Annotated in this window: 97 protein-coding genes and 1 riboswitch (1 of these 98 cut by a window edge); of the genes, 52 read left to right on the forward strand and 45 right to left on the reverse strand. The window is 59.7% G+C overall.

Going from position 1 to position 104,335, the window contains the following annotated elements:
- From BS300_RS16745 to tldD, 20 genes are all read left to right on the forward strand, one after another.
- Nucleotides 1-79: the final stretch of a tetratricopeptide repeat protein gene (locus BS300_RS16745; protein WP_071914098.1), read on the forward strand. Its footprint begins 1,016 nt before the window's first position; only the last 79 of its 1,095 coding nucleotides appear in the window; its start codon lies off the left edge, out of view; it ends in the stop codon at nt 77-79.
- Between the two features lie 57 nt (nt 80-136).
- The gene (gene mshE, locus BS300_RS16750; protein WP_071914100.1) at nt 137-1,846 is read left to right on the forward strand and encodes an MSHA fimbrial ATPase MshE; all 1,710 of its coding nucleotides are present in this window, start codon (nt 137-139) and stop codon (nt 1,844-1,846) included.
- Between the two features lie 3 nt (nt 1,847-1,849).
- Nucleotides 1,850-3,070, forward strand: a complete 1,221-nt coding sequence (locus tag BS300_RS16755) for a type II secretion system F family protein (protein WP_071914102.1) — start codon at nt 1,850-1,852, stop codon at nt 3,068-3,070.
- A 34-nt stretch (nt 3,071-3,104) separates the two neighbouring features.
- A complete protein-coding gene (locus BS300_RS16760; protein WP_071914104.1) occupies nt 3,105-3,566 on the forward strand; it encodes a hypothetical protein in 462 nt (153 codons plus the stop codon).
- Nucleotides 3,567-3,645: 79 nt separating this feature from the next.
- Nucleotides 3,646-4,317: an MSHA fimbrial major subunit MshB gene (gene mshB / locus BS300_RS16765; protein ID WP_104016474.1), complete on the forward strand. Its 672-nt coding sequence runs from the start codon at nt 3,646-3,648 to the stop codon at nt 4,315-4,317.
- A gap of 14 nt (nt 4,318-4,331) precedes the next feature.
- Nucleotides 4,332-4,799 (forward strand): prepilin-type N-terminal cleavage/methylation domain-containing protein, encoded by a 468-nt coding sequence (locus tag BS300_RS16770; RefSeq protein WP_043851019.1) that lies wholly within the window; start codon nt 4,332-4,334, stop codon nt 4,797-4,799.
- Nucleotides 4,800-4,859: 60 nt separating this feature from the next.
- Nucleotides 4,860-5,369 (forward strand): prepilin-type N-terminal cleavage/methylation domain-containing protein, encoded by a 510-nt coding sequence (locus tag BS300_RS16775; RefSeq protein WP_071914106.1) that lies wholly within the window; start codon nt 4,860-4,862, stop codon nt 5,367-5,369.
- A complete protein-coding gene (locus BS300_RS16780; RefSeq protein WP_071914109.1) occupies nt 5,356-5,916 on the forward strand; it encodes a prepilin-type N-terminal cleavage/methylation domain-containing protein in 561 nt (186 codons plus the stop codon). Before BS300_RS16775 ends, BS300_RS16780 begins: the two co-directional genes overlap by 14 nt.
- Before the next feature lie 44 nt (nt 5,917-5,960).
- Nucleotides 5,961-6,785 carry a type II secretion system protein gene (locus BS300_RS16785; RefSeq protein ID WP_143241830.1) on the forward strand — a complete coding sequence of 275 codons (825 nt, stop codon included), beginning with the start codon at nt 5,961-5,963 and terminating at the stop codon, nt 6,783-6,785.
- Nucleotides 6,786-6,822: 37 nt separating this feature from the next.
- Nucleotides 6,823-7,248, forward strand: coding sequence for an MSHA biogenesis protein MshP (locus tag BS300_RS16790; protein WP_083593519.1), 426 nt, complete (start codon nt 6,823-6,825; stop codon nt 7,246-7,248).
- On the forward strand, nt 7,248-10,937 hold the full coding sequence (locus tag BS300_RS16795) for a DUF6701 domain-containing protein (protein ID WP_071914114.1): 3,690 nt from the start codon (nt 7,248-7,250) through the stop codon (nt 10,935-10,937). The genes BS300_RS16790 and BS300_RS16795 overlap by 1 nt, the downstream gene beginning before the upstream one ends.
- A gap of 204 nt (nt 10,938-11,141) precedes the next feature.
- Entirely contained in the window at nt 11,142-12,182 is a 1,041-nt protein-coding gene (locus BS300_RS16800; protein ID WP_005340051.1) for a rod shape-determining protein, read from the forward strand.
- A gap of 42 nt (nt 12,183-12,224) precedes the next feature.
- Nucleotides 12,225-13,121, forward strand: coding sequence for a rod shape-determining protein MreC (gene mreC, locus BS300_RS16805; RefSeq protein ID WP_033112549.1), 897 nt, complete (start codon nt 12,225-12,227; stop codon nt 13,119-13,121).
- A complete protein-coding gene (mreD, locus tag BS300_RS16810) occupies nt 13,121-13,606 on the forward strand; it encodes a rod shape-determining protein MreD (RefSeq protein ID WP_033112548.1) in 486 nt (161 codons plus the stop codon). Before mreC ends, mreD begins: the two co-directional genes overlap by 1 nt.
- 2 nt (nt 13,607-13,608) lie before the next feature.
- The gene (locus BS300_RS16815; protein ID WP_033112547.1) at nt 13,609-14,196 is read left to right on the forward strand and encodes a Maf family protein; all 588 of its coding nucleotides are present in this window, start codon (nt 13,609-13,611) and stop codon (nt 14,194-14,196) included.
- A gap of 93 nt (nt 14,197-14,289) precedes the next feature.
- Nucleotides 14,290-15,759, forward strand: a complete 1,470-nt coding sequence (gene rng, locus BS300_RS16820) for a ribonuclease G (protein WP_005340056.1) — start codon at nt 14,290-14,292, stop codon at nt 15,757-15,759.
- A complete protein-coding gene (locus BS300_RS16825) occupies nt 15,760-19,656 on the forward strand; it encodes a YhdP family protein (protein WP_071914116.1) in 3,897 nt (1,298 codons plus the stop codon).
- Nucleotides 19,657-19,681: 25 nt separating this feature from the next.
- The gene (locus tag BS300_RS16830; RefSeq protein WP_071914118.1) at nt 19,682-20,002 is read left to right on the forward strand and encodes a Dabb family protein; all 321 of its coding nucleotides are present in this window, start codon (nt 19,682-19,684) and stop codon (nt 20,000-20,002) included.
- Between the two features lie 28 nt (nt 20,003-20,030).
- Nucleotides 20,031-20,864, forward strand: a complete 834-nt coding sequence (locus tag BS300_RS16835) for a carbon-nitrogen hydrolase family protein (protein WP_071914121.1) — start codon at nt 20,031-20,033, stop codon at nt 20,862-20,864.
- 70 nt (nt 20,865-20,934) lie between these two features.
- A complete protein-coding gene (tldD, locus tag BS300_RS16840; protein ID WP_042032236.1) occupies nt 20,935-22,383 on the forward strand; it encodes a metalloprotease TldD in 1,449 nt (482 codons plus the stop codon).
- A gap of 123 nt (nt 22,384-22,506) precedes the next feature.
- On the opposite strand, the gene BS300_RS16845 is transcribed toward tldD, so the two are convergent.
- From BS300_RS16845 to BS300_RS16855, 3 genes are all read right to left on the reverse strand, one after another.
- Complete coding sequence (locus BS300_RS16845) at nt 22,507-22,710, reverse strand: hypothetical protein (RefSeq protein WP_033112613.1); 204 nt, start codon at nt 22,708-22,710, stop codon at nt 22,507-22,509.
- 163 nt (nt 22,711-22,873) lie between these two features.
- The gene (locus tag BS300_RS16850) at nt 22,874-23,590 is read right to left on the reverse strand and encodes a MarC family NAAT transporter (RefSeq protein ID WP_042032235.1); all 717 of its coding nucleotides are present in this window, start codon (nt 23,588-23,590) and stop codon (nt 22,874-22,876) included.
- Nucleotides 23,591-23,729: 139 nt separating this feature from the next.
- The gene (locus tag BS300_RS16855; protein ID WP_071914123.1) at nt 23,730-25,046 is read right to left on the reverse strand and encodes an MFS transporter; all 1,317 of its coding nucleotides are present in this window, start codon (nt 25,044-25,046) and stop codon (nt 23,730-23,732) included.
- A 178-nt stretch (nt 25,047-25,224) separates the two neighbouring features.
- On the opposite strand from BS300_RS16855, the gene BS300_RS16860 reads away from it, so the two are divergent.
- Together BS300_RS16860 and aphA are read left to right on the forward strand one after the other, a co-directional pair.
- A complete protein-coding gene (locus BS300_RS16860) occupies nt 25,225-25,899 on the forward strand; it encodes an ATP-binding protein (protein WP_071914125.1) in 675 nt (224 codons plus the stop codon).
- Nucleotides 25,900-26,005: 106 nt separating this feature from the next.
- The gene (gene aphA / locus BS300_RS16865) at nt 26,006-26,725 is read left to right on the forward strand and encodes an acid phosphatase AphA (protein ID WP_071914127.1); all 720 of its coding nucleotides are present in this window, start codon (nt 26,006-26,008) and stop codon (nt 26,723-26,725) included.
- Between the two features lie 77 nt (nt 26,726-26,802).
- Here the strand turns inward: aphA and BS300_RS16870 are convergent, their stop codons facing one another.
- Nucleotides 26,803-27,069, reverse strand: coding sequence for a hypothetical protein (locus BS300_RS16870; protein WP_033112538.1), 267 nt, complete (start codon nt 27,067-27,069; stop codon nt 26,803-26,805).
- A 168-nt stretch (nt 27,070-27,237) separates the two neighbouring features.
- Between BS300_RS16870 and BS300_RS16875 the strand changes: the two genes are divergently transcribed.
- Both BS300_RS16875 and BS300_RS16880 read left to right on the forward strand, forming a co-directional pair.
- Entirely contained in the window at nt 27,238-28,059 is an 822-nt protein-coding gene (locus BS300_RS16875) for an HDOD domain-containing protein (RefSeq protein ID WP_041209645.1), read from the forward strand.
- A 145-nt stretch (nt 28,060-28,204) separates the two neighbouring features.
- Nucleotides 28,205-28,708, forward strand: coding sequence for a GNAT family N-acetyltransferase (locus tag BS300_RS16880; RefSeq protein WP_043851032.1), 504 nt, complete (start codon nt 28,205-28,207; stop codon nt 28,706-28,708).
- A 122-nt stretch (nt 28,709-28,830) separates the two neighbouring features.
- On the opposite strand, the gene BS300_RS21190 is transcribed toward BS300_RS16880, so the two are convergent.
- Together BS300_RS21190 and BS300_RS16885 are read right to left on the reverse strand one after the other, a co-directional pair.
- The gene (locus BS300_RS21190) at nt 28,831-29,007 is read right to left on the reverse strand and encodes a hypothetical protein (protein ID WP_104016499.1); all 177 of its coding nucleotides are present in this window, start codon (nt 29,005-29,007) and stop codon (nt 28,831-28,833) included.
- Nucleotides 29,008-29,476: 469 nt separating this feature from the next.
- Nucleotides 29,477-30,754 (reverse strand): sodium:proton antiporter, encoded by a 1,278-nt coding sequence (locus BS300_RS16885; RefSeq protein WP_071914129.1) that lies wholly within the window; start codon nt 30,752-30,754, stop codon nt 29,477-29,479.
- Between the two features lie 204 nt (nt 30,755-30,958).
- Here BS300_RS16885 and metH point away from each other — a divergent pair, with 204 nt between their 5' ends.
- Nucleotides 30,959-34,654 (forward strand): methionine synthase, encoded by a 3,696-nt coding sequence (gene metH, locus BS300_RS16890; protein ID WP_071914131.1) that lies wholly within the window; start codon nt 30,959-30,961, stop codon nt 34,652-34,654.
- A gap of 230 nt (nt 34,655-34,884) precedes the next feature.
- Nucleotides 34,885-35,781, forward strand: a complete 897-nt coding sequence (rimK, locus tag BS300_RS16895) for a 30S ribosomal protein S6--L-glutamate ligase (RefSeq protein WP_071914133.1) — start codon at nt 34,885-34,887, stop codon at nt 35,779-35,781.
- A gap of 50 nt (nt 35,782-35,831) precedes the next feature.
- Here the strand turns inward: rimK and BS300_RS16900 are convergent, their stop codons facing one another.
- Together BS300_RS16900 and BS300_RS16905 are read right to left on the reverse strand one after the other, a co-directional pair.
- Nucleotides 35,832-37,100, reverse strand: a complete 1,269-nt coding sequence (locus BS300_RS16900) for a HAMP domain-containing sensor histidine kinase (RefSeq protein ID WP_071914135.1) — start codon at nt 37,098-37,100, stop codon at nt 35,832-35,834.
- Nucleotides 37,097-37,765 carry a response regulator transcription factor gene (locus BS300_RS16905; RefSeq protein WP_071914137.1) on the reverse strand — a complete coding sequence of 223 codons (669 nt, stop codon included), beginning with the start codon at nt 37,763-37,765 and terminating at the stop codon, nt 37,097-37,099. The genes BS300_RS16900 and BS300_RS16905 overlap by 4 nt, the downstream gene beginning before the upstream one ends.
- An 88-nt stretch (nt 37,766-37,853) precedes the next feature.
- On the opposite strand from BS300_RS16905, the gene BS300_RS16910 reads away from it, so the two are divergent.
- From BS300_RS16910 to thiH, 10 genes are all read left to right on the forward strand, one after another.
- Complete coding sequence (locus BS300_RS16910; protein WP_033112529.1) at nt 37,854-38,276, forward strand: hypothetical protein; 423 nt, start codon at nt 37,854-37,856, stop codon at nt 38,274-38,276.
- A gap of 84 nt (nt 38,277-38,360) precedes the next feature.
- Nucleotides 38,361-38,846, forward strand: a complete 486-nt coding sequence (locus BS300_RS16915; RefSeq protein ID WP_071914139.1) for a hypothetical protein — start codon at nt 38,361-38,363, stop codon at nt 38,844-38,846.
- A 259-nt stretch (nt 38,847-39,105) separates the two neighbouring features.
- The gene (locus BS300_RS16920; RefSeq protein WP_192849753.1) at nt 39,106-40,569 is read left to right on the forward strand and encodes an aerolysin family beta-barrel pore-forming toxin; all 1,464 of its coding nucleotides are present in this window, start codon (nt 39,106-39,108) and stop codon (nt 40,567-40,569) included.
- A gap of 189 nt (nt 40,570-40,758) precedes the next feature.
- Complete coding sequence (locus tag BS300_RS16925) at nt 40,759-41,274, forward strand: MerR family transcriptional regulator (RefSeq protein ID WP_005342946.1); 516 nt, start codon at nt 40,759-40,761, stop codon at nt 41,272-41,274.
- A gap of 76 nt (nt 41,275-41,350) precedes the next feature.
- A riboswitch (TPP riboswitch) is annotated at nt 41,351-41,463 on the forward strand.
- A gap of 280 nt (nt 41,464-41,743) precedes the next feature.
- Nucleotides 41,744-43,735 carry a phosphomethylpyrimidine synthase ThiC gene (gene thiC / locus BS300_RS16930; protein WP_071914143.1) on the forward strand — a complete coding sequence of 664 codons (1,992 nt, stop codon included), beginning with the start codon at nt 41,744-41,746 and terminating at the stop codon, nt 43,733-43,735.
- Nucleotides 43,732-45,339, forward strand: coding sequence for a thiamine phosphate synthase (thiE, locus tag BS300_RS16935; RefSeq protein WP_071914145.1), 1,608 nt, complete (start codon nt 43,732-43,734; stop codon nt 45,337-45,339). Before thiC ends, thiE begins: the two co-directional genes overlap by 4 nt.
- The gene (locus tag BS300_RS16940) at nt 45,329-46,105 is read left to right on the forward strand and encodes a HesA/MoeB/ThiF family protein (protein WP_071914147.1); all 777 of its coding nucleotides are present in this window, start codon (nt 45,329-45,331) and stop codon (nt 46,103-46,105) included. Before thiE ends, BS300_RS16940 begins: the two co-directional genes overlap by 11 nt.
- The gene (gene thiS, locus BS300_RS16945; protein ID WP_071914149.1) at nt 46,102-46,308 is read left to right on the forward strand and encodes a sulfur carrier protein ThiS; all 207 of its coding nucleotides are present in this window, start codon (nt 46,102-46,104) and stop codon (nt 46,306-46,308) included. The genes BS300_RS16940 and thiS overlap by 4 nt, the downstream gene beginning before the upstream one ends.
- A 1-nt stretch (nt 46,309) precedes the next feature.
- Nucleotides 46,310-47,077 carry a thiazole synthase gene (locus BS300_RS16950; protein WP_071914151.1) on the forward strand — a complete coding sequence of 256 codons (768 nt, stop codon included), beginning with the start codon at nt 46,310-46,312 and terminating at the stop codon, nt 47,075-47,077.
- Between the two features lie 20 nt (nt 47,078-47,097).
- The gene (thiH, locus tag BS300_RS16955; protein WP_071914153.1) at nt 47,098-48,318 is read left to right on the forward strand and encodes a 2-iminoacetate synthase ThiH; all 1,221 of its coding nucleotides are present in this window, start codon (nt 47,098-47,100) and stop codon (nt 48,316-48,318) included.
- Nucleotides 48,319-48,552: 234 nt separating this feature from the next.
- On the opposite strand, the gene BS300_RS16960 is transcribed toward thiH, so the two are convergent.
- The 6 genes from BS300_RS16960 to BS300_RS16980 form a co-directional block, all read right to left on the reverse strand.
- The gene (locus BS300_RS16960) at nt 48,553-49,641 is read right to left on the reverse strand and encodes an SEC-C domain-containing protein (protein WP_071914155.1); all 1,089 of its coding nucleotides are present in this window, start codon (nt 49,639-49,641) and stop codon (nt 48,553-48,555) included.
- Nucleotides 49,642-49,776: 135 nt separating this feature from the next.
- Nucleotides 49,777-50,013, reverse strand: coding sequence for a hypothetical protein (locus BS300_RS21510; protein ID WP_239693838.1), 237 nt, complete (start codon nt 50,011-50,013; stop codon nt 49,777-49,779).
- Nucleotides 49,986-50,279, reverse strand: a complete 294-nt coding sequence (locus BS300_RS21515; protein ID WP_239693839.1) for a hypothetical protein — start codon at nt 50,277-50,279, stop codon at nt 49,986-49,988. Before BS300_RS21515 ends, BS300_RS21510 begins: the two co-directional genes overlap by 28 nt.
- 4 nt (nt 50,280-50,283) lie before the next feature.
- A complete protein-coding gene (locus BS300_RS16970) occupies nt 50,284-50,697 on the reverse strand; it encodes a GNAT family N-acetyltransferase (protein ID WP_071914156.1) in 414 nt (137 codons plus the stop codon).
- A 28-nt stretch (nt 50,698-50,725) separates the two neighbouring features.
- Nucleotides 50,726-51,361: a Vat family streptogramin A O-acetyltransferase gene (locus tag BS300_RS16975; RefSeq protein ID WP_071914158.1), complete on the reverse strand. Its 636-nt coding sequence runs from the start codon at nt 51,359-51,361 to the stop codon at nt 50,726-50,728.
- 23 nt (nt 51,362-51,384) lie between these two features.
- Entirely contained in the window at nt 51,385-51,702 is a 318-nt protein-coding gene (locus BS300_RS16980) for a hypothetical protein (protein WP_071914160.1), read from the reverse strand.
- A 295-nt stretch (nt 51,703-51,997) separates the two neighbouring features.
- Here BS300_RS16980 and BS300_RS16985 point away from each other — a divergent pair, with 295 nt between their 5' ends.
- Entirely contained in the window at nt 51,998-52,897 is a 900-nt protein-coding gene (locus tag BS300_RS16985; RefSeq protein WP_071914162.1) for a sensor domain-containing diguanylate cyclase, read from the forward strand.
- Nucleotides 52,898-53,326: 429 nt separating this feature from the next.
- Nucleotides 53,327-54,601: a serine/threonine protein kinase gene (locus BS300_RS16990; RefSeq protein ID WP_041209665.1), complete on the forward strand. Its 1,275-nt coding sequence runs from the start codon at nt 53,327-53,329 to the stop codon at nt 54,599-54,601.
- A 63-nt stretch (nt 54,602-54,664) separates the two neighbouring features.
- Here the strand turns inward: BS300_RS16990 and BS300_RS16995 are convergent, their stop codons facing one another.
- Nucleotides 54,665-55,303: an exopolysaccharide biosynthesis protein gene (locus BS300_RS16995; RefSeq protein ID WP_071914163.1), complete on the reverse strand. Its 639-nt coding sequence runs from the start codon at nt 55,301-55,303 to the stop codon at nt 54,665-54,667.
- A gap of 204 nt (nt 55,304-55,507) precedes the next feature.
- On the opposite strand from BS300_RS16995, the gene BS300_RS17000 reads away from it, so the two are divergent.
- The gene (locus BS300_RS17000) at nt 55,508-56,134 is read left to right on the forward strand and encodes a porin family protein (protein ID WP_071914165.1); all 627 of its coding nucleotides are present in this window, start codon (nt 55,508-55,510) and stop codon (nt 56,132-56,134) included.
- 89 nt (nt 56,135-56,223) lie between these two features.
- On the opposite strand, the gene BS300_RS17005 is transcribed toward BS300_RS17000, so the two are convergent.
- Nucleotides 56,224-57,147, reverse strand: coding sequence for a GGDEF domain-containing protein (locus BS300_RS17005; RefSeq protein ID WP_071914166.1), 924 nt, complete (start codon nt 57,145-57,147; stop codon nt 56,224-56,226).
- A gap of 441 nt (nt 57,148-57,588) precedes the next feature.
- On the opposite strand from BS300_RS17005, the gene amt reads away from it, so the two are divergent.
- Nucleotides 57,589-59,016, forward strand: coding sequence for an ammonium transporter (amt, locus tag BS300_RS17010; RefSeq protein ID WP_033113730.1), 1,428 nt, complete (start codon nt 57,589-57,591; stop codon nt 59,014-59,016).
- Between the two features lie 84 nt (nt 59,017-59,100).
- On the opposite strand, the gene BS300_RS17015 is transcribed toward amt, so the two are convergent.
- The 10 genes from BS300_RS17015 to BS300_RS17060 all read right to left on the reverse strand — a co-directional run bounded on the left by BS300_RS17015 (nt 59,101) and on the right by BS300_RS17060 (nt 67,606).
- On the reverse strand, nt 59,101-59,568 hold the full coding sequence (locus BS300_RS17015) for a glycine zipper 2TM domain-containing protein (protein WP_071914168.1): 468 nt from the start codon (nt 59,566-59,568) through the stop codon (nt 59,101-59,103).
- Nucleotides 59,569-59,687: 119 nt separating this feature from the next.
- The gene (locus tag BS300_RS17020; protein ID WP_071914170.1) at nt 59,688-60,164 is read right to left on the reverse strand and encodes an N-acetyltransferase; all 477 of its coding nucleotides are present in this window, start codon (nt 60,162-60,164) and stop codon (nt 59,688-59,690) included.
- Nucleotides 60,165-60,178: 14 nt separating this feature from the next.
- Nucleotides 60,179-60,565, reverse strand: a complete 387-nt coding sequence (locus tag BS300_RS17025) for a DUF6559 family protein (RefSeq protein WP_042032206.1) — start codon at nt 60,563-60,565, stop codon at nt 60,179-60,181.
- Between the two features lie 87 nt (nt 60,566-60,652).
- Entirely contained in the window at nt 60,653-61,057 is a 405-nt protein-coding gene (locus BS300_RS17030) for a nitrous oxide-stimulated promoter family protein (RefSeq protein WP_071914172.1), read from the reverse strand.
- A gap of 88 nt (nt 61,058-61,145) precedes the next feature.
- Nucleotides 61,146-62,948 carry an aminopeptidase P family protein gene (locus BS300_RS17035; protein ID WP_071914174.1) on the reverse strand — a complete coding sequence of 601 codons (1,803 nt, stop codon included), beginning with the start codon at nt 62,946-62,948 and terminating at the stop codon, nt 61,146-61,148.
- A 33-nt stretch (nt 62,949-62,981) separates the two neighbouring features.
- Entirely contained in the window at nt 62,982-63,647 is a 666-nt protein-coding gene (locus BS300_RS17040) for a GntR family transcriptional regulator (protein ID WP_033113736.1), read from the reverse strand.
- A 192-nt stretch (nt 63,648-63,839) separates the two neighbouring features.
- Complete coding sequence (pckA, locus tag BS300_RS17045; protein ID WP_041209673.1) at nt 63,840-65,465, reverse strand: phosphoenolpyruvate carboxykinase (ATP); 1,626 nt, start codon at nt 65,463-65,465, stop codon at nt 63,840-63,842.
- A gap of 149 nt (nt 65,466-65,614) precedes the next feature.
- On the reverse strand, nt 65,615-66,499 hold the full coding sequence (hslO, locus tag BS300_RS17050) for an Hsp33 family molecular chaperone HslO (RefSeq protein WP_033113738.1): 885 nt from the start codon (nt 66,497-66,499) through the stop codon (nt 65,615-65,617).
- Nucleotides 66,500-66,577: 78 nt separating this feature from the next.
- The gene (gene hslR, locus BS300_RS17055) at nt 66,578-66,976 is read right to left on the reverse strand and encodes a ribosome-associated heat shock protein Hsp15 (protein ID WP_033113739.1); all 399 of its coding nucleotides are present in this window, start codon (nt 66,974-66,976) and stop codon (nt 66,578-66,580) included.
- 252 nt (nt 66,977-67,228) lie between these two features.
- Nucleotides 67,229-67,606 (reverse strand): hypothetical protein, encoded by a 378-nt coding sequence (locus BS300_RS17060; RefSeq protein WP_033113750.1) that lies wholly within the window; start codon nt 67,604-67,606, stop codon nt 67,229-67,231.
- Between the two features lie 185 nt (nt 67,607-67,791).
- Between BS300_RS17060 and BS300_RS17065 the strand changes: the two genes are divergently transcribed.
- Together BS300_RS17065 and ydiK are read left to right on the forward strand one after the other, a co-directional pair.
- Complete coding sequence (locus BS300_RS17065) at nt 67,792-69,171, forward strand: phosphatase PAP2 family protein (RefSeq protein ID WP_071914176.1); 1,380 nt, start codon at nt 67,792-67,794, stop codon at nt 69,169-69,171.
- A complete protein-coding gene (gene ydiK, locus BS300_RS17070) occupies nt 69,168-70,253 on the forward strand; it encodes an AI-2E family transporter YdiK (protein WP_071914178.1) in 1,086 nt (361 codons plus the stop codon). The genes BS300_RS17065 and ydiK overlap by 4 nt, the downstream gene beginning before the upstream one ends.
- Nucleotides 70,254-70,903: 650 nt before the next feature.
- Here the strand turns inward: ydiK and BS300_RS17075 are convergent.
- From BS300_RS17075 to BS300_RS17095, 5 genes are all read right to left on the reverse strand, one after another.
- On the reverse strand, nt 70,904-71,269 hold the full coding sequence (locus BS300_RS17075) for a hypothetical protein (RefSeq protein WP_071914217.1): 366 nt from the start codon (nt 71,267-71,269) through the stop codon (nt 70,904-70,906).
- Nucleotides 71,270-71,690: 421 nt separating this feature from the next.
- Nucleotides 71,691-72,830 (reverse strand): agmatine deiminase family protein, encoded by a 1,140-nt coding sequence (locus tag BS300_RS17080; protein ID WP_071914219.1) that lies wholly within the window; start codon nt 72,828-72,830, stop codon nt 71,691-71,693.
- Between the two features lie 17 nt (nt 72,831-72,847).
- On the reverse strand, nt 72,848-73,957 hold the full coding sequence (locus tag BS300_RS17085) for an extracellular solute-binding protein (protein WP_204378243.1): 1,110 nt from the start codon (nt 73,955-73,957) through the stop codon (nt 72,848-72,850).
- A complete protein-coding gene (gene aguB, locus BS300_RS17090) occupies nt 73,954-74,868 on the reverse strand; it encodes an N-carbamoylputrescine amidase (RefSeq protein WP_071914179.1) in 915 nt (304 codons plus the stop codon). Before aguB ends, BS300_RS17085 begins: the two co-directional genes overlap by 4 nt.
- A gap of 4 nt (nt 74,869-74,872) precedes the next feature.
- Nucleotides 74,873-75,925, reverse strand: a complete 1,053-nt coding sequence (locus BS300_RS17095; protein WP_071914181.1) for an agmatine deiminase family protein — start codon at nt 75,923-75,925, stop codon at nt 74,873-74,875.
- 115 nt (nt 75,926-76,040) lie between these two features.
- Between BS300_RS17095 and BS300_RS17100 the strand changes: the two genes are divergently transcribed.
- Nucleotides 76,041-76,940, forward strand: a complete 900-nt coding sequence (locus tag BS300_RS17100) for a LysR family transcriptional regulator (protein ID WP_071914184.1) — start codon at nt 76,041-76,043, stop codon at nt 76,938-76,940.
- A gap of 73 nt (nt 76,941-77,013) precedes the next feature.
- Complete coding sequence (gene dhaR / locus BS300_RS17105) at nt 77,014-78,915, forward strand: dihydroxyacetone kinase operon transcriptional regulator DhaR (protein ID WP_071914224.1); 1,902 nt, start codon at nt 77,014-77,016, stop codon at nt 78,913-78,915.
- 88 nt (nt 78,916-79,003) lie between these two features.
- Here dhaR and BS300_RS17110 read toward each other — a convergent pair whose 3' ends face one another.
- The 8 genes from BS300_RS17110 to BS300_RS17145 all read right to left on the reverse strand — a co-directional run bounded on the left by BS300_RS17110 (nt 79,004) and on the right by BS300_RS17145 (nt 86,569).
- Nucleotides 79,004-80,086, reverse strand: coding sequence for a glycerol dehydrogenase (locus BS300_RS17110; RefSeq protein ID WP_071914185.1), 1,083 nt, complete (start codon nt 80,084-80,086; stop codon nt 79,004-79,006).
- 136 nt (nt 80,087-80,222) lie between these two features.
- Nucleotides 80,223-80,939 carry a dihydroxyacetone kinase phosphoryl donor subunit DhaM gene (gene dhaM, locus BS300_RS17115; RefSeq protein ID WP_071914187.1) on the reverse strand — a complete coding sequence of 239 codons (717 nt, stop codon included), beginning with the start codon at nt 80,937-80,939 and terminating at the stop codon, nt 80,223-80,225.
- Between the two features lies 1 nt (nt 80,940).
- Nucleotides 80,941-81,570 carry a dihydroxyacetone kinase subunit DhaL gene (gene dhaL, locus BS300_RS17120; RefSeq protein ID WP_040067693.1) on the reverse strand — a complete coding sequence of 210 codons (630 nt, stop codon included), beginning with the start codon at nt 81,568-81,570 and terminating at the stop codon, nt 80,941-80,943.
- Nucleotides 81,571-81,585: 15 nt separating this feature from the next.
- Nucleotides 81,586-82,656: a dihydroxyacetone kinase subunit DhaK gene (dhaK, locus tag BS300_RS17125; protein ID WP_071914189.1), complete on the reverse strand. Its 1,071-nt coding sequence runs from the start codon at nt 82,654-82,656 to the stop codon at nt 81,586-81,588.
- A 238-nt stretch (nt 82,657-82,894) separates the two neighbouring features.
- On the reverse strand, nt 82,895-84,253 hold the full coding sequence (locus BS300_RS17130) for an NCS2 family permease (protein ID WP_042032197.1): 1,359 nt from the start codon (nt 84,251-84,253) through the stop codon (nt 82,895-82,897).
- Nucleotides 84,254-84,525: 272 nt separating this feature from the next.
- Entirely contained in the window at nt 84,526-84,735 is a 210-nt protein-coding gene (locus BS300_RS17135; RefSeq protein WP_156854046.1) for a cold-shock protein, read from the reverse strand.
- Nucleotides 84,736-85,238: 503 nt separating this feature from the next.
- Nucleotides 85,239-85,523 (reverse strand): DUF3811 domain-containing protein, encoded by a 285-nt coding sequence (gene yjbD, locus BS300_RS17140; RefSeq protein ID WP_042032196.1) that lies wholly within the window; start codon nt 85,521-85,523, stop codon nt 85,239-85,241.
- Nucleotides 85,524-85,666: 143 nt separating this feature from the next.
- Complete coding sequence (locus tag BS300_RS17145) at nt 85,667-86,569, reverse strand: cation diffusion facilitator family transporter (protein WP_071914191.1); 903 nt, start codon at nt 86,567-86,569, stop codon at nt 85,667-85,669.
- A gap of 469 nt (nt 86,570-87,038) precedes the next feature.
- On the opposite strand from BS300_RS17145, the gene BS300_RS21555 reads away from it, so the two are divergent.
- Nucleotides 87,039-87,161, forward strand: a complete 123-nt coding sequence (locus tag BS300_RS21555) for a hypothetical protein (protein ID WP_005306071.1) — start codon at nt 87,039-87,041, stop codon at nt 87,159-87,161.
- Nucleotides 87,162-87,389: 228 nt separating this feature from the next.
- Here BS300_RS21555 and BS300_RS17150 read toward each other — a convergent pair whose 3' ends face one another.
- Complete coding sequence (locus BS300_RS17150) at nt 87,390-87,968, reverse strand: single-stranded DNA-binding protein (protein WP_033116044.1); 579 nt, start codon at nt 87,966-87,968, stop codon at nt 87,390-87,392.
- A 371-nt stretch (nt 87,969-88,339) separates the two neighbouring features.
- Between BS300_RS17150 and uvrA the strand changes: the two genes are divergently transcribed.
- The 5 genes from uvrA to BS300_RS17175 all read left to right on the forward strand — a co-directional run bounded on the left by uvrA (nt 88,340) and on the right by BS300_RS17175 (nt 97,693).
- On the forward strand, nt 88,340-91,168 hold the full coding sequence (gene uvrA, locus BS300_RS17155) for an excinuclease ABC subunit UvrA (RefSeq protein WP_071914193.1): 2,829 nt from the start codon (nt 88,340-88,342) through the stop codon (nt 91,166-91,168).
- A gap of 111 nt (nt 91,169-91,279) precedes the next feature.
- Complete coding sequence (locus tag BS300_RS17160) at nt 91,280-92,953, forward strand: diguanylate cyclase (RefSeq protein WP_071914196.1); 1,674 nt, start codon at nt 91,280-91,282, stop codon at nt 92,951-92,953.
- A gap of 445 nt (nt 92,954-93,398) precedes the next feature.
- Complete coding sequence (ompW, locus tag BS300_RS17165; protein ID WP_071914198.1) at nt 93,399-94,013, forward strand: outer membrane protein OmpW; 615 nt, start codon at nt 93,399-93,401, stop codon at nt 94,011-94,013.
- A 225-nt stretch (nt 94,014-94,238) separates the two neighbouring features.
- Nucleotides 94,239-96,218, forward strand: coding sequence for a methyl-accepting chemotaxis protein (locus tag BS300_RS17170; protein ID WP_071914200.1), 1,980 nt, complete (start codon nt 94,239-94,241; stop codon nt 96,216-96,218).
- 8 nt (nt 96,219-96,226) lie between these two features.
- Nucleotides 96,227-97,693 carry an ABC transporter substrate-binding protein gene (locus BS300_RS17175; RefSeq protein WP_071914202.1) on the forward strand — a complete coding sequence of 489 codons (1,467 nt, stop codon included), beginning with the start codon at nt 96,227-96,229 and terminating at the stop codon, nt 97,691-97,693.
- A gap of 52 nt (nt 97,694-97,745) precedes the next feature.
- Here BS300_RS17175 and BS300_RS17180 read toward each other — a convergent pair whose 3' ends face one another.
- Complete coding sequence (locus BS300_RS17180; RefSeq protein WP_071914204.1) at nt 97,746-98,546, reverse strand: GNAT family N-acetyltransferase; 801 nt, start codon at nt 98,544-98,546, stop codon at nt 97,746-97,748.
- A gap of 334 nt (nt 98,547-98,880) precedes the next feature.
- Here BS300_RS17180 and metF point away from each other — a divergent pair, with 334 nt between their 5' ends.
- Nucleotides 98,881-99,777: a methylenetetrahydrofolate reductase gene (gene metF / locus BS300_RS17185; protein WP_071914207.1), complete on the forward strand. Its 897-nt coding sequence runs from the start codon at nt 98,881-98,883 to the stop codon at nt 99,775-99,777.
- Nucleotides 99,778-99,836: 59 nt separating this feature from the next.
- Here metF and BS300_RS17190 read toward each other — a convergent pair whose 3' ends face one another.
- Both BS300_RS17190 and BS300_RS17195 read right to left on the reverse strand, forming a co-directional pair.
- Nucleotides 99,837-100,907: a DUF3103 family protein gene (locus tag BS300_RS17190; protein WP_043851630.1), complete on the reverse strand. Its 1,071-nt coding sequence runs from the start codon at nt 100,905-100,907 to the stop codon at nt 99,837-99,839.
- Nucleotides 100,908-101,027: 120 nt separating this feature from the next.
- Nucleotides 101,028-102,203, reverse strand: coding sequence for a benzoate/H(+) symporter BenE family transporter (locus BS300_RS17195; RefSeq protein ID WP_071914208.1), 1,176 nt, complete (start codon nt 102,201-102,203; stop codon nt 101,028-101,030).
- 121 nt (nt 102,204-102,324) lie between these two features.
- On the opposite strand from BS300_RS17195, the gene BS300_RS17200 reads away from it, so the two are divergent.
- Nucleotides 102,325-102,894: an XRE family transcriptional regulator gene (locus BS300_RS17200; RefSeq protein WP_071914210.1), complete on the forward strand. Its 570-nt coding sequence runs from the start codon at nt 102,325-102,327 to the stop codon at nt 102,892-102,894.
- A 9-nt stretch (nt 102,895-102,903) separates the two neighbouring features.
- On the opposite strand, the gene BS300_RS17205 is transcribed toward BS300_RS17200, so the two are convergent.
- On the reverse strand, nt 102,904-104,100 hold the full coding sequence (locus BS300_RS17205) for an NnrS family protein (RefSeq protein ID WP_071914212.1): 1,197 nt from the start codon (nt 104,098-104,100) through the stop codon (nt 102,904-102,906).
- On the reverse strand, nt 104,081-104,335 hold a 255-nt coding region (locus BS300_RS21435; RefSeq protein ID WP_204378244.1), incomplete at its 5' end, for a hypothetical protein. The genes BS300_RS21435 and BS300_RS17205, both read right to left, overlap by 20 nt.

The raw sequence follows: 104,335 nt of genomic DNA on the forward strand, positions 1-104,335 counted from the left end.
CAATGCCCAGCTGCATGGCAACTTGGGTGAAGCATCCACCAGCTGGCTGGAACAACGGATTGCCCAGCTTGCTCCCTGACGATCACCGGATCAGATGGAGCAAGGGGGGAAGAGAACAACAGGAATCGGAGTAGCAATGGCACAACCCAGACTGAAAATGCGCCTCGGCGACCTGCTGGTACAGGAACAGATCATCTCCGATGATCAGCTGCAGCTCGCGCTGCAGCAGCAGCGTCAGACCGGCCGCAAGCTGGGCACCACCCTCATCGACCTCGGCTTTATCAGCGAGGTGCAGTTGCTGCAGTTCCTCGCCCGTCAGCTGGATGTACCCTTCTTCGATCTCAACAACCTCACCATAGATGCTGCCGCGGTGCCGCTGTTGCCCGAGGTGCAGGCGCGCCGTTACCGGGCGCTGGCGGTCAATCTCACCGACGATCGGGTGACGGTGGCCATGTCGGACCCGGCCGATCTGAGTGCACTGGATGCCATCGCTGCGTTGCTAAGCCCGCGCATCATGGTGCTGGCGGTTGCCCGAGAAGGGCAGCTGCTGGAGTATTTCGACCGTCTCTACCGCCGTACCCGCGAAATCGAGAGCTTCGCCGAACAGCTGCAGGAGGAGTATCAGGACTCCGGCTTCGAGCTGGGCTCCAGCAATCTGGGAGCTAATGATGAGGGGGAGGCGACGGTGGCCAAGCTGCTGCGCTCCCTGTTTGAAGACGCGGTGCAGGTTGGCGCCTCGGATATCCATATCGAGCCGGACGAGAAGGTGCTGCGCATTCGCCAGCGGATCGACGGCATCCTCCATGAAAATATCCTCAACGAGGTGCGTATCGCTCAGGCGTTGGTGCTGCGTCTCAAGCTGGTGGCGGGGCTCGATATCTCCGAGAAGCGCTTGCCGCAGGATGGCCGTTTCAACATGAAGGTGCGCGGCCGTGATGTGGACGTGCGGATGTCTACCATGCCGGTGCAGTATGGCGAGTCGGTGGTGATGCGTCTGCTGGATCAATCCTCGGGGATCCTCTCGCTGACCGAAACCGGAATGCCGTCCGATATCCTGACCCGTTTCCGCCGTCAGCTCAAACGGCCACACGGCATGATCCTGGTGACAGGCCCGACCGGTAGCGGCAAGACTACGACCCTCTATGGTGCCCTCTCCGAGCTCAATCAGGCGAGCCAGAAGATCATCACGGTTGAAGACCCGGTGGAGTACCGTTTGCCTCGCATCAGCCAGGTGCAGGTCAACCCCAAGATTGGCCTCACCTTCTCCCACGTGCTGCGTTCTACCTTGCGTCAGGACCCGGACATCCTGCTGGTGGGCGAGATGCGCGACAACGAGACGGTGGAGATCGGCCTGCGCGGCGCCATCACCGGTCATCTGGTGTTGACTACCCTGCACACCAACGATGCGGTGACCAGTGCCCTGCGCCTGATCGATATGGGGGCTCCGGGCTATCTGGTGGCCAGTGCCCTGCGGGCGGTTGTTGCCCAGCGACTGGTGAGACGGATCTGCGAACACTGTGTCGAGGAGAAGGTGCCGGACGAAGGACAGACGACCTGGCTTACCGTGCTCTCGGGAGAGGCCCCCGGGCAGCATACCTATCACAAGGGGCGTGGTTGCCAGAGCTGCAACTTCACCGGTTATTCGGGCCGGATCGGGGTGTACGAGTTGCTGGAGCTGGATCAACCGATGATGGATGCACTGCGCCGCAATGACGCTGAGGGTTTTGCCAAGGCGGCCCGTCAGCATGAGCACTATCGGCCGCTGGCCCTCACTGCCCTCGATTATGCCCGTGAGGGGATCACCTCGGTGGATGAGGTGCTCCGGCTGGCCGAGGATTTGGGGTAAGCGATGGCTAACTTTGCCTACAAGGGGCGCGACAACCAGGGCAACGCTACCAGCGGTGTGGTGGAGGCGGCCAACGAAATGGCTGCGGCCGAGCAATTGATGCGCCGTGGTGTGATGCCTACCGAGCTCAAGCCGGGCAAGGCCAAGGGGGCTGAGCTTAACTGGTCGCTGTTGCTGGAAGGTGGTGTCAAACTCGACGAGCTGGTGATCTTCTGCCGCCAGATGTATGCCCTGACCCGGGCCGGGATCCCGATCTTACGCGCCATCGCCGGGCTGGAGGAGAGCACCCATAGCAAGCCGCTCAAACGTGCGCTCCATGCGCTGGGAGAGGATCTTGGCAACGGCCGACCCTTGTCGAGCTCGATGCAGGCTCACCCCAGAGTATTCAGCAGTCTCTTTATCGCCATTATCCACGTCGGGGAGAACACCGGCCAGCTGGAAGAGGCCTTCCTGCAGCTTGCCACCTATTTCGAGCTGGAGCTGGAGACCCGCAAGCGGATCAAGACGGCGATGCGTTATCCCAGCTTCGTGCTGATCGCCATCGGCATTGCCATGGTGATCCTCAATATCATGGTGATACCGGTCTTTGCCGGCATGTTTGCCAAATTCGGGGTGGAGCTGCCGCTGGCGACCCGGATCCTGCTCGCGACCTCTCACTTCTTTGTGCACTACTGGTGGCTGATGCTCGCCACCCTGATTGCTATTGTTGTCAGCTGGCGGCGCTGGGTAGCGACCCCCAAGGGCAAGCTGACCTGGCATCGCTGGCAACTCAGGTTGCCTATCGTCGGAACCATCATAGAGCGCTCTCTGCTGGCCCGTTTTGCCCGCAGTTTTTCCATGATGCTTAAAGCCGGGGTACCACTCAATACGGCCCTGACGCTGGTTGCTGATGCGGTGGATAACGCTTGGATGGCTGGCCGGATCCGTGATATGCGGGCCGGGATCGAGCGGGGCGAGAGCCTGCTGCGCACCGCCAGCAGCAGCGGACTGTTCACCCCGCTGGTAATGCAGATGATTGCGGTGGGTGAAGAGACCGGTCAAGTCGATGACCTGCTCCATGAAGCAGCTGAATATTACGAGCGAGAGGTCGACTATGACCTCAAGAGCCTCACCGCGCGGATCGAGCCGATCCTGATTGGGATTGTCGCTGTGATGGTGCTGATCCTGGCGCTGGGTATCTTCACACCGATGTGGGACATGATGAGAGCCGTAAGAGGCAAGTAATTTGCTGGCGTAGCCGCGGGGAGTCGAGGGCTGGATGAGCAGACAGGCAGTGCAGGATGACCGCTGGCTCGGCGGCTATCGGCGGATTGCGGTGGTGATCCTGCTGATGATTATCGTGGCTACGCTGGCGCGCACTTATCAGCACAACCGGGAGGAGGCACAGCAACTCACTCTCACCCTGCTGGGTGTGCAATTTGCCGAACGGGCACAACGTTTGCACGGCCTCTGGCTCGATGAGCGGCGGCCCCGGACGCTCTATGTGGGTGAGCAGGGCTGGCATTTCGATGAGCGAGGCTGGCCACTTGGTCTGTCGCCACTGCAATCCCCTTCCGCTGATTGCCGGCAGCTGTGGCTGGCGCTGATGGGAGAACAGCAGGAGGATCTACCTCCTCTGCAGTTTCTGGCCCGCGCCGATGGCAGTGGTTGCGACATCGGGTGGGATGGTTATTGGCTCTTTTATCAATTTTCTGACGGGCGCGTGATTAAATCACCTTGAACAAGGGCGATGATAGAGCCTAACGGCATGATTTTTTTGAGTCTGCATGAAATAATACAGGCTCTATTGGGGAGGGTGCATGACAATGAAATCAACGGCACTGAGAGTGCCAATGAGAGGGATGATGAAACGGACGGCAGGTTTCTCTCTGATTGAGCTGGTGATCGTCATCGTGATCCTGGGGATCCTGGCGGTAACGGCGTTGCCCCGTTTTCTCGATGTGACTGACGAGGCGAAGAAGGCCAGTGTCGAGGGGGTCTCCGGCGGTTTTGCTACCGGGGTATCTCTGGTGCGGGCCCAGTGGGAAGCCGAGGGTCGGGCCAAACAGGATAGCCTCAACACCGTACTCTATGACGGTTCCCGTTTCTATCTCACAACACCGACCGATACCCAGATCAGCAACGGCGAGTTATCGCCGGGTTATCCGATGGATACCGCAGCTGGCGGCACTCCCGATGTGGATCCTGCCAATCTGACGGCTGCGCGGTGTCTGAAAATTTGGGAGGGGTTGCTGCAAAACCCGCCCAAGGCTACGGCCAGCTTCAGTGAAGTGCGCGGTAGTGGTAATGACCTGAAATACTATGCCACCGTGAGCAGTAATGGACTGGATTCGGTCTGCCGTTACTATCTGGTCAATAGTTTAAGTAAGGGCAGCGATGGCAAGTATCAGGATCCGCAAGGCAGTACTGATGCATTTATGAGTTTCAGTTACCGTCCGGCCTCCGGTCAGGTGACCACCAACATTAATTGACAGAGGAAAGTGCAATGAAAAAACAGGCGGGTTTTACCCTGATCGAACTGGTTATCGTGATCATCATTCTGGGTATTCTGGCAGTGACTGCCGCGCCCAAGTTCCTGAATCTGCAGGATGATGCAAGAACGTCCACTTTGAAAGGGGTTGAAGGATCCTTGAGCTCGGCTGGCGCCATGGTTTACAGCAAGGCTGTGCTTAAAGGCAAAGATAAAGAAAGTACTGCTTATACCTTGGATCTGGGCAATGGCAAGACAGTTTCGACTCTGTTTGGCTACCCTGTTGCGACTTCAGCTGCTTTGTCCGCCGTTGTTGAGCTGAACGCAAATGATTGGGTGTTTGCAGCCCCGACAGGTTCTAACCCTGCATCCATCAAGATTTTCCCGAACGGAGTATCTACCAGTTCGGCAACTTGCTATGTAACTTATACCGAAGCTACTTCAACTGCGGTTCCATCTGCAGTCACGAACGCTTGTAATTAACAAGATGATACTGAAGGCTGAGAGTTTGCTCTCAGCCTTCTTCAAATGGGTAATTGTGGCATGCGACAAGGATTAATTGGCAGACATGGTTTTACCCTTATTGAATTAGTTATTGTCATCCTATTACTCGGGATTCTGGCCGCCTTTGCCGTGCCCAAATGGCTGGGCAAAGGCGGCTTTGAAACTCAAAGTTTGCGTGATGAGTTGCTGACCCGGCTGCGCTTGGTGCAGACAGTCAATATGCATGAGCCTGCCAACCGCTGCACCCAGCTGGTGGTCGATGCATCCAGTTTTGCTCATATTACCCAGGCTGTTGCCGGCGCAGTTTGTCCCGCACCTGGCGCCATTGCCAGCTGGAGTGGCAATCAACGCACCCGTGGTCGTCCGGTCACCCCTTCTGCCGGTATGACTATCTCCCTCAATAACAACAGCAGCTTTGTGCTCCGTTTCGATCAGATGGGACGACCAATCGGGGTTTGCAGTGCGGGATGTACCCTGCAGGTAAGCGATGGTCGCGAGACGGGGGCAATCAGGATCGAGTCAGAGGGCTATATCCATGAGAACCCCTGAACGCGGTTTTACCCTGATCGAGCTGATCGTCGGCATAGTGCTGCTGGCGGTGGCGCTGACCGGCATTCTCGGTTTACTCATCAATCAGGCGCCGCAGGCGGTTGATCCGGTGCAGCAGGTGCGTGCCGCCCAGTTGGCCCAGCGCCTGACTGGCGAGATCCTGCAAAAGTCGTTTGATGAGCAGTCGGATCATAATGGCGGGCGTTATCGCTGTGGCGAACAGGTTGCCGGTGTGACGATTGCACCCTGTTCAGGCAGTTATGGTTCTGATGGTGAGCCAGCCCCCTACGCCTACAACGATGTGGATGACTTCGATACGGCAGGCAACTGGCGGGATGCCAGCTGGTTTACCCAGACTTCGTCAGGTATCGGCAGCGCTGAGTATCGCAACTATCAGGTCAAAATCGCTGTCAGTGCCGTTGATTTCAGCGATGGTACCTTCAAGAACTGTACGGCACCCTGCTCGGTAGGCAAGCGCATCGATTTGCAGGTTCGCCTGCCCAATCAGAGCGTGCTCGATTTCTCCTTCTATCGGGGGAATTACTGATGGGCAGAGTTATCCAACGGAGCCATAGCACTGTCCCTACCGCTTTGCGCTCAGCCAGCGGTTTTACTCTGGTCGAGCTGGTGATGGTAATTTTGCTGCTCGGGATAATGGCGACCTTTACCAGCCAGTTTATCGGTATTGGTACCCAGATCTACGGCGATGCCAGCAGTCGTGAGCAGCTGATGAGCGATGCCCGTTTCGCTATGGAGCGGCTAAACCGCGAGTTGCGCAATGCGGTACCCGGTTCTGAGCGGATCGAGACTGCGGGCGGCCTCTGGGTTGATTCCGGTGTCTGCCTGCGTTTCTGGCCCATCAGCACCTCCAGCCGCTACCTTGCCCTGAACAAAACGGTATCTGGTAGCAGCTCCACGCTGGAGCTGGTGATGGCAACGCCTGCCGCTGCGACGGATCCCCTGAGCACTGATGCGACTGCAGTCAAAGTCGGTGATCTGATGGTGGTCTTTCCGTTACCCAATTCCAGTGCGAGTTCCCTGAGCAGTGGTTGTGATTACGGGCGCTGCGTGGCCAACGTCACAGCAGTGCAGACTCCGGTATCCGGTGCACAATCCATCCGCTATACCAGTGCCGAGAGTCTGGCTGGCCTTTCGCCGGGGAGCCGGGTTTATTTTGCCAATCAGCAGGTTCGCTATTGCGTGGAGGGCAGCACGATCACCCGGGCAAGTGCTGCCATCAGTGCATCCTTGCCTGCCACCGGCGTGTTGATGGCCGATTCTCTTGCTTCCGGCAATTTCTATCGGGAAACCTCAGCCTTCAACGCGGAAGGGGAGTTTGGCATGCGCTTCGTATTCGAGCGCAAGGGGGAGTCGGTCACGTTCAACCACAAGATCGAGGTGCTCAATGTCCCTTGATTCGCGCCCGCCCAGAGCTATACAGGGGAGCGCCCTGATGATCGCGCTCTTCGTCATTGTGGTCATGGCACTGCTGGCTGCGGCCATGGGCCGTTTTCTGGTCGACAGCGGCGAGAAAAATACCGTGGAGGTGCGCAGTGTGCGGGCCCTGCTGGCGGCACAGAGTGGGCTGGAAGTGGCGCTCTATCGGTTGTTTCCCAATCGTACTCTCGCCCAGCCGGCTCCTCCCGCGTTGTGCCCGGCAACCACTTCAGTCAACTTTACCGCCAACCCCGGGCTTGCGGGGTGTCAGGCTGTGGTGCGTTGCGGCAGTGTGCCGGTAACTTACAACGGAACCGTGACCAACGGCTATAGACTGGAGAGTGTTGGTACATGCGGAACAAGTGACCTCACCTCGGATAGCCCTGATTTTATGGTGAGCAGAACCGTGATGGTGGAAGCTTTTGATGGAGGTACACCCTGATGCGCAAGGTTTGGTTGATGCTGGTCTTCTGGATATTCAGTAGCGCGGCCGGGGCGTTTCAGACTATCAACAACTCAACCTATTTTCCTGCGGTTGTGCAAGGACATGGTGGGGCTGGTAATGGTTGGTGTGGCTGGTGGGGAAATAATTATTCCACTTTAACCATGAATAACAGCGCCAAGATAACCGGAACTGGAGGTAGCTCTCTCAACTTCTGCTATTCCAATCAAGGTTCCGGCATGCCCACTGATAGCTGTGATAATGCCAATGGCAGCAGAAGATTATGCACTATTGCAACTAATACTATTCAAGGCCTTTCTACAAATGGCGCGAATTCCTTTCTAACCGGTAATGGCAGCAGTGGCGGCATCTCTTTTTGCACTGCCGGGCAAAGTATCAACCTGGGTAGTGCGAGCCAGTACCAGTTTTCCAATCTATCTCTCTATAACAGTTGTACCGTCACCTTCTCCTCTGCCCGTAGCGATTACCGGATCCAGAAACTGGAAGCGGGTAGCGGCGCCAAGCTGGTGCTGCCAAGCGGGGATTACTGGATCGATCAGCTGATCCTCAATCAGGGGGCCGAGATCGAGATACAGGGTGATGTGCGGATCTTCGTCAATCAGTCTGCACAGCTCAATGGCGCCGTTTTGAATCGCTCCAGCATGGGGTCCTTGCTGCTTTTCGGTTATCAGGACATCACGCTCAACAGCGATACTTTGCTCAATGGCTATGTCTATTCAGATGCTTCTCTGGTGATGAACAACACCTCGGTCATCAATGGACGTGCCACCAGCCGCTCCCTGACCATGGCCAGTAGCAGCGCCATTAATGATCAGGCGTTTACCCCGTCACTGACCTGCTTTAGCGATAACTTCTCGTCCGGTACCCTGAGCAGCGACTGGGTGGTGAAAACCAGCAGCGGCTCCTTCACTCCCTCAATTGTCAGTGGTCGCTTGCGTATCACTCAGGCTGTAGGCAATCAGGCTACCTCGACGACCTATCAGCGCCTATTTCCTGCTGCGAGCAATCTGGTGACTATCTCCTTTAACCACTATGCATACGGCGGCAACGGGGCTGATGGGATGGCGGTAGTGCTATCCGATGCGACAGTGACACCGCAGCCTGGAGCATTTGGTGGTCCGCTTGGCTATGGTTTCAAGCCAGGTATCTCCGGCTTTGCCGGAGGTTGGTTGGGGATTGGCTTCGACGAGTTCGGTAACTATTCGGGCGAGGGCGGCACGACCAACGTCGGGCAGCGGCGACAGTCGGTCGCCATTAGGGGCTCTGGTTCCGGAACCAGTGGTTACAACTATCTCAGAGGCGCCTGCAACAATGGGACAACCAACACCTTCAGTAACTGTCTGAGCCCGACGGTTGATGGCAATGGCGGTTCCAATCACAAGTACCAGCTCACAATCGATTCCCGCATTACCGGGCAGTCGTTGGTCAAAGTGGAACGGGATACCGGTAGCGGTTACGTCACACTGATCGACTGGTTCAATGCCCAGAGCCTGAGCGGTCAATCTCAGGTGCCCAATGATTTCCTGCTTTCCCTTACAGGCTCCACAGGTGGATCGACGAATATACACGAGCTCGATAACGTTCAGATTTGTGCTTTGCGCTCCAATCCCGTCGGTGTGCAGATTGACCACTTCGAGCTCTATCACTCAGGTCAGGCACTGACCTGCAATCCTGAAACTGTGACGATCAAGGCGTGCGCCAATCCAGCTTGTACCACGCTAATCACAGACCCGGTGACCGCGACTCTGAGTCTTACTCCCACTTCTGCCAGCAATGGTTGGATAGGTGGCAATACGGTTACTTTTACCGGCGGCACGACAACGGTGCAACTGCGCAACAATACGGCCAGTTCGGTGACCATAGGGGTATCCGGCTCTTCGCCAACGACCAAGCCTTTCAGTACCACACTCTGTAAAGCGGGTAGCGGTACACTCAGCTCGGCGGCCTGCACTCTGAGTTTTGCCGACAGCGGCTTCTTCTTCGATGTGCCTGATACCTATTCCAATCAGCCACAGACGGTCACCATCAAGGCGGTCAAAAAAAGCGATGTGACCAAGCAGTGCGTGCCGGGCTTTGCCAGTCAGACCAAGAGCGTCAAGTTCTGGAGCAGCTATATCACCCCTGCCAATAACCCCTATAACAGCCAGATGAGCGTCAACGGCAGTACGATTGGTGCCAGTCAGGGCGCTGCAACCCCCCTCTCTCTCGCTTTTGATGCTCAGGGGCAATCTTCCATAACGGTCGCGTATCCCGATGCCGGTCAGGTGCAGCTGGATGCCCGCTATGACGGTAGTGGCAATGAAGCCGGCCTGATCATGACAGGATCGGATCAGTTTGTGGCTCGGCCGGTGGGGCTCTGTATCACCAGCTCCAGTGGTAGCTGTTCCGGCAATTACGCAAGCTGCCCGGTTTTCCGAAAGACGGGGGCGACTTTCCCGATCCAGATCCAGGCTATGGCCTGGGAGTCAGGTAGTGACAACGATCTCTGTACGGGGAATCAGGCCACTCCCAACTTTGTCCTGAATGGTATTGCCCTTGGCACTACCCTGGTTGCGCCAACACCTGGTACCAATGCCACGGTAGGAACCGCAACCTATAACCATGCGGCGGCAACCAACAGTATCAACACCGTCAACCAGACGGTGAACGAGGTTGGGGTATTCAGCATGACGGCAACCCCGCCAGCCAATGGTTACTTCGGTTATACCATCCCTTCAGCCCAGAGCGCGCCACTGGGGCGTTTTGTGCCGACCGACTTCAATCTGGTCAGTGGCGACATAATGCCGGCCTGCAACGTCTTCTCCTACATGGGGCAACCTTTTGGGGTGACGCTGGATGTGCGGGCTCGCAACCAGTCCGGGGGACAGACCCAGAACTATACTGGCGCCTTCGCCAAGGGCAGTGCCTATATTTCCGTCGCCAACAACAAGGACGGCAAATCTCTGGCGAGCCGGCTGACCAGCCTTGCTTCGCTGCCATGGGCCAACGGTAAGGCGGTGTTGAATAACGGCACCACGTCGTTGGCTCGTCTTTCTGATACCCAGCCGGATGGTCCCTATAAGTCGCTGCTGTTCGGCCTCTATATGAACGACAACGACGGCGGCAATACCTTGATCGCTACGCCTGACTTCAACGATGCAGTAGTTGGCAATTGTAGCGGGGCTGCTTGCAATGCAAGATTGATCGATAGCGTGCCAATGCAGGCCTATTTTGGGCGCTTGTTTGCCGGTACTCAGGCCGGTTTGGCGTCGGCAGATTTGGCGGTGCCGTTGCAGATGCAATATTACGAAGCGGGCAACTGGGTGTTAAACAAGCTGGATCAGTGCACTCAGCTATCCCTTGCTGGTCAGGGGATTGCGTTCCTCAATCCAAGTCACTCGTTTGATGCGGCAAGCAGTAGTCTGAATCTGGGTGTGGGGTTACCCATCAAGCTGGGGCTGGGCAGCACACCTCCCGGTGCTATGTCGGGTATGGCAAAAGATGGCGAGATCCTGTTCCAGTTTGCCAGACCCGGGATCGCAGTACGTATTCCCTACAAGGTGGACCTGGCGAAGCAACCCTCATCACCGCTCTGGCTCTCTGATCCGCTGACCCTGCAAGGGGAGGCTATCTTCGGTTCGACCCGCGGTAATGACAGAATTATCTATCGCCGTGAAATATTGCGTTGAAGTGCCACAACAGGGGGTGAGAAGCATCTTCTCCCCCCCACACCCTGTTTATGAGGGCTGGCAAGCCTGAGCAAGTGAGTAATGACTCGCACTTTTGTCGCGCTTGATTGATTGGCGACAGTTTGAGCGCTTGCCCATTGGGGTGGGCATTGGTAAAGTTAGCCGGTTTTCTGCACCTCCAAATTCTTAGGATTTCCCGTAGCCATGTTCAAAAAGCTCAGAGGCGTCTTTTCCAACGATCTGTCGATCGATTTGGGAACTGCCAACACCCTGATCTATGTAAAAGATCAAGGGATCGTCCTTAACGAACCCTCAGTTGTCGCCATTCGCCAAGAGCGCGGGAACGCCAAATCGGTCGCTGCTGTCGGTCATGCCGCCAAGCAGATGCTGGGCCGTACCCCGGGCAACATCTCCGCGATCCGCCCGATGAAAGACGGCGTGATTGCCGATTTTTACGTGACCGAGAAGATGCTGCAGCACTTCATCAAGCAGGTTCACGACAACAACTATTTCCGCCCCAGCCCACGTGTGCTGGTGTGTGTACCGTGTGGCTCCACTCAGGTTGAGCGTCGCGCCATCAAGGAATCCGCTCTGGGTGCCGGTGCCCGCGAGGTTTACCTGATCGACGAGCCTATGGCCGCTGCCATCGGTGCCGGCTTGCCGGTCTCCGAAGCGACCGGTTCCATGGTGGTTGATATCGGTGGTGGTACTACCGAAGTGGCCATCATCTCCCTGAACGGTGTGGTTTACTCCCAGTCTGTCCGTATCGGTGGCGACAAGTTTGACGAAGCGATCATCAGCTACGTCCGTCGCAACTACGGCAGCCTGATCGGTGAAGCTACTGCCGAGCGCATCAAGCACGAGATCGGTTCCGCCTACCCGGGCGAAGAGGTGCGCGAGATCGAAGTCCGTGGTCGCAACCTGGCTGAAGGTGTACCGCGCAGCTTTACCCTCAACTCCAACGAGATCCTGGAAGCGCTGCAAGAGCCGCTGTCCGGTATCGTGGCTGCCGTGATGGTGGCGCTGGAGCAGTCTCCGCCGGAACTGGCCTCCGACATCTCCGAGCGTGGCATGGTGCTGACCGGTGGTGGTGCGCTGCTGAAAGATATCGACCGTCTGCTGATGGAAGAGACCGGTATCCCTGTCGTCGTTGCCGAAGATCCCCTCACCTGTGTGGCCCGTGGCGGCGGCAAGGCGCTGGAGCTGATCGATATGCACGGTGGCGATCTGTTCCACTACGAATAAGACCCAAAGCCGGCCAGCGTGCCGGCTCTTTTTTGACGACCCATGAAACCCATTTTTGGTAGAGGCCCTTCGCTTCAGTTACGGTTGTTTCTCGCCGTCATCATCTCCATTGCTGCCATCGTCGCGGATTCCCGCTTCGGTGTGTTCAGCCACGTCCGCGTCTACCTCAGTTCGTTAGTCAGTCCGTTGCAGTACATGGCCAATGCGCCCGGCACCCTGCTCGACACCATGTCGACCCAGGTGCAGACCCGCGCCGATCTCATCGAGCAGACCAAGCAGCAAGAGCAACAACTGTTCACCCTGCGCGCCCGCCTGCTCAAAATGGATCAGCTGGAGCACGAGAACCAGCGGCTGCGCGAGTTGCTCGGTTCGCCGGTACACAAAGAGTCCCGCAAGATGGTGGCCGAGCTGCTGTCGGTGGACTCCGACCCCTTCAGCCATCAGGTGCTGATCAACAAGGGGGCACTGGATGGCGTCTACAACGGTCAGGCAGTGATCAACGATCAGGGCGTGATTGGTCAGGTGCTCCATGTTGGCTCCACCACCAGTCGCGTGCTGCTGATCACCGATTCCAGCCACGGCATTCCGGTGCGGGTGCTGCGCAACGATTTGCGCGCCATCGCTTCCGGCAGTGGCGAACTCGACAAGCTGGAGCTGCGCAACCTGCCGCGCAACACCGATATTCAGGTGGGTGATCTGCTGGTCACCTCTGGTCTTGGTGGACGCTTCCCGGAAGGTTATCCGGTGGCGACCGTGACCCGCTCCGAATATGTGGAGGGTAAGCCCTTCGCCCAGATCGAGGCCAAACCGTTGGTCGAGCTGGATCGGTTGCGCTATCTGCTGCTGCTGTGGACCGACAAGAAGCCCGAGGTAAATGACAAGGATGGCGAACGCCCGGCCCCCGCTGCCGCTGCGTCCGCCGCAGGAGCCACTCGCTGATGCTGCAACCCGCCAGTGGCAGGATCTGGATCTGGATCTCGATCCTGCTGGCTTTAAGCCTGTCGATCCTGCCGCTTCCCTTTGAATTTGATCCATTCCGTCCGGACTGGCTGGCCATGGTGCTCATCTACTGGGCACTGGCGTTGCCGCACCGGACCAACGTCGGTACCGCCTGGGTGGCCGGTCTGCTGCTGGATGTGCTGCTTGGCAGCACCCTCGGCGTGCGCGCCATGGCGATGGCCATCACCACCTATCTGGCGGCCTTCCAGTTCCAGAAGATCCGCAACTTCTCCCTCTGGCAGCAGGCGCTGATCATCGGCTGCCTCTCGCTGGTGGGCAAACTGACGGTCTTCTGGGCCGAGCACCTGTTTAGCCGGGCCAGCCTCAACTTCGCCTACTTTTGGTCGACGTTGACGACGATGCTAATATGGCCCTGGGTGTTTCTGGTGTTGCGCAAAGTGCGGCGCCGCTTCAATATCAGGTAAATATGAGCAAAAACAACGAACTGCAACTCTATCTTGCGTCGGGTTCTCCCCGTCGTCGCGAACTGCTGACCCAGCTTGGTTACCGTTTCGAGGTGTTGAAACTCGATGTGCCCGAGCAGCGGGAAGAGGGCGAAAAGGCGCAGGATTATGTCTGCCGTCTCGCCCGCGACAAGGCGATGGCCGGTGTGGCCATCGCGCCTGACGCATTGCCGGTGCTGGGCGCCGACACCATAGTGGTGCTGGGCGACAGAGTGCTGGAGAAACCCTCCGATCTGCTCGATGCCAAAGACATGCTGGAGGCGCTCTCCGGCAAGGTGCATCAGGTGATGACGGCGGTGGCGCTGGCCAGCAAGGATCGTTGTGACGTGCGACTGGTCACCACCAACGTGGCATTTCGCAAGCTGGACGAGGCCGAAATCGAGGCCTACTGGCAGACCGGTGAGCCCTGTGACAAGGCCGGGGCCTACGGCATTCAGGGTATTGCTGGCAAGTTCGTCAGCCGTATCGAGGGGAGCTACAGCGCCGTGGTCGGCCTGCCCCTGCTGGAAACGGATCTGCTGATCAAGCATCATCTGGAACAGCTCAGGTAATTTCCCGTCAGCTGTGCTGCTGCGTTCGTCCTTGCGCGCGTTGTACCGGATTGGCTGTATAAGAATTCAAAACTGGAACAGGCAAGGTTACTTATGTCGGTAGAACTGCTGGTTAACGTTACCCCCTCCGAAACCCGGGTCGCTCTGGTCGAAAACGGTCTGCTGCAGGAAGTGCACGTAGAGCGTCAGGCCAAGCGCGGCATTGTCGGCAACATCTACAAAGGCAAGATCAGCCGGGTACTCCCGGGCATGCAGGCGGCCTTCGTCGATATCGGCATGGACAAGGCGGCCTTTTTGCATGCCTCCGATATCGTCCCCCACACCGAGTGTGTGGCGGTGAAGGAGAAGGAGCAGTTCCAGGTCGGCAACATCGCCGAGCTGGTGCGTCAGGGGCAGGACATCATGGTGCAGGTGGTGAAAGATCCGCTGGGCACCAAGGGGGCCCGTCTCACCACCGACATCACCCTGCCATCCCGCTATCTGGTCTTTATGCCGGGCAGTGCCCACGTCGGCGTCTCCCAGCGTATCGAGTCCGAAGCCGAGCGCGAGCGTCTCAAGCGTACCGTGGCCGGTTATGTGGATGAGCTGGGTGGCTACATCATCCGCACCGCCGCCGAAGGGGTGGGGGAGCAGGAGCTGGAGCAAGATGCAGCATTCCTGAAACGGCTGTGGCGCAAGATCCTCGAGCGCAAGCAGAAGTATCCTCCCTGCAAGATCCTCTATGAGGATCCCAGTCTGGCGTTCCGGGTGGTACGCGACTTTGTCGGTGCCGAGCTCGACAAGATCCGCGTTGACTCCCGCCAGAGCTTCGATCAGCTCAAGCGCTTCACCGAGGAGTACGTGCCGGAGCTGGCCAGCAAGCTGGAGTACTACCCCGGCGAGTCGCCCATCTTCGATCTCTACGATGTGGAGAACGAGATCCAGCGGGCGCTGGAGCGCAAGGTGGAGCTGAAATCCGGCGGCTACCTCATCATCGACCAGACCGAAGCCATGACCACGGTGGATATCAACACCGGCGCCTTTGTCGGCCATCGCAATCTGGAAGAGACCATCTTCAACACCAACGTCGAGGCGACGGCGGCCATCGCCCGTCACCTGCGCCTGCGCAACCTCGGTGGCATCATCATCATCGACTTCATCGACATGCAGTCCGAGGATCACCGCCGCCGGGTACTGCACAGTCTGGAGCAGGCGCTGTCGAAGGACCGCGCCAAAACCAACGTCAACGGCTTCTCCCAGCTCGGTCTGGTGGAGATGACCCGCAAGCGCACCCGCGAGAGTCTGGAGCATGTGCTCTGCTCCGAGTGTCCCGAGTGCAAGGGGCGGGGCCGGGTCAAGACGGTGGAGTCGGTCTGCTTCGAGATCCTGCGGGAGATCATCCGGGTCAATCGCGCCTACGATGCGGATCAGTTCACCGTCTACGCCGCGCCTGCGGTGGCCGATTACCTCCATGGCGAGGAGTCCCACAGTCTGGCGGAGCTGGAAGTATTCATCGGCAAGCAGGTGCGGGTGGTGAGCGAACCCCTCTGTGGTCAGGAGCAGTTCGACGTGGTGATGATGTAATTGGTCTATCGCTGGCTGAGTCGGGGCTGGTTGGCCCTGGGGGTTCTGTTCGTACTGCTGGCCATGCTGGTCACGTTGGTACGGGTCGGAGGCCCTTTGCTGAATCAGTACCGGGAGAGCCTTATCAACTCTCTGCTCGGCGATTCGCAAATCAAGGTCAGCGTTGATCAGATTGGGCTGAGCTGGACACAGTCCGGCCCGGCCCTCGAGCTGCAACAGCTCGCCGTCGCCCCCGACTCCAGGCGCTATACCATCAAGCTCGGCAAGGCCTGGGTTCATCTCGACTTCTGGCGCACCCTCAACCAGCTCAAGCCGGTCTTTGGCGAGCTGATCCTGAGCGATGGCGATATCACCCTCGATTTCAGTCAGCCGGCTGACGACAGCCCATCCGGTGATCCCCAGCAGGGTGCCCTGCTGCGCTTTCTGCTGACCCAGCTCTCCACCTTCGATGTGCACGATACCCGCCTCAGCATCACCACGGCGCTCGGCGACATGCGGGCGCTCGATATCGCCCATCTGCGCTGGCAGAACCGTGGCAAGCGCCATCAGGGGGTCGGCAAGGCCTATCTCATCAACGGGGTGGGCGAGAGCACCCTCGACCTAATCCTCGATGTTGAAGCACCGGAAGCGCGTCTCGATCGCCTCAAGGGGCAGCTCTATCTTGGCGCCAACCGCCTCGATATCAGCCCCATGCTGGCGCGGATCCACGCTGGCGAGCCGACCATCACCGGCCTGCTCGACTTTCAGCTCTGGAGCGATTTCGCCAACGGTCAGCTGGGCAATACCCTGCTGGCATTCGGATCCAACTACCTGATATGGAAGGATCCCAAGAACGGGGATATGCACCGTTTCGGCCTCGATGGCGGCAAGATCCAGCTACGCCGGGACGGCACCGACTGGCAACTGGCGAGCCACAACGTCACCTTCAAGCTGGACGGCAAACCCTGGTTGCAGAGCCGCTTGCAGCTGGAGCGGATCGGGGATCGGGTGCAGGGCTATCTGCCCAGCATAGAGTTCGACAAGATCACCCAGATGAGTCAGCTGGTCTCGGCGCTCTACCCGACGCTCTGCGAGACCCTCCGCCAGACCAATCCGCAGGGCTCGGTGCAGGATCTCACCCTGCTGGCCAACGCCAATTGGCAGGATCTCTCCCTCAGCGGTCGCTTCAGCAAGGTGCGCCTCAAGGCGTGGCAGGATGTACCCGGGATGCAGGATCTCAACGGCGAGTTCTGGCTGACCCCAACGGGAGGCAGTGCCAGACTGGCGCTGGCCAAAGACACGCTGGATCCGGCCCGCCACTTCAAGGAGCCGATCCCGGTTGATAATTTCTCGGCCCGTCTCGACTGGTGGCGCGAGACACAAGGCTGGGTGATCTACGGGCAGGATATCGCGCTGGATAACCCGGATCTGACCCTGGCCAGCCGCTTTCGCCTCGAGCTGTTCGAGCACCCTTTCCTCGCGCTGACCGGCCGTATCGATGTCAAGAATGCGGGTCATGCCTATCGCTACTTCCCGCTGCAGGTGATGGACAAGGAGCTGGTTGATTACCTGAGTGGTGCCATCAAGGGCGGCAGGGCCAGGGGGGCCGACCTGCTCTGGTATGGCGAGTTCAGGGATTTCCCCTACGAGAAGGGTGAGGGCATCTTCCAGGTCGCGGTGCCGCTGGAGCAGGCCACCTACGAATTCTTCCCCGGTTGGCAACCACTTACCGACCTGCAGATCGATCTCTTGTTCCAGAATGCCAGCCTCGATATGCGCAGCCGCTCTACCAAACTGGGCAAGGCGAGCTCCGATTCGGTGCATGCCTGGATCCCCGATCTCGCACCGGGTGGCCATCTTTACGTGGATGCGCAGGTACAGGGGGAGGGCAAGGCCATCAGCGACTATCTGCAGGACTCCCCGTTGGGCAGTTCGGTGGGGCAGGCGCTGGAGGAGATCGAGGTGCGTGGCCCGCTCAAGGGGGCGCTCAAGCTCGATATCCCCCTCGACGGCGAGAGCGAGGTGAAGGCGAGCGGCGATGCCACCTTCAACAACAACAAGGTGCGGGTCGCCAGTCTGGATCTGCCGCTGGAGAAGGTGCAGGGGCGGCTCGAATATGACAACGAGCAGACCCGCTTCAGCAACCTCAAGGCGACCCTGTGGAATCAGCCGCTCACTCTCAACTATCAGGGGCGCCAGCATCCTGACCGCTATCAGGTCGACCTCGATTTCAAAGGCCAGTGGGATAGCCGGCGCCAGCCCGCTGCCATCTCCTCATACGGCATCCTCAACGGCCGCAGCAACTGGGGCGGCAAGCTGGGGCTGACCTTGCCCGATGACAAGCCGTTCAGCTTCCAGCTGGGCCTCGACTCCACCTTGCAGGGGATGGCGCTCGATCTCCCTTCGCCACTGGCCAAGAGCAGTGGCAGCCGCCTGCCGCTCACCGTGATCGCTCGTGGCCGAGATGGCAGTGCCGATATTCGTGCCGTGCTGGGGGCGGATGTCGATATGCAGACCAGATTGGTTTACGGCGAAGGTGTGCCCTATCTGAGCCGGGTGCGGATCGATGTGGGTCAGCCGGGCGCGCGGGTACTGCGCGATGTCCCCATGCTGCTCGCCATCAACCAGCAGGAGGCTGATGTCGGCGGCTGGCTGGCCCGACTCAAGCAGTGGCTGCCCTCCGGCAATGTGCCGACCGGCACTGCTGTGGTTGGCCCCTCTTTCCTGCCGCAGGAGTGGTGGGTGGATGGCCGGCTGGCGCGAGCGAATATCGGCAGCGCCACCATCAAGGCGACTCACTTCACGGTGGGGCCGGTCAATCAGGCGACCGAGGTGATGCTCGACAGTCCCGATGTGATGGGGGTGATCCGCATTCCTGTGGTGGCCAACCGCCCGGTCGACGCCAAGTTTGCCCGTATCTACTGGTCCGGCAAAAGCGAAGAGTTGAGCCCGGATCCCGACGCCAAACAGGATAACGCCATCATGGCCTCCATCCCCTGGTTGAAGGTGAGCTGCGTCGATTGCCGTTTTGGCGAGTTGCCGCTTGGCGAAGTGAAAGGCGAGCTGCTGCCGGGGGCCAACAAGGTGACCCTCAAAGATCTGGATATCCGGCTGGCGGGCAGCCAACTCACCGGCAGCGTCGACTGGCTGGCCGATGGCAACCGGATGGAGACCCGCGCCCGTGGCAAGCTGACCAGCAAGAACAGCGAGCTGCTGCTCAAGCGGCTCGGCTACACCTCGCCCATCGGTGATGCGCCCGGCTCCCTCGCCTTTGATCTCAACTGGCAGGATGTGCCCTACCGCCCGAACCTGCCAACCCTGGGGGGCAGTGCCAACTATCAGCTGGAAGGCGGCACCCTGCGCGAGGTTAACGACAAAGGCGCGCGGCTGCTCTCCCTGCTCAGCCTCGATTCCTTGCTGCGCAAGTTGCGCCTCGATTTTCGCGATGTGTTCGACAAGGGCTTCTATTTCGAATCCATGTCTGCCTCTGCCAAGATCAAGCAGGGGGTGGTGGATAATCAGGACTTCTTCATGAAAGGGGCCGCCGGCAATTTGCGCGGCGAGGGGATTGCCGATCTGGTGCGCTGGCGGCTCGATTACGAGCTGAGCTTCTCCCCCAATCTGGGGGGCACGCTGCCGGTGGTAGCCGCCTTCTCCATCACGCCGGTGACCGGTCTTTATGTGCTGGCCCTCTCCAAGCTGCTGGAGCCGGTGGTGGATGTGGTGACCCGCATCGATTTTCGCATCTCGGGCCCGCTCGACGATCCCAAGCTGATCGAAGCTGGCCGGGATCGCGCTCGCATCAAGCTCAACCAGCAGCAGAAAGAGGCGGTCGATGCCGTGGCGCCCAAGCTGCCTGCGGCCAAGAGCACTCCCTTTCTGCTGAATCCGCAACCGGGTAGCCCGAACCAGCCCTGACCTGCACCATCACAAGGAGTGAGCCATGATCCGACATATCCTGCTGATCGCCTTCAAACAAGGCACCTTGCCTGACCAGATCGAGGCTGTGCGAGCCGCCTTTCTGGCCATTCCCCATCAGGTCAGCGGCGTCACCGCCGTCGAGTGGGGCCGTGATGACAGCCCGGAGGGGCGGGCCGAGGGGTTTACCCACAGCGTGCTGATGACCTTCGCCGATGAAGCGGCCCGCCAGCGCTATCTGCCCCACCCGGATCATGATGCTCTCAAGGCCATCTTCCGCCCGGTGCTGGAACGTATCATTGTGCTGGATTACACCCTGCAACCCGGGGATGCGGTCTGCATCTGAATGTTGCAACAGTGACAAGGAGAGAGTCATGTGGTTAGCCGCAATACAGCTGGTATCTGGCCGTCACTGGCAGGATAACCGGGAGCAGATCGCCGCCGAGCTGGCTGCCTTGCCCAAAGAGCGGCCGCTACTGGTGCTGTTGCCTGAGAACTTTGCCCTGTTTGGCGAACGACAGGGCTATCTGGATGGTGCCGAGGCAATCGGCTCCAATCCCAGCTCCGATCTGGGCGGAGCCGCGCCCATCCAGCAACAACTGGTGGAATGGGCGCGAGAGTACGGCATCTGGCTGGTGGCTGGGGCTATGCCGACCACCATCGCCGGTTCCGACCGTATTCACACCAGTTCGCTGGTGTTTGATCCAAGCGGTGAGCTCAGGGGCCACTACCACAAGATCCACCTGTTCGACGTGGATGTGGCGGACAATCACGGTCACTACCGGGAGTCGGAGACCTTCAGCTCCGGCGAGTCGCCTGTGGTGGTGGACTCCCCCTTTGGTCCCCTTGGCCTCTCGATCTGTTATGATCTGCGCTTTCCCGAGCTGTATCGCCAATTGGCCCGAGCCGGAGCTCGCGTGCTGCTGGTGCCTGCCGCCTTTACCGCTGTGACCGGCGAGGCGCACTGGGAGCCGCTGCTGCGGGCTCGCGCCATCGAAAACCAGTGCTACGTAGTTGCTGCCAATCAGGGCGGCACTCACGAGACGGGGCGCCAGACCTGGGGCCACAGCATGGTTATAGATCCATGGGGCCGGGTGCTGGCCAGCAAAGAGTCCGGGCGTGGCACCGTATTGGCGCAGATGGAGCCCGGATTTATCGACGAATTGCATCGCACCATGCCAGTGCTGACCCATGCCCGTTTGTTGTGATGGCGTGGCTTGTTGCCAACCCGTCGACAAGACGATTTAAAACATCTCGTTACGAGAGTGGAGAAGAAGATTGAGCCTATTGAGCCAGGTTAGTGCCTCCCTGTTGGCCCCCAACGACCTCGACGAAGGGCGCTTGCAGCAGCTGCTCGGCAGCCTGATGAGCCATCAGGTGGAGTTCGGTGACCTCTATTTCCAGCGCAGCTGGCACGAGTCCTGGATGCTGGAAGATGGCATCGTCAAGGATGGCAGCTACAACATCGATCAGGGGGTCGGGGTACGCGCCGTCAGCGGCGAGAAGACCGGCTTCGCCTACTCGGACGAGCTGAGCCTGCTGGCGCTGCAACAGTCGGTGACTGCTGCTCGCGGCATCGCCGCTGCCGGTGCTCACGGCAAGGTGAAGGCATGGGCGCGCACCGAAGCGAACCTGCTCTATCCTGCTATGGATCCGCTGCAGACCCTCGACAAGCAGCAGAAAATTGCCCTGCTGGAGCAGATGGACAAGTTTGCCAGAAGTCTGGATCCCGCCATCAATCAGGTGATGGCCTCCATCAGCGGCGTTTACGAAGAGGTGCTGGTGGCCGCGACTGACGGTACCCTGGCTGCCGATATTCGCCCGCTGGTGCGGCTGTCGGTGACCGTCATTGCCGAGAAGGGCGATCGTCGCGAGCGCGGCAGTGCCGGTGGTGGTGGCCGCTTTGGTTACGACTGGTTCCTCGAACTGGACGGGCTGGAGAGCCGCGCCTTTGGCTATGTGCGCGAAGCGGTGCGCCAGGCGCTGGTCAACCTCGACGCCATCGATGCGCCGGCCGGTACCATGCCGGTGGTGCTCGGCGCCGGCTGGCCCGGCGTGCTGCTGCACGAGGCAGTGGGTCACGGTCTGGAGGGGGACTTCAACCGCAAGGGCTCTTCCGCGTTTGCTGGCCGCATCGGCGAGCAGGTGGCTTCCAAACACTGCACCATCGTCGATGACGGCACCCTGCCGGGTCGGCGTGGCTCCGTCAGCATAGATGACGAGGGGACGCCGGGTGGCTACAACGTGCTGATCGAGAATGGCATTCTCAAGGGTTACCTGCAGGACAAGCAGAATGCCCGTCTGATGGGGGTGCCGCTCACTGGCAACGGTCGCCGCGAATCCTACGCCGCTATGCCGATGCCCCGCATGACCAACACCTACATGCTGGCGGGTCAGTACGATCCGGCCGAGATCATCGCCTCGGTGAAGAAGGGCATCTATGCCCCCAACTTCGGCGGCGGTCAGGTGGATATCACCTCCGGCAAGTTTGTCTTCTCCGCCTCCGAGGCCTACCTCATCGAGGATGGCAAGATCACCGCCCCCATCAAGGGCGCGACTCTGATCGGCAACGGCCCCGAGGCGATGAGCCAGGTCTCCATGGTGGGTAGCGATCTTGCACTGGATCGCGGCGTCGGTATCTGCGGCAAAGAGGGGCAGAGCGTGCCGGTTGGTGTCGGCCAGCCCACCCTCAAACTGGATCAGCTCACCGTAGGTGGCACCCAGTAAGTGAAATGAGTCGTAACCCGGCGATATGCAGACCCCGGCCATGTGCCGGGGTTTTTGTTATTCGGAGTCATTGAAAACAAAAAGCCCCGGTTAGTGGGCCGGGGCTGGTAAGGATACAGAGTATCAGTTGACTGATATTGCGCGGGCGTCGATGAAGTAGCGGGCGTTGCCCTGCTTGTCGATCTGGATCTTGGCTACCAGTTGTTCCTGCTCCTTGTATTCCCAACGTTGCTCGATCTTGGCGAGGGATGGGCTTGTGACCCCAACCACGTTCAGGTACTCATGAAACAGGCTATGGCTCCCTATTTCGGTCAGCATCTTATCCATCTGCATACTCTCCTGAAGTTGAGTGGGTATTCATCAACAAACCTATCAGCGTCCATCTGAATACAGTCTGTATGAAAAACAAACTAACTCATTCATGTGTCAATAACATGATCAGGAACAAGATCAGTGCAGATCGTCAGGGACTTTTTGATACCGTTTTCAATCACTGCTGGTGCGGCTTCGGCAGCTGATCAAAATGGCCGTCCATTTGCGGCAAGTGGGGAGTTGTTTGAACCGCTGGCGCACCATGGAATACCGGGTCCTGCGCAACTTCCTTGATGCCGTTGATGCAGAACTGCATACCCATGCAGACCAGCAGGAAGCCCATGATGCGAGTCATGGCATCGATGCCGGTGGCGCCGAGGATCTTGCAGACCGGGTCGGCCAGTTTGAGCACGCCCCAGCTGATCAGGCTCATCAGGGCAAATGCCGTTACCACGCCACCATAGATGGACAGACGCTCGTACTCGGCCGGCAGCTCGGCAATCTGGGCTGCACCGCTGATCACCAGAGCCATGGTACCCGGGCCACACATGCTGGGCATGGTGAGCGGAACGAAGGCGATGCTCTGGTTGATCTCCACCCCGCTGGACTGGCTGGGGGCGGGGAACAGCATGCGAAAACCGATAAAGCCGATGATGAGGCCGCCCGCCAGGCGCAGACCAGGAATGGAGATCCCGAACAGATCTAGGATCGAGGAGCCGATGAAGAAGGTGATGCAGAGGGTGCAGAAGAGATAGATGGCAGCCAGATTGACCTGGCGGCGCACATGCTCGCGCGACATCCCCTTGCTCAGCCCCAGCAGCAGAGTGGCCGTGGTGGGCGGGTTGACCATGGGCAGCAGTGCCAGCAAGGTGAGTAATACGACCTGAAAGAACATCTTGAGCCTCGGATAAAGAGTTGAAAGTCATGGGGGCGAGCGGGTGGCATGCCCCAGAGGGAGGCTATCTTATGTTGGTCAAACTGAACATAAGCAGTACAACAAAGCCCCGGCATCTGCCGGGGCTTTGTTGTTCGGGTCAGGCCGCTTGCGGCGCTTGTTGTGGCCGGTTGCGCTGCTGCAGCCAGAGCCAGCAGCCGATGACAAAACCGAGTGCCGACAGGCTCACCACGTAGTGGGAGGGGGCCAGTACATCGCTTGCCATCCAGAGGGTAACCAGCATGGGAGTCAGTCCGCCAAAGATGGCGTAGGCCACGTTGTAGGAGAAAGAGAGACCGGAGAAACGCACCACCGGCGGGAAGGCATTGACCATCACGTAGGGAACCGCGCCGACAATCCCGACCGCGAAGCCTGCCAGCATATAGAGCGGTACCAGCTGGCTCATGCCGGAGGCGATCCCGTGATAGAAGGCGTAGCTGGAGCCAGCCAGCAGCAGGGAGCCCAGCATGAAGGTGGGGCCGCTGCCCAGCAGGTCGATCACCCGGCCATAGAGAATGCAGCCAAGGGTGAGGGCAACGATGGCCAGTGAGTTGGCAGTCAGCGCCTCTGCCGGGGTGATGCCATAGATCTTCTGCAGGTAGGTGGGGGTCATCAGGATCACCACCACGATCCCGGCGGAGAGCAGCCAGGTGAGCAGCATGGAGACCACTACGCTGCTCTTGTGGCTGCGCAGTACCGTCTTGAGGGGGAGCTCGTCGGCCAGTGCTTTATTGGCCTGCATCTCGGCAAAGACCGGGGTTTCGTGCAGCCAGCGGCGCAGGTACATGGCGACGATGCCGAACACGCCGCCGAGGACGAAAGCGAGTCGCCAGCCCCAGTCGGTCACATCGCTCGGGCTCATGCCGCGGTTGATGGCGGTGGCTACCAGAGAGCCGAGCAGGATGCCGGCCGTCAGCCCGGCAGTGAGCGTGCCGCAGGCGACACCGACCCGGCGGGCAGGCACGTGCTCCGCCACGAAGACCCAGGCTCCCGGCACTTCGCCACCGATGGCGGCGCCCTGCAGGATCCGCAACAGCAGCAACAGCAGCGGTGCGGCGATACCGAGCACCGCATAGGTTGGCAGCAGACCGATCAGCAGGGTAGGCAGCGCCATCATGATGATGCTGAGGGTGAACATCCGCTTGCGACCGATGAGGTCGCCAAAGTGGGCCATGATGATGCCGCCGAGCGGACGAGCCAGATAGCCGGCTGCGAAGATGCCGAAGGTCTGGAACTGGCGAAGCCACTCCGGAATGTCGGCCGGGAAGAAGAGTTCACCGATGACTACTGCGAAGAAGACGAAGATGATGAAGTCGTAAAACTCCAGCGCACCGCCGAGGGCGGCCAGTCCCAGCGTTTTGTAGTCCTGCCGGTTGAGGGGGCGGGCGTGATCGTACTGTTGTGTCACTTTCGTCATATCCTTATGTTTCCCATCGTTTTTTTAGTTATTGTTGAGCCCGGGCAAGGGGCATGTACAGGTGATCGAGAGTATGCTGCTCGCCGCTTGCATGTAAATCGCGCAATTCGCAACACTGTCTTGCATCTTTTTGGGGCAGCCTTTTGGGAAACCTGGAGCGCCCCGCGACGGAGGATTGATGGAAAAGAAACGGGTACTGCTTTCATGGAGCAGCGGCAAGGATTGTGCGTGGGCACTGCATCAGCTGCGGCAAGATCCAGCCATCGAGGTAGTTGGGCTGTTCACCACCCTTAATCAGGAGTTCGAACGGGTGGCGATGCACGGGGTGCGCAAGCAGCTGTTGACCGAGCAGGCCGCCTGTGTCGGTCTGCCCCTCATCACCATCGATCTGCCCTGGCCCTGCAGCAACGAGGATTACGCCCGCATCATGACCGGCTTTATCGCCGATGTGGTTGCGCAGGGGATCCGCCATATGGCGTTTGGCGATCTCTTCCTTGAGGATGTGCGAGCCTACCGGGAGAAACAGTTGGCCGGTACCGGCATCGAGCCGCTCTTCCCACTCTGGGGCAGCAACACCCGGGAGCTGGCGCAGCAGATGATGACGGCGGGGTTGAAGGCGAGGATCAGCACCCTAGATCCGAAAAAGCTGGATGGTGCGCTGGGGGGCCATGAGTTTGACGAGGCACTGCTGGCTGCTCTGCCCGAGGGGGTTGACCCTTGTGGCGAGAACGGCGAGTTTCACACCTTGGCCTACGACGGCCCCATGTTTGCGCGCCCACTCGGGATCCGGGTCGGCGAGACAGTGGTGCGCGATGGCTTTGTCTTTACCGATCTGCTGCCAATCGAAGATTAATTATCGGGCGCCAAATGCTCCCTTTTGCCGGGAGATTCACAGTTTGCCAAGCAGCAAGGGGGCACTATTGGCCCCCTCTTTTGTTTGAAGATAAAGGCGCTTTTTTATGAAACTGAACGCCCGTCCGGCGCTGCTTGCCACCCTGTTGGCTGCCACACTCACCATGCCAGCAGTTGCCCGTGAGGCAGCGACGCTCCAGCCGGTTCCTGCCGGTGTTACCACTGTGACTCTGGCCCAGCAGGCCCCCATCCACTGGGTCTCGGTGGAGCAGATTGCCAAGAGTCTTGATGGATTGCCGCCAATGGCCGTCGGCTTTGATATCGACGACACCCTGCTCTTCTCCAGCCCGGGGTTCTATCGTGGCAAGCAGGAGTTCTCTCCCAACGATGAGAGCTACCTGAAGAACCCGGCCTTCTGGGAGAAGATGAACAACGGTTGGGATGAATTCAGCGTTCCGAAAGAGGTGGGCAAGGAGCTCATCGCCATGCACCTCAAGCGCGGTGATCACATCTATTTCGTCACCGGTCGTTCGGCCACCAAGACCGAGACGGTGAGCAAGACTCTGCAGCAGACCATGAATATTCCGGCCGACCAGCTCAACCCGGTGATCTTTGCCGGCGACCAGCCGGGGCAGAATACCAAGGTGCAGTGGCTCAAGGATAAGCAGATGAAGATCTTCTACGGCGATGCCGATGGCGACATCAAGGCGGCGCAGGAGATCGGCATTCGCGGCATTCGTCTGCTACGTTCGGCCAACTCCACCTATCGGCCACTGCCGCTGGCAGGGGCGCTGGGGGAAGAGGTGATCATCAACTCCCAGTTCTGATCGCCTGGTATTCAGCAGATGTAAAAAGGGCGGGGCCATCGGCACCCGCCCTTTTTGCATCCGTCATCAAGCTCGGGTCAGTCGTCCGCCCAAGGCATCTCGGGCAGGCTGTCGAGGAACTCGCCATAGCGGGTCAGATTGAAGGGGCCCTGATCGGCCTCCATCGCCATCAGCTCAGCACCGAGGGCGCAGGCGATATATTGCAGTGCCTCTTCCCGCGGGGTGCCCTTCATCACCAGTCTCATCAAGGTAGCTTTCACATGGGGCGGGTGACCGTCGTTGAGCTGGTTCTCCACCATCTCCAGCAACGCGTCTTCGTCAAAAAATTCCTGAGAGTCGTTCATCGGTTTTTCGCATCAGTGAGTGAGGAGCGCAGTATAACCCGAAGCGGAGCGGCTCCCGTTTACCATCCACATAAACAATCCGATCACGCAGCCATTTGTTACTCATAATTAACGGGAGTTTGCCGCGGCAAACAGGTTGGAACACAGATAACATGGATGGACACGCCTATGCCCACGATAGATTCCCTGCTGGCTGAGCCCAAGCTACTGCCCCAGATCCCGGAAGTGATGCGCGATTTGATCCAGACCTTCAATGAAAAGGATCCGGATCTGCTGAAGATCAGCAAGCTGATCAACAAGGACCCAGTCATCTCCGCCAAGCTGCTGCGTTTGGCCAACTCGGCCAAGTTCGGCAGCAGTCGCCAGATCGGTACCGTCAATGAAGCTGCGGTGCGGCTTGGACTGGCGATGGTGCGCAACATGGTGCTGGCCTGCGGGCTGACCGAATCGGTCACTGCGGTGCCCGGCATTGACCTCAAACATTTCTGGGGCTGCGTCTTCAACGTAGCGGAGCTGGCGCGTCGTCTGGCGGTGAAGAAGGGAATGAAGGGGGATGAGGTCTTTACCTGCGCCCTGCTCTATGACCTTGGCCGACTGGTGATGCATGTGGGGCTGCCGGAAAACACCGTCCACCACATTCACGATCTGGAATTGCACAAGGGGCGGGCCAAGGCGGAAGAGCTGGTGGTCGGCTTCAACTATGCCCAGGTCGGTGCTGCCATGGCGCGATACTGGAAATTCCCCGAGACCATCAGCAACGCGGTGGAGTATCACTATAACCCCATGCTGGCCAAAGAGTTCTCCGCCGAGGCCGGGTTGATCCATCTGGCGATCGTGCTGGCAGCGCAATCCGATGTGGGTGAAGAAGCGCCACCCGAGTGGCCTGCCAAAGTAGCGGAGAAGCTGGGGCTCTCCTGGGCCGATTGCGCAGCCCAGTTCACTGCGCTGCGCGAGCAGGGTAATGGCTATGCCGGGTTGCTGGCCGCCTGACTGACTGCTCTGCTACCGCTGTGTGACATCGTAAAAAGGGGCCGAGGTTGGCCCCCTTTTCATGGCCGCGAGCCCGCTATTGCTTGTCAGCCGGTTGCCGAGGGGGCACTCTGCTGACTTCGCCTGTTTTGAGAGAGCCCTTGCCATGATTACCTCCCCCCGTCTCGTACTGCGTGAACTGACCATCGCCGATGCCCCCTTCATTCTCGAACTGCTCAATGATGCCGATTTCCATCGTTACATCGGCGATCGGGGAGTTCGCACACTCGAACAGGCGCAGGAGTATATCCAGCAGGGACCGGCGGTGAGCTATGCCCGTCATGGTCATGGCCTCTATCTGGTCGAGCGCAGGGAAGATGGCGCCAGCCTCGGTATCTGCGGTCTTATCAAGCGCGACAGCTTGCCCCGTGAAGATATCGGCTACGCCTTCCTGCCGCAGTATCGTGGTCATGGCTACGCCATTGAGGCCGCGCAGGCCGCCATCGCCGATGGCAAAAGCCGGCTGGGGATCGGGCAGGTAATTGCCATCGTCACGCCGGGTAATGAACGTTCCATCGGCCTGTTGGCCAAGCTGGGGCTGGTTCGCAGCCGTCTGGTCAAATTGAGTGAAGATGCCGATGAGTGTCTGCTGCTTGAAGCTGAAGGGTGAGCTTATAGGGGAGAAATATCGCCGGTTGGCTGAGTGTATAGTCAGGGAAGATGAGGGTGAATCAAAGCGGCCGCCGTGAGTTGCGGCCCTTGTGCATCGGTGCTGCCCGGTCGGGCAGGGGATCAGTTGAGCTCTTCGATGGAGAACTCGCCGGCGATACCATCACAGGAGATGGCGAAGCCGCCGCTGAAGCGGGTGCTGAACTGGATCAGAAACGCATCGTAGTCGTGCTCTTGCACGGGCAGGTTGATGGGTTTGCTGCGACGCAGGGGTTTACGAGTTTGTACGGTTTTCATCATGGTATTTCTCTATATAAATTAAGTAATTGCTCCTTGTGTTGGCAAATGTCAGGTCAATGAGTGCGTGCAACGGTGTTGTTGGCGTGCGCGCAGGTATACCCAGCCCGTTCGCGGGCCTCTGCTCTTGCAAGGTGCAAGGAATATGCGGCTGCATAGTTCAAATTGAGTGGGCAGAGCGGGTCTGCACCGTGAGAGCCGGGCAACGCAGGCGGACAGCCTGAACGGTTCTCAGGGCGAGTAAATCAGAAGAAGGTTATGCGGGTACTGACAGGATTCATCGTGAGGTGAAGCATTGCAGGGCAAACATAAACAGGGCTGATTAACTAGCCGGCGCGCATTCTCTCCTCGAAATGAATAAAAAGCAAACAATTATTTTCGGCTGTTTGGCTGGGCCTTGTCCGGTACAGCTTTGCCAGCAACAACAAGGGCTCCCGCAGGAGCCCTGTTGCATCTGTCAGCCAGCGGATGATCAGTAGTCGCCGTTGGCGCGTTTGGCGGCGGCGATCATCGGAGTGATGGTCATGCCCTGCACCACGATGGAGAACATCACCACCGCGTAGGTCATCACCAGGATCACCTGACGCAGGTCGACACCGTGGCTCGGGATCATCATGACGCCGGAGGGGAGCGCCAGTGCCATCGCCATGGCCAGACCGCCGCGCAAGCCACCCCAGGTGAGGATCCGTACCGAGAAGGTGTTGTAGGTGCGGAACTTGCGGAAGGCCATATAGGGCACCGAGACGCTGATGAAGCGGGCGGCGAGGCAGAGCGGCACCGCGATGACCAGCAGTACCCAGTCATGCCAGGCCAGATCCAGCAGTACCAGCGCCAGACCGATCAGCAGGAACAGCAGGGCGTTGAGGAACTGATCCATCAACTCCCAGAAGTGATCCAGGTGGTGGCTGCTCTGCTCGGAGAAGCCGGAGTGACGAGTCCAGTTGCCGATCATGATGCCGGTCACCACCATGGCCAGAGCGCCGGAGACGCCGATCATGTTGGCGAAGGCGAAGCCGGCGGTCGGGATGCAGAGGGTGAGCAGCAGCTCCAGCGAGCCGTCGTCGGTGGCGCTGATCATCACGTGAGCGATGACGCCCAGCACGACGCCGAACAGGATGCCGCCGAGGGCCTCATGCAGGAACAGACCGGCCACGCTGCCGAAGGTGGGCTCGACACCGCCGAAGGCGACGGCAAACACGGTAGCGAAAATAACGAGGCCGACACCGTCGTTGAACAGCGACTCCCCTTCGATCTGGATGGCGATCTGGGGTGGCGCCTTCATCTTCTTGACGATGGCCAGTACGGCGATGGGGTCGGTGGGGGAGATGAGCGCCCCGAACAGCATGCAGTAGACCAGCGGCAGCTCCCAGCCCAGCAGCTTGGCGATGAACCAGAAGCCGTAGCCGATGATGAAGGTGGAGAGCAGGGTGGCAATAATGGCCAGAATGGTGATCTCCCACTTCTGGCTACGCAGCGCCTTGAGGTTGATGCCGAGGCCACCTGCAAACAGCAGGAAGCCCAGGATCCCCTTAAGCAGGAAATTCTGGAAGTCGATGCTCTCCATGGTTTTGATGGCAAGAGGCTCCAGATTGAACCATCCCAGTTTACCGAACAGCACCAGCAGCGCAGAGATCAGCATGGAACCGGCGGTGATGGCGATGGTGGTCTGGATCTTCACAACATACTGGTTGGCAAAGGCAATAAAGATCGCCAACGCTGCCAGAAAACAGAGTGTGTAGTAGACGCTCATAGTTATTTTTTACTCGTAGATAGATAGCAAGCACGTATCCCCATGCGGGACGGGCATAGGGTACTCTCGGGGTCTATGTTACTCATTACCCATAAATGAGTATATGACTGCGATTTTGGACTGATAGACGGCTAGATTTCCAATTCGCTGGTTTGCTGTTAGGATGCTGTTTACGCAGTTGCACGGATGTAAGAGGAACACGCGGTGGCGAATGAAAAGTCGAACAGAAAGTCGGATGTGACAAACAAGCTGGAAGCCTGTCTCAAGGAGCGGATCCTGATCATCGACGGGGCCATGGGCACCATGATCCAGGGCTACAAACTCGGGGAGGCGGACTACCGCGGTGAACGGTTTGCCGACTGGCATACCGACATCAAGGGCAACAACGATCTGCTGGTGCTGACCCGCCCCGCCGTCATTCGCGAGATCCACGAGCAGTATTGCGCCGCCGGTGCCGACATCCTTGAAACCAACACCTTCAACGCCACCCGCATCGCCATGGCCGATTACGAGATGGAAGATCTCTCGGCCGAGATCAACCGTGAGGCGGCCCGTCTTGCCCGCGCCGTAGCGGACGAGTGGACGACGAAAGAGCCCCACAAGCCGCGCTTCGTGGCAGGGGTTTTGGGGCCGACCAACCGCACCGCCTCCATCTCGCCGGATGTGAACGATCCGGGTAAGCGCAACGTCACTTACGACCAGCTGGTGGCCGCCTATACCGAATCGACTCATGCCCTGATCGAGGGTGGCGCCGACATCATTCTGATCGAGACCATCTTTGATACCCTCAACGCCAAGGCGGCCGCCTTCGCGGTGGATCTGGTATTCGAGGAGCTGGGCTACAGCCTGCCGGTGATGATCTCCGGCACCATCACCGACGCCTCCGGCCGTACCCTCTCCGGCCAGACGACCGAAGCTTTCTACCACTCGCTGCGCCACGTCAAACCTATCTCGTTCGGTCTCAACTGTGCGCTCGGGCCGGACGAACTGCGGCAGTATGTGGAGGAGCTGTCGCGCATCAGCGAGACCCATGTCAGTGCTCACCCCAATGCCGGTCTGCCCAACGCCTTTGGCGAGTACGATCTCGATGCCGCCGAGATGGCGGAGCATATCCGCGAGTGGGCCCAAAGCGGCTTTCTCAATATGGTTGGCGGTTGCTGCGGCACAACCCCGGCTCATATTCGTGCCATGGCTGGCGCGGTTGCCGGCATCAAGCCGCGCGCTTTGCCCGAGCTGCCGGTGGCCTGCCGCCTGTCGGGTTTGGAGCCGCTGATCATCACCCCCGAATCCATGTTCGTGAACGTGGGGGAGCGCACCAACGTCACCGGTTCGGCAAAGTTCAAGCGGCTGATCAAGGAGGGGCTCTACGACGAGGCGCTCGACGTTGCCAAGCAGCAGGTGGATAACGGCGCCCAGATCATCGACATCAACATGGACGAGGGGATGCTGGACGCCGAAGCCGCCATGGTGCGCTTCCTCAATCTCATCGCCGGTGAGCCAGACATCGCCCGGGTGCCGGTGATGATCGACTCCTCCAAGTGGGAGGTGCTGGAGGCGGGCCTCAAGTGCGTGCAGGGCAAGCCGGTGGTCAACTCCATCTCCATGAAGGAGGGGGAGGAGAAGTTCATCCAGCAGGCCAGATTGCTGCGCCGCTACGGTGCCGCCGTCATCGTGATGGCGTTCGACGAGGCGGGGCAGGCCGACACCCGTGCCCGCAAGTTCGAGATCTGCCAGCGGGCCTACCGCATTCTGGTGGATCAGGTCGGTTTCCCGCCGGAAGACATCATCTTCGACCCCAACATCTTCGCGGTGGCGACCGGTATCGACGAGCACAACAACTACGCGGTGGACTTCATCGATGCGGTGAAGGACATCAAGGAGAACCTGCCCCACGCCATGATCTCCGGCGGTGTCTCCAACGTCTCGTTTTCATTCCGTGGCAACGAGCCGGTGCGGGAAGCGATTCACGCCGTCTTCCTCTATCACGCCATCAAAAACGGCATGGACATGGGTATCGTCAACGCCGGTCAGCTCGCCATCTATGAAGACATTCCGGCCGAGCTTAAAGAGAAGGTCGAGGCGGTGGTGCTCAACCTCAATGACAACGCCACCGAGGAGCTGCTGGCCATCGCCGAGAAGTATCGCGGTGCCGGTGCTCAGGCCGAGGATCCGCGGGATCAGGCGTGGCGCAGCTGGCCGGTGGGCAAGCGGCTGGAACATGCGCTGGTCAAGGGGATCACCGACTTCATCGAAGAGGATACCGAGGAGGCGCGTGCTCAGGCCGAGCGGCCGCTGCATGTCATCGAAGGGCCGTTGATGGATGGCATGAACGTGGTCGGCGATCTGTTCGGCGCTGGCAAGATGTTTCTGCCGCAGGTGGTGAAATCGGCGCGGGTGATGAAGCGGGCGGTCGCCTATCTGCAACCCTATATCGAGGCGGAGAAGTCGGGGGGCTCCAGCAACGGCAAAATCGTGCTGGCGACCGTGAAAGGGGATGTGCACGATATCGGCAAGAACATTGTCGGGGTGGTGCTGCAGTGCAACAACTTCGAGATCATCGACCTCGGGGTCATGGTTCCCTGCGAGACGATTCTCAAAACGGCGCGGGAAGTGGGGGCCGACATGATCGGTCTCTCCGGTCTCATCACCCCGTCGCTGGACGAGATGGTGCACGTGGCCAAGGAGATGGAGCGCCAGGGCTTCAAGCTGCCGCTCTTGATCGGCGGCGCCACCACCTCCAAGGCGCACACCGCAGTGAAGATCGAGCAGAACTACTCGGAGCCGGTGGTCTATGTCTCCAACGCGTCTCGCGCGGTGGGGGTAGCGCAGAGCCTGCTCAGCCCGGATCTCAAACCCGACTTCGTCACCCGTATCGACAAGGAGTACGAGATCGCCCGCGAGCAGCACGCCCGCAAGCAGCCGCGCTCGCGCCCCATCACGCTGGCGGAGGCGCGTGCCAACCGCCATCAGCTGGACTGGGCTGGTTATGAGCCACCCAAGCCCCGCGAGCCGGGTGTGCAGAAGTTCGAGAACGTGCCCATCTCGGTGCTGCGCCCCTACATCGACTGGACGCCGTTCTTCCTCAGCTGGGAGCTGGCGGGCAAATTCCCGCGCATCCTCGAAGACGAGATTATCGGTGAGGAGGCGACCAGGCTGTTTGCCGATGCCAACGCCATGCTGGATCAGCTGGAACAGGATCAGAGCGTGCGCTGCGCCGGCATCATCGGCCTGTTCCCTGCCAATGCGGTGGGGGACAGCATCGAGGTCTACAGCGACGAATCGCGCAGCGAAGTGAAAAAAGTGCTGCACCACCTGCGTCAGCAGAGCGAGAAGCAGGGTTTCCCCAACTACTGTCTGGCGGACTATGTTGCGCCGAAAGAGAGCGGCAAAGCTGACTGGATCGGCGCCTTCGCGGTGACCGGCGGCATCGGTGAGGAGGCTATCGCCAGGGCCTACAAGGCTGATCACGACGACTACAACGCCATCCTCATTCAGGCGGTGTGCGACCGGTTGGCGGAAGCCTTTGCCGAGTACCTGCACGAGCAGGTGCGCAAGGTGCACTGGGGCTATGCCCCCGAGGAAGCCCTCAGCAACGAGGAGCTGATTCGCGAGAACTATCGGGGTATCCGTCCGGCGCCCGGTTATCCGGCCTGCCCGGAGCACACCGAGAAGGGCACCCTGTGGGAGCTGCTGGATGTCGAGCAGGCCATCGGCATGCAGCTGACCGAATCCTACGCCATGTGGCCGGGGGCTGCGGTGTCGGGCTGGTACTTCTCCCACCCCGAGAGCAAATACTTCGCGGTGGCGCAGATCCAGCAAGATCAGGTTGAGGATTACGCCGCCCGCAAGGGGATGGCGCTGGCTGAAGCCGAGCGCTGGCTCGCCCCCAATCTGGGGTAACGAGAGCGCCAATCTGCTCGGCCTTTGAGCGAAAACGGCGGACTTTGCGAGCAGCCTATGGAGGGCGCGCAGAGCCGCCGTTTATTGTTTCACCGCGCCGTGCTGATTGGGCAGGCTTCTGCGTTATTTGGCTTGTTGTCAGGATAAACAATTGGCGTTGTCTTGGCGCTGTGGCACCTTATACTCTCCCGCCCCATCCTGCCCAGGCATAGCCTTCTAGCGGAATTGTCATGAAGATCGCCATTTTATCCCGTGAGCCGAAAAACTACTCCACCCGCCGTCTGGTCGAGGTGGCGCAGGCTCGCGGTCATCAGGTCGAGGTGCTCGACACCCTGCGCTGTTATATGAACATCGCCTCCCACAACCCCTCCATTCACTACGAAGGACGGGAGCTGGAGAGCTATGACGCGGTGATCCCCCGCATCGGGGCCAGCATCACCGCCTACGGCACCGCCGTGTTGCGCCAGTTCGAGATGATGAACACCATGGCGCTCAACAGCTCGGTGTCCATCAGCCGCTCCCGCGACAAGCTGCGGGCGATGCAGCTGCTCTCCCGCCACGGTATCGGTCTGCCCATCACCGGGTATGCCCACAGTACCCACGACGTGCCCGACCTCATCACCATGGTGGGTGGTGCGCCGCTGGTGGTGAAGCTGCTGGAGGGAACCCAGGGGATAGGCGTGGTGTTGTGCGAAACCCAGAAGGCCGCCGAGAGCGTGATCGAGGCTTTCATCCAGACCAACAACAACATTCTGGTGCAGGAGTATATCCGCGAGGCCAACGGCGCCGATATCCGCTGTCTGGTGGTCAACGGCAAGGTGGTGGCGGCGATGCGCCGTCAGGCCCAGCCCGGCGAGTTTCGCTCCAACCTGCATCGTGGCGGCACCGCCGAGGCGATCCGGATCACTCCGGAAGAGCGCGCTACCGCGGTGCGCGCCGCCAAGATCATGGGGCTGGACGTGGCAGGCGTGGATATCCTGCGCAGTGCTCGCGGCCCGTTGGTATTGGAGGTCAACTCCTCTCCCGGTCTGCAGGGGGTCGAGGCGGCTTCCGGCAAGGATGTGGCGGGCAAGATCATCGAGTTCCTCGAACTCAAGGGCGGGCGCAAGCACAAACCGGTGGAGTGATCGCGGATTTGCATCAGCCAAAAAACAGGGCGCCTTCGGGCGCCCTGTTGCTATCTGGCTGGTGCCGCAGCGCCCTCACCCTCTCCAGAAGGGAGAGGGAACTGTTCGGCAGCGATCATCGCCAGCCTTGCGCTGAATACGCCATCCTCCAGCCGGGTCTCAATTTGCCAGCCCAGCTTCTCGCAGATGCGCTGGATGATGGTGAGGCCGCAGCCGTAACCGAGGATCTGATCCGGCGCGGCCGCAGTCGGGTTGCTGATGGTGAGCACAGGGCCGCACAGCTCGATATCGATATGGCCCTCGGCGTAGCTCAGGGCATTTTTCAGCAGGTTGCCAAGGGCGATGGCGAGCAGGGAGAGGGGGGAATCGACCTCGCTCGCCTCGTCCAGCACCAGACGGATATCGAGCGCTTCTCGCTGCAGCAGCGGGGCGAGCCGGGCCAGCTCCTGGCGGATCAGCGGCGCCACCTGCTGCTTCGGCCGCTCGACCTCCTCCTTGCGGCCCAGCAGCAAAAAGGTCTCGGTGAGCAGCGCCATCTCGTCGGCGGCGGCCCGGATGCGGGTGACGGCGCGCTCGGCGGGGGCGGGCAGATCGCTTACCTTGCCGAGCAGGGCGGCCGAGCCCTGGATCACCATGTTGGGAGTACGCAGCTCGTGGCTGGCAAAGCGGCTGAACTCCTGCTCGCGGGCAAAGACGGCGCTCACCTCCTGCTTGCCGGCCAGCAGTGCCAACTCGATATCCCTGAGCTCCTGCCAGGGGGCATCGGGGATGAAGTCCGCCTGATCCGGGGTGAGGTGGGCGACCCTGTGTTGCAGCCGCTGCAGCGGCCCGGTGATATGGCGTACCAGCCAGATGCCGAAGCCGAGGCAGCCCAGCAGCAGCGCCAGCCCGATCAGCCGGGTGGCCAGATGCAACTTGTCCTCGTAGGGGTCGAGGTAGTCATCGGCATCGTCGTTGAAGACCAGATAGAGCATCCCCTTGCCGGAGGGGTGGCGCGCCACCAGAAAGTGTTTGTCCTCCTTGCCCAGCTGGTGCTCGAAAAAGCCCGGGGTCTGGTAGGGTTGTAGCCACCTGGGCAGGCGTCCCGACTCGGTCCAGTAGCTGGAGAACTGGCGCGGGCTGGGCGCCGCCGCCGCGGCACCGAGGCGCAGCCAGTCGTCGCTGTAACGGGTTACTTCCGCCTCCAGCCAGTGGCGCAGGCTCAGCTCCTCCATCTTGTCCTCGGCCACCATCATCAGGCCGGATAGCAGCACCAGCAGCACCACGCCCGCCCCGCCGAGCGCCATGATGAGCCGGTGGCGCAGGCTCGGCAGGCTCATGCGCTCACCAGTCGGTAGCCCTGACCGTGCAGGGTTTCCAGCATGGGGGTGGGGAAGGGTTTGTCGAGGGTGTTGCGCAGGGCGTAGATGTGGCTGCGCAGGGCATCGGAGTCGGGCTCCTCCTCTCCCCAGACGGTATCCAGCACCTCCTGTCGAGTGACGATGGCCGGTGCGCGGCGAACCAGCAGTGCGAGGATCTGGAACGGGATCTTGCCGAGCTTGAGGGGAACGCCGGCACGGGTCGCCTGACCGCTGGCGGCATCGATGGTCAGCTCGCCAAAGGTGATGGCGCCGATGTCGCCGCGCGGGCCACGCAGGCTGAGGGCTTGCAGTCGCACCTCCAGCTCCTCCATGGCGAAGGGCTTGACCAGATAGTCGTCGCCACCGGCCTTGAAGCCTGCCAGCTTGTCTTCCAGACTGTCGCGTGCAGTGAGAAACAGCACCGGGGTCGAGATCCCCTCTTCACGCAGGCGGGCGACCGTGCTGAGCCCGTCGAGACGGGGCATCATCACATCCATGATGATGACGTCGAAGCGCTGTTCGGCCAGCAGTTGCAGCGCCGCCTGACCGTGATAGGCACAGTCCAGCCGGTGGCCGGCCAGCTCCAGATAATCCATGATGGTTTCTGCCACCTGAGGATTGTCTTCCACTACCAAAATCTTCATGCTTTGTACTCCTGGTTGGCGAGCAGCTTCACGCTCTTTTCACACCGGATACATCATCCTGTCGCCAGTGTAACTCCGAGGATCCACGATGAAGAAGTCTCTCTGTGCTCTCCTGCTGCTGATCTTGCTGCCGCTCGGATCTGCGCAGGCTGCCGAATTCAAACTGACAGGCCGCACCACCTGGCAGCTTGGCCAGCTGATGGTGAACGGTCTGCCGTTCGTGATCGATGACCAGACCCGCTTCAAGGATTGGCTCAACGAGGATGATCTGGGCGGCACCTGGGTCGAGATGAAGGGGGTGGTGGAGAACGGCGTGCGCTATGTGCGCAAGGTCGAGGCCCTTGATGAAGATGACAAGGACGAGATGGATCTGGAAGGGCCGGTCGAGGGCGGGCGGATCTGGGGCTACACCACCTCGGACAACAGCCTGGCCCCTTTCGAAGGGCGCTGGCTCGAGTTGGAGTGCAAGTTTGACGGCATGCGCCTGAGCCGCTGCCACGAGGACAAGTGACCCGATCGCTGCCGCAGATTCGCAATGTTCCTGAATGAAGCCCATGCTTATCCGGCATGGGCTTTTTGTTCAGGGACGAACGACATGGAACAGAGAACAAAGTGGTGTGCGTGGCTGTGCGGTTTGCCGCTCTGTGCCGCGCAGGCGATTGCCGACGAACTGTGGCTGGTGGAGCTGGAACACGATGACGGCATCCATCTGCAATTTCAGGGGGCCGAGGTGGAGCGGGGCTGCGCTCCGGTCTGGCGACAGGGTGAACCCTGGGCAGAGCCCCTGCGGCCGGGTGATCGCCTCTCCCTGCTGGTGGCCGACGGGGTGGCCACCCGGATCGAGCTACTGACGGCCAGATCGCCGGCGGGATCGGGGCAGTGGCAGCGGGCAGAGGATCGCCTGCAATCCTTCGACGGCCAGCGTCTGGTGCTGGCAAATCTCGGCACGTTTCCTCTCGACCGCAACATACGCTGGGTCAACGGCTCGGCTGCCGATCTCCATGAAGGGAGTGCACTGGTATTGGTCCGTTCTGCCGATGGAATATTGCGGAGAATTGAAGTGATCAATCCGGAAGAGTAATTCAGTATCTTCTTATTTAATAATGGCTCACCATATTGTGGCAGGCATTAAATAATGCCTGCCACAATTTTATGATGTATTTCTCAATAAAGTCATCGCTCTAATTATTTTTCCTTGTCACATATATTTCGTTTCTCATCGATGAATTTTGGTGGTTTATTTTATTTCAGACAGGGTTCATTGGAGTTCGTGCCTGTCAAATGAAAAGGGATATTTCAGAACAATAACAATTATCGTATGTCTGAAAGAGGAATAAATGATGAATAAATTAATAACAGCCAATCTTGCGCTGTTTGCATCTTCATTGATGCTTATTCAGGCTCAGGCGGCTGAACCCGTCTACCCTGACCAGGTTAAGTGGTATGGTCTGGGAGAGGGGGTCTGCGCCAGTGGCTATCGGCCTCTTACCCGCGATGAAGCCATGAGTATCAAGGGCAATCTGGTTGGTCGCATGGGCCAATGGCAGATTACCGGACTGGCCAATCGCTGGGTAATCATGGGCTCTGGATATAACGGGGAAATAAAACAGGGAACGGCAGGGGAAACATGGTGTTATCCCACATCGCCGATATCTGGCGAAATTCCATCTCTCTCTGCCTGGAATATTCCTGCTGGTGATGAAGTTGATGTGCAATGGCGAATGGTGCATGACAATGATTACTTTATTAAGCCGGTAAGTTATCTGGCCCATTATTTGGGATATGCCTGGGTAGGCGGCAATCACAGCCCCTATGTAGGCGAAGATATGGATGTCACCAGACTGAGCGATGGCTGGTTGATTAAGGGTAACAATGACGGTGGCTGCTCCGGATATCGTTGCGGAGAGAAGAGCTCCATCAAGGTAAGCAACTTCTCTTATACCCTGGAGCCGGACTCCTTTACCCACGGCCAGGTCACCGAGAGTGGCAAGCAGCTGGTCAAGATGATCACTGCCAATGCGACCAACTACACGGATCTGCCCCAGCAGGTGGTGGTGACCCTGAAGTATGACAAGGCCACCAACTGGTCGAAAACCGACACCTACAGTCTCAGCGAGAAGGTCGGCATCAAAAAGACGTTCCAGATCCCGCAGGTTTCCAGCACTGAATATTCGGTCGAGATTTCTTCTACCCAGAGCTGGGCCGAGCAGAAGGGTGGCTCGACGACCGAGACAGTGTCTGTTGAGGCGCGCCCCACGGTGCCGCCGCACTCCAGCGTGCCGGTGCGGGTTGCCCTCTACAAGTCCAATATCTCATATCCCTATGAGTTCAAGGCCGAGGTCAACTATGACCTGACCATGAAGGGGTTCCTGCGCTGGGGCGGCAATGCCTGGTATACCCATCCGACCAATCGCCCCACCTGGGAACACACCTTTGCCGTCGGCCCGTTCCGCGACAAGGCCAGCAGCATCCGTTACCAGTGGGACAAGCGCTATATTCCGGGTGAAGTGAAGTGGTGGGACTGGAACTGGACCATCAGCGAGTATGGCTTGTCGACCATGCAGAGCAACCTTGGTCGCGTGCTGCGTCCGATCCGTTCGGCAGTGACCGGTGACTTCTATGCCGAGAGCCAGTTTGCCGGCGACATAGAGATTGGTCAGCCCCAGAGCGGTTCCACGAAGGCTGCCCAGCTGCGCAGCGCCTCTGCCGAAGGGGTTGCCCTCACCGCGCTGGAGCTGGATCAGGCGACGCTCGCCAGTGAAGGGTTTGGCAATGTGACCCTCACCGTGACTCCGGTGCAATAACCCTCAATAACAGGCCTCCTGATGGAGGCCTGTTCTCCCTTTCAGCACCTTCTCCGGATTGTTACCCGACGATGCTGCTTGCTCGCTCATGATGGCGTTAAGCGAAATTGTGGTGGTCAATCCACAGGAGGTGTTGACCCGTCTACGATAGGCGGGTTTATCCTCTGCCCGCTGGATGAAGGAACCCCTATGTTGACGATTACCCGGCTGGCCAGAGAACTGGGCCTGAGCCGTACCACCCTGCTCTATTACGAACGTCTCGGTCTGCTGCTGCCCGCCCTGCGCGGGGAGAACGGCTATCGCCGCTATGGCGAGGCCGAGTTGGAACGGGGTCGGCAGATCGCCAGCTTTCGCGCCATGGGGCTGCCGCTCGAAGAGATCGGCACCCTGCTGGCGGCAAGGCAGGAGAGCCACTCCTGCCTCGATGGTCACCTGCTGCGACTGGAGCAGGAGATCGCCGAGCTGAGGCGTCAGCAGCGGGCCATCATCCTCTATCGCCAACAGACACACGAGGAGATCCCCATGGTAGACAAGGCTCGCTGGGTTGCCATCATGCAGGCCGCCGGTATGACCGAAGAGATGATGCGCAACTGGCACATCCAGTTCGAGAAGATGGAGCCGCAGGCCCATCAGGAATTCCTCGAATCCCTGCAGATCCCCGCCGCGGAGATCGCCGCCATCCGCACCTGGTCGCGCGGGGAGTAACCCGTCTGACCACAGCACCAGCCGTTGCCCCAGATTGTTAACGGCTTGTGCTTTAGATTTTCCCCCTTATACTGGCGCCATCTTGTCGGAGTGCTGACCGTCGAACGACGCGAAGCTGAGACCGTTAATTCGGGATCCGTGGAACCTGATCAGGTTAAAACCTGCGAAGGGAACAAGGGTAACTTGCGGGTTACCGCGCCGGGGGAGGAACAAGCCTCTTCCGCTCATCGAAGGGATCACCCTTGATGGGTCAGGGCGCACAGGAGGGAGTCTGTCCCGTCCGGTTGTCCAGCACGTGGGGTGCCTTGCCCACAGCATGCTGAGAGCGGGAAGTGGCAGAACAGCTGCGCGGAGATCCATCCCGCGCGCACTCCCTCCCGAGATAAACACCCCGCCGCAAGTTCATCTTCTCCTCGAACTCCAGACAAGCAAATACCCATAACTTCAACCAGTTAATGTGAGTTTTGCTATGTCTACTTCTGTATCTGATACCACCAAATCCAGCCGCCGCGAGCAGCGCTCCAGCGCTCAGGCCTTTATCGACAGCCTCAAGGGGATGGCTCACCCCAACTCCCGTCGTATCTTTATCGAAGGCTCCCGCGCCGATATCCGGGTGCCCTTGCGGGAAATCCAGCTGGCCGACACCTTCGTCGGTGGCACCAAAGAAGATCCCAAATTCGAACCTAACGAGCCGGTGCCGGTCTACGACACCTCGGGCCGTTACGGGGAGGAGGGGGTCGCCATCGACGTGCGCCGCGGCCTGCCGCGCCTGCGGGAGAACTGGGTGCTGGAGCGCGGTGACACCGACGAACTGCCGGGGCTCAGCTCCACCTTCACTCAGGAGCGGCTGGCCGATGAGGGGCTGGATCACCTGCGCTTCGAGCATCTGCCCAAGCCGCGCCGCGCCAAGCCGGGCCGCCGGGTCACCCAGCTGCACTACGCCCGTGCCGGCATCGTCACCCCCGAGATGGAATTTATCGCCATTCGCGAAAACATGGGCCGTGAGCGGGTGCGCTCCGAGCTCCTGCGCACCCAGCATCCGGGCCGCGATTTTGGTGCCCGCCTGCCCCAGAACATCACCCCCGAGTTTGTGCGCGATGAGGTGGCCGCCGGTCGCGCCATCATCCCCAGCAACATCAACCACCCGGAAGCGGAGCCGATGATCATCGGCCGCAATTTTCTGGTGAAGATCAACGCCAACATCGGCAACTCGGCGGTCACTTCCAGCATCGAAGAGGAGGTGGAGAAGCTGGTCTGGTCGACCCGCTGGGGCGCCGACACCGTGATGGATCTCTCCACCGGCCGCTACATCCACGAGACCCGCGAGTGGATCCTGCGCAACAGCCCGGTGCCCATCGGTACCGTGCCCATCTATCAGGCGCTGGAAAAGACCAACGGCATCGCCGAAGACCTCACCTGGGAGCTGTTCCGCGACACCCTGCTGGAGCAGGCCGAGCAGGGGGTGGACTACTTCACCATCCACGCCGGCGTCCTGCTGCGCTTCGTGCCGATGACCGCCAAGCGCCTCACCGGCATCGTGTCGCGCGGTGGCAGCATCATGGCCAAGTGGTGCCTGTCGCACCACAAGGAGAACTTCCTCTACCAGCACTTCCGCGAAATCTGCGAGATCTGCGCCGCCTATGACGTGGCGCTGTCGCTGGGTGACGGTCTGCGCCCCGGCTCCGTCTATGACGCCAACGACGAGGCCCAGTTCGCCGAGCTGCGCACCCTGGGTGAGCTGACCAAGATCGCGTGGGAGTACGACGTGCAGGTGATGATCGAGGGCCCCGGCCACGTGCCGATGCACATGATCGAGCGCAACATGACCGAGCAGCTGGAGCACTGCCACGAGGCGCCCTTCTATACGCTGGGCCCGCTCACCACCGACATCGCGCCGGGGTACGATCACTTCACCTCCGGCATCGGCGCCGCGCTCATCGGCTGGTACGGCTGCGCCATGCTCTGCTACGTCACTCCCAAGGAGCATCTGGGGCTGCCCAACAAGGAAGACGTGAAGCAGGGGCTGATTACCTACAAGATCGCCGCTCACGCCGCTGACCTTGCCAAGGGGCACCCGGGCGCCCAGATCCGCGACAACGCCATGTCCAAGGCGCGCTTTGAATTTCGCTGGGAGGATCAGTTCAATCTGGCCCTCGACCCCGACACTGCCCGTGCCTACCACGATGAGACCCTGCCGCAGGAGTCCGGCAAGGTGGCTCACTTCTGCTCCATGTGCGGGCCCAAGTTCTGCTCCATGAAGATCACTCAGGACGTGCGTGATTACGCGGCGAAATTGGAAGCCGTTGAGATCAAGCTGGTCGGTATGGATGGCCAGCAGGAGCAGGTGGTGGCTCAGGTGGAGAGCGGCATGGCCCGCATGGCGGAAACCTTCAAGGAGACCGGTGGCGAGATCTATCATCAGGCGGCGGCGCTGAAACAGGCCGCAGGGGAGGAGGCGTGAGCAGCGCAAGCGGGGCTGTCAGCCCCGCCGATCTGCCGCCTGTGACGGACTCCCGCCCAGTTGTCTGGACCATCGCCGGTTCCGACTCCGGCGGTGGCGCCGGCATTCAGGCCGACTTGCACACATTGCACGACCTCGGCGTGCACGGCTGTTCGGTCATCTCTGCCATCACCGCCCAGAACTCGGTGGCGGTGAAGATGGTTGACCCCGTGCTGATGCAGACCTTCACCGCCCAGATCGACGCCCTTGGCGTCGATCTGCCGCCTGCCGCCATCAAGATCGGCCTGCTGCCGACCCGGCTCCATGTCGAGGTGCTGGCCCGCCGACTGTCGGCCATCGAGGCTCCCTTCGTGGTCTACGACCCGGTGGCCATTGCCAGCACCGGCACCCCGATGGCGGAGCCCAATATGCTGGAGGCGGTGCGCGAACAGCTGCTGCCACGTCTGTCGCTCATCACCCCCAACGGCCCCGAGCTGGAAGCCCTGACCGGACTGCCGGTCAGCAGCCCCGAACTGGTGCGCCTCGCCGCCCGCCGTCTGCGCGAACTCGGCGCTCGCGCCGTGCTGGTCAAGGGCGGCCATCTGGAGTGGAGCGGCGATCTCTGCCTCGACTACTACCAGGATGAGACCCGCGAATTCTGGCTGGCCGCGCCGCGCCTGAATACCCGCCACGGCCACGGCACCGGCTGCTGCTACGCCAGCGCCATCGCCGCCGTGGTGGCGCAGGATTATCCGGTAGAGGACGCCATCACCCTGGCGCGTGCCTACCTGCAACAGGGGTTGGCGGCGGCGCAGGGAGTGGGCGCAGGCCCTGGGCCCATCGCCCATCTCGGTTGGCCCGCCGATCTGGCTCACTTCCCCCGCGCCGTATTGGCGGGGTCAACCCTCGATCGCCGCTTCGGACTTTATGAGACAAGCTGCGCCCGCCTGCCGCAGGGCCCCTTCGCGCCGACCGAACACAACCTCGGTCTCTATCCGGTGGTCGATTCGGTCAAGTGGCTGCGCCGCCTGCTGGGGCAGGGGGTCAAGACCATCCAGCTGCGGATCAAGAATCTGCCCGCCGCTCAGGTAGCACCGGCCATTCGCGATGCGGTTGAGCTTGGTCGCCGCCATGGGGCGCGGCTCTTTATCAACGACTACTGGCAGCAGGCCATCGAGGCGGGCGCCTGGGGCGTGCATCTGGGGCAGGAGGATATGGAGACCGCCGATCTCGCCGCCATTCAGGCGGCCGGGCTGCGCCTTGGCATCTCCACCCATGGCTACTTCGAGCTGATGCGGGCGCGCGAGCTGGCCCCCTCCTATATGGCGCTGGGTCATATCTTCCCGACCAACACCAAGGCGATGCCTTCGCGCCCGCAGGGGCTGGTGCGGTTGCACCGCTACCGCGCCCTGATGGCGGACTGGCCGACGGTGGCCATCGGCGGCATCAGCGAGGAGCGGGTGGCGGCGGTCAAGGCAAGCGGGGTAGGCAGCATTGCGCTGGTTTCGGCCATTACCGCCAGCGACGACTGGCAGGGGGCGACCGAGCGGCTGCTCGCGGCCGTGGGGGCGGGGGATGAGCCGCGCTCGGCCTCTGCCATAAGGGAGGTGGAACATGCTCTCTGATGTTGAGTATTTGCGATACGGCCGCCAGCTGATGCTGGCGGAAGTGGGCGAAGAAGGGCAGGCACGGCTCAAGGATAAATCCGTGCTGATCGTGGGCTTGGGCGGGCTTGGCTCGCCGCTCGCCCTCTATCTGGCTGGGGCCGGGGTGGGCACCTTGTGGCTGGCCGATGGCGATACGGTGGACTCCAGCAACTTGCCGCGCCAGATCCTGTTCGATAGTGAGGCGGTCAACCACTCCAAGGCGGAGCTGGCCCGCGAGCGCTTGGCCGCCCACAACCCGCTGGTGGAGCTGATTGCCATCAATCAGCGGCTCGATGCCGCCAGCCTGCCGGAGTTTGTGGCCGAGGTTGATCTGGTGATCGACTGCTGCGACAACCTCGCCACCCGCCAGGCCATCAACGCCGCCTGCGTGGCTCAGGGCAAGCCCTGGCTCTCCGCCGCTGCAGTGGGTTGGCAGGGGCAGCTGATGGCGCGCACCAGCAGTGAGCACGCCTGCTACGCCTGCCTCTATCCGCTGGATACCAAGCTCGCCCAGAGCTGCGAGACCAGCGGCGTCACCGGCCCGCTGGTCGGAGTGATGGGCTCTTTGCAGGCGCTGGAGGCACTGAAACTGCTGCTCGGGATGCCGAGTCCGGTCGCTGGCACATTGCGCCGCTTCGATGCTTTGACCCATCAGTGGCAGACCCTCACTCTGGCCCCCGATCCCGATTGCCCGGTTTGCGGACAGCGCCGATGCCCGACACACGATAAGGAGATCACCCCATGACCCTCACCATCCGACTCAACGATAAAGCCCAGTCGTTGGCGGCAGGGCAGAGCGTGGCCGACCTGCTGGCCGCGGAGGGGGTCAATCCCCAAGGGGTAGCGGTGGCCCTTAACGGCGCCGTGCTGCCTCGTGGCCGCTGGGCCGAGACCCGTCTCAATGACGGGGACGAACTCCACCTCTTTACCGCCATTGCGGGAGGCTGACATGCTGACCATTGCCGATCACACCTTCTCATCGCGCCTCTTTACCGGCACCGGCAAGTTTGCCCGCCCGGAACTGATGGCCGCCGCCATCGAGGCGAGCGGCTCCCAACTGGTCACCATGGCCATCAAGCGGCTCGAACCGGGCAAGGCCCACGACGATATCCTGAGCCCCTTGCTGCAACTCGGGGTCAAGCTCTTGCCCAACACCTCCGGCGCCAAGACTGCCGCCGAGGCGGTATTTGCCGCCCACCTCGCCCGCGAGGCGCTGGGGACAAACTGGCTGAAGCTGGAGATCCACCCCGACCCGCGCTACCTCTTGCCCGATCCCATCGAGACGCTGAAAGCCGCCGAGCAGCTGGTGAAAGAGGGTTTTGTGGTGCTGCCCTACTGCGGCGCCGACCCCGTGCTCTGCAAGCGGCTGGAAGAGGTGGGCTGCGCCGCCGTGATGCCGCTCGGCGCCCCCATCGGTTCCAATCAGGGGCTGGTGACCCGGGAGTTTCTCGCCATCATCGTCGAGCAGGCCAATGTGCCTGTGGTGGTGGATGCGGGCATAGGTGCGCCAAGCCACGCCGCCGCCGCCTTTGAACTGGGGGCCGATGCCGTGCTGGTCAACACCGCCATCGCGGTGAGCGGCGATCCGGTCGCCATGGGCCGCGCTTTCGCGCTCGCCTGCAGCGCCGGTCGCAGCGCCTATGAGGCAGGTCTCGGCGCCCGCGCCCTGCAGGCCCAAGCCTCCAGCCCGCTCACCGATTTTCTGGGGGCGTTATGAGTCATGAAACAGGGGCGACCATGAACATCTCCCCCGTGCCCCAAGGGCAGCCAGAGGTTTGCCCCCCTCTCCCTCTGGGAGAGGGGCTGGGGGTGAGGGGGCCGGGGGTGAGGGCTAAGGAGCCTTCCTTTCTCGACCGCTGGTACGAACTTGAGTGGGACGATATCGGCATGCAGATCCGCGCCAAGACCGCCGCCGATGTGACACGCGCCCTGAGTGCCCCGCGCCGCACTCTGGCCGATTTTATGGCGCTGATCTCGCCAGCTGCCGAGGCGTACTTGCCGCAGATGGCGGCCGAGGCCGAGCGGCTGACCCGCCAGCGTTTCGGCAACACCATCGGCTTCTATGTACCGCTCTATCTGTCGAACCTCTGCGCCAACGACTGCACCTACTGCGGCTTCTCCATGAGCAACCGCCTCAAGCGCAAGACCCTGAATACAGAGGAGATTGAGCGCGAGTGTCTGGCCATCAAGGCGCGCGGTTTTGACAGCGTGCTGCTGGTGACCGGCGAGCATGAACACAAGGTGGGGCTCGCCTATTTTCGCGAGGTGATGCCCATCATCCGCCGCCACTTCAGCACGGTAGGGATGGAGGTACAGCCCCTCTCGCAGGCCGAATATGCCGAGCTGAAAAGCCTCGGCCTCGATGCCGTCATGGTTTATCAGGAGACCTACCACGCCCCCACCTACGCCCGCCACCATCTGCGCGGCAACAAGCGGGATATCGCGTGGCGCCTTGCCACGCCGGATCGGCTCGGCCGTGCCGGTATCGACAAAATCGGCTTGGGGGCGCTGATCGGTCTCTCCTCGGATTGGCGCGCCGACAGCTACTTTGTCGCCGAGCACCTGAGCTGGCTTGAGCGTCACCACTGGCAGAGTCGCTACTCGCTCTCCTTCCCGCGCCTGCGCCCCTGCACCGGCGGGCTGGAGCCTGCCGTGGTCATGTCGGATCGCCAGCTGGCCCAGCTTATCTGTGCCTGGCGCCTCTTCTCGCCCACGCTGGATTTGTCCCTCTCCACCCGTGAGTCGGCCACCTTTCGCAACGGCGCGGTGCGTCTTGGCATCACCCAGATGTCGGCCGAGTCGCGCACCCAGCCGGGTGGCTATGCCGAGGGGGATGCGGAGGAGCTGGAGCAGTTCGCCATCCACGACGACCGCCCGGTGGGGGAAGTGGCCGCCGCCGTGCGACAGGCGGGGTTGCAGCCGGTGTTCAAGGACTGGGAACCGTTTTTGGGTCGTTAACGACGTTTACACCTGTGGTAACAGACAGCGGCAAGCAGATCGGAGGGGCAGATCCCCGCCACTGCTTGCCGCTTTGCTTTGTTTGCTCCAGCAGGATTGTTTCGTTGGTGCGACGATGATTCTTGATATCGTTTCGCCAGTGCAAAAATCGTGGGCGTGAGGCAAGTGACCGTGCTGGCCATCACATTTATATATCACGCCGGCTTTTAGCTATTTAGATCCAATTTAAGTAAATTATAAGTTGTATATGATCTCTTCTATTTCCCAATTAGTGTAGGTATTTCCTGTAAAACACACGGCTTTCCCATATTGAATTGGGTTTCTAGCCATTTTTTCGATATCAACTCTAACAGACTTTGGTAATCCATCTACCCATGTTTTAGAAAAATAAACATTCTCTATATAACTGAAAATCAATTCAATTAGTCTGCTGGGAAGTAAGTCCGTATCTATAGCTGAAAGTGACTCCACAAAGCGAGTACATTTTTTGAAAACCTTCGGCCATGAAAAAACAATGGCATATCCGTTTTTTGTTGTAAGAGTATTTATTGAAAGATTTTCAACGAATCGCACATTGGGTGTTAACATTTGTAGCCTCTCTCCAGCCAGTGAAAAGTCAGGAGAGAATGTTCCGCTAACGGCCAGGCTTAAATCGCCAGTAAAGTAAAATGATGCACTATTAAATTCATCCCATTTACATAGTTTGTAGTGGTTTGTATATATATCAAGAGTTTCTTTAAAATCATCCAATCCTTTTGAAAAGCCTTGAAACATGCTATTCAATGTTATTTGGACCTCAAGTTGTTGTTCGACAGACATGCCTCTATCTACATTTTCTCTCATGAAGGGTAGCCCCTTAACTGCACTTATTTTTTTAAAATACTCAAGTGCGTAAGCACGATATCCAGCCAAGAAACATTGAAATGATGAGCCTTTATATATTTCATCCTCGATAGGACTAAACATAGACTTGTCGTGTAAGCTACAGAAACCTTTAAAGGTTGATGCTTTTTGCAACCCAATTTTCGATATACATTCTTTTCCTGTTGTGTCTATCCCGAATGTATAAACATGATTGGTTTCGTCAGCGACATGTTTTAGTGGACCATTTTTCTGAATTGAGTGAGCATCAATTATTTTGCTTGTGCAGGTTTCTTGGCTTGCATCAGGATGTAAGCATTGTTTATGGCTTTTTTTTGTTTTTAATTCAGCTAGTAAACGACCTATGGAATGAGGTTCTTCATTTGAACGGAGGTAGTGGCACTTTTTATATTTTTTACCTGAACCACACCAACATGGCTCATTTCTATTTATTTTATCCATGCTTCTTATTTCCAAATATAAAGATTTTATTCATGATGGTAGTGTATCGCCAATGTCAATTTGTCAGAAGTATTTAATGTAAAGATTGAGATATACTGCAAATCAACAATGGTTGGATATATTTATCCCCATATATTACTTAATATTCTTGAGGTACTTGGTTAGCGAGAAAGGCAGAGCAAATTCCTTCATGCCAGCCAACCTGTCCAGCTCTGCCTGACCAATCTGCTGCAATTGGGTTTGCTGGGCTTGAGTGAGCGTGGTGGTTCTCGCCTTGATTAAGGTGTCGAGAAAACTGCGGTCTCCCTCAACCGCCTGATGGAACGCCTTGAGCGCCAGCGCATCTACTTCTGCTGCGGTGCAGCGCTCCATGCTTTCTCATGCAGATAGATCAGCACTGTCGTCTGTTGTTCCTTCTCCAGTGACCAGAAGGGGTCGCTTTTCGCGGGCAGTGTGGCGCTGTGTTGTGACTTGATTGCTTCGCACCGCTCAAATGCAGGATCCAGGTCGTGTAGTGACAGGGCAAAGGCGCTGGAGCTGGTTGCAAGCAGCGCAAAGAGCAAGGCAAGGCGCCTATAGAAGGAGAGATTCCTGCTACCCGGCGCCTTTTCTCTTGCAGGGCTGTTGCGGCTGCTCATCGGCTTATGACTGCTTTTTCAGGAAGTAACTGATATGCCCCGGTGGCATATCGGGCAGCTGGCCAAAGACCTCGTAACCCTGCTTCTGATAGAAGGGGAGGGCCTGAAAACTGGTGGTTTCCAGATGGTAGTTGCTGATGCCCTTGCTTTGGGCGTACTGCTCCATGGCGCCGAGCAGGCGGCCGCCCCAGCCATCGCGGCGGATGCTTTCATCGATCCAGAGCCAGTCGACGTGCAGCCAGCCCCACTTGATGTCGGCGATGATGCCGCCGTGTACCTTGCCCTCTTTATCCTTGATAAAGCTGGCGATCCGCTCGCGCAGATGGGTGCCGGCGTGATCCTTGTTGAAGCCGGAAAGACCAAGGCGCAGCGCTTCGATCTCATTGTCCTGAGGCGGTTGGGGTGGGGTGAGTTGCATAGTGCTTCCTGCTTGATAGTGGTTGTCTCTAACGGGTTGCCGCTTCCAGCGCGGCTATCTCGCCGCCGCTGATAAGCGGCAGGTTGCGGCTGATCTGCTCTACCGGCCAGTCCCACCAGGCGATGGCGTTGAGACGGGAGATGGTGTCGTCGTCGAAGCGGTAGCGGATCACCTTGGCGGGGTTGCCGCCGACCACGGCGTAGGCGGGCACGTCGCCGGTGACCACGGAGCGGGCGGCGATAATGGCGCCGTTGCCGACTTGTACTCCCGGCATGATCAGGGCGTCATAGCCAATCCAGACATCGTTGCCGATGACGGTATCGCCCTTGTAGGGGAGGCTGCCCGGGGCGGGGGCTGCACTCTCCCAGCCGTTGCCGAAGATAAAGAAGGGGTAGGTGGAGAAGCCGGAGGTCTGGTGGTTGGCGCCATTCATGATGAACTTCACCCCGCGAGCGATGGCGCAGAACTTGCCGATGATGAGCTTGTCGCCGATGAAGGGGAAGTGGTAGAGGACGTTGCGCTCGAAGCCCGCCGAATCCTCCGGGTCGTCGTAATAGGTGTAGTCACCCACCTCGATATTGGGCCCCTTGATGGTGTTCTTGATAAAGCACACCTGGGGGAAGCCGTTCATGGGGTGGGGATTGGCGGGATCGGGTCCGTGCATCTGGTCTCCTTGGATGGGCCGGGCTAGAGCGCCGGGAAGTAGCAGGCGCTCATGTCGATGGGGTGATCGGGGCAATCGGGCAGATAGAACTGCCAGCCCGCATCGGAGAAGGCGCGCAGCTCGGTCTCGACAAACTTGATGGCGAGGCTCAGGGCCTGCAGGCTGTCGATGCCGTAGATAAAGGTCTTGTCGCTCAGCCCCGCCAGCTTCACCTTGCAGCGCCAGTCACCGCCAGCCGAGCGTGGATCCGGCTCGGGGGCCTTGATGGCGATCTTGAGGGTGAGCTGTTCTCCCTCGAGGCTGACCGCCTCGAAACGGGCTTTGACGATGGCATTCTTCATCCTGCAACTCCTTGTGCGATTCCCCTCCTGCTGCATCGGGCTGCGTCTCCATGGAGGGATCAAAATGGGGGCGAGCCACAGGAGCCTAAACGAAGCCTCTTTTTGAAACAATGGGATATGGGTGGCGAACTGCGGGATTGCGGGTTGCGTCGGGTTGTTTCACCAAACGGGATAAACTTGCTGTAAAGGAATCTTGGCACTGCTGGAAATCTGTCCCATATGGTGATGGTTGGCGGGCTGTCGAGTTGGGGCACAATAGCCAGCCCCTGTTGGCCACAGAAGTACAGGAGCATCCATGACTCTTTCGGTATCGCAGCTTTACGAGGTGATGGCCCAGTTGCCAGATCCGGTCTTCATCCTGAGTGAAGATGGCTATTACGTGGAATACATAGGAGGCATGGAGCATCAATCCTATCAGGACGGCAATCCGCTGGCTGGCAAGCGGCTGCTGGATGTGCTGCCGGAGGCGATGTCCCTCTGGGTGATGGATCAGGTCGCACTGGCGCTCAACAGCGGTCTGGTGCGGGTGGTGGAGTATGAGTTGGCGGCCAACGAGGTGGGTGGCATCAATGCCGGTGTCGGGCCGCAAGGCGTGCAGCGCTTTGAGGGCAAGATTGCCCCTCTGCCATCCCTCTATGACGGCAAGCGGGCGGTGGCCTGGGTGACCCGCAATATCACCCGCCAGTTCGAGTTGCAGCAGCGCCTGCAGCGCCAGAGCGAGACCGACCAGCTGACCGGCCTCCATAACCGCCGCTACTTCTTCGAGCATTGCCAGCAGGTGAGGGGCAGCGAGGCCCCCTGTGGCCTGCTTATGCTCGATATCGATCACTTCAAGCAGATCAACGACCGCTTCGGCCATCAGCAGGGGGATCTGGCACTGCAACGCTTTGCCGCCTGCGTCGATGGTCGGCTGCGGGCAGAGGATCTGTTTGTGCGCAGTGGTGGCGAGGAGTTCGTGATCCTGCTGCCACGGATTGATGAGGCAGGCTTGTTGCAGATGGCCGAGGGGATCCGCGCCGCGGTCGAGGCGCTGCCCGCCGAACCGATCGGCATGACGGTCAGTCTGGGGGCCACGCTGGTGCAGCCCGGAGAGGATATCAATGTGGCGCTGGCCCGTGCCGACGAGTGGCTCTACGAGTCCAAGCGGACGGGGCGCAATCGGGTGGCGCACTGTCCGGCCGTCCCCGAAAATTAATGAACAAACCCTTGTTGATGCAAAAGTTAATTGGATGAAAAGTTCGCCATATTATTTCACTGATATCTCGCGAGCTATGGTGGTAATATTGGCTGCCCGATCGCTGTTCTTATTTGTGTTGTTGGGCAACAGAACAAGGGTTTATCGGTATGTTATCAAACGGGGATAAATGGGTGTGCTGGTGACGAATGCGATACATCTCGCCCCGTTTTGAAACAATCCGATTCAAACGGTCATGAATTATTAACCTTGACCCGGATGGCGATTTCAACGATGGTAGCGTGGCATCTCCATTTCACTCCGGTGGCCCTGTTGGCCGCTGGCGGATTTGCTTTTTCTGCACCTGCGGCCAAATGCCGCCTGATATTGCCAGCCTGTTATTCGGGCCAATAAAAATAATGATGACAGATTAATAAGGTATATATTGCAATGAGTGTTTCTATTGCTGAAAAGAGTAACCCGGTTTCAAAATTGAAATGGGAGAAAAGTGATTCGGTATGGACCATGGGCTTATATGCCACGGCGGTCGGTGCCGGTACGCTATTTCTCCCAATTACCGTCGGCAGTAATTCGCCGGTTATTTTATTGTTTATTTTGCTGCTCGCATTTCCGCTCTCTTATTATTCCCATCGGGCTTTGAGCCGCTTTGTGCTATCCAGCTCCCACAAGGAGGGGGATATCACCCATGTGGTGGAGGAGCACTTCGGGGCGCGGGCGGGCAAGCTGCTGATGCTGGTCTATCTGACTGCCTTCTACCCCATCATTCTGGTCTACAGCATCTCCATCACCAATGCGATCCAGAGCTTTGTGGTGCACCAGCTGGGGGATGCCGAGATCCCGCGCGGTCTGCTGGTATTGGGAGTGATGCTGGGTCTGCATCTGGTGCTATTGGCGGGCAAGCAGATCGTGGTGTCGGCCATCAGCGTGCTGGCGTTGCCCATGGTTGCCTTCCTCATCGGCCTCTCCATCTATCTGCTGCCCCAGTGGAGCCTCTCCTACTTCAGCGAGAGTCAGGCGGTGGACTGGCGTGATCCGGCGTTCTGGAAATCCCTCTGGCTGATCGTGCCGGTGATGGTGTTCTCCTTCAGCCATGCACCCATCATCTCCTCCTTCAGTGCGGCGCAGAAGAAGCGCTGTCAGGAGAGCGCCGACCTGCGCGCCAAGCGGATCATCAAGTGCAGCAGCCTGCTGATTTGCGGCAGCGTGCTCTTCTTCGTGGTGAGCTGCGTGATGAGCCTGAGTCAGGCCGAGATGGCGCAGGCCCGCATCGACAATATCTCCGTGCTGTCTGCGCTGGCGAACAAGTTCTCCAATCCGCTGATCGCCTATGTGGGGCCGCTTATCGCCATTCTGGCCATGTCCAAATCCTTCCTCGGCACCTCCATGGGGGTGAGCGAGGGGACGGTGAGCATGGTGAGCGGTGCCTGTCAGGGGCTGGGACTTTCCCTGCGTGAAACGACCATCGCGCGGGTCTCGTCGGTGATCCTGTTCGTGGTGACCGGGGTGATTACCTACCTGAACCCGAACGTGCTGGAGATCATCGAGAAGGTGAGCGGGCCGCTCATCGCGGTGATCCTGTTCCTGCTGCCGGCCTGCTCCATCTATCGTCTGCCCGCCCTCAAGCGTTATCGCGGGGCGAGTACCCTCTTCGTGCTGGTGATCGGGCTGCTGGCCATCTCGGCCCTTATCTACGATCTGCTGTAACGGCGGATCCCGCACAAGTCAAAAAGGGCGACCATCCGGTCGCCCTTTTTCTTTGCCTCTCATTTAGCCGAGCAAACTGGTGGCGCTCTGGCCCGCCATCAGCAGGCCGGCCGCCAGTGCTCCGAACCAGACCAGGGTCGCGCTCACCAGCAGATAGCCGCCGGCGACAAACAGACCATCCCGCTGCAGCATGCCGGTAGCCAGCAGCAGAATGGCCCAGGCGGGCAGGGCGTTGGTGAAGGGGATGGCGCCCAGGGGCAGCATCAGCAGCAGGGCGGCCAGCATGATCAGCAGCCCGTTGCAGCGGTTGATGGTGCTGCTGGCGGTCAGGGCAAGCAGGCGCGGGCGGATAACGCGATCGACCCGGGCCAGCAGATCCGCTCCCTTGTGCAGGGTCGGCTTGAGCTGGTCGGCAGCGAAGCGGCGCTCCATCAGGATGGCGGGCAGCCAGGGCACCCGGTTGAGGGTTATGCCGATACCGATAAAGAGGATCAAGAGGCCAAACGGGGTACTGACGCCGGGGATCGAGACCGGCAGCAGGAAGGGGACAGTGAGCAACACGCAAAACAGCAGCATCCCCTGCTCGCCGACCAGCGCGAGCATCTGGCGCAGGCTGATATGGCTCTCCTCGATGGCGTGGGCGGTAGCCCGCAGGGTATTGGCGAGGGTGTGTTGCGGGTCGTTGAGGGGGGCTGTTGCCATCTCCGGCATCCTTCTGCTGTCGGCTTGTGCCGGGCCACCATGACCCGGATTGGGCGCCAGCATACGTGGCCGCGGTTAATGGCCGATGAATGACGTTGGTGCTTTTAACGCTGCGGAAAATGAGCCGGTACAGGTGCCATTTAGGATGGCGATGAGGCGGCTCTGGTATGCTTTTTGAGCAAAATGGATTGGCCGGAGGTGAGGATGAGACGAGTCGGAATGGTGATGATGGGGGCACTGTTGCCCCTTGGGCAGGCGTGGAGCGGCGAGGGGGAGGCCGGGGCCGAATTGAGCTGGCAGGTGACGCCATTTTACGGCTACAGCTCCGCCATCGATTTCAAGCGCAGCGAGGATCCGCAGCCCGCGCCGGTGTCGACCAGCCTCGACGAGCTGAAGGGGCAGGCCTCCGGCAGCTGGGGGCTCTTCATCAGCAGGGAGGTGGATGACCCCGGCATGATCGAGCTGCTCTACAGCCACCAGTCCACCACCCTCTCCCCCGATCAGCCGGATCGCCTGACGGTGGATACCCTGCACTTTGCCGGTGCACTGATCCTCGCTGACAACCTGATGGCGCCCTATATCGGTGCCGGTATCGGGGTCACGCGTTTTGCCGCTTATGACAGCGAGGTGATGCCCTCCATGTCGCTGGCGCTCGGCGTTCAGCCCCGCCTGTCCGAGCATCTGGCCCTGCGGGCCGAGGTGCGGGGCTACGGGTCACTTGCCAACGACAGCAGCGAGTTTCTCTGCAACCCGGATCAGTGCCTGTTCAAGGTGAAGGGGGATCTGGTGACCCAGTGGCAGGCCAATATCGGGCTCACCTTCCGCTTTTAGGCGGGGGAATTTTACGGATGGAAAAGGGGCCATAAGGCCCCTTTTCCATCAGCGATGTTATGTCTGGCCGGTCGTGCTCCAGAGTGGGTTCACTCTTCGTTATTGGCAGGGATAGCCGACACATAGCGGTCTCTGCCTGCCTCCTTGGCACTGTAGAGCGCCTGATCCACCCGCTTGAACAGCGAGACCGCCGGCTCCTGCTGCCCGCGGATGCCGAACCCGATGCTGACTGTCAGAGGATGAGCCGGATCGGGGGCTATGGTGCGGGTTGCTGCCAGCAGGGTCGCTGCGAGCTGCTCCAGTTCCATCTGGTTAGCGTCGGGCAGCAGGATTGCGAACTCCTCACCGCCGACGCGGGCTGCCAGCCCTCCGGCCGGGCTGTGCTGTTGCAGCAGGGCACCAAACTGCTGCAACACCTTGTCCCCCATGTCGTGGCCGAAGTTGTCGTTGATCCATTTGAAGTGATCGAGATCGAGCAGGAGCAGCACCTGATACTCCCCCTCTCCCAAAAACAGCTGCTGATGAAAGTAGCGCCGGTTGGGCAGTCGGGTCAGATCGTCAAACAGCGCCTGTTGTCTGAGCTGGCTATTGATATGAAAGAGGTGATGCATGGTGCTCAGGATACCGATGCTGCTCAGCAGGATACCGCTGGATCGCAGCAGATCCTCGGCATAGATGGCGATCCAGAGCGGCTGGGCGACCAGCTCGTCCATGATGTCGGCGGTCGCCCCCAGGATCCACAGCGTCAGGCCGCAGGAGAGCAGGCGATAGGTTTTGGCTGGCAGATGGGCGCACTGCACCACCCAGAACAGAAAGATCATGGTGAGCCAGTTGACCAGCTCGAACCCCAGGCTGCTGACATGGATCCGCTCGGCGGGGTAGTGGGGCAGCAGGGTGAGATGGGTGGAGATGATGGCCAGCACCAGTATCCCCAGCAGGGTGCTATGGGCGCGGTGTTCTGCGTCAAAGTGACGATAGCGGGTGACGCTGAGGTCGAGACGATCGGACTGCATGGTGTTCCTCGGATTGGGCCTGCCATCAGAGTGTCGAAAATGGCCCTCATCATGAATCTGTAGTGCCGCTTGTGGCGGCATGGCGTTCAGCCAGTGTAAACGGCGAGCCGGCCGGGCGCGATGATCATCACTCCGGCATGTGGGGTTGCGCCTGATTTTGTGCATTTCTGGTGCGAGGGCGACCGCTTGCCCTGTCACAGGGCGACCGGTAGTGGCTTAGCGCAACGCTCGCGCCATTTTGGTGCAAAAAGGAGTTTGTTTATATCTAATATTATGATTTAAATGAGTTTTAACTTTTGGCCCACTTTATGCTTTTTACCATCAGGCGGTCATTTCTGGCCATCTGCACCCGGCGAATCGAGGCTCGCGAGCAGTGGCCACAAGTTCAATCAAGGAAACGGAGCCGGTTTATACCGGTACGACAGGGAAGGAGAGTGCTCTATGGTCAAAAAATGGATGATGGCGGGTCTGCCGATACTGACGGCGTTGCTGGTGACCCCAAGTTGGGCCGATGAGGTCTCTCAGGTTCAGGCTGCGGTGGCACCGGTTGCCAGCGTGACGATCAACAAGGGCGACAACACCTGGATGCTGCTCTCGGCCGCACTGGTGATCCTGATGTCGATCCCCGGTCTGGCACTCTTCTACGGCGGGCTGGTGCGCGCCAAAAACATGCTGAGCGTGCTGATGCAGGTCTTTACCCTGTTCTGCCTCATCTGCGTGCTCTGGGTCATCTACGGCTACTCGCTCGCCTTTACCGAGGGTAACAGCGTGTTCGGCTCCTTCAGCAAGGTGCTGCTCAAGGGGGTCACTCCTGACTCCATCGCGGCCACCTTCAGCAAGGGGGTTGGTATCAGCGAGTTCATCTATGTGGTGTTTCAGGGGGCCTTTGCCGCCATCACCTGCGGCCTTATCGTCGGTGCCTTTGCTGAGCGCATCAAGTTTGCTGCCGTGCTGCTCTTCTCGGTCATCTGGTTCACCTTCGCCTATATACCGCTGGCTCATATGGTGTGGTACTGGGCGGGGCCGGATGCTTACACCAGCGCTGATGCGGCTGCCGCTGCAACCGCCACCGCCGGTTATCTGTTCCAGCATGGTGCGCTGGACTTCGCGGGCGGCACCGTAGTGCATATCAACGCCGCCGTGGCGGGTCTGGTGGGGGCCTATCTGGTGGGCAAACGTCTGGGCTACGGTCGTGATCCCATGACTCCCCACAGTCTGACCATGACCATGATCGGCGCCTCACTGCTCTGGTTCGGCTGGTTCGGCTTCAATGCCGGCTCGGCGCTGGAAGCCAACGGTGTTGCTGCGCTGGCCTTTATCAATACCTGGGTCGCTCCGGCTGCGGCAGCCCTGTCATGGACGCTGGCCGAGTGGGTGATGAAGGGACGCCCCTCCCTGCTGGGTGCGGCCTCCGGCGCCGTATCCGGTCTGGTGGTGATCACTCCGGCAGCCGGTCTGGTCGGCGTTGGCGGTGGTCTGGTGATGGGTCTTATCAGTGGCGTGGCGGGTCTGTGGGGTGTCCACGGTCTCAAGCGTCTGCTGGGTGCCGACGACAGCCTGGACGTGTTTGGTGTGCACGGGGTGTGCGGCATTCTCGGTGCCCTGCTGACCGGCGTCTTTGCCAGCCCGGATCTGGGCGGCACCGGGGTGTGGGACTATGTCACCAATCAGGTGGCCGAGGGTTACTCCATCCTTGGGCAAGTGAAGATCCAGGCCATCGGGGTTGGTGTGACCATCCTCTGGTCCGGTGCCGTGGCGGCGATCTCCTTCAAGCTGGTTGACCTGGTGGTGGGTCTGCGAGTGAACGGCGATGCCGAGCGGGAAGGGCTGGATGTGACCACACATGGCGAGAAGGCCTACAGCATGTAATCCCGAACGTCAGACAACAAAAAAACCGCCGGTTCCGGCGGTTTTTTTATGGTGCAAGCGCGGTGGCGCTTTTAGTTCGCACTCTTAATTCACGACAGCCACGTTGATGCTGCCGTTACCCTGGGTCATGCGGACACGGGCACCCGGTCTGAAAGTGGGGCTGGCTTTCTGTACCACTACGATGGCTTCGCCGTTCTCTTTCTTGATCTCCAGCTCGACGCCGTCGACCTGATTCATCTTGTTGCCGATGGCGTTACCGGCTGCGGCACCGGCGATGGCGCCGCCTGCGGCTGCGAGATCGCGACCGGTACCACCACCAACGGTGCTGCCCAGCAGACCGCCGACCACGGCGCCGCCGATGGTACCCATCAGGGAGTTCTCATCGGCCTGGATCTTGACCGGGCGGGTAGAGATGATGGTGCCGTAGCTGACGGTTTGAACCTGCTTGGCACGGTCTTTGGTGTAGACATCGCCAGAGTAGACATCGCTATTGGCGCAACCAGTGATGGTGGTGGCGGCCAGCAGGGCAATAATGGTCATTCGTTTCAACATGATAGGCCTCCAAGGCTGAATAGAATTCAAACAATCAGTTCGATGAATTGAACTTTACTCCAAGCAAGCGGGACATGAAATCGGCAAAATGTAACCAATTATGCGTTCTGTAACCGCTTTTATCCTTGAATCGCAGCTGTATCAGTGAGCTTTTTGACCAGCACCAGCCGATCCTCGCCGGGGCCGAAGTAGTCGGCCACCTCTTCGACCAGCTGATAACCGAGCCGGTAGTAGAGGCGCTGGGCCGGATTGGCGGGATCGACCGTGAGCTGCAATTCGCTGATCTGCAGCCCCTCCATGTTGGTCTCCATCTGACGCATCATCCGCTCGGCCAGCCCGAAACCACGCGCCTCGGGCAGCACCGCCAGCGAGAGTACCCAGCCTTGCGACCGCTCCTGACCGAAACCACCCAGCACATAACCGACCAGATTTCCCTCGTACTCGGCCACCAGCAGCAGCTCGGGCCAGAGATCCATCGCCTGACGGAAGAAGAAGGCGGGATAGACATCTTCGCCAAAGACCTTGGCATCGATCTGCCAGATGGCGTGCATGTCGGTATGGGTCGCGGGGCGCAGCAGGGGCGGGTTGTGGTGCATCAAGGCGTCTCTGGTCAATATTGGCGAAAGGTGATGCCCTGGGTCTGTACCTTGCGATCGCTGCCACCGCGCCATTGGGCGGGGCGAGCCAGCTCGCGGACATCCAGAGCGGTATAGGCAATGTCGTGGTGAAACAGGCTCTCGGCGAGCGACTGGCGCAGGGCGAGCAGCCGCGCATCATCGAGCTGCCAGCCGCTGACCAGTTCGGGCGCGCTTTCGTGGCGATAGAGCGCGAAGTAGTAACCAAGCCAGCGGGTCGGCAGTTTATGGATCCTGGCCTGGGTCAGCAACTGTCCTGCGCTGTATTGCTCGCAGGCGCCATACTCTTTGGCCAGGATCGCCGACATCGCCAGATAGCGGCGCAGGGCCCGACGCTCACGAAAACGGGTAAACCAGCTCATCTTGTTTCTCCACTGTTCAGGGCAGACAAGGGGTCTGTGCCAGACAAGCAGATCTTAGCGATTGATTTCTGAATCCTGCATGAGCGATCAGGGGGGAAGCGGGCGGCTGTGGGGCAGTTTGGGGGCCTTGCGCCAGCCATCGAGCAGATGGCGGATGGCCAGCCAGGGGTGGCGCAGCAACATGCGGGGGCCACTCCAGCGCATCACCTGCTGGATCTGTTTGCGCATCGCTGGCGCATAGCAGTGGATGTTGCAGTTGGCGCAGGTGGGCTTGTGACCGTGGCCGTAACGGCAGCGGGCGAGCCGCTGGTGGGCGAAATCCCGCAGCTTGCGACAGTGACGGCAGTGGGGATCCTGATGATGGTGCTGGCAGTAGAGGCGGATCATGGCACTGACTGTCCGCTGCTCGCGCACCAGTCTGGGGTGAAGAGTTGCCGCTTTGCCGGTGCTGGCGTGCGCGCCCCTTGCTGGGTTGGCTTGATGAATTTTCATGGTCGCCATTTTCCTGACCAGCCCGGGCAGGGTGTTGATACAGGTCAAAAGGGGGGGCAAAAAAACAGGGCCCGCAGGCCCTGTGTCATCAGATGAGGCTGGTTGCCTGTTCCAGCCAGGCGAGATCCTCGCCCTCGAGCAGCGGGCTCAGGCGGCGGAACACCTCGGCGTGGTATTCGTTGATCCAGCGGAATTCGGCCGGGCTCAGCAGGCTGCGGTCGATCAGGCGGGTATCGAACGGTACATAGGTCAGACGCTCGAAGCCCAGCATTGGCAGCTCGCCGATCTGCTCCAGCTCGCTCACCACCACCAGGTTTTCGCAGCGGATGCCAAAACCATCTTCACGGTAGTAGCCCGGCTCGTTGGAGAGCACCATGCCCGGTTGCAGCGCCACCATGTTCCCTTTCGGGGCGATGCGCTGGGGCCCTTCGTGGACGCTCAGGAAGTGGCCGACGCCGTGACCGGTGCCGTGGTCGTAGTTGTAACCGGCTTGCCACAGCGGCATGCGGGCCAGCACGTCGAGCTGGATCCCGGCGGTGCCGCGCGGGAAGCGGGCCTGATCCAGCGCGATATGACCCTGCAGAACCCGGGTAAACATCGCTTTCTGCTCGTCGCTCACCTCACCCACCTTGATGGTGCGGGTGATGTCGGTGGTGCCATCCATGTATTGGCCACCGGAATCGAGCAGATAGAGGCTGTCCTGACCAAACGCACGCGGGGTGCCGTTGGTGTGGTGGTAGTGGCACATGGCGGCGTTGGGGCCGAGTGCGGAGATGGTGTCGAAGCTCGGCTCGACGTAGTGCTCCTGCTCACGGCGGAACGCTTCCACCTGATCGGCCAGGGTGCCTTCATCCACACCCTCGAACTCGCCGGAGGCGATCAGCCGATCCAGCCAGGCGAGGAAGCGGGTCATGGCCACGCCGTCGCGCAGGTGAGCAGCGCGCATGCCGGTCAGCTCGATCTCGTTCTTGCATGCCTTCGGCAGCATGGTCGGGTCTTGGCCTGCCACCAGAATGGCGCCCGCCTCTTCCATGATGAGCTGGGTCCAGGCGTTGGCGCTGTCCGGATCGGCCAGCACCTTCTGTTGATCTTCACCGATGCGCTGCAGCACGTCGCCCAGCTTGTCGATGGGGTAGACGGAGACATCCTGCCCCACGTGCTGGCTGAAGGCGAAGCAGTCAATCTTGTCGGTATCGACGAAGAAATCCATGGTGGTATTGGCGTAGAGCACGGCAAAACCGAGCACCACCGGCAGCCGCTCGATATCGCGACCACGCAGGTTGAGCAGCCAGTTGATGGGCTCGGCCTGGGTCAGCAGCACGGCATCGAGGCCGCGCTTGCGCAGATCGGCGGCCAGCTGTTCGCGCTTGGCCTGACTCGACTGGCCTGCCAGCTCTTCGCTGTAGAGGATGACCGGCGTCTTGGTCGGCTCGGGACGATCGCTCCAGTTAAGATCGATGGGGTTCTGCTCGACCCGCACCAGCTCGATACCACGCTCGGCCAGCACCGCTTTTGCGTTCTTGTACCAGGTCAGGCTGTGCAGACGGGCGTCGAAACCGACCCGGGTGCCGGAGGGCAGCTGCTCGGCCAGCCACTGCACATGGGGATCTTCAATGAGGTGGAGAAATTCGAACAGCTCGGACGGCGCCTGCATGCGAGCCTGCACCGTGTAGCGACCATCGACGAAGAGGGCGGCACGCTGGGCCATGATGATGGCGACGCCGGCGGAGCCATTGAACCCGGTGATCCAGTCCAGCCGCTCGGCGTAGGCGGGGATGTACTCGCCGAGGTGCTCATCATCATGGGGGACGATAAAGGCGTCCAACTCCTGCATGGCCAGCTCGGCCCTGACTTGGGCGACGCGGGTTTCAATTATCTCGAAATTATTCATGTCGTTAGTGCCAGATGGTTGCTTTATGAGTGTTCATTTCTTGTGGCCGCCAGCCAGGATCCGCTTGATCGACTGGCCTGCTGCCTCGATATGCTGCCTGAGCAGCACCACTGCCTCGTGCTTGCGCCGGGCGCGGCACAGCTCCAGCAGTTGGGCGTGTTCACGCTCCGCCTTGTCCACGCCATCGGTGGCAAAGAGCAGCTCGAAGCGGACATAGCGGTCACAGCTCAGATTGATCTGGGCGATCAGTTCAAGTGCCTGGGGGCGACCGGCTGCCTGATAGAGGGTGGCGTGAAAGCTGTGGTTCAACTCGGCCCAGTGTTCGATCTGGGTGCCTGACTCCAGGGCGTGATCAAACTGGGCGAGGATGGCCTCCGCCTCGGCGAAGGTGGCTTCCGTCATCTTGTCAACGGCGTGGAACAGGGTATCGGCTTCCAGCAGCGCTCGCAAATAAAAGAGCTCGTCGATGGCTGCGGCATCCAGCATGGTGACGACGGCGCCGCGGTGGGCCTCGAATTTCACCAGCCCCTGCGCTTCCAGCTGCATCAGTGCTTCCCGCACCGGAATGCGGCTCACGGCCAGCTCCTTGGCGATGGCATCCTGACGCAGAGGGGCGCCGGCGGGGAACTCCCCACGGAGGATCCGGCCGCGGAGGTTTTCCATCACCATCTGGGTTCGGGTCTTGTAGGGTGGGGTCATGGTCGGGTCACGATTGGGCGTTACAAAATTGTATATTGTATAAAGTTTGGCTGAATCTACCCCGTCACACCCCGCATGGCAAGGTTTAGGGGCTCGCCGCGGCATGGCTGGCGGCGTTCGGAACTCCATAAAAACAAAAATGCCGGTCAGCGTGGCTGACCGGCATCATCATCGTTGATGCGAAGGGGTCTGTTACAGCTGCGGACCTGCCGCTACCAGACGTTTGCCCTCGTCGTTATCGGTGAAGCGCTCGAAGTTCTTGATGAAGCGCTGGGCCAGATCCTGCGCCTTGGCATCCCACTCGGCCTTGTTGGCGTAAGTGTCGCGCGGGTCGAGGATCGCCGGGTTCACGTCGTGCAGTGCAGTCGGCACTTCCAGATTGAAGATCGGCAGCACCTTGGTCTCGGCCTTCTCGATGGAGCCATCCAGGATGGCGTCGATGATGGCGCGGGTATCCTTGATGGAGATGCGCTTGCCGGTACCGTTCCAGCCGGTGTTGACCAGATAGGCCTCTGCACCTGCCGCTTCCATCCGTTTCACCAGCTCCTGACCGTACTTGGTCGGGTGCAGGGAGAGGAAGGCTGCGCCGAAGCAGGAGGAGAAGGTCGGAGTCGGCTCGGTGATGCCGCGCTCGGTACCAGCCAGTTTGGCGGTGAAGCCAGAGAGGAAGTGGTACTTGGTCTGCTCCTTGGTCAGCTTGGAGACCGGGGGCAGCACGCCGAAGGCGTCGGCAGTCAGGAAGATCACCTTGGTGGCGTGACCTGCCTTGGAGACCGGCTTGACGATGTTCTCGATGTGATAGATCGGGTAGGAGACGCGGGTGTTCTCGGTACGGGAGCCATCATCGAAGTCGATGGTGCCATCGGCAGCAACGGTCACGTTCTCCAGCAGCGCATCGCGGCGGATGGCGTGGTAGATATCCGGCTCGGCCTCTTCGGAGAGCTTGATGGTCTTGGCGTAGCAGCCACCTTCGAAGTTGAACACGCCGTGGTCATCCCAGCCGTGCTCGTCATCGCCGATCAGCTGACGCTTGGGATCGGTGGAGAGGGTGGTCTTGCCGGTGCCGGAGAGGCCGAAGAAGATGGCCACGTCGCCGTCCTGACCCACGTTGGCGGAGCAGTGCATGGAGGCAATGCCGCGCAGGGGCAGGAAGTAGTTCATCATGGAGAACATGCCCTTCTTCATCTCGCCACCGTACCAAGTGCCACCGATGAGCTGCATCTTCTCGGTCATGTTGAAGGCAACAAAGTTCTCGGAGTTGAGACCCTGCTCTTTCCAGTTCGGGTTGGTGCACTTGGCACCGTTCATCACCACGAAGTCAGGCTTGAAGGTTTTCAGCTCTTCATCGCTTGGGCGGATGAACATGTTTTTCACGAAGTGTGCCTGCCAGGCCACCTCGGTGATGATGCGCACGGCCAGGCGGGTGTCCGGGTTGGCGCCGCAGAAGCCGTCGACCACAAACAGGCGCTTGCCGGAGAGCTGTTTGGTGACCAGCCCTTTCAGATGTGACCACACTTCGGGGGTAATCGCTTTGTTATCGTTTTTACCCTGGTCAGACCACCACACAGTATCCTGGGTAGTGGCATCTTTGACGATATATTTATCTTTCGGAGAGCGGCCGGTGAAGATACCGGTGTTGACGTTAACGGCGCCCAGTTCGGTGACGACGCCGCGCTCGAACCCTTCCAGGTCAGGGCGAGTCTCTTCCGCGAAAAGCTGCTCGTACGAGGGGTTGCGAACGATTTCCTGGCTGTTTTTGATGCCGTACTGGTCCAGTCCTAATTGTTGGGCCAGGGTGGGTTCTGCCACGATTGTCATTGTATTCTCCTGGGTTCAGAGGTTTGTAGGGTTCTATCTGACGTTCATCCTATCACTTAGGTGGTAGAGTTTAGCGATCGCCATCAAACTTTATAAAATAGGGTGTTTTTTTGTTATTAAAGTTAAAGGCGGGTTTTGCCCGCCTTTAATTAGTGTAACTTGTTTGCATCATTGCCGGGAGCCCTGCTGAACAGGGTTTCGACATCGATCCCATTAAATTGGTACTGGGCGCCGCAATAATCACAGTGCATGTCGATCTTGCCGAGCTCCTGCACCATATCCATCACCTCTTCCTTTTCTATCTGCAGCAGGGCCCCTTCGCAGCGCTCGCGAGAGCAGGTGCAGCGGAACTCGACCGCCTGCGGATCGAACACCCGCACCTTGTCCTGATGGTAGAGACGGTAGAGGATCTCTTCCGCTTCCAGACCGAACAGCTCTTCATCCTTGATGGTGCTGGTGAGCTGGGTCAGGTGCTCGAAGTCGTTGCTGTGATCTTCGCTCTGGGCGGGCAGCTCCTGCAGCATGATGCCGGCGGCGCGCGGTTCGCCCTCGTGGTAACCGGTGCGGATCCACAGCTTGGTCGCCAGCTGCTCGGACTGGGCAAAGTAGTGCTCCAGACAGCCAGCCAGGGTGTCGGCGTCCAGCGCGATGATGCCCTGATAGCGTTCGCCCTGATCCGGCGTGATGGTGATGACCAGCTGGCCGTTGCCGATCAGGCTCTGCAGCTTGTTGTCGCTCGGCAGTTCGCCTTCAAAGCGGGCCACGCCGCGCAGCTGCTGGTTGTGGTCGCCGTTGATGACGGCCAGACGCACCGGGCCATCGCCCTGCAGTTGAACGGTGATGGAACCTTCAAACTTGAGGGTGGCGGTCAGCAGGCTGGTGGCGACCAGCAGCTCGCCCAGCAGTTTTTGTACCTGCACCGGGTAGTTCTGGGCTTCCACCACGTGGCGGTAGGTGTGATCCAGCTGGACCAGCTCGCCACGTACTTCGTACTCTTCAAACAGATAGCGATACAGCAGATCTTGGTTGCTCATCATATGTTCCTGGGTTCTTCGGTGAGGTAAATCGGGCGGGCTGGGGTTGAGGCCAGCCCGGTATCAAATCGGGGGCGGTCAGTACTGTTTGACCTTGAGCAGCTGGCGCCGCTCCTGCTTGTCGGGGCGACGCTCCGGGCTCGGCGCAAACTGGCTGTTGAAGCGGCGCGCCTCGCTGTTTTCGGCCCGTTTTTTCAGGCTTTCGGCGGTCTCTTCATAGAGCTGCTGGGCGAGCGGTGCCGATTTGCGCTGATCGCTGATGGCCAGCACCCGCACTTCCCGCTCATCCTGCCCCTGCCAGAAGCGGATCAGCGCCCCCACTTCCACCTGTTTGCCCGGCTTGCTGCGCTGACCATTGTAGTGCACCTTGCCGCCGTCAATCTGATCCCGCGCCAGCGAGCGGGTCTTGTAGAAACGGGCAGCCCACAACCACTTGTCGAGACGAACCTCAAGGGCGCTTTCCGGATGATTGGCCATGAACCGGCTCCATAACGGGGAAAAGGGGTGGTCGATTATACCAGAGGCGGGCCGCTGGATAGAAACCGGCCGGCAACGAAGGCGTGCCCCGCTGCTGTCCTGACCACGCAACATATGGGCAGTTTGCTGATTAACAAGGGAAAAGCGGGGGATCTGGCCGTAAGGGGTCGATTGCCTGCCATATGTTGCATAAAAGATGTCGCCCCTCGCGGGGCGTCATCGTTCAGTGCAATTGGCCGGTCAGGTCGGTGATCAGAAGCGATCCTGCGGTTCGACTTTCTTCTCCTCCTTGCCTTCGCTGTGGGCGATGGCGGTGCGGATGAGGTCAACCCCGGCACGGATAATCAGCACCCCCATGTTGACCAGCTTGACGCAGACCCACATGAAGGTGATGAGCAGGATCAGCTTGAGCACGGTCTGGAACGCTTCCAGGAAGTTCTGCTCCAGCTGGGCGGTGAGGCCGTTGGCGCTGGTCATCAGCCAGGTGTAGACCTCGCGCACGAACGGGATGCGGCTTGGCATCTCCAGTACGTCCAGTGCCGCAGGCAGGGCCTGAAAGATAACGATGCTGCCGAACAGGATCAGGATGACACCGATGGCGATGCCGAGGAAAAAGCCGAACTGTCTCATGGAGGGCTCCAGCGGTTGCTGCATGACATTGAAGATAGCCGCCAATAGTAGGGAGTGCCCTCGCTCATCGCAATCTTCCCGGTGTGGCCATCATGGCCGGATCAGCGCAGAACAGGCCGCCAGCATTGCCCAACTATCTGATTTCTGGGAGGCTTGTCGCCATTGTGCATAGGGAAAGCAAATTGATGTCGAGAACCCTCTTTTTACTGTTGCTGGCGCTGTTTGCCGCTCTGCCAGCCCTGAGCGCCGAACCGACGGCGGCAGTCTGCGCCATCCGCCATCAGGATCAACTGCTGCTGGTGCAGGATCGCATCTCCTCTCGCTACAGCCTCAGTGGCGGCTACATAGATGGCGACGAGCGCCCCGAGCAGGCGGCGCTGCGCGAGCTGTATGAAGAGACCGGCCTGCGCGGCGAAGTCGTCGCGGATCTTGGCCGCTGGCAGAAAGCGCAGGTTTTTGCCTGCCGCACTCTTGAGCCTGTCGTCGCCCAGCAAGATTCCGATTTTGTCTCGCTGCTGCAGGCTCCCAATCTGGGCGGGGAGATCCTCAACGCCCGCTTGATTGCGGTGGACAAGCTGCCCCGCGAGCAGCGCCGCTTCCCCGATCAGCTCGACTGGCTGCAAGCCCGGCTTGGCGAGCTGCCCGAGAGCGAGGTGCGCTGGCAGGCCGATTTCGTGGCGCAGGGCAATGCGCTGCATCAGGCCGAGATCCCGCTGATGATGCGCCTGCAACAGTGGCTGGGGCCCGATGTCTGGTGGCTGTCGGTCAGCAATCTGTTTGGTTCAGGCGGCTTTCAGCTTGCCCTGATACCTTTGCTGCTCCCGCTGCTGGGGTGGCCGCGGCTGCGCCAGCTGCTCTTTGCCATGCTCTGGCTCGGGCTGCTGGTGCAGGCAAGCAAGGAGGGGATCGGCTGGCCGCGCCCCTTCCATCTGCAACCTGAACTGGCGACTCACAGTGCCCAGGGCTTTGGCATGCCGAGCGGTCACACCGCCTCGGCGCTGCTGTTCTGGGGCGCGCTGCTTGGCTGGCTCTGGCCTGCCCGGCGCGGGCTGGCCTATTCGCTGGCGCTGCTGCTGGCCCTCACCACCGGTCTGGCGCGGGTCTGGCTCGGGGTGCACTTTATCTCCGATGTGGCGGTTGGCCTGCTGATTGGCGCCTTGCTGCTGGCGGTTCGCCCATACTGGCGGCTGGATCAGCGCGCTTCCGCCTGGGGCTTGCTGATCGCCGCGGCACTGGTTTGCGCTGGCCTGAGCCAGTCGGCCCATCTGGCCGGGATCGGGCTGGCGGCGCTGGGCCTCTGGCTCGGGGGGCGGGCCACGCTGGTGCGTGACGGTTATTGCCCGTGGCTGACCGGCGCCGTGGTGCTGGCGGGCATGCTGCTGATGGTGGCGGGCGCGTGGGCATTGCCACTGTTGACCAGTAGTTCGCTCACTATCCTGCTTGGTCAGTTTGTGCTCTTTTTCGGGCAGGGGCTCTGGTTGAGCGCTGGCCTCTGGTGGATACTATCTCTCTTGAAACAAGACTCTCGACCCAGGGGCGGATGCCCTGACAGGGAAACCCTATGAACATGAAAAAAGTGGATTTGGCCAAGATAACCCTGGGGGTGCTGTTTCTCAGCATCCTGATTATCTCCTGCTTCCTGGTGCTGCAGCCCTTCCTGCCTGCACTGGTGTGGGCCACCATGATCACCATCGCCACCTGGCCGCTGATGCTGATGGTGCAGCGGGTGCTGTGGGGCAAGCGGTCGCTGGCGGCCCTCTTCATGACGCTGGTGCTGCTGCTGATGTTCGTCATTCCGCTCTTTATGACGCTGGCCAATGTGGCGGAGAAGGCACCCATGCTGATCGAGCTGGGCACCAATATCAGCCAGTCGCCGCCGCCCGAGCTGCTCTGGCTGCAACAGATCCCGCTGGTGGGTGACAAGCTCTACGGCTTCTGGCAACAAATTCTGGCGAGCGGTGGTCAGGTGCTGTTTGCCAAGCTGGCTCCCTACTTTGGCCAGACCGCCCGCTGGCTCGCCGCTCAGGCGGGCAATCTTGGGCTGCTGTTCGTTCACTTCCTGCTGACCGTCGGCATCTGCGGCCTGCTCTACCACTCCGGTGAAGTGGTGGCGACCGGCATTCGCCGCTTTGCCCACCGTCTGGCCGGGCAGCGGGGCGACAACGCTACCGTGCTGGCCTCCCAGGCGATCCGTGCTGTGGCCATGGGGGTAGTGGTGACCGCGCTGGTGCAATCCTCGGTGGCCGGTGTCGGCCTGCTGATTGCCGGTATCCCCTATGCCATGGTGCTGGTGGTGGTGATGTTCCTGCTGATCGTCGCCCAGATCGGCCCCTTCCCGGTGCTGCTGGCCTGTATCGGCTACCTCTACTGGAGCGGCGACACCACCTGGGGCACCTTCCTGCTGGTCTGGTCACTGTTTGCGGGCACCATGGACAACTTCCTGCGCCCCTTCCTGATCAAACGTGGCGCCAATCTGCCGCTGATCCTCATTCTGGTGGGGGTTATCGGCGGCTTGCTGGCGATGGGGATCATCGGTCTGTTTATCGGCCCCGTGGTGCTGGCGGTGGGCTACACCCTGCTGGATGCCTGGATCAAGGAAGATGACCAACCGGCGACCGCCGCGGTTGAAGCGGCCAAGGCCGAGTGACGATTCAGTAAAAAGACGATTCAGTAATCAACTGCTGATGCCAGGAGCCGCCCAAAAGGGCGGCTCTTTTGTTTATTGCCGTCCCATGCCGCTTCGATGGGCGAAGCGTGATCGGACGAGCGAGATTCCGCTGTCCCGGTTGTATCCATAAGTCGGCGGTGACCCGTCAGAGGGGAAATGCGGGTAACTTATGGCGGTAAAGCAGAGCGGGCAAGCGGTATAAGCTGAATTTATGGGTTTGTGTTAAATGCCCCAATTTTTGCTTATACCGACGCCTGTCCAGCCCCAGCGCCACGATTTGGTCCGCAACAGGCCAGCCACAGGCAGTGGCCGATTTGTGCCAACTCGTATGCAACTCGTGTTACTGCCCATGTTGCTTCGAATAGCGAAACTGATAGGAGAATCGAGATGCCGCCGTTCCGGTATTTCCGTGAATCAGCGGCATCTGGCAGAGGGGAAATAGGAGTGGGCGTTATAGCGGGGGAATAGATTGACGCGAATGTCCTAAGGGCTGAAATTGATACCGAATGAAGTTCGCACTAAAGTAGAGTAACCAAGACACCGGTTTGAGGCCGGTGTCAGGTGATCACTAGATCTGTTACGCTCAGAAAGGTGGGAGTCCGAATTTAGTTAGATAGGATAGAATTTACTCATGACTTACGTTTCTTTCTGAGTTTTAAGCTACCCTCTGAGTACTCAATTTCCTCATAGCCCATAAATATAGCAACAATTAACCCGATACCAAGTGATGCTGCCGCGATGATTGCTGCGATCTCTACACCTGTTAATGCAGCAACAGGAGCGGCCGCCAAATAAGATATTCCACCTGTTGCTGGAGCAGTAAGTGTTGCAGCTCCCAGAGCAGCTGTTAATGCCGCAAGAGCAACCCCGCTTAGCTGTGCTACTTTCTTCGCTCTCTTCAATTTATCTGCTAACTCGCCTTTTACAAGGATGATATCAGCTCCTGATTCCTTGGCCTGCTCGAGTTCTTTTTTTGTTCTTACTATGGTTTCCATACTCTCCTCCAGCTGTAGTTGTCTAATCATTCCTAATAACGTGATTAGATGAAAGGTGGCATTCTGCAATCCGTCAATAGAGTCCTCCATATAAGTCAGAGTTATGCTGATGTAACCCAAAAAAGTTGCTTAAAATCAAACACTTATTGTTTTTATGATATCAAATATATTTGCTAGGAATCCTCCTTTGGCTCTGTTTTTCATAACTGAGAAAATACACTTCTGGAGCAGTATTGGAAAGTACCGCCCAGCCTCGGTTTCTTGAATAACTCAGGAGTGTGATCGAGGTGACATCCATATGACATAGCTGGCCAAGATACAGAGCGGCGGCTGGTTCAGGGGCTTGTGGTTAACAAAAATGGGCATGGCGAAATAACCCGGGGCGTGGCAACGCCCCGGGTTATTTGTGGGTAGATGAGGGTCAGGCGGGCTGGTGCAGGGTGATGCAGTGAATGCCGCCGCCACCGGCGGCGACCGGATCGATATTGATCTGCACGATTTCGCGGCCGGGGTAGAGGCGGGTCAGCAGCTCCTGGCAGTAGCTATCGGCGGCCTTGTCGCCAAACTCGGGGGCGATCACCGCACCATTGATCGGTAGATAGTTGATATAACCGGCGGCAAAGTCGCGGCTGCGGCTAAAGCGGTTGTCCCGCCCATCGAGCGGGGGCGGCAGCACATGCAGCTCCAGCTTGTTGCCGTCGGCATCGGTGGCCTGCTTGAGGATGGCCATATGCTGGCGGGTCACCTCGTAGTCGTGGGATTCCGGGTCGTTGTCCAGATTGACCACCACCACCCCGGGGCGGACAAAGCGGGCGTAGAAGTCGACGTGGGCATCGGTGATGTCCTTGCCCTTGATGCCCGGCAGCCAGATGATTTTGCGCAGCCCCAGATTGGCCTTCAGCTCCGCCTCCAGTTGCGCCTTGCTCACCCCCGGGTTGCGGTTGCTGTTGAGCCAGCAGCTCTCGGTCAGGATGGCGGTGCCGTTGCCATCCACCTCGATGCCGCCCCCCTCGCCAGTCAGCTTGCTTTGCAGATAGTGAGCATCCGCCTGCTTGCTGACCAGCTCGGCTACCCCCGCATCCTGTTCGTGCTCCTGCTTGTCGCCCCAGCCGTTGAAGTTGAAATCCACCAGCCCCAGCTCCCCTTCGCCGTTCTGAACGAAGACCCCGCCGGTATCGCGCAGCCAGATATCGTCCAGCTCGGCGACGATAAAGCGGGTGTTCTGCTCGCCACAGAGTTGGCGGGCCAGTGCCTGTTCGGCTTCGCGGCAGAGCACGTTGACCTGGGTATAGGGCACCATGGCCTGCACCAGCCGGCCGATGGTTGCCTGCACCTCCTTGTAATCGCGGCCCCAGATGGCCGAGCTGGCGGCAAAGGCGACCCAGACCCGGGTCTGGAACGTCGACTCTTCCGGCATATGAAAGGGCGTGTTGGCGCTCGCCAATGCGCTCTCTTCCGGGTTAGCGCCGTCGGCCGCGAAGGCTTTGCCGGGCAGGTTGCCGAGCCCGGCCAGCGCACCGATGGCCGCCAGCTGTTTCAATACGTTGCGTCGGGATGGCATGAGAAACTCCTTATGATTCATAGGCTGCTCTTGAAGCGAGTCCAGGCCCGCATGCGCGCTCGCATGGCGGATTGCGCGATATCCTGGCCCGGGATGAGCCGCTGATAGGTGGCGTCATCCAGATAGATATCCGGGTTGCCGGTCATGGCCGCATCAACCATGGATTTTGCTTTGGCACTGGCAGTGGGATAACCGGTGCTGTTGCTGATGGCCGCCATGTTGGCCGGGCGCATCACAAAATTGATAAAGGCGTAGGCGTATTCAGGATGGGCGGCATCCGCCGGGATCGCCATGGTATCCATCCAGATAGTGCTCCCTTCCTTGGGCAAACGGTACTCGAATTGATCCTTCTTGCCAGCCTCGGCGGCGCTGCGACGCGCTTGGGTCATGTCGCCGCTGTATCCGAGGGAGAGGCATATGTCGCCGTTGACCAGCTGGGTGGCCGGCTGGGACTGGAATTTGCGGATATAGGGTTTGATCCCCTTGAGCAGGGCCAGGGCCGCATCCAGATCCGCCGCTTTGCCACTGCGGGGTTCACGTCCCAGATAGTGGAGCTCCACCGCCAGCACCTCGTCGGGGGAGTCGATGATGGAGATGCCACAGTCGGCAAACCTGGCCGCCAGCTCCGGCTTGAACAGCAGGTCGAGACTGTTGACCGGGGCATCCGCCATCCTCTGTGTGATCATCCCGGCGTTGTAGGTGAGCCCTATGGTGCCCCAGGTGTAGGGGACCACCGCATCCCGTGAATGGGGATAGGCTTGCTGGATCCGCTGCAAACCCGGCTCGATGTCGGCCAGATGCTGCAACTTGCTCTTGTCGAGCGGTTGCAGGCTGCCGGCACGCATCAGCCGCTCCGCCACCGTGTCGCCGGGGAAGATCAGGTCATAACCGCTGTGACCGGCCATCAGCTTGGCTTCGAGGGTTTCGCTGCTGTCCATGACGTCATAGATGACCCGGATCCCGGTCTCTTTGGTAAAGGCGCTGAGGGTATCGGGGGCGAAATAGTCCGCCCAGTTGTAGAGGCGCAGCACCTTGTCGGCCGGTTGCTCCTGAGCGAGCGCTGCTGCGGTGCCGGTGCACAACATGGCTGCGAGCAGCGCCAGCGTGCGGGATAGTCTCTCTGTCATGCCAACACTCCTCTGTGATTGCCTGTCATCCGGCTCTGGTGGCCATCCAGACTCAGCAAGGTGCCATACATCTCCGGGCGGCGATCCCGATAGATGCCCCAGCTCATGCGCTCCTCGGCCATGGCTGCGAGATCCAGCTCCTGCACCAGCACGCCCGGGGTGGTTCTGTCCGCCTCGGCGAGCAGCGCCCCCTTGTGGTCGGTGATGAACGAGGATCCGTAGAACGTCATCTGCAGGTCGGGATCCGTGGTGGCCACCTCGTTGCCAATCCGGTTGGCGGCTATCACCGGCAGGATGTTGGCGGCGGCATGGCCGCGCTGGGTCAGCTGCCAGTGATCGCGGGAGGCGAGATGGGCCGCCCCCGGCTCCGAGCCGATGGCGGTGGGATAGAGCAGCAGCTCAGCCCCCTGCAGGGCCATGCTGCGGGCCGCCTCGGGGAACCACTGATCCCAGCAGATGCCGACGCCGATCCGCCCTGCCGCGCACTCCCAGACCCGAAAGCCGGTATCGCCGGGGCTGAAGTACTCCTTCTCCTGATAGCCGATGGCATTGGGAATATGGGTTTTGCGATAGACCCCAAGCAGCTTGCCGTCAGCATCCGCCAGTGCCAGCGAATTGAAGAAGGCGTTGCCGGCCCGTTCGAACCAGCTGATGGGCAACACGACGCCAAGCTCGCGAGCGAGTGCCGAGAAGCGGCGCAGCACCCGGCTCTGTTCGAACGACTCGGCCAGCGCCAGATGGCCGTGGTGCTGCTCGATGCAGAAGTAGGGGGTGGCAAACAGCTCTTGCAGCAGGATAAGACCCGCCCCTTTGGCGGCCGCTTCCCGCACCTGACTCTCCGCCATATCGAGATTGCGTGGCAGATCCCAGCTGCAGGCAAACTGGGTCGTTGCGACGGTGATGTTGCCCATCCTCTTATCCTTGTACCGGCCATGCCGGCTGTTGCTGGGTGATGCAGTGGATACCGCCGCCGCCGTGTGCCAGCTGGTTGATCTGCACCGGCACCACCTCCCGCTGCGGGAAGGCGCGCTGCAGCACTGCTGCCGCTTCCCGGTCGCTGGCCACGCCATAGGCGGGCATGATGATGGCGCCGTTGGCGATGTAGAAGTTGGTGTAGGAGGCACAAAAGACCTCGGCCTCTGCATCGATGGCCTCGCTGGCCTCGTAAAGATCCTGCAGCTCGAACGTGCGCCCTCTGGCATCGGTGGACAGCATCAGGGCGCGGCGGTTCTCCCTGACGATACGGGCATAGGTCGAGCTGGTATCGCGGGTGGCGTCCACCAGCAGCTGGCCGGGGCGACTGAAGGCACAGACTCCGTCCACATGGCCATCGGTCATGTCGCCGGTGACATGGTCGGGATCCCCCGGCAGCCAGATGGTCTTCTCGATGCCGAGCAGGCGGCTGAAGATTTGCTCGATCTCGCCCTTGCTGATCCCCGGATTGCGATTGCTGTTGAGCAGCACCGATTCAGTGGTGATCAGGGTGCCTTCGCCGTCCACATGGATGGCGCCCCCCTCGTTGGCCAGAAAGCTGCCGATGGTATCGAGCTCCAGACTGTTGAGGATGCGGCGAGCCAGCCCTTCATCGAGCGGGTGGGCCGATTTGCCGCCCCAGGCGTTGAAGCGCCAGCTCACCCCGGCACGGCCCAGTTCCGGGTGGCAGATAAAGGTGGGGCCGGAGTCGCGGCACCAGCTGTCATCTACCGCAATGGGGACAAGGGTGACCCGCTGGTCACAAAGCGCGCGCGCTTCGGCCAGCGCGGAAGGGTCGACCACCAGCTTGACCGGCTCGAACCGGACAATGGTATTGACCACCCGGGCGAAGTCCTGCTGCACTCCGGCGAGGGTGACGCCCCAACCTGACTCCCACAGCGCCTTGTTGTGGGGCCAGACCATCCAGGTCGCTGTGTGCTGACACCATTCGGCGGGCATAAACCAGCCCTTTGCCACGATTCCCTGTTTCCGCATATCACCACCCTGATTAGGTACTATTAAGATTGCTGACGATGGGGATAGACTATTCCCGCAGTTGGTGGCGAACAAACGATCAATTTTCCGTAAAAGTGATAAGTGGAGCTAATCAATGGTGTTCAAGCAGTGGCCCCCGCTCAACGTGCTGCGGGGCTTTGAGGCGGCGGCCAGACTCGGCAGTTTTCATCAGGCGGCGCAGGAGCTGCACCTGACCCAGTCCGCCATCAGCCAGCAGATCCGCTCGCTGGAGGAGCTGCTCGGCCAGCCGCTGTTTCACCGGCAGGGGCGTTCGGTCGTGCTGACCGATGCGGGGCAGGATCTGCTGGAGACCACCCAGAGCGTGCTGTTGCAGCTGGCGATGGGGATCCAGCGGCTGGAGCAGTACCGCAAACCGAACCAGCTGGTGCTCAACACCAGCACCGCCATCGCTCGCCACTGGCTGCTACCGCGACTGGGGGAGTTTCATCGCCTGCATCCCGATATCGATCTCTGGTTGTTTACCAGCGATGAAGAGCCCGACATGGCGGAGCAGACCGTCGATCTTGCCCTGCGCTGGGATCTTGGGCCGCAGGCCGAGTGTCGCCGTCAGCACCTGCTGGCGGATCGCTTGCTGCCGGTGGCCACCGCAACCGTGCTGTCCCGACCCGCGGGGGAGCGCACCACCCTGCACGGCGAGCGGGAACTGGATTGGCATCACTGGACGCTGAGGGGGGGAGAGGATCTGCATTTGCAGACCCGGGGACTCAACTTCTCCGATCCCGGCCTGCTGCTTGAGGCCGCCAGCGCCGGACTCGGTGTGGCGCTGGTGAGCGAACTGCTCTCCCGTTCCGCCCGTCAGCAGGGACAGTTGTTGCCGCTCTCCACCCGTCGGGTCAAGGGGCCGCAGTGGAATCTGCTGGTGCATCAGGATAGCGAGGGAATGCCGGAGTGCCGTGCCTTCTGCCACTGGCTCGGCCAGCAATTTGCCGACGGTGAACCCGATCGGGAGGAGGGCGGGCTTGCCACCCTCTGAGGCAGGTCACTGAATCGGGGGCGCTGGCGTGGTTAAATGGTCGGCTCACATCTTGCCGGATATTGCTGTGACCATGCCATCTGACCTTCAGCCGCTGCTCGCCTGGCCCGACTATCTGCAGGCATCCTGGCTGCGCTGCGCCCACCAGACCAGTGCCACCCTCTGGCATCCACCCCACTGCGCCAAGGGGCAGACCTTGCAGAGCCTGCGCCAGCGCAAGCGCGACCTGCTCACTACCGGCGAGATGGCCCTCGAAGATCTCTACGAATTTATGGAGGGGCGCCCCTGCGTCCTGCTGCTCACCGACGAGAGCGGCTGTCTGCTGGCCCAAACCGGTCACCCCGACACCCTGCGCGAGCTGGCGGCGCTGGGGTTTGGCCCCGGCGCCTTTTTCAGCGAGGGGCGCATCGGCACCAATGCCATCAATCTGGCGGCGCTGGAGGGGGTGCCGCTCTGCGTCAGTGGTGCCCAGCACTTCAACCAGACCCTCCATCCGTGGCACAGCTGCGCCAGCCCGGTCTACAACAGCAATGGCCGTCAGGTCGCCATCATCGCTCTGGTCTGCAAGGTGGAGGAGGCGAGCGCCGGCGATCTGGCGCTTACCGTCAGCGCCGGGCGCGAGCTGGCCCATCTGCTGCAGATGGAGACCCTGATGCAGGAGTCCCAGCATCACCTGAGCGAACTTTACGCCCTGCTCGATGGCATGGATGACGGTGTGCTGGCCTGGGACCCGCAGGGCCGACTGCGCTACCTCAACGCGTTGGCGGCACACCGGCTGCGGCTCGATCCGGCGCTCTGTCTCGGCCAGCCGCTGGAGCAGCACCTGCTGCTACCCCAGCGGTTGCAGCTGGCCATCAGGGGGCAGACGCCGCTCAGCCATGTGGAGGTGACGCTGGAGCGGCTGGGCGCGCAGGAGGGGGAGTTTATCAATGCGTTGGTGAGCCTCAAGCCGCTGCCGGGGCCGGAGGGGGTCAGCTTTATCGCCCTGCTGCACCCGGTCGATCGGCTGCGGGCCATTCACCAGTTGCGCCAGACGGTGCCCGAGTTGTCGGCGCTGGTGGGGGAGTCGAGCGCCATGCGCAAGCTGCTGCGCTACGCCCGGCAGGCGGCCCAGAGTCAGGGGCCGATCCTGCTGCGCGGCGAGGAGGAGGTGGGCAAGGCCCAGCTGGCGGAGGCGATCCACTTTGGCAGTGAGCGGGCCGCCGGGCCGCTCATTACCCTCAACTGCAAGGCGCTGCCGAGCGAGCGGATGGCGCTGGAGCTGATGGGTTCCGACGAGGCGGGGCAGGAGCGGGCGGGCAAGTTCGAGCTGGCCCACGGCGGCACCCTCGTGCTGGAGCAGGTGGAGTGTCTCTCTGCCCCCATGCAGGCGGCGCTGCTGCAATTGCTCAAGACCGGCCGCATCCAGCGCTTCGATTCAGCCCGTATCCTGCCGCTCAAGGTGCGGATCATCGCCACCAGCAGCGCTCCGCTGGAGCAGCTGGTGCAGGAGGGGCTGTTTGGCCGCCAGCTGCTCTATGCTTTGCAGGCGTGCGAGCTCTGGCTGCCGGGGCTGCGGGAGCGCGCTGCGGACCTGCCGGGCCTTATCAGCCAGCAGCTGGCGGCGCAGGGGCGCGAACCGGTGCGCCAGTTCAGTCCGGCGGCCCTCGACTGTCTGCTCGCCTATCCCTGGCCCGGCAATCTGGGGGAGCTGCGCAGTGCCGTCGAGCATGCGCTGCTTCACGCCGGTCAGGGGCCGATCCCGCCCGAGGCGCTGCCCGCAGCCATTCGGCACGGCTATCAGCGGGTGGCGGATGAGGTGGTGGGGCAACCGCTGCTCACGCTGGCGGAGCTGGAGCGGCAAGCCATCCTGCGCTGCGCTCACGCCTGCAAGGGACAGGTGAGCCAGATGGCCCAGCATCTGGGCATCAGCCGCACCACCCTCTGGCGGCGGCTCAAACTGCTCCAGATCGATCCCGCCGACTATCACGGCTGACGGCGACCCGTCGCCAACTGGCCCGCAGAAAACGAAACGGCCCCGCAGATGCGGGGCCGTGTTATATGGCAGGTCAGTGGTAGCGCGGTTACAGCCCCAGCTGGTGGGCGGTGACGATGGCCGCCAGCACATCCTCGGCGGTGACCTTGAACGGCATATTGTGGATGGTCTCGCCCTCGGCGGTGGAGGCCTTGGCCACCTCCATCAGGCGCGCCATATCCAGCTCCTTGACCCCCATCATATGCAGGTTGGTCGGCAGGCCCACCGAGCGGCAGAAGGCCAGAACGGTTTCGATCTCCTCCATCGGGGCGTTCTCCAGCACCAGCTGCACCAGGGTACCGAACGCCACTTTCTCGCCGTGATAGAGGTGATGACACTCGGCCAGTTGGGTCAGGCCGTTGTGGATGGCGTGGGCGGCGGCCAGCCCGCTGCTCTCGAAGCCGATACCGCTCAGATAGGTGTTGGCCTCGATGATGTTCTCCACCGCCTTGGTGCAGAGCCCCTGCTCTACCGCCAGCTTGGCCTTGTAGCCATCGGCCAGCAGGGTCTTGTAGCAGAGCTCGGCAATGGCCTGCGCCGCCAGCGTGGAGGCGCCACCGGCCATGGTCTGGCAACCGGAAACCTTGTTGGCGCGCGCCTCGAAGTAGGTGGAGAGCGCATCCCCCATGCCGGAGACCAACAGCCGTACCGGAGCGCGGGAGACCACGCCGGTATCCATGATGACCATGTTGGGGTTGGTCGGGATCATCAGGTATTCGCTGAACTGCCCCTCCGGGGTGTAGATGACCGCCAGCGCGCTGGTGGGAGCATCGGTGGAGGCGATGGTCGGCACTATGACCACCGGCACCTTCTGATAGAAGGCGACCGACTTGGCGGTATCCAGCGTTTTGCCGCCGCCGATGCCGATGATGACGTCAAACGGGGTCTGCTTGCAGCGGGCCAGCAGGCGGTCGATCTCGGGGCGTGAGCACTCGCCGTTGAAGCAGTCGAACTCGGGCTTGATCCCCGCGCCGTGGAAGCTGGTGGCCACGGTATCGCCGACCAGCTTGGTGACGAAGGCGTCGGCCAGGATCAGTGGCTTGCTGCCGAGCGCTTTGACGTAGTTGCCGATATTGGCGAGGGCCCCGTTGCCTTGCACGTATTTGCTGGGGCTGATGATAATGCGGTCCATATTCTATCCCTCTCTCTTTATGAATTAAGAATCGGGGCGAAGGGGCGGCAGTGCCGGGGACTCCTTCGTCTTTACTTGCACAACAGTGGTGCTGCACAGGCTCAGCGAGCGAGTGCAGCCCCTTGAAGCAGTGGCGTCAGTCGCCGAAGCGCTCGGCGGCCAGCTGCTGGAAGCAGGTCAGTGCGGCGGTGGCATCCTCGCCGCGCGCCAGCAGGGTGAGCTGGTCGCCCTGACGCACGTTGAGCATGGCGAGCCGGGTCAGGCTGCGGGGATTGGCCTCTTTATCCCCCTTTTGCAGCTTGAGCTCAGCGGCAAAGGGCTTGAGGGCGGCTACCAGCCGGGCGGCGGGGCGCACATGCAGGCCGTGGGGGTTATCCACCACCACCTCGCAGCGCAGCCAGCCGTCGTCGGCAACGGGGGCTGTCTCGGTGGCGGCCTGCGCTGCGCTGGCAGGCAGCATCGCTTGTTTCGGGCCAAGGGCACCGAGCGCCTCGGCGGCCACCTCATCCAGCGTCAGGCCGGAACCGGCCGCCACCACAGCGGCCAGAGTACCTTCGACCAGCGGGGCGGGGCAGAGCCGTACCCTCGCGCTCAGATCAGGCGGCAACAATTCGAGGGCGGTTTCGGCACTCAGGAGAGCGCTGCCTAAGTCCATCAGCACCAGCACACCGCTGCCGTCATCCGCCTCTTCAATTGCACTCATCACCGCGATGGCGTCGGTGCCGATGGGGTGGTCGGGATCATCGACCCCGGCCGCCAGCAGCAATCTGGCCGGGCTGCCGAGCTGGTCGGCCAGCGCTTTCAATCCGGCCGCCAGCATGGCGCTGTGAGAGACAACTACGATTCCGATCATGTCATAACCTCGCTCTGTCACGCAGGGCGGTCAGCAGCAGCAGGGTCGAGGTGGCCCCGGCATCCTGATGGCCGATGCTGCGCTCGCCAAGATAGCTGGCGCGCCCCTTGCGGGCCTGCATCTGGATGGTGGCCTCGGTACCGGCTGCTGCGGCCGCTACTGCCTTGTCCAGCGCGTCGTTGAGGGGCAACTCTTGCTGCTGCGCCTGTTGCAGGGCGGCCAGTGCCGGCCACCAGGCATCGCACATGGTCTTGTCGCCCGGCTCGGCGCGGCCGCGGGAGACGATCCCCTCCACCCCGTCGCTCAGCATTTTGCACAGCTGGCTGAGACTGAGGCTCTGGCAGGCATCGCTGCTGGCCGCGGCCCGGATAAAGAAGGTGCCGTAGAGCGGGCCGCTGGCGCCGCCGACCGAGGAGAGCAATGTCATGCCGGTGGTTTTCAGTACCTGCCCGATATCCTTGTCCGCCACTGCGGGCAGCTTCTCGGCCACCTTGGCGAAGCCGCGTTGCATGTTGAGGCCGTGGTCGCCGTCGCCGATATCGGTATCCAGCGCGGTGAGGTAGTCACGCTGCTCGGTAAAGATGTGTTCGCAGTCGAGCAGCCAGTTGACGATGTGGTGTTTGCTTAGCATGGCTATCGGCACTCCTTAGCAGCCGCGACGCAGGGCGGGGGTGTGAACGGGGGCATCCCACAGGGTCATCAGCTCATCATCCACCTTGAGCAGGGTGATGGAGATGCCGGTCATGTCGAGGGAGGTGCAGTAGGGGCCGATCAGGTTGCGCACCAGATGGATGCCCGCCTCTTCGCACAGGGTGGCGAGGCGGCCATAGACGCCATAGAGCTCGGAGATGGGGGTGCCACCGAGGCTGTTGACCAGCGCGATAACCCGATCGCCCCTGTTGAGCGGTTCGATAAAGGTGTGCTCCTCCTGCCAACTGCCGCTGGTGCGATCCCAGTGGCGCAGGGTGCGGCCATAGGGGGTGTTGTCAGCAAGCTCGCTGAACATGTCGTCCACCAGGGTATTGAGGTCGGTGAAGGGGCGACGCTCGATGCCCGGCTCGCCGTGGATACCGACGCCGAACTCCAGCTCGTTGTCCGCCAGAGTGAAGGAGGGCTTGCCAGCGGCCGGCACGGTGCAGGCATGCATGGCCACGCCTATGGTACGGCTCTGGTTGTTGATGCGACGGGCCAGCGCCTCGCAGCGCGCCAGATCGTAGCCCGCCTCGGCAGCGGCTCCGACCAGCTTCTCGCACAGCACGGTCGTGGCGACGCCACGGCGACCGGCGGTGTAGAGGCTGTCTTTGACCGCCACGTCGTCATCGATCAGGGCGAAGCCCACTTTTACACCATCGCTATGCAGCAGCTCGACCGCGGTCTCGAAGTTGAGTACGTCGCCGGTGTAGTTCTTCACCAGAAACAGCACGCCTGCGCCGCCATCAACGGCCTGACCGCACTCGTACATCTGATCCGGGGTCGGGGAAGTAAAAATCTCGCCGGGGCAGGCGCCATCCAGCATCCCTTTGCCCACCAGACCGCCGTGCATCGGCTCGTGGCCGCTGCCACCGCCGGAGACCAGCGCCACCTTGCCCATCACGGGGGAGTCGGCGCGGGTGATGTAGTGGGGTTCGATACGTACCTTGAGCTCGGGGTGGGCGGCTGCCATCCCCATCAGTTGTTCACGGACCACGGCATCGACGGCATTGATCAGTTTCTTCATGGCTCACTCCTTGGCTTGCCACCGCACGGGTGGGCAAATGGTTGATGGAGCCAGTCTAACGACAGAAAAAGGGATAAAAATGACGGCCGATTTGGTTCGGATTTGAAACAGCAGAAGGGGGATGGATGTTTCAATCTGAAACGGCGCAGGGCTGGCGGGCGGGAAACTGTTAGCTGACTCACAGCCATGAAAAAGGGCCCCGCAGGGCCCTTCGCTACAATCGGAATATGCGGGCAGGTTAGATGGCCCAGCCACCGGCGTAGAAGACCACCAGCGCCACGGCGATGATGACGGTACCGACGTTCAGCTTCTTCCACTCGGCAGCGAACAGACGACCGATGACCAGCGCCACGAAGCCCAGCATGATGCCGGTCACGATGTTGCAGGTGAGCACGATGAAGACGGCACACAGCATGCCGGAGAGCGCATCGACCGAGTCGCTGAAGTCCAGCTTGGTGACGTTGCCCAGCATCAGCAGACCGACGTACATCAGGGCCGGTGCGGTGGCGTAAGCCGGTACCAGATAGCTGAGCGGGGAGAGGAAGATCATCAGCAGGAACAGCACGCCGACCAGCGCGGCGGTCAGACCGGTCTTGCCACCGGCCGCGGTGCCTGCGGCAGACTCGATGTAGACGGCAGCCGGAGCGCCACCGACGGCGCCTGCCACCATGCTGCTGACGGAGTCGGCAGTCAGGGCCTTGCCGCCGCTGATGATATGGCCACGTTCGTTGATAAGGCCTGCCTGACCGGCCACGGCACGGATGGTACCGGTGGCGTCAAACACGGCGGTCATCACCAGCGCCAGTACGGTCGGAATCACCACCGGATTGAGGGCGCCCAGCAGATCCATGCTGCCTACCAGAGAGCCCTTCTCGCCAGTCAGGCTCGGCATGGCGAAGAAGCCCTGCCAGGTTACTTTCGGGTCGAAGATAAGGCCGAGGATGGAGATGGCGATAATCACCATCAGGATGCCGCCCGGCACCTTGCGACGCTCCAGACCGAAGATGGCGGCCAGACCCAGCACCGTCATGATGACCGGGAAGGCGGTCACTTCACCCAGTTGCACCGGCAGACCGGCCCCTTCGTTCTTGATCACCATGCCGACGCCGTTGGTGGCGATCAGCAGCAGGAACAGACCGATACCGATACCGGTGCCGTGGGCGATGCCGGAGGGGAGGTTGTCCAGGATCCACTGGCGCACGCCGGTGACGCTGATCAGGGTGAACAGCACCCCCATCAGGAAGATGGCGCCCAGGGCAACCGGAATGCTCAGTCCCTGACCCAGTACCAGACTGAACGCGGTAAAGGCGGTGAGGGAGATGGCGCAACCGATGGCCATCGGCAGCTTGGCCCACAGCCCCATCAGCAGGGAGCCGAAGGCGGCGATCAAACAGGTGGCCACAAACACCGGGCCCTGCTCAAAGCCGGCAGCACCCAGCATGTTCGGTACAACTATGATGCTGTAGACCATCGCCAGGAAGGTGGTCAGCCCCGCGACCAGCTCCTGACGCACGCTGCTGCCGCGCGCAGAAATGGAAAAATAAGAGTCCAGAAAGCCGCCAGTCCCTGTTTGGGCGGCCATATCTTGCTTTGCCATAACTAATCCTGAAAGTGTGAAGGAAATCGTTTGCGTTGGTGGCGCGCAAAATAGCAAGAATCTGTGACAAAAGCAGCGGATAACTGGAATTTTTCCTCAAGATCTCTGCATGAGAAGCCATTCGAAGCTTGTTTGGAGACTCAATTGATAAGATACAGCGAAAAACAGCTCGGAGCTGGTGAGGGACGGGGAGGGGATGGCGGTGAGCAGATAGCAAAAAACCCGCCTTGGCGGGTTTTTTCATTCAGACCGGACGGTTGCCCGGGCGTGAATTACAGAGCTACTACGTTGGCAGCAGCCGGGCCTTTCTGGCCTTGCTCGATGGTGAACTCAACGCGCTGACCTTCGTCCAGGGTTTTGAAACCCGGGGTCTGGATGGCGGAGAAGTGAACGAACACATCTTTGCTGCCATCAACCGGGGAGATGAAACCAAAACCTTTCTCGGAGTTGAAGAACTTAACGGTACCAGTCACTTTAGACATAATAATTTCTCTTAAATTTAGTGTTAGAAATGCCATCAAATGGCAAATTTGATTTTTCGTCAGCAATACGTATGGGAAGCACTAAAGAAGGAGAATTATTCGTCAAGCATCATCGAAATAATACTTGCACTAATCACTGCTTTACTAAAATGACTGCCTAACATAATCAGGACTGAACTGCCGAACTATCGCTGACGATTAGAACACGCACTCTTTTTTAAAGCAAATGTTATCTCGTTCTTAACGTTTTATCGTGAATTTAACCTGATGCAGTAAAAAACAAACATGATGTATATCAATCGGATAGGCGCATGCTTTGCGCTTTTTCCATGAAGAAATAATTTTCCCGGGATGGTGTGGCAAGCAAAGTAACGGCGTAAAACGACGGTTCCTGGCGGGATCAAAAATAACATTCCCGTTTGGGGATTATCAGTCTCTTGCGAGACACAAAAAAAACAGCCTCGCATAGGGCGAGGCGGCTCTTGCATCAGAATCCGGATTGCTCAGCGTTTGCTGCGAAATTTGTTGCTGACCGAATCTATCCAGCTGAAGGTTTCCGGCAATGCCTGATTCTTGGCGCGTTCTTTGGCTTTCTCCCGCGCCAGCTTGGAGGCTGCCTTGGCCGCTTCGGCGCGGTCGGCCACAATCTTCAGGCGACCCTCTTCACGGATCTTGTTCCGCTCGCCATTGGTCAGCTGGTGATCGGCATTGGCTTGCGCCTTTTGCAGCATCAGGGCTATCTCGGCTTTTTCGGCCTCGGTCAGATCTTTCATTTCCAGCTTTTTCATGGTGCGCTCCTGCGGCAGGGTGTCAGCCACCCTAACACAGTTGTCATATCGCGCCCCCATGCAATCGCCGTTATGCCGAACAAAGACTTGATTGTGTGACTTCGCCGGATATTCGCGACCTTTTCCTGCCAGTTTGCCGTATTTCAGCTGAGAGTGAGCTGCGCTTCTGTCAGTGCCTCATCCGGTTCGACATGGATCAGCACGATGGCGTGGGGCAGCTCTGCCATGATGGCGTGCTCGATCCGGTCGCAGATATCGTGGGCTTCACCAATGCTCATCTCGGGCGGCAGGGTGAGGTGAAAGTCGATATGGCGGCGGCGGCCGGCACGGCGACTGCGCAGGTCGTGGAAGCCGCTGGCACTCGGACAGCATTCGGTGATGATGCGGCTGGTCATTGCCAGCTCTTCCGGGCTCATGCTCTCGTCGATCAGGGGCTGGAAGGCCTCGTTGAGCATGCTGATCGCCTCTCTGACGATAAACAGGGCAACCCCGATGGCGACCAGCGGGTCGAGTATGGCGAGAGAGTGGCCAAACAGACCGGCCAGCCAGATCCCGCCAAGGCCGACCGCAACACCGGCAGAGGTGAGCACATCCGCCTTGAGATGCAGTGCGTCAGCCGCCAGTGCAACCGACTCTTCTTCCCGGGCCACCTTGTAGAGGTAGGCCGAGACGCCGCTGTTGACCAGGGCAGAAATGACCATTACCAGCACACCCCAGCCGATGCTTTCGATGGCGGTTGGTTGCAGGATCTTGTCGACCGCCTCGAAGATGATCCAGCCCGCGGCGAGCAGTATCAGCAGTGCTTCGATGACGCCGGAGACGTTCTCTATCTTGTCGTGGCCATAGGGGTGGCGATCATCGGGAGGCAGATCGGACTTTTTCACGGCGAACAGGGCGATCAGGGCGGCCACCAGATCCATGGCGGAGTGGATGGCCTCCGAGATAATACTGACCGAGCCGCTGGCAAATCCGGCTACTAGTTTCATGGTGATCAGGCTGATATTGGAACAGACCGATACCATGGCTGCTCTGGTTTTTCTGCTCATGAGACTATTTCCTGAATAAATAGCTGACTTTCCGATGTGGCCGGCCATTATATAGAGTTGTTCGGGAATAACCTATTCAGGGTTGTAACTTCATGTTTCTGGTGATATTGAGAATGCTTATTAAAATTGTGGCGCTTAAATGCATTTAATATTTATAAGCAAGTTCCTTCTCTGCCGGATTATATTATTCGTCCATTTTTCATGAGGTTGTTCTGAGAATATCAGTGGAACAACATTTAATAATGCGAATAACTCTTTTTTGGTCTTTCATGCCGGCCCTATTCCCTTGTCTGGAACAGGGGGTTTATGAGACGGAGAATGAGGCTGGATCCGGACGCATATGGGGGGTATGCTGGGTTTGGTGATGGTCAGGTGCCATCGCATATAGCGTACTGAAGTTGATGATTCGGATGACATGCTGGCTCCCTTGAGGAACCAACTGTCTGGGTAACATTTTTGGAGTTTGATGATGAGTAACAAAGAACATCACAACGGCAAAGATGCCAAGAAAAAACCGCAGATGTCACTGAAAGAGAAACGCGAAGCCAAACGTCAGAAAGCAGAACTGAAAAACGGCAGCGCAATGAAGTAACGCTCCCTTACTGCTGTTCCTTCGGAGCCAGTACAAAGCCAGCCTGTGATGGGCTGGCTTTTATGTTTCCGGCCCGCGGACAATGCCGTGATTATTCCCCCCGAAACAGCAATCTTTTGGTATCCATCCCTGACGGGAAATAAATCGGTTTTCTCCAGAACAGTGACTGCTGTGATATGGATATAAAAAAGCCCTGATTAATCAGGGCTTTTTTGATCTTGCGACGACTTAGAAGGGGATGTCGTCGTCGAAATCCATCGGCGGCTCGTTGTAGACCGGCGGGGCAGACTGGGGCTGCTGTGCCGGACGGCCGTAGCCACCCTGCTGCTGCATGTTTTGCTGCGGAGCTGCGGCCGGACGCTGCTGGTTCATCGGTTGCTGCATGGCTTGCTGCGGTTGACCCCAGCCACCTTGCTGGCCACCCATGTTCTGGCCCATGCCCTGACCGCCTTGCGGACGGCCACCCAGCATCTGCATGACACCGGTAAAGCTGTCGACCAGTACTTCAGTGGTGTAGCGCTCCTGACCGCTCTGATCTTGCCATTTGCGAGTCTGCAGTTTGCCTTCGACATAGACCTGGGAGCCTTTCTTCAGGTATTCGCCAGCCACTTCGGCCAGTTTGCCCATGAAGACGACGCGGTGCCACTCGGTGCGCTCTTTCTGCTCACCGGTCTGCTTGTCGCGCCAGGTTTCAGAGGTGGCCAGAGTAATGTTGGTCACAGCACCGCCACTCGGCATGTAGCGTACTTCCGGGTCTTGCCCGAGGTTACCGATCAGAATGACTTTATTGATGCCTCGACTGGCCATAATCTCTCTTCCACCTTTATATTCCGGTCAGGCAAGGCCTGGACCCACTAAATAAGTTACCGCGCTTTTTTCATGACCATGTCGTTATCATATTGAACAGCATGGTCTTTCTATAACCGTTGCAGCAATCAGAGTGCTCGTTTCGCATGTTCTGATTCAGGTTTAGCCCCCAATAGTAACAGTTGATCACTCTGCGGGCGAGCGCTTGCTGGTGTGGATTGTGGGCAAACTCGCCGCCTTGGTCAGGGTGTGACGAAGGGGGCTATCCATCGTAAAAAAGGATAACGGCGATAGATAATGCCTGTCTATTCATCCAGTAGTCTCTATGCCATACTGACTCGCTCAGGTTTCTGTATCGAGCGTGCAACAAGATGGAAAAGATCGTGGTCCGGGGTGCTCGCACCCACAACCTCAAGAACATCAATCTGACCCTGCCCCGCGACAAGCTGATCGTGGTCACCGGCCTCTCCGGTTCGGGCAAATCCTCTCTGGCGTTCGATACCCTCTATGCCGAGGGGCAGCGCCGTTATGTGGAGTCCCTCTCCGCTTATGCCCGCCAGTTCCTCTCCCTGATGGAGAAGCCGGACGTCGACCATATCGAGGGGCTCTCGCCCGCCATCTCCATCGAGCAGAAGTCCACTTCCCATAACCCGCGCTCGACCGTCGGCACCATCACCGAGATCTACGACTACCTGCGTCTGCTGTTCGCCCGGGTCGGTGAGCCGCGCTGCCCGACTCACGCCATCCCGCTCGCCGCCCAGACCATCAGTCAGATGGTGGATCAGGTGCTGGCCCAGCCGGAGGGGAGCAAGCTGATGCTGCTGGCCCCGGTGGTGCGCGATCGCAAGGGGGAACACACCAAGCTGGTGGAGAATCTGGCGGCCCAGGGCTACATCCGTGCCCGCATCGACGGCGAGGTGTGCGATCTCTCCGACCCGCCTGCGCTGGAACTGCACAAGAAGCACACCATCGAGGTGGTGGTGGATCGCTTCAAGGTGCGCGAGGATCTGGCCTTGCGTTTGGCCGAGTCGTTCGAGACGGCGCTGACCCTCTCCGGTGGCATCGTACTGGTAGTGCCGATGGATGGCGAGGAGGGGGTCGCCCCCATGACCTTTTCCGCCAACTTCGCCTGCCCGGAGTGCGGCTACTCCATGTCGGAGTTGGAGCCGCGTATCTTCTCCTTCAACAACCCGGCCGGTGCCTGCCCTACCTGCGACGGCCTCGGGGTGCAGCAATATTTCGATCCGGCCAAGGTGATCGGCGATCCGGCCATCAGCCTGGCCAACGGCGCTATCCGCGGCTGGGACAAGCGCAGCTTCTACTACTTCCAGATGCTCAAATCCCTCTCCGAGCACTACAAGTTCGATCTGGAGACTCCGTGGGAGGATCTGCCACTGAAGACCCAGGAGGTGATCCTGCGCGGCTCCGGTCGCACCGAGATCGAGTTCCGTTACATGAACGATCGCGGCGACGTGGTGGTGCGCAAGCACCCGTTCGAGGGGATCCTGCACAACATGGAGCGGCGCTACCGGGAGACCGAGTCCAACTCGGTGCGTGAAGAGCTCTCCAAATACATCGCCAACAAATCCTGTACCAGCTGCGGGGGCAGTCGACTGCGGGAAGAGGCGCGCCACGTCTTCGTCGACAACCGCAACCTGCCGGCCATCGCCGAGCAGTCCATCGGCGATGCACTGGCCTTCTTCGAAGGGTTGAATCTGACCGGCCAGCGCGCCCAGATCGCCGAGAAGATCCTCAAAGAGATCGTCGAGCGGCTCGGCTTCTTGGTAAACGTTGGCCTCAACTACCTGAGCCTGTCGCGCAGTGCCGAGACTCTCTCAGGCGGCGAAGCGCAACGCATTCGACTGGCCAGCCAGATTGGTGCCGGTCTGGTGGGGGTGATGTACGTGCTGGATGAGCCCTCCATCGGCCTGCACCAGCGCGACAACGAGCGGCTGCTCAAGACCCTCACTCACCTGCGCGATCTCGGCAACACGGTGATCGTGGTGGAGCACGACGAGGACGCCATCCGCCTCGCGGACCATGTGCTCGACATCGGCCCGGGAGCCGGGGTGCACGGCGGGGCCATCGTCGCGCAGGGCACGCCGGAAGAGATCATCAATAATCCCGAGTCACTCACCGGTGACTACCTCTCCGGTCGCAAGCAGATCGCCATCCCGGTCGAGCGCACTCCGCTCACTGGCAAGTGGCTGAAACTAAAGGGGGCGAGCGGCAATAACCTGCGCAACGTCAACCTGGATCTGCCCATCGGGGTGATGACCTGTGTCACCGGCGTCTCCGGCTCCGGCAAGTCGACCCTGATCAATGACACTCTGTTCCGCATCGCCCACCGCGAGCTCAACAAGGCCACCGAATCCACGCCGGCGCCTTATCGCAGCGTGGAGGGGCTGGAGCATCTGGACAAGGTGGTGGATATCGATCAAAGCCCCATCGGCCGCACCCCGCGCTCCAACCCGGCCACCTACACCGGCCTGTTCACCCCGATCCGCGAGCTGCTCTCCGGCACCCAGGAGGCGCGCTCGCGCGGCTACCAGCCGGGCCGATTCTCTTTCAACGTGAAGGGGGGGCGCTGCGAGGCCTGTCAGGGGGATGGGGTCATCAAGGTGGAGATGCACTTCCTGCCGGACGTCTACGTGCCGTGCGACGTCTGCAAGGGCAAGCGCTACAACCGCGAGACGCTGGAGGTGAAGTACAAGGGCAAGAACATCCACGAAATCCTCGAGATGACGGTGGAAGATGCCCGCGAGTTCTTCGACCCTGTGCCGGCTGTGGCGCGCAAGCTGCAGACCCTGATGGATGTGGGCCTCTCCTATATCCGCCTCGGCCAGTCGGCCACTACCTTGTCTGGCGGTGAGGCGCAGCGGGTCAAGCTGGCGCGCGAGCTCTCCAAGCGGGATACCGGTCAGACCCTCTACATCCTGGACGAGCCGACCACCGGCCTGCATTTCCACGACATCCAGCAGCTGCTCAAGGTGCTGCACCAGTTGCGGGATCGTGGCAACACCATCGTCATCATCGAGCACAATCTGGACGTCATCAAAACCGCCGACTGGATCGTCGATCTGGGACCGGAGGGGGGCGCCGGTGGCGGCCGTATTCTGGTGACGGGGACGCCGGAGGAGATATGCGCCAATAAAGAGTCTCATACAGCACGCTTTTTACGGCCCCTGCTGAAGAGATAAACCGTTATAATCGTGGGGCCTTGGGCCCCTTTTTTATGATGAAAATCGGGAGCGTGGAGGTTTCGGGCGGTGCGTGGCATCGCAGCATCACTGCAATGGATATGTCGGTTTATGGCTCAGGCTTCGCGCACCATCGATCATCAGTTGGCTTACTCCATGTTTCCTGTCTGGCTGGGCGCCATCTTGTTGCTGTTGATCGTGGTTGCCTGGGCTCAGGTGCCAGCCGCCAACCGCATTGAAGATCAGCGGATGAGGGAGCATTTACTCCGGGCCAGCAGGGTGGTACAGGCCGATCTGGCCTCGCTGAATGCCTTGAGTCGTGACTGGGGGCTTTGGGACGATAGCTACCGCTTTATGGCCAGCAAGAAGCGCGCTTACATTGAATCCAATCTGCTCAATGACATGCCGATGCAGGACTTCAGCCTCAACCTGATGAGCTTTATGGATCTCAATGGTTATGAGGTCTGGACCCGCACCCTGCTGCCTGATGCCCCCGGTGTCAATCCGGATCAGTTTCCCTACTTTCTAGACGAGTTGAAAAGAGAGTTGAGGGCGGAGTCATTGGCACTGGGCGGAGGCAATCTGCACGGGATCCGCTCTTCCCAGTGGGGGCCTCTGATGTATGCCTGGCAGCCGATTCGGGATAGCAAGGGTGCATCCACGTTCAACGGCTTTTTGCTGCTCTTGCGTTGGCTCGACAAGAGCTATCTTGGCGAGGTATCGGATCGCACCGCTCTGCCGCTGGCCATTACCCATATCAATACAGATCTCTCCGCTTCGTTTACGCCGCTGGGGCCACAAATGACCTATCGCCTGACCAATCTGGGTCTGGCGCGTCTTCGGGGAGAGGTTCGCCTGTTGAACAGTGAGCGTCACCCTGTGCTGACTCTGCAAATCGAAGAGGAGCGCACGGTTTTGAGCGGTGTACTTGAGGGGGCCCTCTGGACCTTCGTTGGCATGCTGGTTATCAGCTTCATATGCGTCACCATCGCCATGTCCCGTTTGAAGGCTATCGTACTGACGCCCCTGCAGCAGCTGGTTGCGGCGTTGCAGCGCTTTGGCGATAAACCGGATGCAGGCTTGATCCCGGAGATCGACAGCAGTGTCGAGATGGCCATGCTGAGCGGCAAGTTTCGAGAAATGGCCAGCAAGGTGAGTGAACAGCATGATCAGCTGCTGGCGAGATCGAACCGGATGGAAGCGGCCGCTTTCACCGATCCGTTGACCCGCTGTTTTAACCGACGTTATCTGGATGTGTGGTTGCAATCCCATGTTGCGACCCCTTGCCTATTGCTGCTGCTCGATCTCGATCACTTCAAACGGATCAACGACGAGCTGGGGCACGATATCGGTGATCTGGTGCTGGGTCAGCTGGCCGAGTTGTTGCGCAAACTGGTCGCTGGCGAGAGTGAGCCTCTTATCAGGTTGGGAGGAGAGGAGTTTCTGCTGCTGTTGCAGGTAGAAGATGAACAAGAGGTGGCCCTGCGTGTCGAATACATCTGCCAGCGCATTGCTCAGCACCGTTTTGGCCGTGAGGAGCTGCCACTGTGGTTGACGGTTTCCGCGGGATATTGCAGTTACCCGCTGCATGGTGCGATGCCGGATTCATTCTGGAGCCATAGCTTCAAGCTGGCCGATATGGCGCTCTATCAGGCCAAACAGGGGGGCCGCAACCAGTGGCGAGGCTATTCGGGGAGAGTGCATGATGATGCTGTTGGTCAATCTGCTGAACAGCTCGCGCATAGCTTGCTGTTAACCGAGTGGATGTCAACGAGTCGCGGTTAACCCTGACGCACGAGCACAAGGTAGGCTATCGCGAACATGAAACCGAACAGGATAAAGAGAAAGGAACCTATTCCCCAGATGGCAGCAAGTATGGCTCCCACCTTTTGCCACCGAGACTGATTCTTCATAAATAAAACATTACTTCCTGATAACTTGTGCGCCGCAAAAATACGCTTTTTTACATTGATTAACAACAAGGCGCCGAGGGGAATTGCCCTTGTAAGGTGTAATTGAATTGCATCTTAAGCGAAGCGGTATTGTTATCCAGGCGACGCTATCGAGGCTTTTGGCTTTCCGAGAGGGGGATGAAACGAACCGCAAAGATGTCAGCGCAATCAATTTATTTCTGTGCAACCTTTGCTCCAAGTCAATAACTTTGCATTTACAAGGATCTATAGTCAGCAGGCTTACAGCATCAAATGAAAACAAAAAAAGGGATTATGTGATGAAAAAATTACTTCCTCTGATGATTGCCGCTGCAGTGACCTCTCCTTTCGCCATGGCCCACCAGGCTGGCGACATTCTGGTTCGTGGTGGTGCTGCCATTGTCTCCCCCCAAGGGAGCAGTGACAACGTACTGGGTACCGGTGAATTTGAAATCAATAACAATACTCAGCTGGGTTTGACTCTTGGTTACATGATCACCGATAACTGGGGTGTCGAATTGCTTGCTGCAACGCCTTTTTCTCATAAGGTAAGTACTGCTGGCTTGGGTGAAATTGCCAAAGTTAAGCACCTGCCGCCTACCCTGATGGGTCAATACTACTTCGGTGATACGAAGAGCAAGGTTCGTCCTTATGTTGGTGTCGGTATCAACTACACCACCTTCTTTGACGAGAAGGGCGTTGGCAAACTGGATGGCGCCAATATCAGTCTTGATGACTCATGGGGATTGGCGGGCCAGGTTGGTATCGATATGGCTGTGACCGACCGCTGGTTTGTGAACGGTTCTGCCTGGATTATGGACATTGACACTGATGTCAAAGTCGATGGCGTTGGCACTTTTAAAACACATATTGACCCGATGGTCTTTATGCTGGGTGTTGGTTACCGCTTCTGATGATTTGATTCTGACGGCCCCTTGCTCTGGGACCGTAGAAAATAGCAATGTACGTCTCTTTCAGCTCGGCTTGTGCCGGGCTTTTTTGTCCCCGCAATTGCCACTGATTGTGATCCAGTCCCATACAAATCAATTAAATACCCAAGCCCGGTTTCAGTAATTAGCCACCCCCGCCGATAGTGACTATGTTCACTTTACCTTTCCCCAATGAGTGAGGATGTCTCCATGGGTTTATCTATTGTGCAGCGGATCATCGCAGGATTCGTGTTGATGCTGCTGTTGCTGATCCTGCTTGGCGTGATCAGTACTTTCAAAATCAAAGGGATCAACGAGGGTTTATCGGCCGTATCCGATCGGGCAACGCCACTGGTTGGCGCCGTCGCGGGTCTCAAGGGGGCGTTGCAGGATAGCAACCGTTGGGTGCTGATCTACCGTACCAGCGAAGAGGGGGATCAGCTGCCACAGCTGGCCAGCCAGTTCAAAGAGCAGCAGAACCGTTTTGCCCAGCTCAGTCAGGAGATGGGCAAATTTACCGACGTGGCGGATGCCCGAGCCCGTTTTCAGCAGGTCGAAAATGCAACTCGCCAGTTCTACTCGCTGGCGGATCAGGTGCTGGCTCAGCATGGTCAATGGGTCAGTGCGCTGGATCAGCGCCGCAAGCTGGAGATGGCGTTTATCCGCCTCGAAGATACCTACCAGTGGGCTGCCGACTTGCTGCTGCAACAGACGGCCAGCAAACGCTCCATGCGCAACAAGGCTGAGCTGATTACCTCTGGTATTGCCCGTGATTTGAAGAACATTCGTCGTGCCGATGCCAAGACCGATCTGAACGAGCTGGAGAAAGTGCTGAGCAAGGATATCGAGATGGCCCGCAAGCGGCTGGATCGGGTGCTGGTGCCTGATGATGTGAAAGCCCGTTTCGTTGCCAATCTGGATCGAATGCAGGAGCTGGCACTTGGCCCGCAGGGCCTGCTGGCAACCATGCGTCAGGCCCAGCAATTGGAGTTGTCACTGGCAAGCCAGAACCAGCAGCTAGATGCCAGCTTGATCAACAGTCTGAACCTGCTCGATGAGATGGGTAAATCCGCGAGCGCAATTGCCAGTGAAAGCCGGGTCAATGCCGATGCGGCGGTCACCAGCGCCAGTTTCTGGATCCTGGTGGTAGCTGCCATCTCTGCCGGTGCGGCACTGGTGATTGGTTATACCACCACCCGCAGTATTCAGCGGCCGTTGCAGATGATCGACAAGGAGCTGAGCTACATGGCGGCCGGTGATATGACCCGCCGCATCAACTATCGCAGCAGTTGCGAGTTTGGCAGCCTCTCCCGCTCCATCGATACGCTGGCGGGCAAGACTGGGGAGCTGCTCTCCCAGATCAATGCGGGATCCCGCCATCTGGTGGATGAGGCGAGCCGGGCGGCCGAGATCAGCGAGCGAGCCATGTCGCGGGTACAGGAGCAGAAGAGCCAGACCGATCAGGTCGCTGCTGCCATCACCGAACTTGAAGTGAGTGCGACCGAGGTTGCGCGCTCCACCGATGGGACAAAGCGCGAGGTGGATCTGGCGGATGAAGAGGCCCGCAGTGGCCGCCAGAAAGTGGCAACCACCCGCCAAATTACCGAACAACTGGCCGGAGCCATGGAGGAGGCCGTTGGCATCACCTACAAGCTGGGCGAGTTCAGCAACAATATCGGCAGCATTCTCGATGTGATCCGCAGCATTGCCGAACAGACCAACCTGCTAGCGCTGAACGCCGCCATCGAGGCGGCTCGGGCTGGCGATGCCGGTCGCGGCTTTGCGGTGGTCGCTGATGAAGTGCGGGCGCTGGCCAATCGCACCCAGACGTCGACCGAGGAGATCCAGGCGATGATCGAGAACCTGCAGAGCTCCAGCAAGCACGTTGTCGAAGTGATGGGGCGCAGTCAGGAGCAGACCCAGAACTGTGTCGAGCAGACTCGCGAGATGGACAGTGCACTGCAATCCATCGCCGATCGGATGGGTGCCATCAAGTCGATGGCGGATCAGGTGGCGCACGCCGCTCAGGAGCAAATCTCGGTCAGCCAGGGGGTGGCTCGCCATATCTCGGGCATTGCCGAGGTGGCGTACGAGACGGAGCGCGAGGCGCGTGAGTCGGCCAGCAGCAGCGAAGTGCTGGCTGAACTGGTCGCCAAGCAGCAGCAGTTGATTGCACATTTCAAGGTCTAGGAGGGCTTATGTCTAAAAAGTGGATTGGAGCCCTGAGTCTCCTGTTGTGTGGCCAGTTGATGGCCAGTGAGTTGGTGATAGAGAGCTGGCGTACCGATGACAAGGCATTGTGGGAACAGAAGATCATTCCGGCATTCGAAGCGTCACATCCCGGTATCAAGGTAAGTTTTCACCCTGTTCAGAACGTCAACTACATGCCGACCCTGTGGGAGAATCTGAAAGGGGGCAAGGCCGGTGACCTCATCACCTGCCGCCCGTTTGATGATTCGCTGGCACTGTTCAAGGCGGGTCATCTGGCCGAGCTGACCGAGATGGCGGGAATGGAAAACTTCCCGAGTTTTGCCCAGTCGCCCTGGCAGACGGACTCCGGTGCTCAGACCTTCTGCGTCCCCATGGCGTCGGTTATCCATGGTTTCTTCTACAACAAGAAGATTTTCAGCGAGCTGGGGCTGGCTGTACCGCAAACTCGCGATGAGTTCTTTGCTGTGCTCGACAAGGTGAAGGCGGATGGCCGCTATGTGCCGCTTGCCATGAGTGGTTCCGAGAGCTGGGTTGCCTCCGAACTGGGTTTCCAGAACATCGGCCCCAATTACTGGAAGGGTGAGGATGGGCGACTGGCGCTGATTGGCGGGCAGGAACGGCTCGACAATCCGCAATATGTGAAGGTGTTCGACGAGCTGGCTCGCTGGCACGACTATCTTGGCGAGGGGGCCGAGAGTCGTGATTATGCGACCAGCAACGAGCTGTTTACCTCCGGCAAGGCCGCTTTCTATGTGGCTGGCTCCTGGGAGATTGCCCCTTTTACCGGCAAGGTTGATTTCGGCGTAATGCGCCCGCCAGTGGCGAAACAGGGTGACGGCTGCTTCTTTACCGATCACACCGACATCGGCATGGGGATGAATCCGGCCAGCAAGAACAAAGAGGGGGCAATGGCTTTCCTGCAGTGGCTGACAACCCCGCAGTTTGCCGAACTCTATACCAACTCGCTGCCGGGATTTTTCTCCCTCTCCAACCACTTCTTTGATGTCACCAATCCGGCGGCAAGGGAGATGATGGGGTGGCGCGATCAGTGTGACTCGACCATTCGCGTGGCGACCCAGATCCTCTCTCGTGGTACTCCCAAGTTGGGGGATGAGCTGGCGGAAGTGAGTCAGGCCGTGTTGCTCGGCAAGATGGAACCCAAGGCTGCCGCAGAGCGGTTGGAGAATGGCCTCAAGGGGTGGTATGCCCCCCATCAGGGCAACAAGGCCAAGGGGCAGGATTGTCAGTGTGATGCAGTCGCTCCGGCTGCGGCAGTTTCCGCGGCCCCTGCAACGACCGACACTCCTGCTGCACCTGCACCTGCACCTGCACCTGCACCAGTGGCATCGGTTGCTCCTGCTCAGCCAGCGTCGTCTGCTGCCGCGCCACAACCGGCATCTCCCCATGAGGTGGAGCAGGCGCTCTCCAAAGAGCTGGAGGCGCCTCAGCAATAGCGGGGTTTGTAAAAGGAACGGGAGGCATCAGCCTCCCGTTTTTGTTGCTGCTCTACCGAGGTTCATGGGGCCAGCGGCAAAGGCTGCCGATGCGGGCGACCGGAGTGAAACCAAGCGAGCGGTAGATCTGCTGTGCGTGGTAGTGCTCGTCGGCCACTATGATCAGCTGTTCGACGCGAGAGAGCCCGTGTTGAGCAACCTGGCTCAGCAGCTGGCGGCAGAGCCCCTGATTCCGCCATCTCCGGTGGGTTCTTACCAGCTGAAAGCGCCCCAACTTATCGGTAAAGAAGAGACCGCAACTGGCAACTAGTTGCTCATCCAGCCAGACCCCCCACCAGTTACCCAGGCCATCGGCGATCATCGCCTGATAGAGCTCGCTGCGGGAGTGAAGGTAGGAGAGATAACTCTCCTTTGAATGGGCTTCATCCCGCTCATGGAGCTCGAAGTCTATCCACTCCTGCCAGTCAGCAGGCTTGAATGCACGTACTTTGGCATGGGAAAGAGCGCTATCGGACATTTGCCAGCCATCCTTGTCGAGTGCCAGAACAACGCACTCCAGATACTGATATCCGGTAGTGACGAAGCCAGCGACCCGGCTGTTCTGCCCTTCGGCCAGTGGCCACTGGAAAGTTCGGTGCTGGATCCTGGGATCCTGGCCAATCAGCTGATCGAATGCGGCTTCCAGCCATCCTTTATCCCTGTCACTGGGGGGAGAGGCAAGCAGCAGATAGTTGCCAAAGTAGTAGTCGGGAGCATCCGGAGTGCGCACTGCCCAGAACTGCTCGTGCCGGGTGACCTCGCCCTGATAGCGATCAAACAGCAAGTCGGTGGCAAAGCCAGGGTGGGTATCCATGATGGTGCTCCTGCGAAGATTCAATCTTTTATCGGCAGGTGCAGGAAGAAGTAGATAAAAAGGGGCCGGAGAATTGATTCTCCGGCCAAACAATCACACGCAGATTCAGAACGTCCAGGACGATCCGTCGTCTATCATAACTCGCTCGGGATAATTTTGGGATGAGGAGTTCCGCTTAGTCGTTGATTAATTTGTAACGATGAGTTTCATCTGACGGTGTTTGTGAAATGACAGTTGACTTTATATTGCTTTACTCATAAATATAGAGACGTTTAGACGTCCAAACATCCGTTTTGGCGTGCGTAGATGGATTGCAGGACAGGGAGAAGAGCAGATGGGATTTCACAGTGCACGTCAGGTTGAAGCGCTCAACCAGAGTCTGGCAGATTTGAATGGCGATATATCGGTCAGTTTCGAGTTTTTCCCCCCCAACAGCGAAGGGATGGAAAACACGCTCTGGCAGTCCATTGAGCGACTGAAAGTGCTGGAACCCAAGTTTGTCTCCGTGACCTACGGCGCTAATTCAGGTACCCGGGACCGTACTCACAAGGTGATCAAGGATATCAAGGAGCGCTCCGGCCTGATTGCCGCGCCCCACCTGACCTGTATCGATGCCAGCCGCGACGAGTTGCGTACCATTGCCCGCGACTACTGGAACAGCGGTATCCGCCATATTGTGGCGCTGCGTGGTGATCTGCCTCAGGGGCTGGAGAAGCCCGAGATGTATGCCACCGATCTGGTTGCCCTGCTCAAGGCTGAAGCTGACTTCGATATCTCGGTGGCGGCCTATCCGGAAGGCCACCCGGAGGCAAAGAGCGCCCAGTCGGACCTGCTCAACCTCAAGCGCAAGATCGATGCTGGTGCCAACCGTGCCATTACCCAGTTCTTCTTCGATGTGGAGACCTATCTGCGTTTTCGGGATCGTTGTGCCGCTATCGGTATTGATGCCGAAATCGTGCCGGGGATCCTGCCGGTCTCCAACTACCAGACCCTGGCCAAGTTTGCCGGCTTCACCAACGTGAAGATCCCGCGCTGGATGCATCAGCGTTTTGAAGGGCTGGAGAACGATCAGATGACTCGTAATCTGGTGGGGGCGAGTATCGCTATCGATCAGGTGCGGGTGCTGAGTCAGGAGGGGGTCAAGGATTTCCACTTCTATACCCTGAACCGATCCGAATTAACCTATGCCATCTGCCACACCCTTGGGGTGCGACCGAAAGGTCAGCCGTAATCGGCAGAGGGATAAAAAGCCAATGAGTTGCTCATTGGCTTTTTTGTTATGGCGACCCGTCAGGGTCTGGTCGGGGCGATCTCTTTCGGCTCGAGATCGATCACGGCATTGCCTGCCGCTCCCGGATACTGGTGATAACTCTGGTCCTGCTCCAGGGTGTAGAAGGTATCCAGATAGTCATCGTCGTTGGTCATCCAGGAGTCGGGCAGCGCCTTGACGATACGACCGCCCAGATCGAGGAAGGGGAGTCCCTCCGGCACTCCGCCAGCGGTAAAGCCGAGCTTGAGCGCCTCAATCAGCAGGTCGGCCAGCTCCTTGTAGTTGACGTTGTCATCCTGCTCCATCATCACGATATCAACCGCACCCCAGCGGTAGCGATCCCAGTACACCAGGATCTGGTTGGGGGTGTAGTCGGTATTGTCATAGTCGAGGTAGGGCATATCGACGATATCGACCACGGGTTCATCCCGACTGGGGTTGACCCCGGCAACGACGGCATAAACCTCGGCAGCACCGAGCAGCCAGGGCTCCTGATCATCTTTCAGTCTGATCTTTTTCAGGATGCTGGTTTTGAGCGGTGCAGTGCTGGCAGAAGCCTTGGGTTGGGGGGCTGCCTGCATATCGGCCGCGGCAAACGCCTTGCGCATCACCTGCAGACCGGCATTTTTGGCTTTCACCGGATCTGCTTCGACCACGAGCACGGGTCGGGCCGGTGCCTTGTCGACATCCAGATAGACCGGATTGCCGGCGCTGTCGAACGCTTCGATGGCACTCCAGCTCTTCTCATCACCGCTCGGGACATAAGCGACCAGCGGTTCAACCCCCTGTTGCAAGGCGGCAGCCTGTTCCGGGTTGGCCAGTCGCAGCTGCATCAACTGCTTCACTTCCCCGTCGAGCCCTTGTCGGGCGATCGCTGCCTGATTGGCATCGGTTGCTTGCCGTTTAAGGCGGGTGGGCGCTTTCTTCAACAACTCGGGCAGCGGGCTTTGGTACTGAGGATTGCTCACCAGAGGCAGCAAACTCTTCTGTTGTAGCGCGAGCTGGCGCGCCAGCTCCCGATCTGTATCGGCAGCCTGGACGCTCGTGGCGCCCAGTATGGCCAGTAATAACAAGACAGCCTGATTTTTCATTTTTATTCTCCGTTATATGAACCTGACAGGCGGCAAATTGGGAAGAAGATGCCGCCTGATGCCACTAGATTAAAATTAGTTTCAGTTGTGAACTATTTTGTACGGAGAGTGTGGAATGGTTCACGGTTTGCGATCCAATTGATTCCTTTGTCGATAAATTTGGATGCCATAGAGCCCCATGCCGATGAGCAGTCCCCAGCAGGCGGCAGCGATGCCGAGCAGGTTGATCCCGGAAGCTGTGATGATGAAGGTCAGCAGGGCAGCCTCACGGGTATCATCGTGTTGCAATGCGGTGTGCAGGCTGCTGCCGATGGTGCCGAGCAGGGCTAGCCCGGCGACACAGGTCACCAGTGTCGCCGGGAAGGTTGTGAACAGCGCCGCCACCGTGGCCCCGAAACAGCCGGTCAGCAGATAGAAGCAGCCAGCCCACACTGCCGCGGGCCAGCGCCGGTTGGCATCCGGATCTACCTCTTTCCCCATGCAGATGGCAGCGGTGATGGCCGCCAGGTTGAAGGCGTAACCGCCGAATGGAGCCAGCAGCAGACCGGTCAGGCCGGTCCAGGTGATGAGAGATGAGGTGGCGGGTTGATAGCCGTGGGCCCGTAAAATGGTAATGCCCGGCATGTTCTGGGAGGTCATGGTGACGATGAACAGTGGCAGAGCGATACCAAACAGGGCACCAGGGGAGAACTCTGGCCAGGTCATGACCGGACCGGCCAGTTGCCAGTGAATGGTGTCAAGCTGCAGTTCTCCTCTCAACAGGCAGATGAGAATGCCGACCGCCAGCACCAGTAGCATGGTATAGCGTGGCCAGAGATGGCGGCCGAGCAGGAATGCGAGCAACAGGCTGCCGAGCAGCATGGGATCTGCCGGTGCGACTTTGAACAGATCCAGCCCGAATTTGAGCAGTACCCCGGCGAGCATGGCCGCCGCCAGCTGGGCGGGGATATGACGCATTAGCCGATCGAACCAGCCGCTGATGCCGCACAAGGTGATCAGCAGGGAAGAGATAATGAAGGCGCCGATGGCCTCGGCCAGGGTGAAGTTACCCAGGCTGGTGATGAGCAGGGCGGCCCCCGGGGTCGACCAGGCGGTCAAGACGGGGATGCGGTAATAGAGGGAGAGGCCGATGCAGCTGATGCCCATGCCGATACCCAGCGTCCATAACCAGGACACGAGCTGGGCAGCATCGGCCCCCGCTGCCGTGGCTGCCTGAATGATCAGGATGACCGAACTGGTATAACCGACCATCACGGCGATGAAGCCGGCGACCAGATGAGGAAGGGCAAAGGGCATGGTGACGTCCTTGTGGGATTGTGACGGTGTGTGTGTTATTGCGTACAATATTGCTTCAGACTATATCGCTGTGCGTTATAGCGCACAAGGCGATTCAAGCAAGCGCAACAAAGAGGCAGTCATGCAAGAGATGAATCAGCATCTGGCCCAACGTCTGAAGGGGTTACGCAGCGAACTGGGCTGGAGTCTGGATGTAGCGGCGCGCGAAACGGGTGTCAGCAAGGCGATGCTGGGCCAGATTGAACGGGGGGAGTCGAGCCCGACGGTGGCTACCCTGTGGAAGATTGCCACCGGCTTTCGGGTCTCCTTCTCCAGTTTCATCGAGCCTGCGCCTGCTGCGCAGAACGAGGTGCTCTACCGCACCGCCGATGCTATTCGCCAGCAGCCGGCGGGAGAGGGCATGCAGGTCGCCCCTCTCTTCCCTTATGAGAGGCGCTTTGGTTTCGAATTGTTTGAGCTGACCCTGTTGCCCGGTTATCAGCGAGAATCAGAACCCCATGAGCCCGGAGTGACCGAGCATGTCATCGTCATCAGCGGCCAGATGGACGTGCTGGTGGAGGGAGAGTGGCGTTCCTTGACACAGGGAGAGGCGGTGCGTTTTGCGGCTGATCGCCCTCATGGCTATCGCAATCAGGGGGTGGCCCCGGCTATCTTCCACAATCTGATCCACTATCCGGCCAGCAGGTCTTGAGCTGGTGGCTCAGCCAGGTCGCCCATCTGCACGAGGGCTGGTCAGTATGGGGGCATAGACCCAGACAAACAGACCATACGCCAGACTCCAGGCCAGGCCGCTCAGGTTCCAGCCGTGCAGGGTATAGGCAGGCCAGAATAGCGGGATCACGACCCTGAGTAGGGCGGCCATGATCACCAGCGCGAACGCGTACTGGATCCTGCGCCCCACCTGCAAGGCCCGGCCACTGTGACCAAGGGAGACCCGGGCTATCATCCCCAGAATCATGGTCCCCATGCAGCCGGCAGTGAGCAGGTGGCTGGCCAGCGACAGACTGATGGGTAGGCCGGCAGCCAGAGCACCAAGGGCGAGCAGGCCGAGGGGAATAAACAGGTAGGCGAGGTGCAGCGACCACAAGAGGGGCTGGCCAAGAGTGGACGGCAGTCGCCAACGCAACTGGCGCCACAGATGCAAAACGGCCGCCACTATATATAGAGGGAACATATAAATGCTGGTGGTCCACTGTGTGGGTAGCAGCAGCCAGCTCACCAGGATGAGCCACAGCGTGGCAAGAGCCGCTCGCTCCAGCCAGAGAATAGGAACAGCTTTTTCCATCCCGGCGGCTCTGGCGGTAAAGAAGGGGATGACTCGTCCTCCCATCACGGCGATGAGGTTCGTAAACAAGAGCACAGCGGTAATGAACAGATGTTCCATATCTACCCACTGTGCCTCCCACAGCCAGCTGGCAGCGTTGAGCAGGGTCAGAACAACCAGCAGAGGCACAAAGAAGAGGTTGCGCCATTGTTTAGTCTGCACGATAGGTTTGGCCAGATACCAAGCGCAAAGCGGCAGCCAGAGCAGGTCTGCCGCCATCAAGAAGGTATTGTGCTCGCCCAGCCAGGGTAGCAAAGCTCTCGGCAATGCCCACAGCACTACGATCAGCACTAGCGGCCAGCTTCTAACCCCGGGGTGAGCGGTCCAGTTTTGCACTGCGGTCAGTAGAAATCCTGCAACAATTGCTGCTCCGAAGCCAAACAACATCTCGTGAGCATGCCACCAGATGGGATTGCCAATCCCCGGCAAGACGAACCAGCCATTGAGCTGCCCAAGCCAGCCCAGCATTGCCAATGCTGAGAACAAGGCGCCGAGCAGGAAGAAAGGCCGAAACCCGAGGCGGAACAGAGGAACAATGTTCTCCTCTTTACGGCTATCCAGGATCTGATGCATGACGAAACCTTAATTGAACATTTGAAAAGACAATTATAAATTGGCTTTTCAAATGTTCAATTAAAACCGACATGTTGATAAGGGCAAGAAGTGAGAGGGCTGTGATAAACCGTGGCAGATAGCCTGATTTTGCTATCGCGGTGCCTGTAGCGAGCTGATTTCGCCGGTTTAATATGCCAATTGGTGGCTTTGTGAGCGAACGAACGGCGAAAGCCATCTTTTTGCAATTATCCGC

Origin of the sequence: Aeromonas sp. SCS5 (genome assembly GCF_001887375.1) — a bacterium.
GTDB classification, from domain to species: Bacteria; Pseudomonadota; Gammaproteobacteria; order Enterobacterales; family Aeromonadaceae; genus Aeromonas; species Aeromonas jandaei.

Coding starts and splice junctions, on each gene's coding strand:
- hslO (WP_033113738.1), bottom strand. CDS start 66,499: ATGAGCAACCAAGATCTGCTGTATCGCTATCTGTTTGAAGAGTACGAA.
- hslR (WP_033113739.1), bottom strand. CDS start 66,976: ATGGCCAATCATCCGGAAAGCGCCCTTGAGGTTCGTCTCGACAAGTGG.
- dhaL (WP_040067693.1), bottom strand. CDS start 81,570: ATGCTAAGCAAACACCACATCGTCAACTGGCTGCTCGACTGCGAACAC.
- BS300_RS16990 (WP_041209665.1), top strand. CDS start 53,327: ATGAGTGTTTCTATTGCTGAAAAGAGTAACCCGGTTTCAAAATTGAAA.
- BS300_RS16835 (WP_071914121.1), top strand. CDS start 20,031: ATGTGGTTAGCCGCAATACAGCTGGTATCTGGCCGTCACTGGCAGGAT.
- thiC (WP_071914143.1), top strand. CDS start 41,744: ATGTCTACTTCTGTATCTGATACCACCAAATCCAGCCGCCGCGAGCAG.
- yjbD (WP_042032196.1), bottom strand. CDS start 85,523: ATGAAAAAGCTGGAAATGAAAGATCTGACCGAGGCCGAAAAAGCCGAG.
- BS300_RS21190 (WP_104016499.1), bottom strand. CDS start 29,007: ATGATGAAAACCGTACAAACTCGTAAACCCCTGCGTCGCAGCAAACCC.
- BS300_RS17015 (WP_071914168.1), bottom strand. CDS start 59,568: ATGTTGAAACGAATGACCATTATTGCCCTGCTGGCCGCCACCACCATC.
- dhaK (WP_071914189.1), bottom strand. CDS start 82,656: ATGAAGAAACTGATCAATGCCGTCGATGCCGTGGTCCGTGAACAACTG.
- rng (WP_005340056.1), top strand. CDS start 14,290: ATGTCGGTAGAACTGCTGGTTAACGTTACCCCCTCCGAAACCCGGGTC.
- BS300_RS17035 (WP_071914174.1), bottom strand. CDS start 62,948: ATGAATAATTTCGAGATAATTGAAACCCGCGTCGCCCAAGTCAGGGCC.
- BS300_RS17065 (WP_071914176.1), top strand. CDS start 67,792: ATGTCGAGAACCCTCTTTTTACTGTTGCTGGCGCTGTTTGCCGCTCTG.
- BS300_RS16920 (WP_192849753.1), top strand. CDS start 39,106: ATGAATAAATTAATAACAGCCAATCTTGCGCTGTTTGCATCTTCATTG.
- BS300_RS17005 (WP_071914166.1), bottom strand. CDS start 57,147: ATGCAGTCCGATCGTCTCGACCTCAGCGTCACCCGCTATCGTCACTTT.
- BS300_RS16770 (WP_043851019.1), top strand. CDS start 4,332: ATGAAAAAACAGGCGGGTTTTACCCTGATCGAACTGGTTATCGTGATC.
- mreD (WP_033112548.1), top strand. CDS start 13,121: ATGCTGCAACCCGCCAGTGGCAGGATCTGGATCTGGATCTCGATCCTG.
- BS300_RS17075 (WP_071914217.1), bottom strand. CDS start 71,269: ATGGAAACCATAGTAAGAACAAAAAAAGAACTCGAGCAGGCCAAGGAA.
- BS300_RS16860 (WP_071914125.1), top strand. CDS start 25,225: ATGGAAAAGAAACGGGTACTGCTTTCATGGAGCAGCGGCAAGGATTGT.
- BS300_RS21510 (WP_239693838.1), bottom strand. CDS start 50,013: ATGGAGCGCTGCACCGCAGCAGAAGTAGATGCGCTGGCGCTCAAGGCG.
- BS300_RS16760 (WP_071914104.1), top strand. CDS start 3,105: ATGAGCAGACAGGCAGTGCAGGATGACCGCTGGCTCGGCGGCTATCGG.
- BS300_RS16915 (WP_071914139.1), top strand. CDS start 38,361: ATGGAACAGAGAACAAAGTGGTGTGCGTGGCTGTGCGGTTTGCCGCTC.
- BS300_RS16790 (WP_083593519.1), top strand. CDS start 6,823: ATGATCGCGCTCTTCGTCATTGTGGTCATGGCACTGCTGGCTGCGGCC.
- BS300_RS16775 (WP_071914106.1), top strand. CDS start 4,860: ATGCGACAAGGATTAATTGGCAGACATGGTTTTACCCTTATTGAATTA.
- BS300_RS16780 (WP_071914109.1), top strand. CDS start 5,356: ATGAGAACCCCTGAACGCGGTTTTACCCTGATCGAGCTGATCGTCGGC.
- BS300_RS16970 (WP_071914156.1), bottom strand. CDS start 50,697: ATGCAACTCACCCCACCCCAACCGCCTCAGGACAATGAGATCGAAGCG.
- BS300_RS16905 (WP_071914137.1), bottom strand. CDS start 37,765: ATGAAGATTTTGGTAGTGGAAGACAATCCTCAGGTGGCAGAAACCATC.
- BS300_RS16800 (WP_005340051.1), top strand. CDS start 11,142: ATGTTCAAAAAGCTCAGAGGCGTCTTTTCCAACGATCTGTCGATCGAT.
- BS300_RS16925 (WP_005342946.1), top strand. CDS start 40,759: ATGTTGACGATTACCCGGCTGGCCAGAGAACTGGGCCTGAGCCGTACC.
- BS300_RS17180 (WP_071914204.1), bottom strand. CDS start 98,546: ATGGATACCCACCCTGGCTTTGCCACCGACTTGCTGTTTGATCGCTAT.
- BS300_RS17060 (WP_033113750.1), bottom strand. CDS start 67,606: ATGAGACAGTTCGGCTTTTTCCTCGGCATCGCCATCGGTGTCATCCTG.
- BS300_RS16755 (WP_071914102.1), top strand. CDS start 1,850: ATGGCTAACTTTGCCTACAAGGGGCGCGACAACCAGGGCAACGCTACC.
- BS300_RS17160 (WP_071914196.1), top strand. CDS start 91,280: ATGGCTCAGGCTTCGCGCACCATCGATCATCAGTTGGCTTACTCCATG.
- BS300_RS17145 (WP_071914191.1), bottom strand. CDS start 86,569: ATGAGCAGAAAAACCAGAGCAGCCATGGTATCGGTCTGTTCCAATATC.
- thiS (WP_071914149.1), top strand. CDS start 46,102: ATGACCCTCACCATCCGACTCAACGATAAAGCCCAGTCGTTGGCGGCA.
- mreC (WP_033112549.1), top strand. CDS start 12,225: ATGAAACCCATTTTTGGTAGAGGCCCTTCGCTTCAGTTACGGTTGTTT.
- BS300_RS16855 (WP_071914123.1), bottom strand. CDS start 25,046: ATGACGAAAGTGACACAACAGTACGATCACGCCCGCCCCCTCAACCGG.
- BS300_RS17130 (WP_042032197.1), bottom strand. CDS start 84,253: ATGGCAAAGCAAGATATGGCCGCCCAAACAGGGACTGGCGGCTTTCTG.
- pckA (WP_041209673.1), bottom strand. CDS start 65,465: ATGACAATCGTGGCAGAACCCACCCTGGCCCAACAATTAGGACTGGAC.
- metF (WP_071914207.1), top strand. CDS start 98,881: ATGGGATTTCACAGTGCACGTCAGGTTGAAGCGCTCAACCAGAGTCTG.
- BS300_RS17195 (WP_071914208.1), bottom strand. CDS start 102,203: ATGCCCTTTGCCCTTCCTCATCTGGTCGCCGGCTTCATCGCCGTGATG.
- BS300_RS16995 (WP_071914163.1), bottom strand. CDS start 55,303: ATGGCAACAGCCCCCCTCAACGACCCGCAACACACCCTCGCCAATACC.
- BS300_RS16870 (WP_033112538.1), bottom strand. CDS start 27,069: ATGAACGACTCTCAGGAATTTTTTGACGAAGACGCGTTGCTGGAGATG.
- BS300_RS16875 (WP_041209645.1), top strand. CDS start 27,238: ATGCCCACGATAGATTCCCTGCTGGCTGAGCCCAAGCTACTGCCCCAG.
- BS300_RS17030 (WP_071914172.1), bottom strand. CDS start 61,057: ATGAAAATTCATCAAGCCAACCCAGCAAGGGGCGCGCACGCCAGCACC.
- BS300_RS17190 (WP_043851630.1), bottom strand. CDS start 100,907: ATGAAAAATCAGGCTGTCTTGTTATTACTGGCCATACTGGGCGCCACG.
- amt (WP_033113730.1), top strand. CDS start 57,589: ATGGTCAAAAAATGGATGATGGCGGGTCTGCCGATACTGACGGCGTTG.
- uvrA (WP_071914193.1), top strand. CDS start 88,340: ATGGAAAAGATCGTGGTCCGGGGTGCTCGCACCCACAACCTCAAGAAC.
- BS300_RS17200 (WP_071914210.1), top strand. CDS start 102,325: ATGCAAGAGATGAATCAGCATCTGGCCCAACGTCTGAAGGGGTTACGC.
- BS300_RS17170 (WP_071914200.1), top strand. CDS start 94,239: ATGGGTTTATCTATTGTGCAGCGGATCATCGCAGGATTCGTGTTGATG.
- BS300_RS16850 (WP_042032235.1), bottom strand. CDS start 23,590: ATGTTCTTTCAGGTCGTATTACTCACCTTGCTGGCACTGCTGCCCATG.
- rimK (WP_071914133.1), top strand. CDS start 34,885: ATGAAGATCGCCATTTTATCCCGTGAGCCGAAAAACTACTCCACCCGC.
- ydiK (WP_071914178.1), top strand. CDS start 69,168: ATGAACATGAAAAAAGTGGATTTGGCCAAGATAACCCTGGGGGTGCTG.
- thiH (WP_071914153.1), top strand. CDS start 47,098: ATGAACATCTCCCCCGTGCCCCAAGGGCAGCCAGAGGTTTGCCCCCCT.
- ompW (WP_071914198.1), top strand. CDS start 93,399: ATGAAAAAATTACTTCCTCTGATGATTGCCGCTGCAGTGACCTCTCCT.
- BS300_RS17095 (WP_071914181.1), bottom strand. CDS start 75,925: ATGCGGAAACAGGGAATCGTGGCAAAGGGCTGGTTTATGCCCGCCGAA.
- BS300_RS16900 (WP_071914135.1), bottom strand. CDS start 37,100: ATGAGCCTGCCGAGCCTGCGCCACCGGCTCATCATGGCGCTCGGCGGG.
- BS300_RS21555 (WP_005306071.1), top strand. CDS start 87,039: ATGAGTAACAAAGAACATCACAACGGCAAAGATGCCAAGAAAAAACCG.
- BS300_RS16985 (WP_071914162.1), top strand. CDS start 51,998: ATGACTCTTTCGGTATCGCAGCTTTACGAGGTGATGGCCCAGTTGCCA.
- BS300_RS17110 (WP_071914185.1), bottom strand. CDS start 80,086: ATGGACCGCATTATCATCAGCCCCAGCAAATACGTGCAAGGCAACGGG.
- BS300_RS17150 (WP_033116044.1), bottom strand. CDS start 87,968: ATGGCCAGTCGAGGCATCAATAAAGTCATTCTGATCGGTAACCTCGGG.
- BS300_RS17100 (WP_071914184.1), top strand. CDS start 76,041: ATGGTGTTCAAGCAGTGGCCCCCGCTCAACGTGCTGCGGGGCTTTGAG.
- aphA (WP_071914127.1), top strand. CDS start 26,006: ATGAAACTGAACGCCCGTCCGGCGCTGCTTGCCACCCTGTTGGCTGCC.
- BS300_RS16795 (WP_071914114.1), top strand. CDS start 7,248: ATGCGCAAGGTTTGGTTGATGCTGGTCTTCTGGATATTCAGTAGCGCG.
- BS300_RS17205 (WP_071914212.1), bottom strand. CDS start 104,100: ATGCATCAGATCCTGGATAGCCGTAAAGAGGAGAACATTGTTCCTCTG.
- BS300_RS16880 (WP_043851032.1), top strand. CDS start 28,205: ATGATTACCTCCCCCCGTCTCGTACTGCGTGAACTGACCATCGCCGAT.
- BS300_RS16830 (WP_071914118.1), top strand. CDS start 19,682: ATGATCCGACATATCCTGCTGATCGCCTTCAAACAAGGCACCTTGCCT.
- BS300_RS17135 (WP_156854046.1), bottom strand. CDS start 84,735: ATGTCTAAAGTGACTGGTACCGTTAAGTTCTTCAACTCCGAGAAAGGT.
- BS300_RS17025 (WP_042032206.1), bottom strand. CDS start 60,565: ATGAGCTGGTTTACCCGTTTTCGTGAGCGTCGGGCCCTGCGCCGCTAT.
- mshE (WP_071914100.1), top strand. CDS start 137: ATGGCACAACCCAGACTGAAAATGCGCCTCGGCGACCTGCTGGTACAG.
- BS300_RS16975 (WP_071914158.1), bottom strand. CDS start 51,361: ATGCACGGACCCGATCCCGCCAATCCCCACCCCATGAACGGCTTCCCC.
- BS300_RS16885 (WP_071914129.1), bottom strand. CDS start 30,754: ATGAGCGTCTACTACACACTCTGTTTTCTGGCAGCGTTGGCGATCTTT.
- BS300_RS16940 (WP_071914147.1), top strand. CDS start 45,329: ATGCTCTCTGATGTTGAGTATTTGCGATACGGCCGCCAGCTGATGCTG.
- BS300_RS17085 (WP_204378243.1), bottom strand. CDS start 73,957: ATGACAGAGAGACTATCCCGCACGCTGGCGCTGCTCGCAGCCATGTTG.
- BS300_RS17175 (WP_071914202.1), top strand. CDS start 96,227: ATGTCTAAAAAGTGGATTGGAGCCCTGAGTCTCCTGTTGTGTGGCCAG.
- BS300_RS16910 (WP_033112529.1), top strand. CDS start 37,854: ATGAAGAAGTCTCTCTGTGCTCTCCTGCTGCTGATCTTGCTGCCGCTC.
- aguB (WP_071914179.1), bottom strand. CDS start 74,868: ATGGGCAACATCACCGTCGCAACGACCCAGTTTGCCTGCAGCTGGGAT.
- BS300_RS17040 (WP_033113736.1), bottom strand. CDS start 63,647: ATGACCCCACCCTACAAGACCCGAACCCAGATGGTGATGGAAAACCTC.
- dhaR (WP_071914224.1), top strand. CDS start 77,014: ATGCCATCTGACCTTCAGCCGCTGCTCGCCTGGCCCGACTATCTGCAG.
- BS300_RS16960 (WP_071914155.1), bottom strand. CDS start 49,641: ATGGATAAAATAAATAGAAATGAGCCATGTTGGTGTGGTTCAGGTAAA.
- BS300_RS17000 (WP_071914165.1), top strand. CDS start 55,508: ATGAGACGAGTCGGAATGGTGATGATGGGGGCACTGTTGCCCCTTGGG.
- BS300_RS17080 (WP_071914219.1), bottom strand. CDS start 72,830: ATGCCATCCCGACGCAACGTATTGAAACAGCTGGCGGCCATCGGTGCG.
- BS300_RS16815 (WP_033112547.1), top strand. CDS start 13,609: ATGAGCAAAAACAACGAACTGCAACTCTATCTTGCGTCGGGTTCTCCC.
- BS300_RS17020 (WP_071914170.1), bottom strand. CDS start 60,164: ATGCACCACAACCCGCCCCTGCTGCGCCCCGCGACCCATACCGACATG.
- BS300_RS21515 (WP_239693839.1), bottom strand. CDS start 50,279: ATGAGCAGCCGCAACAGCCCTGCAAGAGAAAAGGCGCCGGGTAGCAGG.
- BS300_RS16950 (WP_071914151.1), top strand. CDS start 46,310: ATGCTGACCATTGCCGATCACACCTTCTCATCGCGCCTCTTTACCGGC.
- mshB (WP_104016474.1), top strand. CDS start 3,646: ATGACAATGAAATCAACGGCACTGAGAGTGCCAATGAGAGGGATGATG.
- BS300_RS16845 (WP_033112613.1), bottom strand. CDS start 22,710: ATGGATAAGATGCTGACCGAAATAGGGAGCCATAGCCTGTTTCATGAG.
- dhaM (WP_071914187.1), bottom strand. CDS start 80,939: ATGATCGGAATCGTAGTTGTCTCTCACAGCGCCATGCTGGCGGCCGGA.
- BS300_RS16980 (WP_071914160.1), bottom strand. CDS start 51,702: ATGAAGAATGCCATCGTCAAAGCCCGTTTCGAGGCGGTCAGCCTCGAG.